The sequence below is a fragment of the Actinoplanes hulinensis genome (assembly GCF_019429605.1).
Classification (GTDB): domain Bacteria; phylum Actinomycetota; class Actinomycetes; order Mycobacteriales; family Micromonosporaceae; genus Actinoplanes; species Actinoplanes campanulatus.
Genome location: NZ_JAHXZI010000019.1, coordinates 113864 through 216294, shown reverse-complemented (window position 1 = coordinate 216294; position 102431 = coordinate 113864). Strand labels below are relative to the sequence as shown.

Below are 102431 nucleotides of genomic sequence, written 5' to 3'. Positions count from 1 at the left end.
GGCGCGGTGCCGGGCATCGGGACGGCGGCCGCGGCGACCCGGGCGGCTCCCGTGGCGGGCGGCGGCGGGACCGCGGCGCTCGCCCGGCCGGCGGGGGCGCTGCTGCGGGCGGGTGAGACCGGATGGACGATGCCGGGCACCGAGGCGCGGCCGTTGGTCGGTTGCGGCGCGAAGTCCGGCTGGTAGTCCTCGTACCCGGTCTGGTCGTAACCGGTCTGGTCGTAGCCGGCCTGGTCGTCATAACCGGGCTGGTCGTAACCGCCCTGGTCATAGCCGTCGTAGGCGCCGGGCGAGACCGGCTGCGGGACGAGATCCGCGTGCGCGAACTCCGGTTGGGGCTCGTAGCCGGGCTGGTGCACGAACTGCGGCCGGTGCCCGTAGTCGGGCTCCGGCGGCGCGGCGACCTGCGCCCGCCCTCCGGAATTGCGCATGGGCAGCGGCGGTCGCGGCTCGGCCGGCGCCGGAGCGGCCTGGGCGAACTCGGCGCGCAACTCCCGCCGCAGGGCCTCGACCTCCTGGGCGACCCGATCCTCGATGTCCATCCGGAGGAGCACCGGATCGCTGCGGACCAGCACCGACGCGCCGATCAGCACGACGCTGACCGCGATCAGCAGGATCGCGAACCGGACCGAGTTCGAGTTGCCGCCGATCAGCACGACGGCGGCCGCCATCGGGGCGAGGACGACCCCCGCCCAGACGAGGCCACGGAGCAGCCGTGCGCTGTGTCCTTGGGTCTCCCGTTCCGGCATGGCCGGAGATGTTACCGAGAGTGCGCCCGTGACAAAACCATCCGTCCCGGGACGGCATGAACCGGCCGTGGCCTCACCCTTCGGCGAGGCCACGGAACCGGTCGCCGGAATCAGCGGGTGCCGCGCCAGCCGCCGAGCGAGGCGAGGCCGACGATCCAGCCGATGAACAGGCCGTACTGGGCGCCCGAGCCGGCCGCGTTGAACGCGCCGAGCAGGGACGGGTTGCTGAGGAACAGGGTGGCCAGCAGGGCGGCGAATCCGCCCGCGAAGATGTACGCGGCCCAGCCGGCGAAGAACTGACTGATCGTGCCGCGCGCCCGGGCCAGCTGCGAACCGGGCAGCAGGTAGAGGAAGAGCGCGGTCAGCACGACCACCAGGATCGCCTTGAGGTCGCCGACGATCACGTCACGCAACGAGTCGTCGGTGTCGAAACTCCAGTGCGGCCAGGCCAGCAGCCGCAGCCACCAGCCGCCCGCGGTGTCGGGGGACGTGTTCTCCTGGGCCCAGTCCGCATACCACGGACTGCCGAAGACCAGGACGAGTATGAGTGCGGCAAGAGTGCCCGCACCGGGTGCGGTCTTGTACCGGTTACCGAGAGCCATGCCCCCGCGAATTCCCACGGGGGCATGATTTTCAAACGATGACGGTCACTGTTTGCTGAGGTAGTCGATGAACGCCGCCCGCAGCAGTGGCTCCTGCTCCCCGAGATCGCGGCCGTCGAACTCGCGCCACAGGGCGACCGCCTCGTCGACCGTGGGACCGATCGAGTTGGGCGCCCCGTCCAGCGAGGCGGCGTCGGCCGCGTCCGGCAGGTGCCGCAGCACCGCCCAGAAGAAGGCGATGTCGTGTTTCTCCCGCGCCCGTGCGAACGCCTGCACACGCAGGACCTCGGTGGGCAGGGCGTCCAGCTCCGCGAAGCTTTGCGAGGTCATGTCCGAAAGCATAGGTCAGCAGGTGGCACCCCACCGGCCGTCATCCCCAACGGTCACTGCGCGGCGCCGGGGTGGCCGGCGAGTTCCACGTCTCCGGCAGAGTGGGCGACCACGTGCCGTTGGACGCCGCGGCGTTCCACTCCTCGGTGGCCGCCGGCTGGTAGGCGGCGCCGTACGACTCGACGAACCGGGTCACGATCAGGCCCGCCGTGAAGACCGCCGCGGCGATCGCGAACAGGGCGATCTCGAGGTCGAGGCGGTCCGAGTACTCCAGGAAGAGGGTCAGGGCGGTCACCGCGAACAGGGTGCCGAAGATGCCGCCGCGACGGCCGTAGGCGCTGGTGCCGGCGAGCATGGCCAGGCCGAGCGCGATGCCGGTCCACTCGATGCCGGTCTCCGGCTCGATCGGGCGGTCCGCCTGGGCGGCGAACAGCACCCCGGCGCCGACCGCGAAGACCGACGAGACGACCAGCGCGAGTACGGCGGGGACGGCGGCGGCCGCACCACGGCGGCGGGCCGGGTCGCCGACCGGGCGCATCCGGCCGACGAAGCGGCGCACCGGACCGATCGCGCCGAGCGCCCCGCCCAGCACCGCGAGCAGCGCGAACCCGCCGAAGAACAGGAACGCCTTGCCGGTCGGGTCCCAGTCGCCCTGCACGACGACCGGGCCGGGCCGCATCTGGATGTAGACGATGACGCCGAGCCCGGCGGCCAGGGTGGCGGCCCAGCCGGGGACGTGCAGCACGACCACGAGAGCGGCGATCGCCAGGGCGCCGGCGGCCGCGATGATCAGTGCCGGGACGAGCGCCTTGACCACGCCCTGGTCGCCGTTCTCGGCGTACTGGAGGGCGGCGGCCAGGGCGATCGGCCCGAGGGCCAGGTTCGGCACGCCGGCCCGCAGGGTGAGCCCGGCGCCCAGCGTGAGCAGGCCGATCGCGGCGCCGGTGACCAGCAGCGCGTCGAGGGCCGGCCGCTGGAGGGCGGCCACGTCCTCCCGGCGCAGCAGGAAGCCGAGGACGCCCGCGGCGACCAGCAGCATGACCTCCCAGCCGAGGTGGATGCCGAGCCGGTCGCGGCCGTCGTCGGCCACGGCCGGGAGCGCGCCGGTGGTGGTCACCGGGCTCCGCAGGGACTGGTCCAGGGTGGTGCCGGCGGTGTCGTCGTACTGCACCCGGCGCCGGTAGGCGGCCGGGTCGCTCTCGGTCTTCTCGTCACCGGGCCGGCGGAAGGTGGTGTCGTCGTACGCCATGGTCCGCGCCTCCTTACGCCTCCACGAGCGGTTCGAGGCGCACGCTACTCCGGCTGTGTGCCGCCCGCCGCAAAGCATACGGAAACGAGATGGCCTCAGTTCAGAGGCCATCTTTCGTCGAAGATCATCAACGGCTGGTCAGCGGCGGTCGGCTTCGTCGTCCTCGCGGTCCGGGCGGTCCGGGACCCGGCAGGCGCGTTCCAGCCAGAGCGCCGCGGCGATCAGGGCGATCGCGGCGGCCAGGGTGGTGGCCGCGGTGGGCACGCTCGACCCGGCCTCGTCGGTCGGCTCCAGCAGCAGCCAGATCAGCAGGCCCGCGGTGAACCCGGCGGACAGGGCGCCGACCAGTGAGGACGCCTTGGCGAGAGCGGCATATCGCGCCACGGCCAGCGGCTGGACCGGCGGCGCGCCCGGCTTCCGCTGGATCCGGGCGCTGGTGTTCTGCGCGAGATAGGCCTCGGCGATGGCGAGCACCCCGAGCACGCCCGCGCCGGTCCACGGCAGCGGGGAGATGTAGTAGAAGAGGTCGTTCGTGGAGATCAGCAGCCAGCCCACCGCCGCGGCCGCCAGAGCGGCCACGATCAGCGCCGACGCTCTGGTCGGCCGGAGCGAGGGATCGGTCCGGCGCGAAGGGTCGTTGCCCGGGTTGACGCTCACTCCATCGACTCTAACGACAGTTCCGGACGGGCTGTGACACCGGCGAGGTCGGCCGCCACCTCGGGCGTGTCCAGCAGCGCGGCGACCGGGCCGTGCCCCGGCAGCTCGGCCTCCGGATCAACGGCGAGCCACGGCACCAGCACGAAGGCCCGCAGGTGGGCGCGCGGGTGCGGCAGCGTGAGGACGGGATCGTCGTCGACGACCGGGGTGCCGTCGTCACGCCGGACGGCGATGACGTCGACATCCAGCGTCCGTGGCCCGAACCGTCGCCCCGGGTCACGGACCCGGCCTTCGGCCGTCTCGCAAGCGTGTGCCCGGTCCAGCCAGTCGCGCGGGGTCGCGCCCGGATCCTTCACCAGGACGACGGCATTGAGGTACGGCGGCTGCGCGCTGTCTCCCCACGGAGGTGTCTGGTAGATCCCGGAGACCGCGGTGACGCTGTCGCCGAGCAGCGCCACGGCGGCCCGCAGGTGGGTGAGCCGGTCGCCCAGGTTCCCGCCGATGGACAGCACCGCACTCGTCACGGGCGGTCCCGGCGCAGGGTGACCGCCACGTCGGCGAACTCGTGCGGGATCGGCGCCTGCGGCTTGTGCACGGTCACCTCGGCGGACTCCACCCGAGGGTCGGCGAGGCACACGTCGAGGAGCCGGTCGGCGAGCCGCTCCAGCAGGTTGACCGGCTCGCCGGTGAGCACCCCGACCAGGGCGGTGGCCAGCTCGCCGTAGTGGACGGTGTCGGTCACGTCGTCACTGCGGGCGGCCGGGCCCAGGTCGATCTCCAGGGTCACGTCGACCACGAAGTCCTGCCCCTCGGCGCGCTCGAAGTCGTACACCCCGTGGTTGCCGCGGGCCCGCAGGCCGCTCAGCGTGATCCGGCCGGTCATCGGCCCTCCTTCACTTCGGCACGGATCGCCGGTGCGCCCGTCGCCTGCCAGACGGCGAGCGCGTCGGCCGTCGCGCGGACCTCATGGACCCGCACACCCCAGGCGCCGGCGGCGACCGCCAGCAGAGAGGTGGCGAGGGTGGCCGCCTCGCGGCCGTCCACCGGCCGCGGCGTGCCGTCCGGCCCGGCGAGCAGCCGGCCCAGGTAGGTCTTGCGGCTGGCCGCGAAGAGGACCGGGAAACCCAGTTCGATGAGTACGTCGAGGCGGGCGCTGAGCGCCCAGTTGTGCTCGGGCAGTTTCGCGAAGCCGAGACCCGGATCGAGGACGATCATGCCGGGGTCGACGCCGGCCGTGATCGCCGCGTCGGCGCGGGCCCGCAGCTCGTCCCGGACCTCGGTGACGACGTCCGTGTAGACGGCGAGCCTCTGCATCTCGCGGGAGTGACCGCGCCAGTGCATCAGGATCCACGGGCACCCTGCGGCCGCCGCGACCGACGCCATGGCGGGGTCGGCGAGGCCACCGGAGACGTCGTTGATCACGGTGGCGCCGGCCGCGAGCGCCGCCTCGGCGACCGCCGCGCGGGTGGTGTCGATGCTGACCGGTACGCCGTGGGCGAACAACGCCTCGATCACCGGAACCACTCGGGTGATCTCGGTGGCGGCGTCCACCCGCTCCGCGCCCGGCCGGGTGGACTCGCCGCCGACGTCGATGACGTGCGCGCCTTCGGAAAAAAGGGTGACGCCGTGTTGAACCGCGGCGTCGAGGTCGGTGTATCTCCCACCGTCAGAGAAAGAGTCCGGCGTGACGTTGAGGACACCCATCACGACCGGGTGATCCCGGCGAAGCAGTTCAGACCCCGTGAGCTGCGCGTCTGTCGGCGAAGTGGACACAGGTGAAGAGTACGGGGCAGTGGTCACTCGAACACGCGTACGATGGCACGTGGCGAGGATTCACGCACTCCTTCACCTTGGGTAACGAAACGGGCGCTTGTTGCTCGCATGTACGGGCCGTACTCTTCGGAACTGGGCATCATGAAGTGACCGAAGAGAGCAGAGACGAGCATGGCAGTGCCCGAACGGCTCACTCGACGCGGTGAGTCAGAGGTAGCACCATATGGGCGTTGCCGTACGGCTTCACAACTGCAGTGTGTCCGTACCCCCCACGGACACCGGGAGGTTTACCGATGATCGCCACCGAGATCGCCATCCTGGCCGCCGAGCCAGCCGGCAACATCAACACCGAAGGCATCGTCACCTTCTTCGCGAGCAACATCGCACCGATCCTGCTCGCGGTCCTCGGCGTGATCTTCATCGGCCGGGCCAGCAAGGGCGAGATCTCCAAAGTGCTCACCAGCTCGGCGATCGCGATCGTGGGCCTGGCGTTCATCGCCGGCGCAGCGACGCTGTTCTTCGTCGGCGAGTCGATCATCGACCTGATCTTCAACTGAGATGCGGCTCCGGACCGACGACGACATCTACCGGGCGCGCCTGGTCTATCTCGGCCCGCCCGGCTACACACTGCCCGTCCATCTGCCGTATGCGCAGTACGGGATGTTCGTCGTACTGGTACCGCTCTTCATGTTCCTGCACTACCTGATGACGCTCGAGGTCGACCCGTTCCCGGCCTGGGAGATCGCCCTCGCCATGGTCACCACGTCGTACGTGTTCCGGCACGTCGACCCGGACCGGCCGGCCCGTGCCGTCATCAAGACCGCGCTCACCGACTGGCGCCGCACCCGCGAGCCGGCCGTGGAACAGCGCGACCCCAGACTTGTCGCCACTCGCATCCGGGTTCGGGAGGAGTTGGTATGACCAGTTGCCGCTTCATCCACGCGCACGAGGTCCACGCATGACCGGAACGTATCCGCACGGGCATCCCCGGGCGGACGCCTCGTCCCCGGGCAGGCAGAGTAACGGTGTGCGTTCGGACAACTACTCCTTACCCGACCCGGTCGACGATGCCGACGAGTTCGTCGCCGCGCCCGGGCACGGTGGAGTGGGCGTCTTCCAGGCGCCGCAGCCCGTCCGGCCGCGAGGGTCCGGCGTGGACAGCACCCTGGACATCGACTCCCCCTTCCTCGACCTCTTCGGCGGCGCCCCGGGCCCCCGATCGGGTGAAGCTCACCCGATCTCGCTCCCGCCACCCCTCGCCGCACCGCCCGTCGCCCCACCGCCGCCGGTCGCCCAGGCCCCGGTCTCCCCGCCGCCGGTCGCCCTGCCGCCGGTCCCGCCGTCGCCGGTCTCGCCGTCGCCGGTCTCGCCGTCGCCGATGGAGACCTCGCGCGGGTGGAACGGGGCACCCTTCACCCGGGCGCCGGTCGGGCCCGAGCCGGACTTCTTCGAGGAGAACGGCAGGGCCCCGGCTCCCGAGGTGGACGACGACGGGTGGACCGACTTCGAGGACTGGCCGCCGCCCGCCGCGGTCGGACCCGCCGTCGCGCCGCCGGCCGACCCGGTTCCGGTGTGGCAGGCCCCGGTGCCGGCCGTGCCCGCTCCCATCTCCCCCGTGCCGCTGCCGGTGCCCGTACCGGAAAAGGCCCCGGCCCGCCGCGAGGAGAAGGCGCCCGCCGAGCGCAAGGAGCGCCGGGAGCCGAAGCCGGCGACCGTCCGGGCGCCGAAGTTCAAGTTCAACGACCGTGACCCGTCCGTCGAGCTGGCGATCAGCGAGATCGCCGGGCACCTGACGTTCACCCAGAGCACCGTCACCGCCTGGTACCAGCTGCCCGAGGTGCGCTGGGCGTTCCGGCCGGACGCCGAACGCGAGGCCCTGCTCAGCGCCATCTCCGAGCAGTACGCCGGGCTCGCCGGCTTCCGCCTGCACCTGCGCCGGACCACCCGGCCCTTCCCGGCCGACGAGTGGGCCCGCACCGTCGACTCGTTCACCACCAAGCCGCTCGCCGACGTGCACGGCGGCACCTCCTGGTCGGATCATCTGGTCGCGGCCCAGCGGCACCTGCTCTCGATCAACCACGCCGAGGGGCAGACATACCTCGGGGTGACGTTCGCGCGGCGGTCGCTCGGCGACACCTTCTCCGAACGGATCCTGCGCGTCTTCGGCCGCGGCACCTCCGACGGCGAGCGGCGCAAGCTGGGCCGCACCGTCGAGCAGTTCGACGAGGTGCTCAACGCGTTCGGCATGCGCGGGCGCCGGGTCACCCCGCAGGAGCTGGAGTGGCTGCTCTACCGATCGGTAGCGCTGTGCATGGCCCCGCCCGGGCTGCTCTCCCCGGTCACCAACGGCCACTGGGAGACCGGCGATCTGCTGGCGCTCACCGAACAGGTCGAGCGGTACCGGACTCCGTACGGGTCGACGGTCAAGCTGGTCAACCGGATGTCCGGCGAGGAACGGCACGTCGCCGTACTCTCCGTCGGCCGGATGGAGCCGCTGGAGATCCCGGAGAAGCACGAGCCGTGGATGCACTTCCACGAGCGGCTGCCCTGGCCCATGGAGATCTCCTCACGGATCGACATCCTCGGCTCCGGCAGCTCCTTCAAGAACCTCGAGCACCGGCTCCGGATGATCCGCTCGCAGCAGCTCGACTACGCCGAACACGGCATCGACGCCCCGCCCGAGCTGGAACGCCTCGCCAAGCGGGCACTCGTGATCGGCGACGAGATGACCACCGGCCTGCCGGTCGAGTCGGCCCGCGCCCACGGCTGGCACCGGATCGCGGTCGGCGGCGCCACCCGCGAGGAGTGCCTGGAACGCGCCCGGCGCCTGATCCAGCTCTACTCCCGGGAAATGCGGATCTCGCTCCAGCACCCGAAGAACCAGGACCAGCTGGCCCGCGAGTTCATCCCCGGCGAGCCGATCGCCAACACCGGGTACGTCCGCCGCATGCCGGTCAAGCTGCTCGCCGCGGCCCTCCCGCAGGCGGCGTCCACGGTCGGTGACCGGCGAGGCGACCTGATCGGGCGTACCGCGGGGACCTGCCGGCGGCCCGTCTTCCTCGACCTGCACTTCCCCATGGAGGTCCGGGAACGCTCCGGGCTCGGCGTCTTCGTGGCCGAACCCGGTGGCGGCAAGTCGACCCTGATGGGCGCGCTCGGCTACCTCAACGCGCGCCGTGGGGTGCAGGTCACCCTGCTCGACCCGTCCGGGCCGCTCGCGCGGTTGTGCCAGATGCCGGAGCTGCGGCCGTACAGCCGGGTGCTCAACCTGACCGGGTCGGAACAGGGGACGCTGGCGCCGTACTCGCTCATCCCGACCCCGGTGCGGTCCGAGTTCGCGACCGGGCCGGCCGGCGACCGGGAGTACGAGATCGCCGTCTCCAACGCCCGGGCCGAGCGGCGCATGCTCGTCCAGGACATCTGCTCGATGCTGGTGCCGCCACAGGTCGCCAAGGAGGCCTCCACCGCCACACTGCTGCGCCACGCGGTGCGGCAGGTGCCGGCCGAGGAGACCTCCACACTGGACGACGTCGTGCGTACCCTCCAGGGTCTCGACGACGACGAGGGCAAGGAACTCGCCAACCTGCTCCTCGACACCGCCGAGATGCCGCTCGCGCTGCTCTTCTTCGGGCACCCGCCACAGCACCTGCTCGGCGCCGACGCGGCACTCACCGTGATCACCATGGCCGGCCTGCGACTGCCCGACCTCAAGATCGAGCGGGAGTACTGGTCGGCGGAGGAGTCACTCGCCCTGCCGATGCTGCACACCGCACACCGGCTGGCCGTCCGCCGCTGCTACGGCGGCTCGATGTCCTCCCGCAAGATGGTCGGCCTGGACGAGGCCCACTTCATGGAAGGCTGGCGCTCCGGCCGGTCCTTCCTGGTCCGCCTCGCCCGCGACTCCCGGAAATGGAACCTGGCCGCCCTCGTGGCGTCCCAGAACCCGCGCGACATCCTCGGGCTCGACGTGCAGAACCTGGTCTCCACCGTCTTCGTCGGCCGGATCGCCGAAGACCAGGAGATCGCGTCCGAGGCGCTCCGGCTCCTGCGGGTGCCGGTCCACGACGGGTACGAGGCGACGCTCGCGTCCCTCTCCCAGGTCGACACGTCCTCCCAGCACCGACTCGGATTCCGTGAGTTCGTGATGCGGGACGTGGACGGGCGGGTCCAGAAAGTGCGCGTCGACGTCTCATACGTCGACGGGCTGCTCGAACACCTGGATACGACTCCGGGCGTGGCGCCGCCGACGGTTGTGCCGCTCCCGTCCGACCTGGAGGTTTGAGATGGTACGGCGGGGGTTGGCGTTCCTCACCACGTTGTTGGTCACGGTGGTGGCGTCGATCGCTTGGGCGGTCGCGGCGCCTACCAGCGCGGGTGCGGCACCACCGCCGACGAAGGTCCCGGGCGGCGCCTGCAGCGTCGAGGAGTGGCAGCAGAACATCCAAGGCTGTGTGAGCCGCCTGGCCGAGGTCAGTAGTGCCCGCGCTCAATGCCTCACCGCCCCGACGCCCAACACACCGGATTCCGGCTTGGCTGGATGGTTCGCGGAACGTCCCGCGTCCTCGGATGGGCTCGGCTACGACGGGCTCTACAGCAAGTACGGATACGCCGGGTACAACTACACAACCTATGACCTGGACAGCGGCTGCGCCTCGACGTTAGTCGACCCCGACTTCAAGGTCGAGACAACGATCGCCAACGGCGAATTCATGATCGCCACGGCCATCATCGGCGCCTCCAACGCGCTCAGGGAACGTGCCTGGGATCCGCAATCCCTCTGGGGCTGGGCCGATCCCCTGGTGGAACAGGCCACGCGAGCGGTCTACGAGAAGGTGTTCACCGTCTTCGGGGTGGTGACCCTCGCCGTGGTCGGTCTCTACCTGCTCTGGCGGTCGCGGCAGGCGGAGTTGGGCGCCGCGACCACGACCGCGGGCTGGGCCATCCTGATCATGGTGGTCGTCACGGCTATCGCGGCCTGGCCGGTCAGGTCTGCGACCATCGCGGACCAGAGTCTGATCACCAGCCTCAGCGTCGTCCACGACGCCGTGGGGCCTCGTGCCCACGAAGTCCCGCCTGAGCTGTGCGACGACCCCACTCCGGGGGCGTGCGAGGACGACCGGGCTCCGGCGGTCCGGGCGAGTGACACCGCCACGGAGACCATCCTCTACCGGAATTACCTGCGCGGACTTCTCGGCTCGGCCGACAGCGAAACCGCCAAGAAGTACGGACTCGCGCTCTACGACGCGAAGTCGATCTCGTGGCAGGAGGCGGAGAAGCTCCGCGAGAATCCCCAGACACGGGATGCCCTGATCAAGCAGAAGAACACGCAGTGGCAGAAGGTCGCCGAGCAGATCAAAGCGGAGGACCCGGAGGCCTATCAGTACCTCCAGGGCATCAACGGGATGGACCGGATCGGTGCCGGTTTCATCGCCGTTCTCGCCGCGGTCATGTTCGCCATGTTCGACCTGACCGCGTCTCTCCTGGTGCTCCTCGGCTTCCTCGTATTCCGATGGGCGGTCATCGCCGCGCCGATTCTGGGAACCATCGGTCTCCTGCAACCGGCGAGCGCCGGCATCCGCCGTCTCGGCAACGCCGTCGTGGCGGCTCTGTTCAATATCGCAATCTTTGGCACCGGCGCGGCCATCTATCTGTTCGCGGTCGATCTGATCATGAACACCGCAAGTCTTCCCGGCTGGCTCCAAGTCGTCCTGGTGTGGCTTTGCGGCGTCGTCGGCTGGCTGCTTCTCCGGCCGTACCGGCGAATCACTCAGCTCGGCGGGAAGGACGGCACGGCCGCCATCGCGTCCGCCGGTTCGTGGCATCGCCGGTTCTTCCGTGACATGCGGGAAGCGGCCAAGCTCGAAGTCGCCGAGGGTGGTGGCACCCGGGAGCCGACATTCGGCAAAGGCGGTGCTGCGGCCGAGCAACGGACCCTGCGCCCGGAGGCTCGACTCGAAGATCCGGCGCATTCATCGCGTAACGAGAGCACCGAGATCGTTCCCGCCGGCGCTCCGACCCGTCCGGACGGCAACGAGTCCGTTCGGGACGACGGCCCGACCGCGGTGCCCGCACCACAACCCCAGCCCACCCGGCCCCGGACCCGCGCCAACTCCGACTGGACCGAGCCGGACGTCACGGAACGGCCCACCTCTTACGCGATCTACCGGCCGGAGACAGGCTCGACCAGTCAGGAGCCGGCCAGCCCGCGGGTGCGTTCCGAGGCGAGGTAGCAGATGCCCCGGTTGATCGAGCGTGGCCTCAACGGGATCTTCAGATCCCGTTGGGGGGTCGGCATCGTCGTCGCCGCCATCATCCTGGCCGTCGTGGGCATCGGGCGGCTGTTCTCCGACGGGCAGGCCTCGCCTCCTCTCGGGAACAGCAGTCCTGCACCGGTGATCAGCGTGAATCCCTCGGACAACGACAGCGTCGTCTCCCCGGATCCGCCGCCGACTCCGAAGACCAGCCCTGGGCGGGCGCAGCCGGAGGCGGTCGCGTACGCATTCGCCTCGGCCTGGGTCAACCACTCGGACATCACCGCGAAGAAGTGGATGAGCCGCCTGCAACCGAACGCGACCAAGGCGCTCGCGGACAAGCTGCGCGGCGTCGACCCGACCAGCGTTCCGGCTGATCGGGTGATCGGGCGACCAACCCTGGTGGCGGTCAACGAGACCATGGTCAACGCGACCGTGACGATGGATTCCGGCAAGCTCGGTCTTCGGCTCGTGGCACCGGAGGGGTACTGGCTCGTCGACGGCATCGACTGGGAACCGGCGTGAGGTTCCGTCGCCCCCGGAAGGCAGTCCTCGTCGTCGCCCTGGTCGTCACGTTCGCGCTGCTGTGCTGTGGCGGCACCCTCACGGTCCTGCTGCTGAACGGACTCACCAACAACGACAACGACCGGTTCCTCAACGCGTCACTGGGCTGCGGGAAGGGCGGCGCGGTCGATCCGGATTCCAAGCTGCCGCGGATCCGGCCCTACGGCGCTGCCCAGATCCGCAACGCCGCCGTCATCATCAACGTCGGCGTCGACATGCAGCTGCCGCCCAGGGCCTGGGTGATCGCGGTGGCGACCGCCATGCAGGAGTCCCGGCTGACCAATCTCGGGAATCTCGGTTCCCGTAACGACCACGACTCTCTCGGCCTCTTCCAGCAGCGACCCAGCACCGGCTGGGGCACGCCGCAGCAGGTTCAGGACCCCGTCTACGCCAGCACGAAGTTTTACGAGAAGCTCAAGACGATCCAGGGCTGGGAGAACATGGCACTGACCGAGGCCGCGCAGGCGGTCCAGATCAGCGCCTACCCGGACGCCTACGCGAAGCATGAGCCACTGGCCACCCAGATCGTCAACATGCTGGCTGACGGGGCCGCCAACGCGGTGGGCAACCAGATCGCGCTGGAGTGCGCGGCAGCCGGGCAGATCGCGGCCTCCGGCTGGACCATTCCGCTCAAGGCGCCGGTCGGGTCCGCCTTCCGTAGCCCGGAGCGGCCCACCCATCAGGGTGTCGACCTGAGCGTGGAGAAATACAAGCCGATCCAGGCAGCGGCCAGCGGGGTGGTCTCGCTCGTCAAATGCGACGAGGACTTCAGAGGTCGCAAGACCTGCAATGTGGACGGCTATCCGGGTAAGGGCGGCTGCGGGTGGATGGTCGAGATCATCCATGCGGGCAACGTGATGACGCGTTACTGTCACATGGTGCAACGGCCGTTCGTACGGGAGAACCAGCAGGTCACGGCCGGTGAGGTGATCGGCCGGGTGGGCAGCAGTGGCAACTCGTCCGGGCCGCACCTGCACTTCGAGGTCCATCTGAACAATGACCGGTCCAGCGCCGGCGCGGTCGATCCGGTTCAGTTCATGCAGCAGCAGGGCGCAGCGTTGGGGAACCAGGGATGAGTGGCGGAACGATGCCGGACCCGTTCGGCGGGCACCGGGAAGGGGCACTGGAATCGCCTCGTCCGATCGTGCCGACTCCGGCCACCATGGCCGGTGAATTGCGGGGTCGGCGCGTGCTCGTCGGATTACCCGGACACGGCTGGCGGGGAGATCTGCGGGCCGATGAAAAGGTGATACAGGGCAGCCGAACCTATGTTCCGGTGATGCCGGAGGCCGAGTGGTACCGGGCCGAGGCGGAACAGACGGAAGTGTTCGCCGCATTGGTTCCGGTCGAACGGGTGTGGGTCGAGGAATTGGGATTCGCCGGCACCAGCATTCCCGGCGCCAAGGTGAATCAGCTGGTCTCACTCGATGAGCCGCCACGGCGCCCACCGGTGGCGGCTGTCGACGCGGATTCGCTTACCGGGCGCCGGGTCACGCAGGTACTGGAAAGTGGTGATGAACGCCGTGACCTGCGCGCCGTCACCGAGACACACGTGAGCGACGACGGCACGGTCGCCGTGCGTGTGGCTCAGGAACTCGACTGGTACAGGTGGGGCTGGAGCGGCAAGATACCCCGCACGCTAGAGGTGCCGGCGCATCTGGTCTGGGTCGAATAGGCTCACGCCTGCTTCGCCGCTCCGCAGACACGCCAGGAACCGCCTTGGTCCTGCAACTTGAATTCCCACTCCTCATTTCTGCTGCTGTTCATCTTGCCGTTGGCGGCGCTGGAAATCGTGAGCTGGGTACTAACGTCCTCCTGGCCTTGGCCGGCTGGCACCCGATAGAGAGCGCCCCAACTGACCGAGACCGTCACCTTGAATTCGGCCTCTCGCCTCAGGAACTCATCGCGGAGGCCCTTGATCGCTTGCAGATCCGGGGAGTCACAGGTGTAGAGCTGTGCCTGCTGGTCGTCTCTGTTCACGAGATAGGCGATCAGGAAGGCGTCGGCGACGATGTCCGGCTCGCTACGGTTGATCTCGGTGGCGTCGTTGTAGATGAGAAAGACGGCGCCTACTCCGCCCAGGCAGAGGAGGGCCATGATGCCGCCGCCCATGGCCAGCCACAAGCGGGCCCGGCGGCTCTGCAGGCGGGCACGGGGACGTTCCGGGGGCGTCACCGCGACGTCCCCCTCGTATCCGGCCCTACCGGCGCCAGGCTCACTGCGTTGCATACATACGACAGTAGTTCGTCCACTCTGGCCGACACCGTCACTCCCTGCTCGTCTCCCGGAATTCCGCGGCCGAACCCCAGAAGGCGTTGACCTCTTCGATCACGGGCCGGACCAGCGCGGCATCGTCGTCCGAGACGGGGCTGCCGTCGTCCCATCGCAGGGCTGATGGCAGGAAGAACACGTCTCCACCGATCCCTCGCTCCACGGCGAGGGTCATCACCCGGTCCGCGAGCTGGAACTGCACCGCGTCCCGGCCGTGACTGCGCAGGATGGCCCCCGAGTCGTGCTGGGCCTCCTGGTTCCGTAATTCCCGCACTGGCACCGACCGCTCCACATCTACGCCGGGTCTATGACGTCGATGCTGGTGACTTTCGGGTTGCTCTGCAAGGCGGGCAGCTCCCGGTTGAGCCAGACACTGTGCTCGCTGGGGTTGTGACTCCAGGCAGTCACCGCCCCGGACGCGTTCTCGGCGTACCGCTCGGAGAGCCGTCCCCAGATCTTGTCGGCGTGGTCCTTGGTGACCGGGGAGCCGGTCTCGTAGAGCTCTCGGCTGTCGAGGTCGGCGCCGCCGGGTGTCTTCTCCAGGGTGACCGAGGTGATGCCGTCGGTGTGGGCCTCGGCGTACGTCCGCATTCGCGTCCCGTCGGTGAGCGCCCCGGAGTAGAAGTTCGCGCCGTCGAGGGGGCTGCGTACGTCGGCTCGTTCGACCTCGCGCATGAGGCGGTGGAATTCGGAGTTCTGTCCGAAGTGCTTGGCGAGTTGGCCGGCGTGCTGGGCGGCGGCCTTGGTGCCGGCCGTGCGGAGGAGTTCGGCGGCCTGGGTGAACGAGTGGGCGATCTCGCCCTCTACCACCTGGAGCGCCTTGTGGACGAGCTGGCGGCAGGCGATCCGGCTGGCGGCGACGAAGAGCGGGATCTCGGCGAGGGTGGCGCCGGCCGAGACGGCGGCGGTGGCGATGGCCTGACCGACCTGGAAGGCGAGCAGGGTGAGCTGGGCCAGGTAGGCGGTCTTGAGGGCGACCGTGACACCGGACATGGCGATGAGGCCGGCGCCGATCAGTTCGACGGCGGTGGCCGAGTCGGCGAGGTGGCGGCCGGGGCCGTCGTCGCCGTTCCACCACTGTTCGAAGGCCTCGACGGTGGCGCCCTCGTTCTCCAGCCACACCCGGCGGGCGGCCGCGTCCGCGTCGGCGGCGTGCAGGCGCAGGCGGGTGCCGTGCTGGATCCAGGCCATGCCGTCGGCGTAGAGGCGGTCCTCGTCGGCTTCCGGCCAGCTGAGGCCGAGCCATTCGAGCGGCTCGGTGAGTTCCGGGGGCAGTTCGATGGTCATGATTCGGCCCTCAGCGCGGCCGCGGCTGAGGCGTCGGTGGCGGCGACGGCCCGGGCCTGTTCGGTGAGGGTGAGGGCGGCCTCGCCCATCTGCTGGACGTGGGAGCCGAGCGCCTGCAGGGCGTGCCCGAGGACGGCCTGGTAGGCGATGGCGAAGACGCCGCCGCTGTCGTCGCCGCCCCACGGGTTGCCGGGGCCGGCGACGGTGGTCTCGAGGACGGCGACATCGTCGGCCATCCGCTGCGCGATGCCGGCCAGGGCGCGGCCGGACGACGCCACCGCTTCCGGATCCAGCCGAATTCGTTCGCTCATGTCGCCGTCTCCGTTTCACTCCGGTGGCGGCACGGGAACCCGGGCCCGCTCATCGTCCGGCCGCCCGCCGGGAGAGGTCGTGCAGGGCCGTGGCGATCTCGGCGAAGCGGCGTTCGGCCGCGGTGTTGACGTCGGCGACGGCGTCCTCGTACGCCGTCCGGTGTTGCGTCTCCATGCCGGCCTGCGCCTCGGTGATCGCGTCGAACAGGGCGGTCCGCAGTTCGTCGACGGTGAGTTCGGTGACCTGCGGGTCGAGTACGACGTCCCACAGTCGCCCGTCGCCGTCGAGTTCGATGCGGACCAGGCCGTCGGCGCCGGTGCCGGCGGACGCGATGTAGTCGGCGGTGTCGCCGGATTCCACCGTGTGGGTGGATCGGGCGTGCTCACCGTGCCTCTGCGTGTGGTCCACCGCGGCCTCCCCTCGCTGCCGTCCCGCGTGGATCGTGTGGGTACGAGTACCGCTGTTGCACGCTTCGGGTTCAAGCCGACACGGACCGTTTCGATGGCGGTCCTGAATGGACTGGTCGCGACCGGTCCGGCACGAAAGTCGCACCGGGGACGCAACGCGGTGACCGGGCGGGTCTGGGATAGGTTTTATGGCGCGGACAGGAGGTGACGGCAGTGGCTGATTCGACTCTGCGGGTCCGGCAGGCCGCTGCTCTGCACCGGCAGGCTGTGGCGGCGGCGGACGCGGCCGCTGTCGCGTTGGAGGCGTACGCTCCGGCCGCCGCCGACCCGCGTGAGCAGCATCGTCTGGCCGACCGGCTCAGGGCGGCGGCGGCGCGGTTGGCGCCGGGCTGGCTGGGGTCGACGCTTGATGCGTTGTCGCCGGTCGCGCCGCTCGGTGGTGACGGGATACCGCAGTTCGTCCGGGTGGGGCTGGCGCAGCCGCTCGACGACGTGCGTTTTCCGGCCGTGGTTCCGCTGCTGGGCACCGGTCATCTGACGATCGACGCGACGGCCACCGATCCGCGGGTGTTCGGCCTGCTGCGGTCGCTGCTGTTGCGTCTGCTGGCGGCCGCCCCGCCGGGTTCGCTGCTGGTCCGCGCGGTGGACGGTGTCGGTGGCGGTGCGGTGTTCGCGCCGTTCGAGGAGCTGTCCGACGCGGGCCTGATGTCGCCGCCGGCGACCGATCGGCAGGGTCTGCGGGATGTGCTGTCCGAGGCGGAGAAGTGGCTGCGCCCGGCCCGGTCCGGCGGCCGGCGGGGGCGGCGGGATCGCAGTCTGCTCGTGGTGATCGCGAGTCTGCCGGAGCTGACCGAGGGCGAGGAGCTGCGGCGGATCGCGGCGCTGGCTCAGCAGGGCCCGGATTCCGGGCTGCATCTGATCGTGGCGGGCTGGCCGCCGCCTCCGCTGACCGCGGAGACGACCCAGGCGCCGCTGCCGCGGACGACGGCCATCTCGGTGCGCAACCCGTATGCGATCGTCGGCGACCCGCCGGGCGGGACGTTCGGGTCGGCGCCGGCGGCGACGTGGCTGAACGCGCCGGTGTTCCTGGACGAGGATCCGCCGCCGCGCCTGATCGACGCGGTCTGCCGGGAGCTGGCGGCCGATTCGGCGGAGGCGTCCCGGGTCGCCCTCTCCGACCTGCTGCCGGACGAGGAGTTGTGGTCGCAGGACGCGGCGGCCGGTGTGGAGACCGTGGTGGGCCATCACGGTGACGTGCCGCTGGTGCTGCGGTTCAACGACCTGACCCCGCACTGGATGCTGGGCGGCCGGTCCGGCGCCGGCAAGACCGCCTTTCTGATAAACGTCCTGTACGGGCTGGGCGCCCGCTACAGCCCGGACGAGCTGGCGCTGTACCTGCTGGACTTCAAGGAGGGCGTGTCGTTCGCCGAGTTCGTCCCGACCCAGCGGGACCGGACGTGGCTGCCGCACGCCCGCGCGGTCGGTGTCGAGTCGGACCGGGAGTACGGCCTGGCCGTTCTCCGTGAGCTGGACGCCGAGATGGGCCGCCGGTCGCTGGCCTACAAGCGGGCCGGGGTGTCGCGGTTCGCCGATCTGCGGGCGGTCGCCGCCGAGGAGGGCCGGGGTGGTCCGCTGCCCCGGGTCCTGTGTGTGATCGACGAGTTCCAGGTGCTGCTGGCCGGCAACGACCCGATGGCGGCCGAGGCGGTGGCGCTGCTGGAGTCGCTGGCCCGCAAGGGCCGGTCGTACGGGATCCATCTGGTCCTGGCGAGCCAGACGGTGCTCGGTGTCGAAGCGCTGTACGCGAAACGCGACTCGATCTTCGGCCAGTTCCCGGTGCGGATCGCGCTGCCGGGCGGCGGGGACGTGCTGGAGCCGACGAACGACGCGGCGGCCGGCCTGCCGATGGGCAGCGCGGTGGTGAACACGGCCGGTGGTCTGGGCGGGCCGCGGGGCGCCACGCGCGGGCACGAGCGGGTGGTCCGGTTCCCGGACCCGCACGCCGATCAGAGGCTGCTGAGCGATCTGCGGCACCGGTTGTGGGGTGCCCGCGACCAGGAGGCCCAGCCGCCGCGGGTGTTCGCGGGTTACGCGCGTCAGCATCTGGCCGACGATCCGACGTACCGGGCGGCGCTGGCGGGCCGGGTGGCGCGCCCGGCCGCGCTGGTCGGCCGGGTGATCGACGTTGCGCTGTCGTCGGCCGCGTTCCCGCTGGACTCGTCGCCGGGGCGGCATCTCGCGATCCTGGGCTCGCAGACGGCCGGGGCCGAGGTGCTGGACGCGGCGGCCCGGAGCCTGGCCGCCTGCCACCCGCCGCGGACCACCCGGTTCGTGATCGCCTCGATGGTGGCCGAGGGTGATGAGCTGGCCGCCGAGCTGGCCGCCGAGATCGGGCACCGGCAGGAGGTGACGGTGGTGGACGCCGCCGGGCTGGCCGCCGAGCTGGATCCGGAGCGGCCGGGCTACCGGGTGGTGTTCGGGCTGGATGCCGCGCCGCCGGGCAGCCTGACCGGCCTGCGGCGGCTGTTGCGGGAGGGCCCGAGCCGTGGCGTGCATCTGCTGTCCTGGTGGCGCGGGGTGCGCCGGTTCAATGAGGAGACCGGCGGCAGCATGGGCCGGGAGGATGTGGCCGGTCTGCTGTTCCTGAACGTCCCGCAGTCGGACGTGTCGCTGATGCTGGGCCGCCCGGTGGACTGGCAGCCGCGGGAGAATCGGGCGCTGCTGCACGACCGGCATGCCGATCGCACGGTGACCGTGGTCCCTTTCGTAGCGCCGGAGAGTGACGCGCCGTGACCGACCAGGCGGAACAGCACGGAGTGATCCCGGTGCAGGCGGGACCACCGGCGCCGGGGCCGTGGGCGGACTATCTGGAGGCGGCCCGGGAGCTGGACGCGCTGCGCCGGGCGGCCAGTTCGTCGGCGGGTGAGCATGCCGCGACGGTGGCGGCCGCACGGCAGGAGCTGACCTCGGTCCGGGCGCGGCTGGCGCCGCAACGGGCTCGCCTGGCGCGCGATTTCCGCGTACCGGAGAGGGATCTGACGCCGCAACCGGCTGAGCAGGCGGCGGCGCTGGACCGGGTGGCCGGTGGACCGCCCGCCGTGCTGACGGCGCTGCGGGAGGCGCGAGTCACCGCGGACGCCGCGGATCATGCCTTCATCGGGCCGGTTCCGGCCGGGCCGGCCCGGCCGTGGGCGCGCAACCTGCTGATCTACGGCCCGTTCGCGGCCGCTGTGCTGGTCGTGCAGGTGCTGCTGTTCCTGGTCGCCCCGCCGGGTTCGTCGTCGACCTACGCGCTGCTGTGCGGGCTGAGCATGCCGCTGCTGGCGTTCGGCATGGGGTGGGCGACGATCGGGTTCGTCTACGGCGGTGAGGGGGCGAAGGTGGATCGCACGCCGGTGGCCGGGCTCATCGCCTGTCTGACGCCGGTGCTGCTCACCTGTGCGGGCACCGGCCTGGAAGCGTTGTTCAATTAGGGCATGGCGAACGTCGAGGAAGTCAAGGTCAACGTGGCGGCCACGGTGGACGGCGCCCGGCAGGCGGTCGGCGGCATCCGGGCCGTGGCCGATCAGCTGGACGAGGCGCTGGCCCGGATGCGGTTGACCGCGGTCGGTTCGTTCCATCCGGCCGCCGCGGCCGCGATCGCGCATCTGGAGCAGGCCCGGACCCGGTTGGACGAGGCGGCTCAGCTCACGCATGCGGCGATCGACTCGGCCGATCAGTACCGCAACGTCATCTAGCGTTGATCAGGGCCATCGCCTCGGCCCGCACCTTGCCGTCGGTCTGGAAGCCGCCGCGCACGGCCGAGGTGACGGTCCGGGCGCCGGCCTTGCGGATGCCGCGCATCTCCATGCAGAGGTGCTCGCACTCCAGGACGACTATCGCGCCGCGGGCGCCGAGCTGCGTCATCAGCAGGTCGGCTATCTGCGACGTGAGGCGCTCCTGCACCTGTGGGCGGCGGGCGAACACCTCGACGAGGCGGGCCAGTTTCGACAGGCCGGTGATGCGCCCGTCGATGCCGGGGATGTAGCCGATGTGCGCTACGCCCTTGAACGGCAGCAGATGGTGCTCGCACATGCTCTGCAGCTCGATGTCGCGGACCAGGACGAGTTCCTCGTGGTCCGCCTCGAAGCTGGTGGTGAGCACGGTCGCCGGGTCGACCCGCAGCCCGGCGAACAGCTCCGCATAGGCCCGGGCGACCCGGGCCGGGGTGCGCTGGAGACCGTCACGGTCCGGGTCCTCACCGACGGCGATGAGGATCTCCCGGACCGCCTTCTCGATCCGCCCGAGGTCGACGGCCTGCTCCACCGGGGTACCGGTGAGCTTGCCGTCGACCAGGCGGGCGGCGAGATAGTCGAGTTCGTCTCGCGTGCTGATTAGTTGCTGCCTTCCGCACCGTTCGCGTTCGGGTTCTGGCCGACCGCGATCTGCCCGTCCGCCTCGGCCTGCGCCTTCAGCTTCTCCCGCTCGGCGGGGGTGAGCACCGGCGGCGCCTCGGAGGGCAGGCGCTTGCCGAAGCCGTTGAACGGCGACATCGGCGGGCGCTTCGCCACCCGGGCACAGATCCGGTTCATGTCCTCCTGAGTGATGGTCTCCTTCTCCATCAACTCAAGCACCATGCTGTCGAGCACGTCGCGGTATTCGACCAGGATCTCCCAGGCCTCGTCGTGGGCCAGCTCGATCAGGGCCCGGACCTCGCCGTCGATGTCGGCGGCGACCGCGTCCGAGTACGCCTTCTCGTGCCCCATGCTGCGGCCCATGAACGGCTCGTCGCCGGTGGTGCCGTACTTGACGGCGCCCAGCTTGGAGCTCATGCCGTACTGGGTGACCATGGCCTTGGCCAGGTTGGTGGCCTTCTCGATGTCGTTGCCGGCGCCGGTGGTGGGCTCGTGGAAGACGAGTTCCTCGGCGGCCCGGCCGCCCAGCGCGTACGCCAGGGTGTCGATCATCTCGGCACGGGTCTGCGTGTACTTGTCCTCGGTCGGCAGGACCAGCGTGTGACCCAGCGAGCGGCCACGCGGCAGGATCGTCACCTTGTGCACCGGGGCCGAGTGCGGCAGAGCGTAGGCAACCAGCGCGTGCCCGCCCTCGTGGTACGCGGTGATCTTCTTTTCCTTGTCGCTCATCGCCCGGGTGCGGCGCTCGGGGCCGGCGATGACCCGGTCGATCGCCTCTTCGAGGTAGTCGTTGCTGATCGCCCGCTTGTCGTGCCGGGCGGTCAGCAGCGCGGCCTCGTTGATCACGTTGGCCAGGTCGGCGCCGGAGAAGCCGGGCGTGCGGCGGGCCACCGAGTCGAGGTCGACGTCCGGCGTGAACGGCTTGCCCTTGGCGTGCACCCGCAGGATCGCCTTGCGACCCTCCATGTCCGGGTTGTCGACCGGGATCTGCCGGTCGAAACGGCCGGGACGCAGCAGGGCCGGGTCCAGGATGTCCGGGCGGTTGGTCGCGGCGATCAGGATGACGCCGCCCTTGGTGTCGAAGCCGTCCATCTCGACCAGCAGCTGGTTGAGGGTCTGCTCGCGCTCGTCGTGGCCACCGCCCATGCCGGCGCCACGGTGCCGGCCGACGGCGTCGATCTCGTCGACGAAGACGATCGCCGGAGCGTTCGACTTGGCCTGCTCGAAGAGGTCACGGACCCGGCTGGCGCCGACACCGACGAACATCTCCACGAAGTCCGAGCCGGAGATGGAGTAGAACGGCACTCCGGCCTCGCCCGCGACGGCCCGGGCCAGCAGCGTCTTACCCGTACCCGGGGAGCCGAACAGCAGCACACCCTTCGGGATCTTGGCGCCGAGGGCCTGGTACTTCGTCGGGTTCTGGAGGAAGTCCTTGATCTCCTGGAGCTCCTCGACCGCCTCGTCAGCACCGGCCACGTCGGCGAACGTGGTCTTCGGCGTGTCCTTGGTGATCATCTTCGCCTTGGACTTGCCGAAGTTGAGCACCCGCGAGCCGCCGCCCTGCATCTGCGACATGAAGAGCAGCAGCAGGACCACGAGGATCGCGATCGGCAGCAGGTTGATCAGAATGCTGAGGAGAATGTTGTCACCGGAGACCGTGGCGTTGACCGTGCCGGAGATCCGGTTCTGGTCCTTCGCCTGGTCGACCTGGTTCCAGATCTCGTCGGTGAGCTCGTACGGATACTGGGTCTCGATCTTGTCGGTCGACTTGTTGTTGAACGTCTCGGCCTTTTCGAGATCGATCTGGAGCGTCTGCTCCTTGTCCTTCTGGACGACCTTCTTGATCCCGGGCTGGTTGAGACGGTCGAGAGCGACCGAAGTGTCTACCCTCTGGTAGCTCGGACCACTGGTGAAGAAAGAGCTCAGCGCCACTACGCCGATGATCACCAGAATGATCCAGACCACCGGGCGGCGGAAGAAACGCGTACGTTCCATACTGTTGTCGGGCGCCAAGCGCCCGGACCCTCCTGATCGGCGTCCTGGTCACCTCAACGTCGCCGCGTGGTGGGCGGCCCCTCCGGCGCTTGTGACGACTACGCCATTGGTCACTCGACCGTACACCGTAGGTGCCGCCGACGAACCCGTGAGGCGGTAGCGCGAAGAACGGGTATCGGTGGGGAAGTCAGGGCGGTTCAGGTGCAAAACCGCCCATAACGACCAATACTGAGAACACGCTGAGAAAGCGGTTCAGCTACGGGCGTACACCTCGGGCTTCAAAACCCCGACGTACGGCAGCTCCCGGTAGCGCTCGGAGAAGTCCAGCCCATACCCCACGACGAACTCGCTGGGGATGTCGAAGCCCACATACCGCACCGGAACCTGCACCTTGACCGCGTCCGGCTTGCGGAACAGAGCCACCACCTCGACGCTGGCCGGCTGCCGCGACTCCAGGTACTTCATGAGCCAGGAGAGGGTCAGACCGGAGTCCACGATGTCCTCGACGACGAGCACGTGCCGGCCGGTGATGTCCCGGTCCAGGTCCTTGAGGATGCGCACCACGCCCGAGGAGGTGGTGCCCTGCCCGTACGACGAGACGGCCATGAACTCCATCTCGGTCGACGGACCGTGCTTCCCCAGCGCGCGGGCGAAATCGGCCATGAACATGACCGCACCCTTCAGCACACAGACCAGGAGGATGCCACCGTCGGCGTCGGTGTGGTCCACCGACACCTGCTTGGCAAGTTCGTCGATCTTCTCCCGGATCTGTTGCTCCGAGATGATCACGTGGTCGATGTCGGCGTCGTACCAAGAGCCATCAGCCATGGGCCTAGCCTGCCGTATGGAAGTTACCGTTCGGCCAACGGGGCCACTTTCCGAACGGGACGCCTCACTTGATATAGGACGGAACCACCCGTACGAGGTCGTCCATGTGGCGAGCCACACCTATCCCGGCGGGCAGATGCACCGCTCCCTGACCGTGCCAATCGGTCACCAGAGCGTCCATGGCGACCACGTGCCCGAACCCCAGCGCCGCACCCGGCGCCCCCAGCTCCCGCGCCCAGCGGTGCAGCACCCGCCCCCGGATCGCCGCTCTCTGACCGGTGAGCGCCCGCACCGACAGCCCTCTCGGCGACCGGGCCGACTCCAGGGCGAGACCGGCGAGCTCGTCCAGCGCCTCGTTGTCCGCCGCCACCAGGGACGCGGTTCGCGCGAGGTTGCCCAGCACGCCCGGGCCCAGCGCGTCGACCAGCACCGGCAGCACCGCGGACCGCACCCGGGACCGGGCGTACGCCGGGTCGGTGTTGTGCGGGTCCTCCCACGGGGCCAGACCCAGGGCGGCGCAGGCCTTGCGGGTGTCCGCCCGGGCCACGTCCAGCAGCGGGCGCCGGAAGATCCCGCGCCGGCCGGGCATCCCGGACAGCCCACGAGGGCCGGCCCCGCGGGCCAGCGCCAGCAGCACCGTCTCGGCCTGGTCGTCGCGGGTGTGACCGAGCAGCACGGCGGCCGCGCCCAGGTCGGCGGCGGCGGTGGTCAGCGCCTCGTACCGCGCGGTGCGGGCGGCCGCCTCCGGGCCGCCGGGCAGGCCGGCCACCGAGACCGTGGCGATCCGCACCGGGTCGAAGCCGGCGTCCCGCGCCCAGGCGGCCACCGACCGGGCCCGCCGGTCGGAGCCCTCCTGCAAGCCGTGATCGACCGTGACCAGGCCCACCCGACGGCCCACGAACTGGGCCGCCGACGCCAGCGCCAGCGAATCCGCCCCGCCCGAGCAGGCCACCAGGACCAGCGCGTCACCCGGCAGGTCGGCCAGCCCACGGCGCACGGCGGTGCGGACGGCCGCCACCGGCGGCGGGATCCGGGCCATGTCAGCCGTGCACCCGGGTGACCCAGGCGTCCGGGTCGCCCAGCTCCTCCAGGCGGGGCAGCGTGAGCGGGGACTCGAAGATCCGGTTGAAGCCGTCCATGCCGACCCGCTCGACGACACCGTGCACGAACTTGCGGCCCTCCGCGTACTGCCGCATCTTGACCTCGATGCCGAGGACCCGGCGCACCGCCTTCTCCAGCGGGTTGCCGCTCTCCCGGCGGCGGTTGAACTTCGCCCGGATCGACTCGACCGTCGGGATCACCTCGGGGCCGACGCCGTCCATGACGAACTCGGCGTGCCCCTCCAGCAGCGTCATCAGCGCGGTCAGCCGATCCAGCACGGCCCGCTGGGCGGGAGTCTGGACGACGTCCAGCATCGAGACCCGGCTCTCCTCGTCGCGCAGCGCCTCGGACAGGGTCGCCACGCCCCGGCGCAGCCGCTCCAGGATGTGCTCGCTGCCCTGCGACGCGTCGACGAACGCCTGCACCTCGCCGAGGAAGTAGCCGCGCATCCACGGCACCGCGGTGAACTGGGTGCGGTGGGTGACCTCGTGCAGGCAGACCCAGAGCCGGAAGTCCCGCGGGTCGGCGCCGATCTTGCGCTCCACCTCGACGATGTTCGGCGCGTTGAGCAGCAGCTGGCCGGGCTCGCCGGAGAACACCTCGTACTGCCCGAGGACGCGGCCGGAGAGATAGGCCAGCACCGTGCCGGCCTGCACGCCGGTCACCCGGGAACCGATCGCGTCGGCGAACGGGCTCGGCTCCCGGTCCCCGGACAACCGGCTGACCAGCGGGCCGATGACCTTCTGGAGACCGGTGATGTTCACCCGGGCCCAGTCCCGCCGGTCCACCACACGGACCGGCGGCACGTCGGTCTGCGCGATCAGACCGGTGTAGGCCGCCACGTGCACGGCCGCCTCGTCGGTCAGGGTCCGCAGCTCGGACACCACCTGGGTGGCCTCCTCGAAGGAGACCGCGGGGCCGGTCTTCGACAGCGCGCCCGCGGTCGCGGCGGCCAGATCCCAGTCAACGAACTGCGCCATGCAGCCCACCGTACCCGCGCGGCTCCACAGCGCACTCCGGTGAAACCCCGGATCAGCAGCCGCAGGCGACCAACCGGGCGGCGATGTCGTCCAGCGCGGCCCGGGCCGTGATCGCGTTCGCCCCGCCCTTCGCCATGATCGCGAAGACCAGCGGCCGCCGCTCCCGGGTGACCAGCACCCCGGCCAGGGTGTTCACCCCGCTCAGCGACCCGGTCTTGGCCCGGACGATGCCCTGCGCGGTCTCGTTGGCGCTCGGCGTGGCGAACCGCGTCTCCAGAGTGCCGGACCAGCCGGCCACCGGCAGACCGTTGAAGATGTTGCTGAGCGCCGGCTGATCCGTGCCGGCGGCCAGCGCCAGGGTCTTGACCAGCAGTTCCGGGGCGATGGTGTTGCGGTTGGACAGGCCGCTCGCGTCATTGAGGACGGCCAGTTCGGCGGGCAGGCCCAACTCCGTCAGCTGGTCCGTCATCGCGGTGGCCGCACCCTTGAAGCTCGGCTCCTCACCGGCCGCCAGCGCGACCTGCCGGCCCAGCGCCTCGGCCACCACGTTGTCGCTCTGCTGCAACATCCAGTCGACGATCTGCACCATCGGCGGCGACTCGACCCTACCCAGCTCGTCACCCGGGGCGATCGTCGCGGAGGCCGCCGCCGACGCCGACGGGTCGACGGCCGCCGTCTCCGGCGCCGTACCCTTCGACACCGCCGACGCGGGGACGCCGATCATCTTGGCGAACAGTTTGCCGGCCGCCAGCGCCGGATCCGAGTGCCGCGGATCCCCGCCGTACTCGTTGTGCACCGGCTCGATCCGCCCCGCGTTGACCATCAGCGGCTGGATCCGGGCGACCTGCCCGTCCGCGATGTCCCCGCTGCCCCAGCCGTTCGCCGTCTCCGGCCCGGTGAACAGGGAGGTGTCCACCGTCACCCGGGTCGGCTTCGTACCGCCGAGCGCCTTCTTCACTTGCGCCGCCAGATCGTCCAGGCGGGCCGCCCCCGGGAAGAGGTCCTTGTCGTCCTCCTCGACCGCCAGCGTCGGGTCACCGCCACCGATGATCACCACCTCGCCGGGCCGCTCCCCGGCCACCACGCGGGTCTCCAGCCGGTGCGCCGGCCCGCGCGCGGCCAGCACGGTCGCCGCGGTCAGCACCTTCGTCGTCGAGGCCGGGGTGGTCATCTTGTCGGCGTTCCGCTCGTACAGCACCGTCCCGCTCGCCGCGTCGACCACCTGGACGTGCACGGTGGAACCCAGCGCCGCCGCGTTGACCAGCGGATCCAGCGCCGCCTTGACGGCCGCCGGGTCCGGTGCGGCGCCGTCCGCCTCGGCGGCCAGCAACACCGGCGTCGGCGTCGGCTCCGGGGTGGGGGGCGCCGTCGTGGGCGCGGCGGTCGGTTCCCCGCCGAGCCATTCGTCGACCGGCCCGGGCCGCACCACGAGACCCACTGCCGCCGCCCCCGCCAACAGCGTCAAGATCACAAGAGCGGACACCATTTTTGTACGGGACTTCCGGGGAACCGCCTCGCCCGGAGCGACGCCGTCGCCGGTCCCGGCCGTAACGCCCGCGCCGGGCTGATGTGCGGCTTGCGCTCCACGCAGCGGGTTACCCACCGAGGCGGTGTTCAACGGCACGGAGGCGCGCCCGTAGCCGCCCGGATCTCCCGGGCCGCTCTCCCCGCCACCGCGTCCCGGCCCACCAAGACCCGGCCCACCAAGCCCCGGCCCATCGGCCCAGGATCCGCCGGCCGCGGGTCCACCGGCCCGGGGCGAGGTCACGCCGGGTGCGCCCGGCGCGGGTGCGAGTCCGCCGGCGGGCAACCCGAGGCTCGCGGTCCGGTCCGGATCCACGGAACGGCCCGAAACCGGGGCCCGGCTCACGATCTGCCCCAGGTTGGCGGTACGTCCCGGGTCGTTCTCCTGGCCCGGAGCGGCGGCGACACCGGAGCCGGGCGCCCTCCCTGGATCGGATGGCTTTGCCGGTTCGAACGCTCGCCCGAAATCAGCGGTCTTGTCCGGATCGAGTGCCCGCCCGAAGTCGGCGGCCTTCCCCGGGTCCGCGCCTTGCCCGTCGCTCGGCCGGCCGGGCACAGCGGCTTGACCGGCTCCGGACCAGCCCGGCACAGGGGTGTGACCGACCTCAGATCGACCCGGCACCGCGGCCGTCCCCTGCCCACTGTGCTGACGGGGATCGCCAGACTGACCCCGGCCGCCGACCTGACGCGGATCGCCAGGCAGACGGAGATCATCAGGCAGCCGGGGATCGCTGGGCTGACGGTGATCGGCGGGCTGACCCGGGTCACCGACCTGACGCGGATCGCCAGGCAGACGGAGATCGCCAGGCAGACGACGATCGGCGGGCTGACCCGAGGCACCGACCTGACGCGGATCGGCAGGCAGACCCGGAGCACCGACCTGACGCGGATCGGCAGGCAGACCCGGAGCACCGACCTGACGCGGATCGGCAGGCAGACCCGGAGCACCGACCTGACGCGGATCGGCAGGCTGGGCCGGAGCACCGACCTGAGCGGAGCCGGTGGAACGTCCATGAGTGCCGGGCTGCCCGCTCCCAGGACGGCCTGATCCGGCGACCTGACTCAGATCAGCAGGGCGCCTCGGCGCCCCGGACTGCCCGAGATCGGTCGGCCGGTTCGGAACGCCCCCGTGGTCCGGATTTGCGGTTTGCGCATCATCCGAAGCGCGGCCGGCCGGACCACCGTGCACGGGCGGCCCAGCCGCCCAGGCACCGCGCACGGCCGGCTCCCCGGGCTGACCCGGGCCCCCGCTCTGAGGAACCGCGGCACGGTCGGGTCGCTCCGGCGTCGAGCCGATCTGAGGGGTGGCGCCGGACTGAGGGATCGAGGCGACCTGAGGGGTCGAGCCGGACTGAGGCGTCGAGCCGGCCTGAGGGGTGGCGCCGTGTTCCGCCTCTGCCTGGGGCTGCGCCGCCGAACCCTGGCCCGGCCGATCCACGGCCTGGTCGGGGCGGTGGCCCGGCCAGTTCCCGGTCGGTCCCGGGCCGCTGGGCGGGTACTCGCCGGAAGGCGCCGTGGGAAGTCGCCCACCCGGCGCCGCGGCTTCATCACGGCCACCCGGCGCGGTCGGCCCGGATTCCGGTGCCGCGGAAGGCGCCTGCCCCGGCACGGCGGCCGGAGGAACGCTCGGATGACCGGGTTGCGCCCCGGTGAAGAAGTTCGGTGCCATCGATCCGGACGGCGCGGCCTCGGGCCTCGGAACACTTCCCGGCCCGGCCTGCCCCGTCTGTGCGGCCGAAGGCATCTGCACGGCACCTGCCGGCGCGGCCGAAGGCATCTGCGGGCCGACCGCCGGGCCCGAGGGCGACGCCTGTGCGGACCGGGCCGCCCCTGAGGACGGCGGCTGCGGCACGATTCCCGGCCCAGGCGCGGGCGACTCGGGTATTCGGCCGGACGCGGCCCCGGGAAGGAAGGCGGTGAGGTCGGCCATCGAGGCCGGTGGACCAGCAACCTCTCCGGCGCTGGATGCCCCCTGCGCCCCACCTCCCGAACCGGCCGTGGAGGCTGTGCCTGTCGCCGGCGCCTGTCCGGGCGCAAAATGCTGACCAGGCGCATGGGTCTGCCCAGATGTGGGCGCCGGCCCCGCCACAGGCGAGTGACCGGACGCGAGCGGCTGACCGGGCGCGGAAGACCGACCAGCCACAGACGGATGGCCAGGGGAGATCGGCTGTCCAGGCGCGGAAGACTGGTCAGGCGCGGACGGCTGACCAGGCGCGGAAGACTGGTCAGGCACGGACGGCTGACCAGGCGTGGACGGCTGACCAGGCGTGGACGGCTGACCAGGCGTGGAAGCGTGGCCGAACGTATGGGCCTGCGCGGACGTAGGCACCTGACCAGGCGTGGAGGGGTGACCCATGTCCGGAGCCCGGCCGGCGGTGGGTCCCTGTGGTGTGGCCGGCCGTCCGGCCGTACCAGATGGGTGTGGGTTTGCGGGTGACCGGCCGGAATCCTCGCCGGGCGCGGATGCCTTGGGAATCGATGCGCTCCCGGAGGTGGGTGCCGGTCCGGCGGGCGGAGGGTCGCCGGCCGGTGCTTGCGGAATGCTCGCCCGGCCGGGAGCCGGCGCAGACGGTGGGGAAACCCGGCCCGGAATCGGCACGGACGGCAGGGAAGCCTGACCCGGAGCCGGCACGGACGACGGGGAACCCGGGAGGGACGCGTTCTCCTGTTGCCAGGGGAACGGCACCCGGGCGCCCGGGTCCACGGGCGGGACGACGGCACGGCCGGCCGAGGGAGCCCCAGGAGCGGCTGAGGGATCGGTCACACCCGATTTATCCGGATATGCCGGAGATGCACCGGGCGGACCGGCGAATCCAATACCCTCTTCGGGGCCGGGCTGCGGATCTGACACGCCGCGGCCCTCCGGACCGTCATGTGAATCTTGCCTCGTCACACGCCCCTCCTCACCCGTGGCGTCAGACTTAGGGGAGACTAGCGACATCCGGCACACCGTCGCGCGCGGATCCTGCGGGCCCTGCATCCAACCCCCGCTTCCCTGCCCGGCGGCCCGGTCTATTCAAGCGGGCAAGCAAAAGGGGAGCGAATAATGGATTTCGACGTTCTGGTTGAGATCCCCAAGGGGCAGCGCAACAAGTACGAGGTGGACCACAAGACCGGACGTATCCGGTTGGACCGGACCCTCTTCACCGCGACACAGTATCCCGCGGACTACGGCTACATCGAGGGCACCCTCGGGCAGGACGGTGACCCGCTGGACGCGCTGGTGCTGATCCAGGAGCCGACCTTCCCCGGTTGCCTGGTCCGGGCACGCGCGATCGGCATGTACCGGATGACCGACGAGCACGGCCGCGACGACAAGGTGCTCTGCGTTCCCTACGAGGACCCGCGTCAGGAGCACCTGCGCGACATCCACCACCTGGGCGAGTTCGACCGGATGGAGATCCAGCACTTCTTCACGGTCTACAAGGACCTGGAGCCGGGCAAGTCGGTCGAGGGCGCGACCTGGACCGGCCGGATCGAGGCGGAGGCGGAGATCCGGGCCTCCTTCAAGCGCGCCGAGGCCGCCGAGGCCGCCGAGGGCGAAGGCGAGCACTGATCGATCGCTCCCGCGAGACCGCTGACCGACCGCACCTGTGGGGCCCGCCCCCAGGTGCGGTCGTGTTACGGGGTGTCCCAGCCGGCGGACCCGGGAGAGATAGCTCACACGGGCGTCAGGCCAGGCCGGACACCGCGCCGTAGAGACCGGTCACCGCGCAGGCCACCGGGATCACCGAGACCACCGTGAGGGCGTCCAGCCAGTCGGCGGCACGGCCCAGGTAGGGCGACGGCGGGCGGCTCGCGTACCGGGCTCCGGCCCCCACCGTGATCAGCGCGACCAGGACGGCTCCCGCGATCACCGCGGGCAGGGCGTCGCCGGCGCCGGTGAGCAGGTCGGCACCGAGTGCGGCGCCACCGGCGAGGCCGGCGACCAGCACCGGCACCCGGTGCCGCCAGGTGACGAAGAGGCGCGAACGCAGCAGCAGCGCGGCCGCGCTGACCGCGAGCAGGATGCGTGCGGAGAGGGTGCCAGCGGTGGCGAGCACGGCGTAGGCGCCGGCCGCCAGGACGGCATGGCCGAGGAGCATTCCGGCGAGCAGTTCATCGGTACGCTCGACCGCCGCGAACACGGCCGCCCGCTGCGGTCGCTGACGGACCGTGTCGGCACCGGGGCGGGACTGCCCGTCCGGGACCGCCGACTCGACGCCGGGCGGCAGGCTGACCGGCGGCAGCGGGGCCCTCCCGAACCGTACGGCGAGCAGCGGCAGCACCCCGATCCCGCAGACCAGCACCGAGATCAGCACCGCGGCTCCGCCGGCCGCGTCGGTGAACAGCCCGGTGGCGGCGGTGAGCGCGCCCAGCAGGCCGACCGTCACGCCGGCCGTGAAGAACCGTGCCCCGGCCGCCACACCGGCCCCGGCCAGCGCCGACACCAGCAGGATGGCGACCGATCCGGCGAGCAGTTCCGGTCCGCCCAGCCAGGGCAGCGGTGTGAACACGCCGCCACCGTCGCCGGAGGTGATCAGGATCGCGCCGCCGGCGAAGGCGTACGGCAGCGCGTACCCACCGAGGGCGACCCCGGCCCGGCCGTCGCCGTACGCCCGGGACGCGATGGTGCCGGTGAACGCCAGCAGCAGTGCCACGCCGAGCCCGGCGATCCCGGCGAGTTGCCCGTCCGGCCCACTGAGCAGCAGGGCGGGCAGGCCGAGCGCGAGCGGGACGGCGGCCGCCGCCAGGGTCGCTGTCCGGGTGGCGGCCGGCGTCCAGACACCGCCCCGGCGGCGGGCGCCCTCGGCGATGGCCTCGACGACGTCGTCGTACTCCAGCTCCGGCCACTCGTCCCCGGCCGGGACGAGATGCAGCACCTCGCCGTCGCGTACGCCCTGGGGGTGGAGGCCCTGAGCTGTGGCGAGCGCGACACCGTCGCCTCGCCGGAGCACCCACCCGCCATGCTTCTCGCCCTCGTCGGCGAGGCCCTCGCCGGCGTGCCGGAGCACCTCGGGCAGCAACTCGGCCAGCGGGACCTGCTCGGGGAGCGCCACGTCGACCCGACGGTGCGGTGCGCTGATCGTCACACGGGCAAGACCGACGCTCACCAGGAATTCCTTCCGTTCGTCCACAGCAACCGAGGTCGAGGCTGCGGGATCGACGGAACTTTACCTAGCATGGGCCGGTCGTGAAGTCCCGAGATGGCCGGGGCTGGTCACCGGTCGAGGGGGACGGTTGTGGGCACCGTGATGGTCAGGCGTGCGGCCCGCAGGCCGGCGCCGGAGATCCCGTCCGACCCGCTGAGCGTCGATCCGCCGCCGGAGATCCCGGAGCAGGTGGCGGCCCGCTGGCAGCAGTGGCTGATGGCGCTGCCGATGCTGGGCGGCACGCTGGCCATGGCGATGATGATGGGGCAGGGCCGCGGCGGGGCGTATTCGTATGTGATCGGCGGCCTCTTCGGCGTCTCCTCGCTGGCCATGCTGACCACCTCGTTCGGGGCCTCGGGCGCGCCGCGCAAGGCGGAGATGATGTCCGCCCGCCGGGAGTACCTTCGCCATCTCGCGGCGCTGCGCAAACGGGCGCGGGACACCGCCCAGCGGCAGCGGACCGGCCTGCTCTACCGCCATCCCGACCCGGAGCGGCTCTGGTCGACGGTGGGCAGCCACCGGTTGTGGGAGCGGCGCGGCGGGGATCCGGATTTCGGCGTGGTCCGCGTCGGTCTGGGCCCGCAGACGCTGGCCACCCCGCTGGTGCCGCCGGTCGCCCGGCCGCTGGACGAGCTGGAGCCGATGACCGCGGGCGCGCTGCGCCGGTTCCTGGACGCCTACTCGGTGGTGCCCGACCTGCCGGTGGCGATGTCGCTGCGCGGGTTCTCCCGGGTCTACATCCGCGGTGACGCGCCCGGGGCGGAGGGTCCCCGCGCCCTGGTCCGGGCGGTGCTGACCCAGCTCGCGGTGTTCCACGGGCCGGACGAGCTGGTGATCGCGGTCTGCGCCGGGCAGGAGGCGCGCGGCTGGTGGGAGTGGATCAAGTGGCTGCCGCACGCACAGCATCCGAGCCAGTTCGACGCGCTGGGCCCGGTCCGGCTGGTGGCCGGTGACGAGCCCCGGCTGGCCGAGCTGCTGGACGAGGTGATCGGTTCGCGGCCCCGGTTCCATCCCGGCGAGAGCGCCGGCAGCGTGCCGCACGTCCTGGTGGTGGTGGACGGCGCGGAGCCGGCGAACACGCGGCTCGACGACGCGCTGGACGGGCTGACCGTGATCGACCTGGACACCGCGCCGCCCCGGCTGCTGGACCGGTCGGCGCTGGTGCTGGAGGTCCGGTCGGACGGGATGCTCGGCACCTACACGATGGATCACGAGGGTGAGGTGGGCCGGGCGGACGGCCTGACCGTCGCGGAGGCCGAGGCGGTGGCCCGGCGGCTGGCGCCGCTGCGGCTCGCCACCGCCCCCGATCCGGGCGGCGCCCCGACCGCGTCAGCCGAGACCGGGCTGCCCGAGCTGCTCGGCATCGCCGACCCGGAGAACTACTCGGTGGCGCACGGGTGGCCGGCCCGCGCGCCGCGGGACCGGCTGCGGGTGCCGATCGGCGTGAGTGACGACGGGGTGCCGGTCGAGCTGGACATCAAGGAGTTCGCCCAGGACGGCATGGGCCCGCACGGCCTGCTCATCGGCGCCACCGGCTCGGGAAAGTCGGAGATCCTCAAGACGCTGGTGCTGGCACTCGCCGCGACCCATTCGTCCGAGGTGCTCAACTTCATCCTGATCGACTTCAAGGGTGGCGCGGCGTTCGCCTCGATGGACCGGCTGCCGCACACCGCCGCCCTGGTCACCAACCTGGAGCACGCGCTGCCCCTGGTGGACCGGATGGCCGACGCCCTGGAGGGCGAGATGGCCCGGCGGCAGGAGGTGCTGGCCAAGGCGGGCAACTACGCGGGGCTGTACGACTACGACCGCGCCCGGGCCGGTGGCGCCCCGCTGGCCCCGCTGCCGACCCTGTTCGTGATCGTCGACGAGTTCACCGAGATGCTGAAGGAGAAGCCCGATTTCATCGAGCTGTTCCTCCAGATCGGGCGGCTCGGCCGGTCGCTGGGAGTGCACCTGCTGCTGGCCAGTCAGCGGCTGGAGGACGGGCGGCTGCGCGGCTTGGACACGCACCTGTCGTACCGGATCGGCCTGCGGACCAACTCGGCGCTGGAGTCACGGGCGGTGCTCGGCGTGCCGGACGCGCACGAGCTGCCCCGCTCCCCCGGTTACGGCTACCTGAAGTTCGGCACCGAGCCGCTGATCCGGTTCAAGGGCGTCTACGTGGGCGGGGCGATCCGCCGGGCCGGCCGGGGGGTCGGCACGACCGATCACGCCGACCTGCGGGTGCTGCCGTGGACCACGCAGCACGTGGCGGTTCCGGCCACCGCGCCCAAGCCGAAGCCGGCCGCCGAGCCGGAGGGCCCGAAACTGGTCGATGTGGTCGTCGACCGGCTGGTCGGGCAGGGCCCGCCGGCGCACCAGGTGTGGCTGCCGCCGCTCGAGGTGTCCCAGGTGCTGGACGAACTGCTCGGCCCGGTCGGGGTGACCCCGGGGCGCGGGCTGGCCTTCACCAACCCGGCGCTGCACGGTCGCCTCCAGGTGCCGATCGCGGTCGTCGACAAGCCCCGCGAGCAGATGCGTGACGTGCTGTGGTTGCAGCTGGCCGGCGCGGCCGGGCACGTCGCGGTGGTCGGCGGCACGCAGAGCGGCAAGTCGACCGCGCTGCGGACCCTGATCTGCGGTCTGGCGCTGACCCACACGCCGGCCGAGGTGCAGGTGTACTGCCTGGACTTCGGCGGTGGCTCGCTCGGCACGCTGCGGGACCTGCCACATGTGGGCGGGGTGTTCGGGCGGCTGGACGCGGAGGGTGTCCGGCGTACGGTCGGCGAGATGGTGACCCTGCTGGCCCAGCGGGAGGCCCGGTTCGCCGAGCTCGGGGTGGACTCGATGGCGGCGTACCGGAGCCGGCGGGCGGGCGGTTCCGATCCGTTCGGCGACGTGTTCCTGGTGGTCGACGGCTGGGCCACCGTCCGCAAGGAGTTCGAGGAGCTGGAGCCGGTCCTGACCGACCTGGCCACCCGCGGCCTGTCGTACGGGATCCACCTGGTGGCGGCGGCCTCCCGGTGGATGGATTTCCGGCCGGCCGTCCGGGATCTCTTCGGCTCCCGGCTGGAGCTGCGGCTCGGCGACCCGTCCGACTCGATCATCAACCGGCGGGCCGCGCAGGCGGTGCCGGACCAGACGCCCGGCCGTGGCGTGATCGAGCACCCGACCGACCGCAACCGGGGCCTGCACCTGCTCACCGTGCGGCCCGAGGTGAGCACGATCGACGACACCGCCGGCCTGGTCAAGGCGGTGGCGGCGGCCTGGGAGGGGCCCCTCGCGCCGCGGGTGCGCCTGCTGCCGGCCTCGGTTCCGTACGGCGACCTGCCCGTCGACGGCGGCACCGGCCTGCGGCTGCCGATCGGTATCGCCGAGGCCGACCTGCGGCCCGTCGAGATCGACTTCGCGTCCGACCCGCACTTCCTGCTCTTCGGTGACGCGGAGGCCGGCAAGTCGTCGTTCCTGCGGGCGCTGGCCACCACGATCACCTCACGGTTCCGGCCGGAGGAGGCCCGGATCATCCTGGTCGACTACCGGCGCAGCCTGATGGACCTGCCCGAGTCGGAACACCGGATCGGGTACGGCATGCAGGCGCAACAGACCAGCGACCTGATCCTGTCCGCCGCCGGGTACATGCAACGCCGGCTGCCCGGCCCCGACGTGACCGCCCGCGAGCTGCGCGACCGGTCCTGGTGGACAGGTCCGGAGCTGTTCGTCCTGGTCGACGACTACGACCTGGTGGTAGCCGGGCCGACCAACCCGCTGCTGCCGCTGCTGGAGTACCTCCCCCAGGCCCGGGACATCGGCCTGCACCTGGTGCTGACCCGCCGGTCCGGTGGCGCGGGGCGGGCCCTCTTCGAGCCGGTGATCCAGCGCCTGCGCGAACTGTCCGCGCCGGGTCTCGTGATGTCCGGCGCGCCGGACGAGGGCGCGCTCATCGGCAACGTCCGGCCGGCGAACCTCCCACCTGGACGTGGTCGTTTGATCACACGGCGTGAGGGTACCCGCTTGATTCAGCTGGCTCACCGACCACCTTTTCGCGATTCCTAAAAATCGACAGACTCTCGGTGCGATTAGCCACGAAGGACCGCAGCGACACGCCGCCGCGGGGGAGTAATCTCCCTCCATCGACTGACCGTCCGACTGACCCGTCTCAGAATGGCGACGCCGACCCGTGAGCAGTGTGAGCATCGTGTCCCGGCCGGAGAGGCCGCGATGGGTGGCACCCGATGGCGGTGGCTGGTGCTGAGCCGACGGCTCAGCGCCTCGGCGCTGGCGGGCCTGATCGCCTTCGGCCCGGCACCCATCGTCGAGTCCACCGCCCCGATCCCCGTCGGCCACGGCGCCGGTGTCCTGGCCGAGCCCGTCGACACCGCCGGCGACACGGTGCGCGCCGACCAGTGGCAGTTGCAGGCGCTCAACCTGGCCGAGGCGTGGAACTACTCGGACGGCGCCGGCGTCACTGTCGCCGTGATCGACTCCGGGGTGGACGCCCACCACGCCGACCTGGAGGGCCAGGTGCTGCCCGGCCTCGACCTGGTCGACAAGAAGGGCGACGGCGAGAGCGACCCGGTCGGGCACGGCACATCGGTGTCCGCGCTGATCGCCGGCCGCTCCGACGATCCGCAGGGCGTCGTCGGCATCGCCCCGAAGTCCAAGATCCTCCCGGTCCGGGTGCTGGACGAGGAGAACCGCTACGACGACGCCCTGATCGTGGCGAAGGGTCTGCGGTGGGCGGTCGACCACGGCGCCAAGGTGGTCAACCTGTCCCTCGGCGGCAGCGGGTCCAGCTCCATCCTGTCGGCCGCGATCGACTACGCGTTCGCCAAGGACGTCGTGGTGATCGCCTGCACCGGCAACGCGACCGGCACCGCCACGGCCACCACACCGCGCTCCGGGGTGTGGTACCCGGCTCGCGAACCCGGCGTCATCGCCGTCGGTGGGCTGGACCGCGACGGCGAAGGCCTCTGGTCGGGTTCCATCACCGGCAAGGAGACCGTGGTGACCGCCCCGGCGAACGAACTCGTCGGCGCCCGGCCCGGCGGCTACTGGAAGGTCCAGGGCACCAGCTTCGCCGCCCCGATGGTGGCCGCCACCGCGGCGCTGATCCGCTCCCGCTGGCCGGACATGCCGGCCGGCGAAGTGGTCAACCGGATCATCAAGACCGCCCAGGACCGCGGCGACCCCGGCCGTGACCCGGAGTTCGGCTTCGGCCTCGTCGACCCGGTGGCCGCGCTCACCGCAGACGTTTCGCAGGTGCCCGGCAACCCGCTCGACACCACCCCACCGGCCGGTGTCGCCCGCTTCGGCAGCGCGCCGGTCTCCGGGCAGGCCCAGTCGGCCCCCGAGACCAGCACCCAGCCGAACTCCACCACCGCGTCCACGGTCCAGAACGCGGGCGGTTGGGCGGCCCCCGCCGGGCCTGCCCAGACCGGCGTCCCGGTGGCCCGCTGGGTCGCCATCCTGCTGTTCCTGCTCTCCGCGGTCGCGGCTGCGATAACGATCCGCCGCTTCGCCGCGACCACGAGCTGACCTCCGGCAACGAGGCCCATCACCCGCGCTCCGCCAGGCGTTCTCCGCGGCCTTTCAGAGGTACGCCTACTCGTTCCCCAGCCGGGCGGCCCGACCGGCCCGGCTCGACGACCACACACCACGTCGTTCGTGTGCACCGGCAGCCGCTGTAGCCCCGGTGGCGCCGCACGGTCGGTGCTTTGTGCGCGCTGGCAGCCGTGTGCGCGGCCGGACTCGCACTATGCGTTGCCGTGTGGGAACGGCCGCCCGCAGGTCGGGCGGGGGTCGCACAGTGAGCCGCCCATGTGCGTGGACGGGCGCTGTCGGGCCGGCGAGAGCACACAGACGGCCGTTCGTGTGCGTGGACGGGCGCTTTGCGGGTGAGAGCCCACGGGGTGGCGGTGAGTGGGCAGCTCAGCCCGGCGCGGGCGGCAAAGGCGTGAGTGGGCAGGTGGCCGCCGTGCGCCACGAGGCGGGGGTGTGTGTTTGAGGAGGCTCAGCCGTACAAGGGAAGGGGTTCAAGCGCACTCGCCGGTGCGGACGCCTCGGGTGCCCGCGCGACCGGCCTGGGCCACCGATGCGGCCTCGTCGGCCGTCAGGGCGAAGCCGACGTATTTGTCGTCGGCGGCGGCCGCGAAGATGACGCCGAGGACGTCGCCGTTCGGGTCGATCAGGGGGCCGCCCGAGTTGCCGCTGCGGACCAGGGACTTGATCGTGTAGATCTCGCGGGTCACGTCGCCGGACTCGTAGATGTCCGGGCCGGTGATGCGGCTGACGTCGCGGACCCGGGCGGACTGGGCGTTGTACGGGCCGTCCTGCGGGTAGCCGAGCACGATGGCGTTGGCGCCGCTCGACGCCTCCTTGGAGACGAACGGCATGACCGGCGCCTTGAGGCCGGGCACGTAGAGGACGGCCAGGTCACGCTTGGGGTCGTAGACGACGACCTTGCCCTCGATCTGGCGGCCGCCGCTCTCCACGACGACCTCGCGGGTGCCGGCGACCACGTGCGCGTTCGTCATGACGCGCTCCTTGGCGTAGACGAAGCCGGTGCCCTCGATGCGGCGGGAGCAACTCGGCGCCGAGCCGAGGATCTTGAGGACGGAGGCCTTGGACTCCTGCACCACCTTGGAGCCGGCGAGCGCCGGGTCGGGCGCCGGGACCTCGCGGGCCTGGGTCCGGGCGAAGCCGCCGAACACGTCCGGGAAGCCGTTGGTGTCGAGGGTGTCGCGCAGCCCGGAGGAGAGCGCCTGCACCTGCTCGGGCATCAGCTCGTTGATGCCGCCGAGGATGGCGCTGCCGCGCACCTCCCGGTTGATCGCCGGGAAGGGGGTGGACTGGAACGGCACGGCCACCAGCCAGGCGGCCAGCAGCACGGCGACGATCGAGACGAGCGCTCCGCCGGCGTCGTCGAGGTATTGCATGGGGCGGCTCTGGATGACCTGCCGCAGGTTGGTGCCGAGCCAGCCGGCCAGGGTCTGCCCGAGCACGGCCAGCACCAGGATCACGCCGAGGGCGACGACCAGGCGGACCGTCCCGTTCTCGAACTGGCGGGCGATCAGCGGCCCGAGCTGGAGACCGATCAGGACGCCGCTGAAGAAGCCGCCGAGCGACAGCGCACCGATGGTGAAGCCCTGGCGGTATCCGCTGATCGCGAACAGCACCATGAGCACGATCAGGATGACATCGACCACGGGCACTCACTCAGCGTAGAAGTCAGGGTCCATCTCACGGCACCACCTCGTCCGGCGCCCCGCCTCGGGCGGCCGGCACCGGCGCGCTGGCATCCGGTAGCTCGACGACCCGTCCCGGCTCCCACGGGACCGCCCAACCGGCCATCTCCAACATCGCCGCGATCACTCCCGCCGTGAAACCCCAGACGAGTAGCCCACGGATCTGGAAGGCAGGCCCGATCCAGCCACTCGGATGACGCACCCGGATACGGTTCGCGGGATCGGCGAGTTCACTGACCGGCAGTCGCGCGACATGCGCCACCTCGGCCGGCTGGAGCGGATGCACCGGATGCGGTTTGCGCCACCAGGCGAGCACCGGGGTGACGACGAAGCCGCTGACCGGGATCCACAGCTCGGGCAGCAGCGCCAGCACCTCGGCCGAGGTCGGGTCGAGGCCGACCTCCTCCTGGGCCTCGCGCAGCGCGGTGGCCGGGGCGTGGGCGTCCTCCGGGTCGGTGGCGCCGCCCGGGAAGGCGGGCTGCCCGGCGTGGTTGCGCATGGTCGCGGCCCGTTGCAGGACCAGCAGATCGGGGCGGCCGTCGTCGTCCTCGCCGATCAGGACCAGCACGGCGCTGGCGCGGCCGCCCTTCCCGACGGGGCGGCGCAGGGTGGTGAAGTCCTCCGTACGGCATTCGGCGACCCTGGTCAGCAGCGGGTCGAACCACCCGGGCAGTCCCTCCGGCCGGCCCAGCACCTCACCGCGGCTCATCGGGTCACCGTAACGCCGGTGTGTTTCCTCACCTGTTCGATCAACTGGTCGACGTCCATGGCGGCTCGGTGCACGTACATCCCCCCGTCGGCATCGATGAAGACGGTCGCGGGCAGTGTCGCCAACCCGAGTTCGTCCAGGAGCCGTTTCTCCCGGTCGTACAGGGTCGGGAAGTTGACACCGCGGGTGGTGGCGAAGTCGGCGGCGGCGGCCCGGTCGTCGCCGACGTCCACGCCGAGAACGGTGAAGCGGCCGTCGGCGCGGTCGGCGAGACCCTGGATGACCGGCAGTTCCTCACGGCACGGGCCGCACCACGACGCCCAGAGGTTGATCACCGCGGGTCCGCGCAGGTCACGCAGCTTCACTCCTTCGCCGCCGGTGAAGCACGGGAGCGATATGTCAGGAATTTCGGTAGATGCGACGCCGGGGCTTTCGAGAGGAGAGCAGGTCGCGAAAGGAGACGGTATGTCCGGCTCATCGGGTTCGGCGGCGGCGGTGCAGGCGGACAGCGCCAGGACGGCGACGATCAACGGGACGAGCCGCCTCACGGCTCCTCCGGAGCCAGGACCGCCGCGGCCGGGACCAGAGCGGGATCCACGCCGGCGGCCACCGCCAGCTCACGCGCCCGCGGGCCCTTCAGCAGCTTCGCCGCCGGAGCCGCCTCGGTCGGCCCGGTCCCGAAGGACGGGCACATCGCTTTCAGGGTGCAGGCCCCACAAGCCGGGGTACGCGAATGGCACACCCGCCGCCCATGGAAGATCACCCGGTGCGACAGCATCGTCCAGTCGCGCTTCTCGATCAGGTCGGCGACCAGGACCTCGATCTTCACCTCGTCCTGCTCGTCGACCCAGCCGAACCGGTTGGTCAGCCGCCGGAAGTGGGTGTCGACGGTGATGCCGGGGACGCCGAACGCGTTGCCCAGGATCACGTTGGCGGTCTTGCGGCCGATGCCGGGCAGCTTCACCAACTGGTCGAGCTTGCCGGGGATCTGCCCGTCATGGTGCTCCAGCAGCGCCTGGCCGAGCCGGATCAGCGAGTTGGTCTTGGCCCGGAAGAAGCCGGTGGGTCGCAGCAGCGCCTCCATCGCCTCCCGGTCGGCCGCCGCGTAGTCGGCGGCCGAGCGGTAGCGGCGGAACAGCTCCGGGGTGACCTGGTTGACCCGCACGTCGGTGGTCTGCGCAGACAGGATGGTCGCGACGGCCAGCTCGAGCGGGTTGGTGAAATCCAGCTCGCAGTGCGCGTCGGGATGGGTCTCGGCGAGCTCGCGTGCCATCTTCCGGGCCCGGCGCTTGCGGCCCAGCGGCGTCTCACCCGCGAAGCGCGAGAGCACGGCTGTCGCTGCGCGGGGTGGGGTCACCGGTAAAGAGTACGTCGGTCACGCCGGCGGCTTGATGCTCCCGTCCGCGGCGACGACGGCGGCGGTGTCGCCGAAGTCCGCCTCGGACAACCGGGCCACCATCTTGCGGCTGCGGTCGTCGCCCTTGTTGCGGGACGGCACACCGGCGTCGTTCAGATAGGTGGAGACGAACTTCCCGCCCACGTACTTCCCGTCCCGGGTGAGCGAGACGTGCAGGATGCCGGAGTACTTGAGGTCGCCGTCGCGGGACAGGGTGCGCCCGCCGCCGGCGAAGTTGCCCAGGCTGTAGGCGATGAGCTTGCCCTTGTAGAACTCCATGCCGCGCAACACGTGCGGCCCGTGCCCCACCACCAGGTCGGCCCCGGCGTCGATCACGGTGCGGCTGAACTTGACCGGGTTGCCCCGGTTCTCTCCGAAGTAGATCTCGTTGCCCGGCTTCACGTGCGCCTTGTCCGACCCCTCGGCGCCCATGTGCACCTGCACCACGACCAGGTCGGCCCGCTCGCGGGCCTCGGACACCACGGAGGCGGCGGCGTCCAGGTCGTTCACGTTGTTCGCCCCCGCGTACGGCGAGAAGCCCACCACCGCGACCCGGATCCCCTTGACCTTCACGACGGTGATCTGGTCCTCGGCCCCGGTGTGCTCGAGCCCGGCGCCCTCCAGTGCCTCCACGGTGTTGCGGTAACCCTGGGGGCCGTAGTCCTTGGAGTGGTTGTTGGCCGTGTTGAGCAGCTGGAACCCGGCCTCCTTCAGGTGCTCGGCGTAGGCCGGCGGAGACCGGAAGGCGAAGCAGTTGTCCCGCTTCGGGGTGCCGCACTTGGAGGTGCCGGTGTCGCCGGTGAGCGGCTGCTCCAGATTGCCCATGACGAGATCCGACTTGAGCGAGCCGGTGACGGCGTCGAAGAAGCCCTCGCCGTCGTTGGCGGGCAGCTTGTTCGGGGCGTCGCCCATGATGATGTCGCCGGTGGCGGACATCGTGATCGACTCGATCTCGGCCGATTCCTCGATCGGGGGCTTGGCCGAGGCGGATGTCGGCGCGGTCCAGACCGGGGAGTCACTTTCCTGGCTACAACCACTCAAAGCGCCACTTATCAGAACCACCGCCACAAGCAGGACGGAAAGCTTCTTACCGGAGGATGGGGGCTGCGAATTCATCGACGGGGACGATACCGTCGGCCGGCAAGCGGGATCGACCGACGAAAGGCCTGTCCTGATATGCCCGGACCGCTGAATTGTCATGAGCGGTCACGGCATTTCTGGTTACCGTCCAGTATCTGGATCAAGGGGTGGCCGCCCGTTTCCCGCCCGCATGCGCCTAGACTGATCGAGCGCAGACGTTGCGCGTTTTCGAAAGGTGCGGCGATGGATGAGGTACTGGCCCGGAGCGGAATCTTTCAGGGTGTAGACCCGGAAGCCGCCGAGGCGCTCGCCAAGGAGATGGACACGATCGAAGTCCGCAAGGGCGACGTGGTCTTCAACGAGGGCGAGGCCGGCGACAGTCTGTATATCGTTCTGTCCGGAAAGATCAAGCTCGGTCGCCGGGCCGCGGACGGACGGCAGAACCTCGTCTCCATCATGGGCCCGTCCGACATGCTCGGTGAGCTCTCGCTCTTCGACCCCGGCCCGCGTACCGCGACGGCGACCGCGGTGACCGACAGCCGCCTGGCGCGGCTGAAGAAGTCGTCGCTGCGCCCGTGGCTCAACAACCGGCCGGAGATCGCCGAGCAGCTGCTCCGCGTGCTGGCCCGTCGGCTGCGGCGCACCAACGACGCGCTCGCCGACCTGATCTTCACCGACGTGCCCGGCCGGGTCGCGAAGAACCTGCTCCAGATGGCCGGCCGCTTCGGCACCCGGGACGGCGGCGTCCTGCGGGTCACCCACGACCTCACCCAGGAGGAGCTGGCCCAGCTGGTCGGCGCCTCCCGCGAGACGGTCAACAAGGCGCTCGCCGACTTCGCCTCGCGTGCCTGGCTCCGGCTGGACGGCAAGTCCGTGATCATCCTGGACCCGGAGCGCCTGGCCCGCCGCGCTCGCGTCTGACGCCACCCGCTCATAAGGGGCTGTCCTGCCGGGCAGCCCCTTAGTCGTGCCTGCGTGTCGCATCCCTACGGCCACTCGTTACGGAGGTGGTCGAGAGGGCACCGGCGGGCACGGGGAAGGGCGCGGCTTTGAAGGCAGGCAGGGGCGTGGCGGTATGACCGTGCTCGGCACCACGCTGGACCCGCGTGATCCCGCCTACCTGCAGGGCCGCAGCACCACCCTGGAACTCCTCGCCGAGCTGGAGCAGGCGCTCGACGAGGCACGGGCCGGCGGCGGTGAGAAGAACGTGACCCGGCACCACGCGCGCGGAAAGCTGCTGCCCCGGGAACGCATCGAGATGCTGCTCGACCAGGACAGCCCGTTCCTCGAACTGTGCCCGGTCGCGGCCCGGGGCACGGAGTACCCGGTCGGCGGCAGCGTGGTCACCGGGATCGGCGTGATCGAGGGCGTCGAGTGCGCCGTGGTGGCGAACGATCCGACTGTGGCCGAGGGTGCGGTCAACCCGTACACCGCCGACAAGATCCGCCGGGCCACCACGATCGCCACGGCCAACCGCCTCCCGCTGATCAACCTGATCGAGTCGACCGGCGAGACCGGCACCACCGGCGGGCTCTTCCCCCCGGAACGGGTGCCGTCGATCTGCGTGGTCTTCGGCGCCACCACCGGGGACGCCGCCTACCTGCCGGCTCTCTCCGACTACACGATCACGGTCCGCGGGCCGGTCAGCGGCGGCGTCAACGGGCACTCCCCGGTGGCGCCGGCCGACCCCGCCGACCAGACCGCCGTCGACGAGCGGGACGGGCTGCGGCTGGCCCGGCAGTGCGTACGGCGGCTCAACTGGCGCAAGCAGGGGCCGGCTCCGCGTACCCACCACCCGGCCCCGCCCCGGCACGGTGACGAGGATCTGCTCACCCTGGCCGCCGTCGAGCCGGCCGCCTTCGAGCCGCGTGAGGTGTTCGCGCGGATCCTCGACGACAGCGACTTCGACGAGTTCAAACCCGGTCACGGCGCCGCCGTCGTGGCCGGGTGGGGTGAGCTGCACGGGTATCCGCTCGGGGTGCTCGCCGCCCCGAACCGGTCCTGCTCGGCCGCGGAGGCGCAGAAGGCGGTGCACTTCCTGCACCTGGCCAACGCCACGGCCACCCCGCTGCTGTTCCTGGGTCATCCGGGTACGGCCGACGGCGACCAGGAGAGCCGGCACGACGCCCCGATGGGGCACGCCATCGCCCGGTCCACAGTGCCGCACCTGGTACTCACCGTCGGCGGGATCGTCCCCGAGCGCACCGACGAACCCCGTTTCCGATTCAGCTGGCCCACGGCCGGCGCCACCGCCCCGGTCGACGACGGCGTCATCGATCCGCGCGACACCCGTACGGTCCTCGGGCTCTGCCTCTCCGTAGTGCACAGCGCGGCCGTCGTGGGCGCCGGTCACGTCGGCGTGTTCCGATCTTGAAAGGTGGACCAGTGATCCGACGACTTCTGGTGGCCGACCGCGGAGAGGTCGCCCGCCGGGTGTTCGCCACCTGCCGGCTGGTCGGCATCGAGACGGTCGCCGTCTACTCCGACGCGGACGCCGACGCGCCGCACGTGGCCGAGGCCGACTACGCGGTGCATCTGCCGGGCAGCACGCCGTCCGCCACCTATCTGGCGCCCGGGGCCCTGCTCGCGGCCGCCCAGCGGGCCGGGGCCAACGCCGTGCACCCGGGCATCGGGATCCTCGCCGAGGACCCGGAGTTCGCCCAGGCCGTGGTGGACGCCGGGATGATCTGGGTGGGGCCGCCACCGGCCACGCTCCGCACCCTGGCCGCCAAGATCGAGACGAAGAGCCTGGTCGCCGAGGCGCAGGTGCCGGTCCTGCCGACCTACACCGACCCGGAGACCGTGCCGGGTTTCCCGGTGCTGATCAAGCCGGCCACCGGTACCGGCGGTCACGGCATGCGGGTGGTCCGGGACGCCACCACGCTCGCCGAGGCGGTCGCCTCCACCCGGCGTGAGGTCGGCGGCGACGTGTTCTGCGAGCCGTACGTCAGCAACGCCCGGCACATCGAGGTCCCGATCCTGGCCGACGCCCAGGGCGCCGTGGTGCCGTTCGGTGAGCGCGAGTGCTCGGTGCAGCGCCGCTACCAGAAGATCGTGGAGGAGACCCCGTCCCCGGCCGTCGACGTGAGCCTGCGTGAGGACCTGTGCCGGGCCGCGATCGTCGCGGTCCGGGCGCTGGGTTACGTGGGCGCCGGCGCGGTCGAGTTCCTGCTCGACTCCGAAGGGGACTTCTGGTTCCTCGAACTGACCCCGACCCTCCAGGCCGACCACGCGGTCACCGAGTGCGTCTCCGGCTACGACCTGGTCCGTCTCCAACTGCTGGTGGCCGAGGGCGGCAACGTGCCGATGCCCGGTCCGCCGGCGATCCGCGGGCACGCCATCGAGGTGCGGATCTGCGCCGAGGACCCGGCGTACGCCTGGCTGCCAGCCTCCGGCACCCTGCACCGGTTCGCCGTCCCGGACGTGGCCGGCCAGTTCCGCCCCCTGCCGCAGCCCGGCCTGCGCCTGGACGCCGGCGTCACGGACGGCTCGGTGATCGGCATGCACCACGACCCGATGCTGGCCAAGCTGATCTCCTGGGCGCCGAGCCGCCAGGAGGCCGCCCGGATGCTCGCCTCCGCCCTGGCCCGCGCCCACCTGCACGGCGTCGTCTCCAACCGGGACCTGCTGGTCCGGGTGCTGCGGCACGACGCGTTCCGGGCCGGCGATGTGGACACCGGCTTCCTGGACCGGCACCCCGAGGTGTTCGCCCCGCTGCTCTCCTCGGTGGACGCGGTCCGTCTCTCCTGCCTGGCCGCCGCCCTGGCCGGCGCCGCCGCCCGGCGCGCCGGCGCACCGGTTCTCGGCTCCCTGCCGTCCGGCTGGCGCAACGTCCCGTCCGGCTCACAGACCGCGGTGTACGACGGCCCCACCGGCCCGGTCGAGGTCGGTTACCGGATGAACCGCAGGGGCGGCCTGGCCGGCTGGTGGGTCCGCGCGGTGGACCCGGAGGAACTGGACCTGGCCGGGCTGGGTCAGGCCCCGGTCGCCGACGAGCACCCGAACATCGTGGTGGTCCACGCCGACAGCGACCGGGTGATCCTCAACGTGCAGGGCATCCGGTTCGCGGTCCACGTGCACCGGGCCGGCGACATCTCCTATGTCGACAGCCCCGAGGGCTCGGTCGCCCTGCGCGAGATCTCCCGGTTCCCGCTGCCCACGCCGGAGGCCGCCGAGAGCTCCCTGATCGCCCCGCTGCCCGGCGCGGTGCGCCGGGTCCTGGTGGTGCCCGGCCAGCGGGTCCGCGCCGGTGAGCTGCTGCTCACCCTGGAGGCGATGAAGCTGGAGCATCCGGTGCACGCCCCCTCCGCCGGCGTCGTGGCCTCCCTGCCGGTTCAGCCCGGCGCCGAGGTCGACACCGGCGAGCTGCTGGCGGTCCTCGACCCGGAATAGCCTGTTACCCGGTCGTTACCAAAATCCACGAACCAACTGTCACATCGGCGCATCGCACTTCATGACAGGCGGCAGAGCATGTGAAGAAAGAAGCGATGACGATGCGGCGCACGATTCCTCTCCTGGGCGCGATCCTCGGCCTCACCTTCGCCGTCACCGGATGCGCGGCGAGCCCGGAGCAGGTCGGTGGCGTCGCGGCCCCGGTCGGCGCGGCGGTGCCCACCACGGCCGCCGACACCTCGGCGTCGGAGCCGAACGCCGCGTCGCTGGTCCTCGGGCCGGACGGGCTGGGCACTCTCGAGCTGGGGATGACCCGCACCGAGGCCCTCGCGACGGGGAAGATCGTCAAGCAGTCCGCCGCCGTGCTCGCGGAGTGGCAGGAGGTGAACGAAGGCTGCGTTCCCGAGTTCCGCCTGAAGGGCTCCCAGTCGGAGAGTGGCTGGGTCTGGTACCAGGCGAGCGATGGCCTCGCCGTCATCCCCGCCCCGAACGGCGTCGCCACGCCGGAGGGCATCAAGGTCGGCAGCACGCTCGACGACGTCCGCCGCGCCTATCCGAAAGCCGTCGACGACAGTCTTCTGGAGGACACCGGCCGGGTGATGGTCAAGGCGCCCGGAAACCGCCAGGTCGCCTACCGGATTCAGATGGACGACAACAGCCGGAAGGTCGCCTCGCTGACGCTCCAGCTGACCTTCCAGGAGTGCTACGAGTAGGTCTCGTGGCAGCTCAGCCCGGCGGGCGCGGCAAAGGCCCGACCCGGCAGAGGCTCGCGGGGAACTCCGAGAGCCTTTCCCGACCCGTACGGGAAATGGGTCTTCAGTTGCCGAGGAACCACTTGCTGAAGAAACCCTTGCGAGCCGGATTGTTATGGACCGTGGGGGTTTCGTCCAGAGTGGGGGTGCTCGGCGGGACCGGGCGCGGACGCGGCGGCGGCACGTTGTTGACCGCGGCCGGGCGGTAGACGGCCGGCGGCGGCTGCGGAACGCTCGGGTCCAGGTGCAGGTTGCTGAGCAGGTCGCGCAACTGCTCCGCGGTGGGCCGGGCGGACGGGTCGTTGTCCATGCCGAAGCGGAGCACGTTGACGAGCGCCCGCGGCACCCCGGGCAGATCGGGGATGGGCTGGTGGAACAGGTCCATCAGGGTGAGGATGCTGGGGCTGCGGTTGGACTCCCAGCGCGGTGGCCGGCCGCTCATCACCGCGTAGAGGCTGGCGCAGAGCGCGTAGACGTCGGCGGCGCCGGACGGATTGTCGTGGCGGAACATCTCCGGCGGGGCGTAGGCCGGGGTGAGCACCTCGAGGGTGACCGCTGAATCGCGCATCTCGCCGAGCACGGCCAGGCCGAAGTCGGCGAGGACGGCCGCGTTGAACTCCGAGTAGAGGATGTTGGCCGGTTTCACGTCGCGGTGCAGGACGCCGTTGGCGTGCGAGTGCACCAGCGCATCGGCGATCTTGATGCCGACGTCGCGGGCCTCGGTGGCGTCGAGCGGGGAGACGCGCATCCGGTCGAGGTACGACCCGTCGCAGAGCTCCATGATCAGGTACGGGTGCTGGTCGACCGTGACCCCGACGTCGAAGAGGTCGACCACGTGCGGGTGCGACGACATGCGGCCGGCCGCACGCGCCTCACGTAGGAAGCGGGCCTGGTCACGGGCACTGTCGAGGGTCCGGTTCTCCACCTTGATGGCGACGTCGCGGCCGACGGAGTCCTGGGTGGCCCGGTACACAGTGGCATAACCGCCACGGGCCATGACCGACAAGCCGGACATGCCGGGCACGTATGGCACCGGCAGGGCACCGGGCGGGGTCTCCGTCACGGAATAGAAAATACGCCAGCCGCCACGGAGATCATCCGGGCACGTCAGACGCGTAGGCGACAGTTTCCTCGACGATGGTCGAAGAGAGCGTTTCGCGTAGTTCTTCAGCGGCCGCGCGCTCGCTCGCCTGCTCGGTCGAGTATGCCAATCGGACCGCCTCCCCGGCCGCCGCCCGCGCCTCCTCGCACCGGCCCGCGGCGGCCAGCACCCGGGCCCGGACCATCGAGGCGATGACGCCGCTGCGGACGTCCTCGGCGGGCGCCGCGGCGGCCCGCTCGATCCAGGTCAGCGCGGTGTCCACCCGGCCGTCGGCGAGCAGGGCGGAGGCGTACGACGCGAGCGCGTGCCGCCGGGAGAACAGCAGCGACGGCGCCGACGTGTCACTGGCGATCGGCGCCAGCAGCCCGATCGCGGTCGCCGCGTCCCCGGCCCGGTTCCGCGCCTCGGCCAACAGCACCCGCGGCCCGACCTGCGCCGGGGCGAGCGGGTTGTGCGGCTCGACGGCGACCATCACCCGGCGCGCGTCGGCCTCGGCGGTCTCCAGGTCGCCACGTTGCAGGGCGACGAACCCGCGCAGTGTCCCGGCCATGCCGAGCAGCAGCGGGTGCCCGGTCCTGTCGGCGTAGCCCAGAGCGTCGGTGAGCAGGTCGTTGGCGTGCTCCGGCTCGTTCAGCCCGCGGGCGACGGCGCCGCGGACCACGAGCGCCAGGCCGCAGCCCCAGTCGTCGGAGACCTCGAGGAACTCCCGGTACGCCCGCCGCGCCTGCCCGTCGGCCGCACCGAGATCGCCGAGTTCGGCGGCCGCGTACGCCTCGACCACGCGCAGCGTGCCGACCGCCCAGCCCTCACCGACCCGGCCGCCGAACGGCAGGAACAGCCGGGCCAGCCGCCGCGCCTCCTGCAACCGGCCGGCCAGCAGCCGGGCGAACGCCGTGGTGCCGCGCAGCCAGGCCCGCCCGACCGGGTCGCCGAGCTCGGCGAAGAGCCGCGCGGCCCGGCCCAGCACCGCGTCGGTGCCGGCGAAGTCGCCCCGGGTGGTGGTCACCCAGGCCAGGCTCTGCAACGCCCAGGCCTGCCCGTGCCGGTCCCCGGCCGCGAGCGTCACCTGGTACGCCGCCGCGAACCGGCTGCTCGCCTGGCTGAGCCGGCCGTTCAGGAAGTCCGCCATGCCGAGCCGGCGCATCGCGTTGGCCCGCTCCGGCAGCAGCTGCGCCTCGGTGGCCACGTCGAGCGCCTCCTGCCAGGCGGCGACGGCCCGGGCGGTGTCACCGAGGGCCTCGTACGCCCGGCCGACCACGATCATCGCCTCGGCCCGCCAGACCGGCTCCCCGGCGGCGCTCACCGCGATCTTCTCGCCCTGGGCGAGCGCCTCCTCGGCCCGGTTCAGCCGCAGCAGCGCACGGGCCTGCACCAGCTGGTCGGGCAGCGGCAGGTCACCCTTGGCCAGGGCGGCGGCGCGTTCGCCGTACTCCAGGGCGGCGGCCGGCTCGATGTCGGCCAGCGCGCGCCGGGCCATCCGGCCGAGCGCCTCGACGCCCAGCGGGGCCACCTCCCGGGCGGCCGCGTCGGGGCGCAGCCGGACCGCGTCGGCCAGTTCGACGGCGTGCTCGGCGTGGGTGGCGATGAACGCGTCGCGCTCGCCGTCGGACAGGTTGAGCCGGACCGCGCCGTCGTGGCCGGGCCGGTGCACACTCTCCGGCGCCGCCCACGTCGCCAGGTACGCGTGCCGCTCGGCCAGGTCGCCCTTGCCGATTCCCGCGTACGCCGCCTCGCGCATGAGCGGGGTGGTGAACTGGTAGCCACCCCGCGACCGGTGCAGCATGCGGCGTTGCAGCAGCTCGTCGACGGCCCGCTCCAGCTCGACGCCGTCGGTGGCCGCACGCCGGTCCTGGAGCGCCTCCAGGACCCCGCTCGGCACGGTGGTCCCGGCGACCGAGGCGTCGCGCAGCACCGACCGGGGCTCGACGGCGAGGGCGTCGATGCGGGCGGCCAGGACGGCGGCCAGGTCCCGGGAGAGCAGCCGGCTGCCGAGCGAGCCGGCGGCCAGCTCCCACCGGCCGGCCGCGTTGGCGCCGATCGCCGGGGTGAGCGCGCCCCGCTCCATCAGCAGGGTGACCATCTCGGCCAGGTAGAACGGATTGCCCTGGGCGGTGGCGAGCAACCGGTCGCTGTCCGCCGGGGAGAGCTTGCCACCGCCCAGATAGGACGTGAGCAGCCGGGACGCGTCGGCGCCGCGCAGTGGGGGCAGGGCGTGCACCTCGGCGTCGGCGAGCCGGGTCATGGCGCCCGCGGCACGGACCAGCTCGGGCCGGCCGAGCAGCAACGCCACCACCGGGCCGTCCAGCCGGTTGAGGGTGAGGCCGATCGCGTCGAGCGTGGTGGCGGTGGCGTCGTGCAGGTCGTCGACGATCACCACCAGCGGCTCCTCGGCGGCGAGCGCGTTGAGCAGGCCGCTGACCGCCACCGAGATCGCCTCGGCGTCGATCCCCCGGGCGGCCGGGCGGTCGGCGGGGGCGGTCGGGCCGACCGGACGGTCCGGCGCCTCGCCGTAACCCAGCAGCACCAGCAGCCGGTCGATGTCGAGCGTCACGCCGAGCCGGCCGGCGAGCTTGCGGAGGCGTTCCTCCACGACCGTACGGGCGACCGTGGTGGCCGCGTCCTTGGGCAGGCCGGCCGTCTTGCGCACCAGGTCGGCCAGCGGCGCGTAGCGGCGGCGCTCACCGTACGCCCGGCAGCGGACCCGCAGCACCCGGGCGCCGTGCCCGGGGTATCCGGAGGCCAGGCGCTTGACCTCCCCGGCGAACCGGGACTTGCCGATGCCCGCCTCGGCGGTCATCACCAGGATCCGCGGGGTTCCGGTGTCGATCGCCTCGGACAGCCGGCCGGAGACCCGGCCCAGCTCGGCCTCGCGGCCCACGAACGGCGCCTCGTCGCCCAGCCCGGAACGGGTGCCCGGGGCGTCGTGCAGGCCGAGCAGCTCGTACGTCGGGACCGGCTCCCGCTTGCCCTTGAGCCGCAGCGGCCGCAACTGCCGCCAGGAGGCGACGTGCCGGGTGCCGCCGCTGGTCCGCTCACCGGCGTAGACCCCGCCGATGGTGGCGGCGTCGGCGAGCCGGGCCGCGGTGTTCACCGTGTCGCCGATCACCGTGTATTCGATGCCGGCCTGCATGCCGGCGACCACCTCGCCGGTGTTCAGCCCGATCCGCAGGCCGAGCGGGGCGCCGCCGCCGCGCTCGTCGTCGAGCACCCGGCGGACCGCGCGCTGCATGCTGAGCGCGGCCCGGACGGCCCGCTCGGCGTCGTCCTCATGGGCCACCGGGGCGCCGAAGACCGCCATGATCCCGTCGCCGGTGAGCTTGTCGACGTGGCCGCCGAACGTCTTCACGGCGCCGGCCAGGGCGGCCAGCACCCGGTCGGTGACCGCGCCGACGCGTTCCGGATCGAGGTCCTCGGAGAACGAGGTGAAGTCGGAGAGGTCACCGAAGAGCACGGTGACGATGCGCCGCTCGGCCGCCGGCAGCTGCGCGGCCACCGGGAGCGCGGCGCCGCAGTGATGACAGAAACGGGCGCCGGGGACGGGAACGGTCCCGCACACCGGGCAGGTCACGGCGTCATCCGTTTCCGGCGCAGATGGTCGAGCTGCGCGGCGGCCGACCACTCGGCCGCGAAGCGCACGCCCGGGTCGATGTCCGGATAGACCAGGTCGACCACGGCCGCGGGCGTCTCCGCCCCCGCCGCCATCGCGGCCGCCACCTGCGCCAGGCGCTCCCGGCGGTGGTCCAGATAGAAACGGGCACGCTCGGCGGTGTCGGCGCGGGCCGGGCCGTGGCCGGGCAGCATCAGGACCTCGGGGTACGCGCTGAGCAGTTCCAGACTGTCCAGGTACGCCCCGAGGTCACCGTCGGGCTGGGCCACCACCGTGGTGCCACGCCCGAGGATGGTGTCGCCGGTGAACATCGCGCGGTCGTCCCCACACTCGACGAGAAAGGACACCGAATCACTCGTGTGCCCTGGAGTGTCGACGACGCGTATTTCGAGACCGTTCCCGCCGAGGGACTCGAAGGGGTCCAACGGCTCCGCGTTACGGCAGTGCGCCGGGTCGGCGGCCAGCACCGCGGTGCCGCCGAGCAGTTCGGACAACCGGTCCGCGCCCTCGACGTGATCGTGATGACCGTGTGTGATCAGAATGAACTGGAACGGCCCGAACTCGGCGATCCGCCGCAGGTGCCCCTCGTCGAGCGGGCCGGGGTCGACCACGGCCGCGACATCGGCGCCGGGCGCCCGCAGAATCCACGTGTTGGTGCCGTCCAGCGTCATCGGCCCCGGGTTGGGCGCCCGCAGCAACGTCACCCAACCCGGTAGCCGGTCGACCTCGGCCGACTCGGGCGCAGCACCCCGCATGACCCGAATCGTACGTCGGCCCGGCGACGATGACCGAGACACGATGTCCGATCCGGTCACCTTCGGTGAGCAAATACGGCCGAATCACCGCAAGATCAGGCCACTTCGGCGATGACCTCGACCTCGACAGGAGCGCCGAGCGGCAGTTCGGCCACGCCGACGGCGGCGCGGGCGTGCCGGCCCTGCTCACCCAGAACCGCGGCGAACAGGTCGGAGGCGCCGTTGATCACGGCCGGCTGGGCGGTGAAGCCGGGCGCCGACGCGACGAACCCGCCCACCTTGACGATCTTGACGACCCGCTCCAGGCCGACCAGCGCGTCGATGGCGGCGAGCGCGTTGAGGGCGCAGAGCCGGGCCAGTGCGGCCGCCTCCTCGACGGTGACCTCGGCGCCGACCTTGCCGACCTGGGGCAGCTTGCCGTCCACGAACGGCAGTTGCCCGGAGACGTAGACGTGGTTGCCGGACTGCACGGCGGGCACGTACGACGCCACCGGCGCGGCCACCGACGGCAGCGTCAGGCCGAGTTCGGCGAGGCGGGCGTGCGCCGGCGTGGTCACGACTGCGCCTTCCTGGTCATGCCCTCCCGGCCCTCGCCTGCGGCGCGGCGGGCGGGCGCGGCGAGGTGCCGCTCGGTGCAGTCGGTCATGACTTCGGCCGCTTCAGATAGGCGACCAGTTGCTCGGGGTTCGGCCCCGGAACGACCTGGACGAGCTCCCAGCCGTCCTCGCCCCAGTTGTCGAGGATCTGCTTGGTCGCGTGGACCAGCAGGGGCACGGTCACGTACTCCCACTTCTGCATGGCTTGCGCTCTCCCTTACGTCGGATACGCGCACAGCTTAGGGCGCGGACGACCAGCGGGTTGGCTAGGCTGAGCGGGACTGTGTCACGGATTGAACACATGCCATCACGAAGAGCGATGAGCGGAGGATGACATGACGCAGGACCCCTGGGACGGGCCGGGCGGGCACCCGGAGCCACCACCCACCCCCGAGCCGGAACCGCCGATGCCGATCCCGCCGGAGGAGCCGATCCCGGTGCCGGAGCCGCCGCACACGGCCGACCACGACACCGCCGAGCATCCGGCGGTGCCGGGGTGGCAGCAGCCGCCCCCGGCGGGCCCGTGGCACGCCCGGCACGAGAAGCCTGGTGAGTGGCAGCACCAGCCGCCGCCCTATCTGGCGTACGAGCACTCGCCCCCCGCCGAGATCCAGCCCCCGCCCGAGCCGATCTGGCTGGACCCGCCGACCGCCCATCTGCCCCCGGTGACCGACCGGCGGCGCCCCACGGTGTTCCTCTCGATCGCCTTCGTGGCCACCCTGGCGCTCTGCGGCGGCGGCGCGGTCTCCGCGTACTACCTGCTCCGGGACGCCGGCAACCCGGGCGCGCCGGATCCCGCCACCGCGGTCGACCAGTTCCTCACCGCGGTCTTCACCCAGCAGGACGCGAACGCCGCGGAGGACCTGGTCTGCCGCAAGTCACAGGACGAGGCGAAACTCGCCACCCGGATCAAGCAGATCAGCTCGTACGCGGCCGCCTACCCGGGCCCGGCGTTCCGCTGGAACGAGCCGGACGTCGCGGACCGGGACGACAAACGGGCGCTGGTGGACGTACAGGTCGTGATGTCGACCGAGGATGAGCGGTCCGCCGCTCAGGACCTCCGGTTCACTGTGATCCGCAAGGCCGGCTGGCTGGTGTGCGAGGTGTCCGGCTGACAGGTGGCCGTACCGTTGGGTGCATGGGTGAACACCGCAACTGGCCGGAGCGGCTGCACGTGGTGACCGGCAAGGGCGGCACCGGCAAGAGCACGGTGGCCGCCGCGCTGGCGCTGGGTCTGGCCGCCGGCGGCCGCCGCACCCTGCTCGTCGAGGTGGAGGGCAGGCAGGGCATCGCCCAGCTGTTCGGGCTGGACCCGCTGCCGTACTCGGAACGCCGGGTCGCGACCACCTCCGGCGGCGGCGAGGTGCGGGCGCTGGCGGTGGACGCCGAGGAGGCCCTCCTCGAGTACCTGGACATGTTCTACAAGCTCGGCGCGGCCGGGCGGGCCCTGCGCAAGGTCGGCGCCATCGACTTCGCCACCACCATCGCCCCCGGGCTGCGGGACGTGCTGCTCACCGGGAAGGTGAAGGAGGCCACCACCCGGTCGCAGGACGGCCGCCGGTTCTACGACGCGGTGGTCCTGGACGCCCCGCCCACCGGACGGGTGGGCCGGTTCCTCAACGTCACCGAGGAGACCGCCCGGCTGGTCAAGGTCGGTCCGATCAAGACCCAGAGCGAGAGCGTGGCGTCGCTGCTGCGCTCGCCGATGACCGCCGTGCACGTGGTCACGCTGCTCGAGGAGATGCCGGTCCAGGAGACGCTGGACGCGATCACCGAACTGTCCGCCCTGCACATCCCGGTCGGCCGGGTGGTGGTGAACGGGGCGAGGCAGGCGCTGCTGGCCGAGGGGAAGGTCACCAAGGCCGAGATCAAGCGGGGGCTGAGCGCGGCCGGGCTGCCCGCGCCGCCGGCGATGGTGAGTCAGCTCACCGCCGAGGCACAGGCCCACCTGACCCGGCGGGAGCTGGAGGAGTCTCTGCGGATGGAGTTGACCGAGCTGAACCGGCCGATGGTCGAACTGCCGCTGCTGCCGGACGGGGTCGACCGCCCGGCTCTCGACGAGCTGGCCGCACTCCTCATGCGAGCTTGATCGAGGAGAACGTCCGATCAAGACGCACTACCCTGAAATGGTGGCTGATTTGAGCGCTCCACGGCTCGACATCGACGGTCTCCTGGCCGATCCGGCCATCCGCATCGTGGTCTGCTGCGGGGCCGGCGGTGTGGGGAAGACCACGACGGCCGCCGCGCTCGGATTGCGCGCGGCGGAGATGCACGGGCGCCGCACGGTGGTGCTCACCATCGACCCGGCCCGCCGGCTCGCCCAGTCGATGGGCCTGACCGAGCTGGACAACACACCCCGCCAGGTCAAGGGCATCGACGTGGAGCGCAGCGGCGGTGAGCTGCACGCCATGATGCTGGACATGAAGCGCACCTTCGACGAGGTGGTCGAGCAGCACACCTCGCCGAAACGCGCCGCCGAGATCTTCGCGAACCCGTTCTACCAGGCCATGAGCTCGACCTTCGCCGGCACGCAGGAGTACATGGCGATGGAGAAGCTGGGCCAGCTGCGGGCCGGTGAGGAGTGGGACCTGATCGTGGTTGACACGCCGCCGTCCCGGTCCGCCCTGGACTTCCTGGACGCGCCGGCCCGGCTGTCCCGCTTCCTCGACGGCCGGATGCTGCGGCTGCTGCTGGCCCCGGCGCGATCCGGCGGCCGGAGCATGTTCAGCCTGGTCACCGCCTCGTTCGGGCTGTTCTCCCGGGCCGTGCAGAAGATCCTCGGCGCCCAGCTGCTCACCGACCTGTCCGGTTTCGTGGCGGCCCTGGACTCGATGTTCGGCGGGTTCCGGCAGCGGGCCGACCAGACGTACCAGATCCTCCAGGACCCGCAGACCGCGTTCCTGCTGGTCGCGGCTCCGGAGCGGGACGCGATCCGGGAGGCCGCCTACTTCGCCGAGCGGCTGGTCGCCGAGCGGATGCCGCTCGGCGGCCTGGTGCTCAACCGGATGCACACCACCGAGCCGGGCGGGCTGACCGCCGAGGCGAGCGAGGCCGCGGCCGAGCGGCTGGAGGAGACCGGCGACAACGCGGTCACCGCGGACGTGCTGCGGATCCACGCCGCGCTGCTGCGGCAGGCGGAGCGGGAGGCCGCGGTGGCGGCCGGGTTCACCGAGTCCTTCCCGTCGGTGCCGGCGGCCTCGGTCGCGGCGCAACCCGCCGACGTCCACGACGTCGACGGGCTGCGAACGATCGGAGCTCTACTCGCACTCTCCTGATCAGCGGGTGGAGACGAGCACCTTGTCGGCGCCCTTCTCCCGCAGTGCGGCCTCGAACATCTTCCGCCAGCTCGCCACATGCGGGTGCCGGCGGAGCAGAGCCCGCCGCTCCCGTTCCGTCATGCCTCCCCAGACGCCGAACTCGATGCGGTTGTCCAGGGCGTCGGCGAGGCACTCGTAGCGGACCGGGCAGCTGCGGCAAATCCTTTTCGCCACGTTCTGCTCGGCGCCCTGCACGAACAACGCGTCAGGGTCGCCACTCTGACACGCCGCCATGCTGGGCCAGTCGCTGATCATCCCCACGGTAAACGTCCCCCCTTGCTGTCACCCCCTGACGCCGGCGGCTCCCTGTTCCCCCATGCCGGTCCGGCGTCCGTGTCTCGCCGCACCATCATGCTCTGTAGTTGGGTGATTACGCAACGTTGTCCCTCAAATACGTATAGGCCGGTAGTTCCGGGCATCTCGGCTGAGTTACCCGAGCCGAACGGGGGTATCTTTGGTGCAGATGTGGAAAATCGCTCCGCCGACAGGGGTGACGGACCACACTCGTATCGGGCGAGGGTGGCTCTCTCGGGGGGCACGCGCGTGCGTTGTTCGCGTACCCTGCTCGCGTGTCCTCCTGGTTTCGCAGACGCGATCACAACATCTTCACGAACGCGACCTCGCTGCTGATATGCGGCCTGTTGGCCGGCGTGGTCGTGGCGGCGGCGGCGTTCCCGGCCGCCGCGATGACCGGCCTCGCGGCCAAGGCGGGCGGTCAGACGTTCGCGAACCTGCCGAGTGAACTCAAAGAGTTCAGCTCACCGCAGATCACTCGGGTGTACGCGTCCGACGGCAAGACCCAGATCGCCGTGTTCTACGACGAGTTCCGCAGCGACGTGCCGCTGAAGGACATCTCGAAGCACATGCAGGCCGCGATCCTGGCCGCCGAGGACCGCAAGTTCTACGAGCACAACGGCGTCGACCTCAAGGGCATCGCCCGCGCGTTCGTGAGCAACAACCAGGGCGGCTCGCAGCAGGGCGCCTCCACGCTCACCATGCAGTACGTGCGGATGTCGCTGGCCTACTCGGCCACCAAGCCGCAGGAGGTGATCGACGCGACGGAGGACAGCCCGAAGCGCAAGGTCACCGAGATGAAGTACGCGCTGCAGATCGAGAAGCAGCTCACCAAGGACCAGATCCTGGAGCGCTACCTCAACATCGCGCCCTTCGGCAACCAGGCGTACGGGGTCTACGCCGCCAGCCAGGTCTACTTCAACAAGAAGCCCAAGGACCTGACCGTCGCCGAATCCGGCATGCTCGCCGGCATGGTGAAGGCGCCGAGCGCGTTCAACCCGACCACGCCGAGCGGCAACGAGCAGATCACCGCGCGCCGCGACAACTACATCGTCCCGGCCATGGTCGAGATGGGCGCCATCACCCAGGCCCAGGCCGACGAGTCGAAGAAGGCCAAGGTCCCCACCAAGGTCCGCCAGGTGGGCAGCGGCTGCGTCTCGGTGGCGAAGAACCACTGGGGCTTCTTCTGCGACTACTTCCACCGCTGGTGGCTGAGCCAGGAGGCGTTCGGCGCCACCACGTACGACCGGGACCGTCGCCTCAAGAGCGGTGGCTACCGGGTCGTCACCACGATGGACCTCAAGGGTGAGGCCGGCGCCCGCCGGGAGATCTCCGAGCGGCAGTCCGACAAGAGCCAGAACGCCCTGCTGCTGGCCGGCATCGAGCCCGGCACCGGCAAGGTGCGCCTGCTCGCGACCAACCGCAAGTACAAGCTCGACGACCCGGACAACCCGCAGAACGAGAAGTCCTCGGACCCGAAGAAGCGCACCAAGGGCATCCGCGGCACCCACCCGTACACGACGAACCCGCTGCTCAGCGGTGGTGGCGACATCACCGGCTACCAGGCCGGCTCGGTGTTCAAGATCTTCCCGATCATCGCGGCGCTGGAGTCGGGCTACCCGCTCGGCTACACGATCAAGGCGGAGAAGGTCTACAAGTCCGGGTATCCCGTCGGCCCCGGCCCGGCCTCGTGCGGTGGCTACTACTGCCCGAAGAACGCGGGCGGCGGCGGTGAGGGCGTCTACACCATGTGGTCCGCCTTCGCGAAGTCGATCAACACGTACTTCATCCCGCTCCAGGAGCGGGTCGGCGCCGACAAGGTGGTCGCGGTCGCCAAGCGCTTCGGCGTCCAGTTCCGCGTGCCGGACCCGGACGCCAAGTACGCCAACGACCCCGAGTCGGCCCGCAACTGGGGCGCGTTCTCCCTCGGCGTCTCCGCCTCGACCCCGCTCGACATGGCGAACGCGTACGCGACCCTCGCCGGTGACGGCAAGTACTGCCAGCCGACCCCGGTCGAGCAGATCACCACGCAGGACGGCGAGAAGATCGACGTCGGCAAGCCGCACTGCATCCAGGCCACCCCGAAGGACGTGGCCCGGGCCGCCCTGGACGCGGCACGCTGCCCGGTCGGCGACTCGGCCCAGCTCGGCTCCTGCGGCGGGGCGACCGCCGGCCCCACCCGCGGCATCGTGGGGCACCCGGTCTTCGGCAAGTCCGGCACCACCGACGCGTCCAAGACCGCCTCGCTGATCGTGGGCACCACGAAGATCGTCGTCGCGGGTTACATGGCCAACCCGGACTACCCGGACCACCGGGACCAGATGGACCACGACATCATCAACCCGGCCGTCCAGTACACCGTCAAGGAGTACATGGAGGGCAAGGAGAAGGTGCAGTTCAAGAAGCCGGGCAGCACCAAGATCGCGTACGGCGAGCAGCGCTCGATCCCGGACGTGAAGTGTGACTCGGTCTCCTCGGCGCGCAACCGCCTGGAGGACGCCGGCTTCCACGTCTCGGTGGGCTCCGAGGTCGACTCGGAGTGCCCGAAGGGCACCGTGGCGGGCACCAACCCGTCCGGCCGCACGATCAAGAACGGCGCGGTGGTCCTCGAGATCAGCAACGGGAAGAAGGAAGAGGAGCCGCCGGTTCCCGGCCAGAACCCCAGCACACCGCCGAGACGTAACTAGCGCGGACAGCGAACGGGCGGGAGAGTCACTCTCCCGCCCGTTCTCTTTGCCTCTCAGACGAGCTGGCGCCGCACCTCGGCCGCCACCCGGCCGCCCTCCGCGCGCCCCGCCACGGCCGCCTGAGCCGCCTTCATGGCCTGGCCCAGCTGGGCCTTGCCGGTGAAGCCGCCCTCGGCCAGCACCCGGGTCACCAGGTCGGCGATCTCCGCGTCGGTGAGCTGCTTCGGCAGGTAGCGGTCGAGCACCTCGCCCTCGGCCGTCTCCTTGGCCGCCTGGTCGGTCCGGCCCGCGTCGGCGAAGGCGGTGGCCGCCTCCCGGCGCTTCTTCGCCTCCTTGGTCAGCACCGCCAGCACCTCGGCGTCGGTGAGCTCGCGGGCCTCCTTCCCGGCGACCTCGGCGGTCCGGACCGCGGCCAGGGCCATCCGCAGCGTCGACGTGATCAGGTCGTCCCGGGACTTCATGGCGGCGTGCAGGTCATCGTTCAGGCGGTCTTTCAACGTTCCCATGGACGGAGAAACTACCCTTGCGGGCATGCGTAAGCGCTCCCTTATTTCGGCCGCCGCCACTCTCACCGCACTGGGCGGCGCGACGCTCGCCTATGCCGCACTCGTCGAGCGGAACATGTTCACGCTCCGGCGCTTCGACGTACCGGTGCTGGAGCCCGACGCCGAGCCGCTGCGCATCCTGCACCTGAGCGACCTGCACATGATGCCCGGCCAGCGGCGCAAGCAGGAGTGGGTGGCCGCGCTGGCCGGCGCCGACCCGGACCTGGTGGTGGTCACCGGCGACAACATGGCCGACCCGGGCGCGATCCCCGGCGTGCTGCGCGCCCTCGACCCGCTGCTCGGCCTGCCCGGCGCGTTCGTATTCGGCTCCAACGACTACCGCGGCCCGGTCTGGAAGAACCCGCTCCAGTACCTGATGCCCGACCGGGAGTACGTGCAGGGCGTCGACCTGCCGGCCGAGGACCTGCGCGCCTGCTTCGTGGACGCCGGCTGGGCCGACCTCAACAACGCCCGAACCGTCGTGAAGGCCGGTGGCCGCTCGATCGAGATGGCCGGCGTCGACGATCCGCACATCGAACGCGACGACTACCCCTCGGTTGCCGGCCCGATCAGCAACGGCGCCGACCTGCACCTCGGCGTCACCCACACCCCGGCCAAGCGGGTGCTGGACGGGATGGCCGCCGACGGGTTCGCCCTCCTGCTCGCCGGTCACACGCACGGCGGCCAGGTCTGCGTGCCGGGCTACGGAGCGCTCACCACCAACTGCGACCTGCCCACCTCGATGGCCAAGGGCCTGCACCGCTGGCCGGGGTCGGACGCCTTCCTGCACGTCTCGGCCGGACTGGGCACCCACCCCACCGCACCGATCCGCTTCGCCTGCCGTCCGGAGGCCTCGCTGCTCACCCTGATCCCGCGCTGACCTGCGGTTTTCCGTTTTAGGGATACCGGTTGAAGAACCCCCCGAAGCCTCCGCTAGTATTTATCTCGCAGCGACGGGGTGTGGCGCAGCTTGGTAGCGCGCTTCGTTCGGGACGAAGAGGCCGTGGGTTCAAATCCCGCCACCCCGACCATGGTTGCAGCAGGTGAGGGCCGGTCTCCGGAAACGGGGAACCGGCCCTGATCCGTTTCCGGGGGCTGTTCATTGACGCCGGGCCCTCGACGAAGAGCCCGGCCGGTGGTTCTCAGAGGGCCAGCTGCGGTCCGACCGTGCGCAGGGCCATCTGCTGGGGGACGGCGTAGGGCCCGATCATCGACTCCACCACCGGGGCGATCGACGGGCGATCGGAGAGCTGCATGAGCCGCGTGGCGCGGGCGAGCGAGCCGGTCTCGCCGTCACGGAAGCCCTCCCGGTAACCACGCTCGTAGCGCTCACCCCGGCCCAGCGCGCGGCCGAGGGCGAAACACGAGGATCCGGCGAGGGCGAGCAGGAAGAGCATCGCGAAGGGTGTCACAGAACTATCCTTCCGGGCGCGAGCCAGTAATCAGGCGAAAGCTACACTAAACAGACATACGTTGCGCCGGATCGGTGATCGAGTACGCCAACGGGTGACCGCGAGGGGCGACGTCCACCCGCCATCAGCGGCCTGACAAGCTGGGACCTTGTGACAGACTCCATCGACCTCGCCCGCCAGGTTCGCACCGTGAGCCGCCTCACCGGCGAGTTCACCCTCCGCTCCGGCCGAACCGCCACCGAATACTTCGACAAGTACCAGTTCGAGGCCGACCCGGTCCTGCTCGACCGGCTCGCCGAGCGCCTCGCCGTACTGATCCCCGAGGGCACCGAGGTGCTCGCCGGCCTGGAGATGGGCGGCATCGCGGTGGTCACCGCCCTGGCCCGGCACGCGAAGCTGCCCACCGCCTTCGTCCGCAAGCAGGCCAAGCAGTACGGCACCGCCCGCCTCGCCGAGGGCGCCGAGGTGGCCGGCCGCCGCGTCCTGATCGTCGAGGACGTGGTCACCTCCGGCGGCCAGGTCGTCCTCTCCACCAACGACCTGCGCAAGCTGGGCGCCCACGTCGACCACGCGCTCTGCGTGATCGACCGTCAGGAGGGCGGCACCCAGGCCCTGGCCGCCGAGGGCATCACCCTCCGCGCCCTCCTCACCCGAGCCGACCTGGACGCCGCTGCCTGATCATCGCCGCTGTCGCGGGCTCGTCAGGGCCCGCGACAAGGCAAGCAAGGCGCGCGGCTTCCGCTTCAAACCCTTTCCTTGTACGAGTTCTGCAAAGTCCCCGAAGCACCCCGCGAGCCTCTGCCGGGTCAAGCCTGTGCCGCGCCCGCCGGGCTCAGATCGGTGCTCCCGCAGGCCCGGCCAGGGCGCTGAGGGCTGTCTCAACGGTGCCGAAACAGCGCTGACGACCAGCTGGACAAGATCAACCGCTACCCGGACAGTCCCAATCTTGAAGCTTGATGGACGTCCCGGCGTCAGCGAAAGCCCAACATCGACAAACAGGCTTTGATCATGAGCGCTGATGGGTGCTCCGGGGACAACCAGGACTCAAGATCGCGCTGTTGGGGGTGGCGGGAACAGTGTGTGAGGTGGATCGGGGTGGCGGGAACGACGCGAGAGGCGGATCGAGGTAGCGGGGACGACGCGGGTCCTCCGCACGCGTCGGCGGGGGTGGGCGGGAGAGGGACCACCGATCTACGCCCGGCGGGGGCGGCACAGGCTTGACCCGCCAGGGGGTCGCGGCTTTGTGCGTACAGGGAAAAGGTTCAAGGGGTTCGGGTTTCGGTCTGGACCCAGGCGATGTAGGCCGGATTGGCCGCGATGACCGGGACCGCCAGGACGCACGGGACGTCGTAGGGGTGCTCGGCGTCGGCTCGTTCGATGATCAGGGGAACCAGGTCGAGGCGGGTGTGCAGGGCCACCCGGGCCTCGGGATCGTCCTGGATGGCGCCGTCCCAGCGGTACAGCGAGCGGATCGCGGTGATCTGCTGACCGCAGGCGGCCAGGCGGTCCTCGATCAGGCGGCGGGTGAAGGCGGCGAGCCACTCCGGATCGGACGCCGTGATGATCACCTCGCAGATGCCGGTCATGCGGGGGCGCCCTTGGCCAGCTCGGCGGCGATCAGTTCGGCGATCTGAACGGTGTTGAGGGCGGCGCCCTTGCGCATGTTGTCGCCGGTGATGAAGAACGACAGGGCGCGGGGATCGTCCATCGCCCGGCGGATGCGGCCCACCCAGGACGGGTCGGTGCCGACCGCGTCGATCGGCATCGGGAACTCGCCGGCCTCCGGATCGTCGACCAGGATGACGCCGGGGGCGTTGCGCAGGACCTGGCGGGCGCCGTCCGCGGTCACCTCGGCGGCGAAGACGGCGTGCACGGCGATCGAGTGGCCGGTGACGACCGGGACCCGGACGCACGTGGCGGAGACCTTGAGCGCCGGCAGGCTGAGGATCTTGCGGGACTCGTTTCGGAGTTTCAGCTCCTCGGAGGACCAGCCGAGATCGGCCAGCTCCCCGGACCAGGGCACCACGTTGAGCGCCAGCGGGGCCGGGAACGGGCCCAGGTCGTCGCCGACGGCCTGCCGGACGTTGCCGGGGCGGCCGCCGAGGAGCCGGTCGCCGGCCACCTTGGTGAGCTGGTCGTGGAGGGTGTCCACGCCGGCCTGGCCGGCCCCGGAGGCCGCCTGGTAGGACGCCAGGACGAGTTCGCGGAGCCCGTACTCGTCGTGCAGCGGCGACACCGCGATGATCATCGCGGCCACCGTGCAGTTGGCGCTGGACACGATGCCGACCGGGCGGTCGTGGACCGCCTCGCGGTTGACCTCGGGCACCACGAGCGGCACGTCCGGCCGCATCCGGAAGGCGGACGAATTGTCCACCACGGTCGCGCCCCGGGAGACCGCGATCGGCGCCCAGTGCTCGGACACCGCGTCGGGGACGTCGAACATCGCCACGTCGACGCCGTCGAACGCCTCGGCGGTCAGCTCGACAACGTCGAGCCGCTCGCCACGGCAGGTCAGCGTCTTGCCGGCGGACCGCGCCGACGCGATGAGCCGGATCTCGCCCCAGACGTTGCGCCGGGACGAGAGCAGCTCGAGCATGACGGACCCGACGGAGCCGGTGGCTCCGACGACGGCGAGCGTGGGCTGCGCCATCGACCGGGTTACCGGCCGGTACCGCCGTAGACGACGGCTTCCTCGTTACTGCCGAGCTCGAACGCGGCGTGCACGGCACGCACCGCGGTGTCGAGATCGGTGTCCCGGCAGACGACCGAGACCCGGATCTCCGAGGTGGAGATCATCTCGATGTTGACGCCGGCCGCGCCGATGGTGGCGAAGAACTCGGCGGCGACACCCGGGTGCGAGCGCATGCCGGCGCCGACCAGAGAGACCTTGCCGATGTGGTCGTCGAAGAGCAGGCCCTTGAACTTGACCTGGTCCTTGATCTTGTCGAGCGCGTTCATCGCGGTCTGGCCGTCGGCCTTCGGCAGGGTGAACGAGATGTCGGTGCGGCCGGTGCCCTCGGTCGACACGTTCTGCACGATCATGTCGATGTTGATCTCAGCCTTGGCGACCGTCTCGAAGATGCGGCCGGCGGCGCCGGGCTCGTCGGGCACGCCGACAATCGTGATCTTCGCGTCGCTGCGCTCGTGCGCGACCCCGGTGATCAGTGCGTTCTCCACGTCAGGGTCCTCCATCGAGCCGGTGACGAGCGTGCCTTCTTTGTTCGAGTACGAAGAGCGTACGTGGATCGGCACGCTGAACCGGCGCGCGTACTCCACGCATCGCAACATCAGCACCTTCGCGCCGCCCGCCGCGAGGTCGAGCATCTCCTCGTACGTGATCTTCTTGATGTGCTTGGCGTCCGGCACGATCCGCGGGTCCGCGGTGAAGACGCCGTCCACGTCGGTGTAGATCTCGCAGACATCGGCGTGCAGCGCCGCGGCCAGCGCGACGGCGGTGGTGTCCGAGCCGCCGCGGCCGAGGGTGGTGATGTCCTTGGTGTCCTGCGAGACGCCCTGGAAGCCGGCGACGATGGCGATGGCGCCCTCGTCCAGCGCGGTCCGCAGGCGGCCCGGGGTGACGTCGATGATCCGCGCCTTGCCGTGCACCGAGGTGGTCAGCACGCCGGCTTGGGAGCCGGTGTAGGACCGGGCCTCGTAGCCCAGGTTGTGGATCGCCATGGCGAGCAGCGCCATCGAGATCCGCTCGCCCGAGGTGAGCAGCATGTCGAGTTCACGGCCGGGTGGCAGCGGGCTGACCTGGTTGGCCAGGTCCATCAGCTCATCGGTGGTGTCGCCCATGGCGGAGACCACGACGACCACGTCGTCGCCGGCTTTCCGGGCGGCCACGATGCGCTCGGCCACCCGCTTGATGCGCTCGGCGTTCGCTACCGACGAACCACCGTACTTCTGCACCACTAGAGCCACGGCGAAACCATTCCTTCGGCTAAACGGATCGCCACCACCCTAGCCGCGCGACTCGTTCGCCTCGACATGCGATCCCAGAATCCGGCCGGGATGGCGCGACACGCCGGGGGCGGTGGGCCGCCGTACCGGGGGCATCGCACGGTATGGGGCGAGAATGTCGCGATGCGCCTTCCCTCCGCGTTCACCGTCGCCGTGCTGGCGTTCGGCCTGACCGGCTGCGGCAGTGAGAGTGCCCCCGAAGCGGTTCCCGAGACCGCCGTGTCGGTCGCCGACCCGGAACCCGAGGCCCGGGATCAGCTGGCCGGCCTGGCCGCGCTGGCCCTGGACCGCCGGTACGCCGCGCTCTACACGTTCGACGTCGGCGACGGCAGCCCGCGGGACGTGGTCGCCTCGGTCGCCGACGACGGCACCTGGCGGGTGGACATCCCGCTCGGCGCGCTCGGCGGCACGGCCGGCGTCACGATCATCAAGGTGGCGGCCGGCGTCTACCAGTGCGGTCTGACCACGTCGACCCAGCCGGTGAGCCCCACCTGCATCCGGGTGGCCGAGCGCGGTGACAAGGTGCCACGCCGGTACGACCCGAAGGTGCAGCGCCTGTTCCGGCAGTGGCTGACCGTCTTCACCGACCGGAAGGCGCCGCTGGCGGTCTCCGCGGTGCGACCGCTGACCGGCGCGCAGGGCACCTGCTACGCCGTCGACTCGGTGAGCGCCGCCCTGGACCCGCCGGTGGACGTCGGCATCTACTGCTACTCGGCGGACGGGCTGCTGACCGCGGCCCGGGTCGAGTACGGCGTGCTCAAGCTGGTCCGTCAGGTCGCCGGGCCGCCCACCCTCCAACTGCCCGGCCCGGAGGTGGCCGGTGAGCCGATGGGCATGAGCAGCCCACCGCCGGTCGTCCAGCCGAGTGGATCGGCCCCGTCCTGACCGTCGCCCTTCCCACGATCCGGGCGTTCGGATAGCCGTTCGGAAACGCTTGACGTAACGTGGCTGGCGACATGTGGCAGGTGAACCTTCTCCTTCGCTGCCGCGACGAGGCCCCATTCCAGGTCGGCACCTCGTCGCGGAGGTGACGCACGCCGCCTGCTCGTCTTCTTCCTGACTGGAGCAGTCCCACATGTCCGTCTACGGCCCTCAGCAGCCCAGCCCGATGCCGTTCCAGCGCTACGAGGCTTATCAGAAACAGTTCTCCATCACCCTGCCCGACCGGCAGTGGCCGGGCCGTGTCACCGAGAAGGCGCCGCGCTGGTGTGCGGTCGACCTGCGGGACGGCAACCAGGCCCTGATCGACCCGATGTCGCCCGAGCGCAAGCGGCGGATGTTCATGCTGCTGGTGAAGATGGGCTACAAGGAGATCGAGGTCGGCTTCCCGGCGGCCAGCCAGACCGACTTCGACTTCGTCCGTCAGCTGATCGAGCAGGACCTGATCCCGGACGACGTCACCATCCAGGTGCTGGTGCAGTGCCGGGAGCACCTGATCGACCGCACCTTCGAGTCGATCCGCGGCGCCAAGCGCGCCATCGTGCACTTCTACAACTCGACCTCGGTGCTGCAGCGCCGGGTGGTCTTCGGCCTGGACCGGGACGGGATCACCGACATCGCGACGCAGGGCGCGCGGCTCTGCCAGAAGTACGCGGAGATCCACACCCCGGACACCGAGATCTTCTACGAGTACTCGCCCGAGTCGTACACCGGCACCGAGCTGGAGTACGCGCTGGAGATCTGCTCGGCCGTGATCGACGTGATCGACCCGACCCCGGCCCGGCCGCTGATCATCAACCTGCCGGCCACTGTCGAGATGGCCACGCCGAACGTGTACGCCGACTCGATCGAGTGGATGCACCGCAACCTGCCCCGGCGCGACAGCGTCATCCTGAGCCTGCACCCGCACAACGACCGGGGCACCGCGGTCGCGGCCGCCGAGATGGGCCTGCTGGCCGGCGCCGACCGGATCGAGGGCTGCCTGTTCGGCAACGGCGAGCGCACCGGCAACGTCGACCTGGTCACCCTGGGGCTGAACCTGTTCTCGCAGGGCATCGACCCGCAGATCGACTTCTCGAACGTCGACGAGATCAAGCGCACCGTGGAGTACTGCAACCAGCTGCCGGTGCACGAGCGTCACCCGTACGCGGGGGATCTGGTCTACACCGCCTTCTCCGGCTCGCACCAGGACGCGATCAAGAAGGGCTTCTCCGCGCTGGAGGCCGACGCCACCGACGCCGGCACCCCGATCGACGACTTCACGTGGGGCGTTCCGTACCTGCCGATCGACCCGAAGGACGTGGGCCGCACCTACGAGGCGGTCATCCGGGTCAACTCGCAGTCCGGCAAGGGTGGCGTGGCGTACATCATGAAGGAGGAGCACAAGCTGGATCTGCCGCGGCGGCTGCAGATCGAGTTCTCCGGCGTGGTGCAGCAGCACACCGATAACGACGGCGGCGAGGTCTCCCCGCAGCAGATGTGGGACTACTTCGCCAAGGAGTACCTGGTCGACCACCAGACCGACCCGACGATCCGGGTGGCCGGCTACAGCACCGCGACGGTGGACGGCAAGGTCGAGATCGACGCCCAGGTGGCGCTGGGCCCCGAGCGCCGGTCGCTGACCGGTGTCGGCAACGGCCCGATCGACGCGTTCGTGCAGGCCATCGCCCCGCTGGGGATCAAGGCCCGGGTGCTGGACTACAACGAGCACGCGCTGACCTCGGGCGGCGACGCGCAGGCCGCGGCGTACGTCGAGTGCGAGGTGGGTGACGTGGCCGTCTGGGGTGTCGGCATCGACGCCAACATCGTGAGCGCGTCCATCAAAGCGGTGACCAGCGCGGTCAACCGCGCGAGCTGACATTCACTCCCCCGCGTGCGGCGATCTGCGGCACGCGGGGGTCACCCTTACCCTGGGGTACGTGCCCCCGAGTAACGCCTTTCGATGGTTTCCCCTCGCCCTGACCGCCGCCCTGCTGACCGGCTGCACGGTGGTCGAGTCCTCCCCCGGCAGCACCGCGCCCGCCCCCGAATCCGGTGAGGTGGGGCAGGCCGCTGATCTGCTGTCCGACCTGACCGTCGCCGCGCCCCGGTCGATGAAGGGCTACAGCCGGGACAGGTTCCCGCACTGGCGCAGCGCCGGCAAGAACTGCGACGTCCGGGACACCGTGCTGGAACGTGACGGCGACAAGGTCAAGCTCTCCGGCTGCAATGTCGTCGCCGGCACCTGGACCAGCGTGTACGACGGCGACGTGCTGACCTCGCCCACCAAGGTGGACATCGATCACATGGTCCCGCTCGCCAACGCCTGGCGCTCCGGCGCCGACAGGTGGACCGACGACGAACGCGGCGACTTCGCCAACGATCTGGACCGCCCGCAGCTCCTCGCGGTGTCCGCCTCGTCCAACCGGTCGAAGGGCGACCAGGACCCGTCGACCTGGAAGCCGGCCGAGAAGGGCAGCTGGTGCACGTACGCTCAGGACTGGATTGAAGTGAAGTCCTTCTGGAAACTCAGCGTCACGGAGAAGGAGAAGGACTCTCTCGACGAGATGCTGAGGACCTGCTGACATGGCCGACGAGCAGAGCCGAACCACCGACATCGTGCCCGGCCCGGGCGGGGTGATGACCGACGAGGTCGGGGTGGTGACCGGTGACCTGACCCTGCGCACCGAGCTCGCCGACGGTCAGGTCACCGTGCGCGTGCAGTACAGGGACGCCGACGAGTGGTACACGGTCACCGGCGGCCGCGGCCCGCTCGCCGATCCGGCGGATCTGGACACCGTGCACGCGATAGTCACCGGCCTGCTGCATCGACCCGAAGGCTGACGCGATCTGTTGCCGGGCCCACTTATGATGCGGCGCATCAACGTCCACGGGGGCACGAAAGGCATCGGCATGCGCAAGCTTCGCATCGGCATGGCTCTACTCACCACTATCGGCGTCGGCGTGCTCGCCGCCCCGGGGGCCGCCCAGGCCGCCTCGGTCGGCGTCGCGTCGACGATCGGCACCACCGTTGAATACAAGGCGGCGTCCGGCAAGGCCAACCGGGTGGTCATCACCACGACCGACCGGGCCGTCGTCATCGACGACAAGTACCCGATCAAGGCCGGCAAGGGCTGCAAGCCGGTCAAGGGCGACAAGACCAAGGTCACCTGCGCCCCCGACGTGGTGGCGGTGGAGCGGGTCCGGGTCTTCACGTACGACAAGGCCGACCGGATCACCAACCGCAGCGTGCTGCGCCTGGTCGCCTGGGCCGGCTCCGGCACCGACACCGTCTACGGCGGCGCCTTCGGCGACTACCTGTACGGCCAGTCCGGCAAGGACGTGCTCGTCGGCGGCGGCGGCAACGACCGGATCTCCGGCGGCACCGCGGACGACAAGCTCTACGGCGGCGTCGGCAACGACTTCGTCAGCGGCGACACCGGTCACGACTACGTCAGCGGCGGCGCCGGCAACGACCACCTGATCGGGTTCAACGGCAAGGACCAGATGTACGGCGGGCTCGGCGACGATCTCCTCGACATGCACAACACCGTCATCCGTGGCGACAAGGACAAGGTCTACGGCGGTTCCGGCCGGGACACCGTCAGCTACCAGACCTACCGCGGCATGGTCGTGATCTCCCTCGACAATCAGCACTCGAGCGGCGGACTGAACGGGTGGGAGCAGGACCTCGTGGCCACCGACGTCGAGGTCCTCCACGGCGGCGAGGGCGACGACCGGCTCTACGGCCGCGAAGGGAACGAGACGCTGGTGGGCTGGGGTGGCAACGACCAGCTCGCCGGTGGCGCCGGCGAGGACGTGCTGCTGGGCGGCCCGGGTGCGGACCGGCTCTACGGCAACCCCGGCGACGACCGCCTGGACGGCGCCGACGGCACCGGCAGCGCCAACACCGAGGCCGACCTGCTCAACGGCGGCATGGACGGCACCCCGGCCGGGGACCTGTGCATCGCGTACACCAATGACGTGAAGCAGTACTGCGAGCGCTGATCAGAGCGACTGCGGGCGGGCGGGTGGGTCTCACCCGCCCGCCCGGTCCTATCTCGACACGGGTTGGTCATCCTTTCGTGCCACGTTGAGCACCTACGGTCCGCGCCGGGTGCGGGGCGAGGTGGGCTTCCATCGCTTAACGCGGATCTAACAGATCCTGCGTCATCGATGAAGTTCTCGGTACGGGGGAGAAAACATGTCTCGACTCACCTGGGCGGTCAGAGCCGGCGTGGCGCTGCTGGGCACCACCGCCACGATCGCGATGGGCGCCGGCCCGGCCCAGGCCGCTTCGACCGGCGTGGCCTCGGTGTCCGGCGTCAAACTCGTCTTCCAGGCCGGTAGTGGCCTGGCCAACCAGGTGCTGGTGACCGAGTCCGGTGGCACGGTGACCATCGACGACAAGTACCGGATCAAGGCGGGCAAGGGCTGCAAGGCGGTCGCCGGCGACCGGACCAAGGTGACCTGCACCGGCGCCAAGTACGCGAGCATCCGCCTGGGCAGCAGGAACGACATCCTGGTGAACCGGACCGGCCTGATCGTGTACGCGTTCGGCTCCACCGGCAACGACCACCTCTCCGGCGGCTCCGACAAGGACTACCTGCACGGCGGCTCGGGCAACGACACGATCGCCGGCGCGGGCGGCAACGACTGGCTGTACGGCGAGAGCGGCAACGACAACCTCTACGGCGGCGCCGGCGCCGACCGGCTGGACGACGGCAGCGGCAACGACCGGTCCAACGGCGGCGCCGGCAACGACTCCCTGGTGGAGAGCGCCGGCAAGGACAAGCTCTACGGCTCGACCGGCGACGACCACCTGTCCGCGAGCGGCCGCACCGAGGCCGACTACCTCAGCGGCGGCGCGGGCACCGACGTGGTCGACTACTTCGACGCGAAGAAGCCGGTCACCGCGGACGCCGACGGGGTCAAGGGCGACGACGGCGTCAAGGGCGGCAAGGACACCATCGCCACCGACGTCGAGAACCTCTCCGGCGGCTCCGGCAACGACACCCTCATCGGCACCGCCGGCGTGAACGTCCTGCACGGTGGCGGCGGCAACGACCGGCTCTACGGGCAGGGCGGCGACGACTCGCTTCACGGCGACACCGGGCACGACCTGCTGAACGGCGGCGCCGGCAACGACAGCCTCACCGGCGACGGATCGGTGCACCACGACACCGAGAAGCTCTACGGCGACGTGCTGGTCGGCGGACCCGGCGTGGACCTGGCCAACTACCGCGGCTACTGGGAGCCGATCACCGTCGACCTGGACGGCCAGTCCCGCGACGACGGTGTGAAGGGCGAGCACGACTCGGTCGGCGCCGACGTCGAGAACCTGACCGGCGGCTATGGCTCGGACACCTTGATCGGCAACGCCGCGAACAACGTCATCATCGGCGGCGACGACAGTGCCGACAAGATCCAGGGCGGCGCGGGCGACGACCGGCTCATCGCCGGCAGCGAGCCGGGCACCACGGCCGACGGCGGCCGGGACGCCCTCGACGGTGGCACGCACGTCTCCGGTGACGCGTGCAGCTACAACGCGGACGAGGACACCGCGATCAACTGCGAGAGCTGAAACCTGGATCACGGGAGGAAGCACCATGGGACGTAGGGCACTGCCGTTACGCGCCGGCGTCATCCTGTTCACCACCGCGGTCGGGGCCGGCCTGGCCGCCGCGCCGGCGCAGGCCGCCGCGACCGGCGTGGTGAGCCTGCCGGCCGGCACCTACGAGGTCAGGTACACCGCCGCCGGGAAGGCCACCAACAAGGTGGTGGTCACCCGCTCCGGCCGGACGGTCACCATCGACGACCGGGTCCGGCTCAAGGCCGGCCAGGGCTGCAAGGCGGTCAAGGGCGACGCGACCCGGGTCCGCTGTACGTTCAGCGGCTCGAGCGACTACTGGACCCTTCTGGTCAACCTGGGCGACCGGTCCGACTCCCTGGTCAACAAGACCGGCCTGCGGATGCGTGCCTACGGCGGCACCGGCAACGACAGCTTGCAGGGCGGGACGCTCACCGACGAGCTGTTCGGCGGCACCGGCAACGACAAGATCTGGGGCAACGGCGGCCGCGACCACATCGAGGGGAACAGCGGCGCCGACCGGCTCTCCGGCGGCACCGGCCACGACGGGATCAGCGGCGGCACCGGCAACGACACCCTCTGGGGTGGCTCCGGCAACGACGGCCTCACCGGCGGTTCCGGTACGGACGCCCTCTACGGCGGCTCCCATGACGACGACCTCGACGGCGGCACCGGCGCCGACCTGCTGCGCGGCGACTCGGGAACCGATTACGCGAACTACTGGAATCGCCGGGAGGCCATCGTCGCGGACCTGGACGGTGCCCGCGGCGACGACGGCGTCAAGGGCGAGCGGGACACGATCGCCGGAGACGTGGAGGGTCTCGTCGGTGGCGTCGGCAACGACGTCCTGACCGGCAACGGCGGGCACAACACCATCAACGGCGGCTCCGGCGCGGACCGGATCACCGGTGGTGGCGGCGACGACCGGCTCGGCGGTGGCGGCGGTCGGGACGTGATCGACGCCGGCTCCGGCAACGACTACGTGAAGCCGGACTTCGCCGAGACCGAGAGCGGCGACGACGGCCCGTACGTCATCGACCCGATCGCCGCCGACGTGGTGCGCGGCGGCAGCGGTGCCGACACCGTCGACTACTCGGACCGTCAGCGCAACCCGGTGACCGTCGACCTCGACGGCGCGCCCGGCGACGACGGCCGGTCCGGTGAGGGTGACACGGTCGGCGCCGACGTCGAGAACCTGCTCGGCACGATCTACGGCGACCGGCTGACCGGCAACGCGTCGGCGAACGATCTCCGCGGCGGCGGGGGCAGCGACGTTCTGCTCGGGCTGGACGGCGCGGACCGGCTCTGGGGCGAGGCCGGCGACGACGACCTGAGCGGCGAGGACCCCTCCGGCGTCCAGGCCGCCGACCAGCTCGACGGCGGCGCGCAGTACTCCGCCGGCGACCTGTGCCGCGCTTTCCCGACCGACGTGCTGTCGGGCTGCGAGCGCTGAGACGGGGCTGGTGATCGATGGGTACGGTCGGGCGGGTGCGTCTCACCCGCCTGGCCGTCGCCCTCGTGACGGCTCTTCCCCTGATCACCGCCACCGCCTCGGCGAGCCGGCCGCCGGAACGCCCGGCGATCGCCCTGACCGACGTGCTTCCCGCGGTCGCCGAGGCGAGCCCGGCCCCCGGCGACGGCTTTCGGCTCACCTCCGGCACCGTGATCACCGCCTCCGGTGCCGCGGTGCCGGTGGCCGGGCAGCTCGCGGAGGCTCTCCGGCCGGGCACCGGCTTCCCGCTGCCGGTGGTGGCGGACGGCCGGGCGCGGGCGATCGCCCTGGTGCTGGAACCGGGCCATCCGGACGAGGGTTACCGCCTCGACATCGGTCCGGCCGGCGTCGCATTGCGGGCGACCGGGCCGGCGGGGCTGTTCGCCGGGGTGCAGACCCTGCGCCAGCTGCTGCCGCCGGAGATCGAGTCGACGTCACCGCAGCGGCGCCGCTGGGCCCTTCCGGGCGGCACGATCGTGGACCGGCCGAGGTACGCCTACCGCGGCGCCATGCTCGACCTGGCCCGCCACTTCCACGAGCCGGCCGAGATCCGCCGCTACATCGACCAGCTCAGCCGCTTCAAGATCAATCATCTGCACCTGCACCTCAGCGACGACCAGGGCTGGCGCATCCGGATCGACAGCTGGCCGAGGCTCACCGAGGTGGGCGGGGCACCCGGAACCGGCGTGGGTGGCGACGGCGGCGGTTTCCTCACCAAGGACGACTACCGGGAGCTGGTCCGGTACGCCGCCGACCGGTTCATCACGATCGTCCCCGAGATCGACATGCCGGGCCACGTGAACGCCGCACAGGTCGCCTACCCCGAGCTCACCTGTGACGGGGTGGCGCCGCGCCCGCGGACCGACATGCGGGTCGGGTACAGCTCCCTCTGCGTCTCCGCCGACGTCACCTACCGGTTCGCCGAGGACGTCATCCGTGAACTGGCCGAGATGACGCCCGGGCCGTACCTGCACATCGGTGGTGACGAGGCGATGTCCACGCCGCACGGCAGCTACCTGACCTTCCAGAAGCGGGTGCTGCCGCTGGTCCGGAAGTACGGGAAGATCCCGTACGGCTGGCACGAGATCGCCCAGTCCCCGTCCGCGGCCGACGCGGTGATCCAGTTCTGGGGCCGGGAACGGACCAGCCCCTCGGTGGCGACCGCGGTGGCGGCCGGCGCCCGGGTCGTCCTCTCCCCGGCGAACCGCTCGTATCTCGACATGAAGTACGACATGCTCACGCCGGGCGGGCTGGCATGGGCCGGGTACATCGAGGTCCGGACCGCGTACGACTGGGATCCGGCCCGCCTGCTGTCCGACGTACCGGAAAGTGCGATTCTCGGGGTCGAGGCCCCGCTCTGGTCGGAGACCCTCCGGGATTCGGCCGACATCGATTTCCTGGCCTTCCCGCGCCTCGTGGCGATCGCCGAACTGGGCTGGTCACCGCGCGCGGCGCACGACTGGTCATCCTTTCGTGCCAGGTTGGGCGCCTACGGTCCGCGCTGGATCCGGGACGGGGTGGGATTTCACCGCTCACCGCAGATCAACTGGTCCTGAGCAATTCGCACGGGGGAAGGATATGCACATGTCTCGTCGCACCTGGCTGACCAGAGCCGGAGTGGCGCTGCTCAGCACCACCGCCGCGGCCGGGGCGTTCGCCGGCCCGGCACAGGCGGCCTCCACCGGCCTGGCCTACATCGGCTTCGACTCCAGCGGGCCCAAGGTGATCTTCACCGCCGGCTCCGGTAGGACCAACACGGTCGTGGTCAGCGGCAACAGCAGCGTGATCACCATCGACGACCGGGTGACCGTGAAGGCCGGCAAGGGCTGCGCCGCGGTCAAGGGCGACAAGACCAGGGTCCGTTGCACCGACCCGAAGCCGATCGCCAAGGTCCGGGTCGGGCTCGGCTCCGGCAACGACAGCGTCGTCAACAAGTCCAGCCTGCGGTTGCACGCGTGGGGCGGCAGCGGCAACGACCGGCTGACCGGCGGCGCGCGGGAGGACGAGTTCCACGGCAACACCGGCGCGGACCGGATCTACGGCCTCGGCGGCGACGACCGGCTGAGTGGCGACGACGGCAACGACGTGATCTACGGCGGTGCCGGGAACGACGGCATCGCGGGTGGCAAGGGCAACGATCGCGAGTACGGCGGCGCCGGCAACGACGGCCATGGCCAGGGCTCCGACACCAAGTCGGCCGACGCGGACCTGGTCGACGGCGGCACCGGTGTCGACCAGGTCTCCTACTTCCACCGCCGGAAGGCGGTCACCGCCGACTCGGACAGCGGCAAGCGCGACGACGGCCGCAAGGGCGAGGGCGACACCCTCCTCGGGATCGAGGACTTCTCCGGCGGGTGGGGCGACGACCGGCTGACCGGCGGCAACGGCCCCAACTTCCTGCAGGGCCAGAACGGCAACGACATCCTGGTCGGCGGGGGCGGCGACGACTGGTTCCGCGACACCTACGGCGGCAACGACAAGCTCTACGGCGGCGCCGGGGACGACCTTTTCGACACCGGCGCGGGCACCGACCTCATGCTGGGCGGCGCCGGCTCGGACACGGTGAACTACACCTACCACTCCGGACCGGTCACCGTCGACCTCGACGGCGTCGCCGACGACGGCAGGGCGGGCGAACGCGACACCGTCGGCGCGGACGTGGAGCACATCGTCGGCTCCGCCCACAACGACGTGCTCACCGGCAACGGCGGCGGCAACCGGATCGACGGTCTCGCGGGTGACGACACCATCCGCGGCGCCGGCGGCGACGACGCCCTGGTCGGCGGCGCCGGCCTCGACAGGGTCTACGGCGAGACGGGCGACGACGCGCTGTCCGGTGGGGATGTCGCGGACGGCAGCGCCGATCTCCTCGACGGAGGCGACAACGCCACCGCGACCGGTGACAACTGCGTCGCCGGCACCACGCCCGCCGACACCGTGCTGAACTGCGAATACTCCAAGCCGTTCAGCCTCCCGGTGCTCAAGGAGTACGGCCTGATCGAATAGCCCGGAACACGAAAGAGGCCGCTCCCGGCTCGGGAGCGGCCTTCTTCGTACCTGTCAGGCTTTGCCGACCGCCGGTCGGCGGCCCGCCACCACCTCGTCGTCGGTCACCGGGAAGTGACAGGCGGTCTGGTGGCCGGACGGGTCGTCGAGCCGCTCGATCAGCGGCGGCTCCTCGGTCGCGCAGATGTCCTGCGCCTTCCAGCAGCGGGTGCGGAACCGGCAGCCGGACGGCGGGTTGATCGGGCTCGGCACGTCGCCGGTGAGCAGCACGCGCTCGCGCTGCGCGCGATCACGGCGGACCGGGTCCGGCACCGGGACCGCGGACATCAGGGCCACGGTGTACGGGTGACGCGCCCGGCTGTACAGCTCGTCCCGGTCGGCGATCTCGACGATCTTGCCGAGGTACATGACGGCGACCCGGTCGGAGATGTGCTTGACCACCGACAGGTCGTGCGCGATGAAGACGTACGTCAGGTCGAACTCGCTCTGGAGGTCCTCGAGCAGGTTCACGACCTGGGCCTGGATCGACACGTCGAGGGCCGAGACCGGCTCGTCGGCGACGATCATCTTCGGGCGCAGGGCGAGCGTACGGGCGATGCCGATGCGCTGCCGCTGGCCGCCGGAGAACTCGTGCGGGTACCGGTTGTAGTGCTCCGGGTTCAGGCCGACCAGCTTGAGCAGGTCCTGCACGGCCCGCTTGATGCCGTGCTCGGTCTTGACGTTCTGGATCCGGAACGGCGCCCCGACGATCGCGCCCACGGTGTGCCGCGGGTTCAGCGACGAGAACGGGTCCTGGAAGATCATCTGCATGTCGCGCCGGAACGGGCGCAGCTTGCCCTGACCGAGGTGGGTGATGTCCTTGCCCTCGAAGGTGACCGACCCGCCGGTCGGCTCGAGGAGCCGGGTGAGCAGCCGGCCGGTGGTCGACTTGCCACAACCGGACTCGCCGACCAGACCCAGCGTCTCGCCCTTGAAGACCTCGAAGTCGATGCCGTCGACCGCGCGAACCGCACCGACCTGACGGCGCATCAGGCCCTTCATGATCGGGAAGTGCTTCTCCAGCCCTTTGACCGCCAGCAGTGGTTCCTGGGTCATGACTAGGCCTCCAGCTTCGGTTTCACTTCTTCCACCCAGAGTCGCTGCCGCTCCTCGGTGGGGAGGTGGCAACGGACCAGGTGGTTGGTGCCGCCGGCCCGGGTGAGCTCCGGCGGCACGGTGGTGCCCAGGCCGCCGGTCCGCTCCTCGTACACGCAGCGCGGGCTGAAGGCACAGCCCTTCGGCAGGTTGATCAGCGAGGGCGGGGAGCCGGCGATCGGCACCAGCCGCTCCTGGACCGGACGGTCCATGCGCGGCATCGAGCCGAGAAGACCCCAGGTGTACGGGTGCTCCGGCTGCTCGAAGATGGTGGCGGCGGAGGCGTACTCGATGCAGCGGCCGCCGTACATGACCAGCACCTCGTCGGCGAGCTCGGCCACCACACCGAGATCGTGGGTGATCACGATGAGGGCCGAGTTGAACTCCGCCTGGAGGTCGTGCATCAGGTCCATGATCTGCGCCTGGACGGTCACGTCCAGGGCGGTCGTGGGCTCGTCGGCGATCAGCAGCTGCGGGTCGTTGACCAGCGCCATCGCGATCATGGCGCGCTGCCTCATACCACCGGAGAACTGGTGCGGGTAGTCGTCCACCCGGCGGTCCGGCTGCGGGATGCCGACCCGGCCCAGCATGTCGACCGCGTGCTTGCGGGCCACCTTCTTGGAGACGTTGTGGTGGACCCGGTACGCCTCCACGATCTGGTGACCGACCGTGTAGTACGGGTGCATCGCGGACAGCGGATCCTGGAAGATCATCGCCATCTGGTTGCCGCGGAGCTTGCGCACGTCGTCCTGGGAGGCGGAGACGATCTCCTTGCCGTCCAGCCAGATCTCACCGGAGATCTTCGAGTTCCGGTGGTTGTAGATCCCCAGGATGCCCAGGCTGGTCACCGACTTGCCGGAGCCCGACTCGCCCACGATGCCGAGGGTCTTGCCGCGCTCCAGCTTGAAGGTCAGCCCGTCGACGCTGCGCACCACGCCGTCGTCGGTGGGGAAGTGAATCTTGAGGTCCTTGACCTCGAGGAAAGCCTGCCCGTCCGGCATCAGCCCAGCCTCACTCTCGGGTCGACGACCGCATAGAGCAGGTCCACGATCAGGTTCGCGACGACCACGAAGAACGCGGCCATCAGGGTCACGCCGAGCACCTTCGGCAGGTCGTTGTTGGTGATCGCGTCGACCGCGTACTTGCCCAGGCCGGGCAGCGAGAACACCTGCTCGGTGAGCACGGCGCCGCCCAGGAGCAGACCGAAGTCGAGACCGAAAATGGTCAGGATCGGGGTGAGCGCGGCGCGCAGGCCGTGCTTGACGTTGACGTCCCGCTCCCGCAGGCCCTTGGCCCGCGCGGTACGGATGTAGTCCTCACCCATCGTCTCCAGCATCCCGGCCCGGGTGAGACGGGCGTACTGGGCGGAGAACTGCAAGGCGAGCACCAGCCACGGCAACAGCAGGGCGTACGCCCATTCGCTGGGGCTCTCGGTGAACGGCGTGTAGCTACCACCAGGTGCCGTCCAGTCCAGCGTGTAGCTGAAGACCAGCAGCGACACCATGCCGGTGAAGAAGATCGGCATCGAGACGCCGGCCAGCGAGAAGGTCATCGCGGCCCGGTCCAGGAAGGAGCCCCGGCGCAGCGCCGACAGCGTGCCGATGGAGAGGCCGAGGACCAGCCAGAGGATCGCGGCACCGATGGCCAGCGACAGGGTCACCGGGAGGCGGTCGATCAACTCGGGCCAGACCGGCTGCTTCGTGATGAACGAGTAGCCGAAACACGGGGCCGGGCAGTGCTCGACCGTCGCGCCCAGGTTGTAGTCGGCGCCGGTGAAGATGGCCTTCACCCAGCGTCCGTACTGCAGCCAGAGCGGGTCGTAGAAGCCCAGCTTCTCGGCGATCAGGTGAACCGTCTCCGGTGTCGCGGCGCGGCCCACGTAACGGGTCGCGAGCGTTTCCGGAGTCGCCCCGACGAGGCGCGGGATCAGGTAGAAGATCCCGAAAGTGGCGGCGCTGATGATGAAGAGCAGCACGACTGCCGCGAAGAGACGCCTGATGATGTATGTGATCACAGAGTCCGGCTGAGGACGGCCGGCCCGGGGTCTCCGGGCCGGCCGCCTGCTGCCTTCACCTACCTATCGAGGTGTAGTGCGAGTCGGGAACGGGTTACGCGACACCCAGCGACAGGTAGTCGTACATGTTGTACGCGTCGCTGACGAAGACGTTGGAGAGCGTCTTCGGGCGGATGAGCAGGCTCTTCGCGGTGACGCCGGGAAGAATGACAGCCTCTTCCATGACGCGCTTGTCGATCTGGGCCCAGTAGGCGTCACGCTTCGCGGCGTCGGTCTCCGAGGAGGCCTTGTCGAGGAGACCGTCGACCTCGGGGATCCGGACGCTGGTGTTGGACGAGCCACCGGTCTCCCGGATGACCCGGCTGTCCACGATCTGCGACAGGAAGCCGAAGCCGTCGTTCCAGTCCGCGCCCCAGCCGTTCAGGTTCAGGCCGAGCTTGTTGTTCTTCACGTACGGCGGGTTGCCGGCGTACTGGGAGAAGTAGTCACCCTGCGGGAACGGCTTCAGCGTGAGCTTGATGCCGACCCGGGCGAGCGACTGCTGCAGCGCCTCGGCGGTCGCCTTCTCCTTCGGGCGCTCGGCCCGGTACGCGATGTTGGTCTCGAAGCCGTTCTCCTGGCCACAAGCCTTCAGGTGCTCCTTGGCCTTGGCCACGTCACCGGTGCCGTCAGCCGAGGGGTACAGGTCGAACTTCTCGTAACCCGGGATCATCGGGGGCAGGATCGTCCCGGTGATGTCGCCGCCGGCGAGCGGGCCGCCGTACGCGGTCTGGTAGCCGACCTTGTCCGCGGCGTACTCGATGGCCTTACGGCAGTCGATGTTGTCCAGCGGGGCCACCGTCGGGTTGATCGAGGTGTACCAGAGCCGGGCCAGCGTCGGGTTGTCGGTGCTCGCCTTCAGGGTCGGGTCGCCGACCACGCGGCCGAGGGTCGCCGGCTGCACGCCGGTGCCCACCACGTCGACGTCCAGGTCGCCGGAGAGCAGCCGGTTGTCGATGTCGTCCGCGTTGACGTTCAGCTGAACCTCGTACGCGTCCGGGAGCGCCTTGCGGTTCGGGTCGGTCGCCGCGTCCCACTTGTCGTTACGGACCAGCTTGAAGCTCTTGCCGAGCTCGTTGGTCTCGAACTTGTACGGGCCCGTGGAGACCACGTGCTCCTTGTACTTGGCGCCGGTGTCCTTGGCCTCCGGAACCGGAACCGTCTGCGGCAGCGCGGCGAAGTAGTCGAAACCACCGAACGCCTGCTTCAGGTGGAAGACGATCGTCTGGTCGTCCGGCGTGGTGATCGCCGAGTCGGTGTTGACGCCCTTGGACTTGTACGGGCCCTTGTAGCCCTCCGGCAGGTTGAGGAAGCCCTCGAAGTACGCCGGACCGTTCGGGAACGTCTCCTTGTCGATGGAGCGCAGCACCGCGTACTTCACGTCCTTCGACGTGACCTCGGTGCCGTCCTCGAACTTGACGCCCTTACGGATCTTGTACGTCCAGGTCTTGCCGCCGTCACTCGGCGTGCCCAGGCCCTCGGCCAGGTCGGGGGTGACCGTGTTGCCCTCGGCGCCCGGAACCGGCTTGAACATGAGCAGGCCACGGCCGTACAGGCGGAGGAAGTTCCACGAGTAGCCGTAGTAGGTCTCACCCGGGTCGAGGGTGTCCCAGTCGCCGGAGTTCGCCAGGCGGATGGTGCCGCCCTTCTTGTCCGACGGGTTGAAGACCTGGGTCAGGGCCGCGTTGAACTCCGGCTTGGCGCCCCCGGAGTTGTCCGATCCCTTGTCATCGCTCCCACCGCACGCGGCGGCGGAGAGGGTAAGCGCAAGCGCGGCCGCACCGGCCACCAGCGCTCTGGATTTCCGCATCACTTGTTGCAACCTCCCTGGTGGAACGGTTCGGGTCCGAACCGCACGGCTGGTGGGAATGCGATCGGCGCCATGTCAGCGCCGCCCCTTGGGATCGAGCGCGTCACGCAGGCCGTCGCCGAAGAGGTTGAAGGCGAGCACGGTGATGAAGATCGCCATACCCGGGAAGAACATGAAGTGCCAGACCGTGTAGAACCGGGCGGCCTCGGAGAGCATGCCGCCCCAGCTTGCCGTGGGCGGGCGGATACCGACACCGAGGAACGAGAGCGCGGCCTCGAACAGGATGTTCGTCGGGATCAGCAGCGTCGCGTAGACCAGGATGGGCGCCACCAGGTTCGGCAGCATCTCCTTGAAGATCACGTACGGGCCGCGGGCGCCGAGGCTCCGGGCCGCGTCGATGAACTCCCGCTCCCTCAGCGACAGCGTCTGACCGCGGACGATCCGGCCGATGTACGGCCAGCTGAAGAACCCGATGATGAAGATCAGCAGGGAGATGCGCAGCGCGTCGCCGGAGAGCCCGAACGCCTCGTCCGGGATGACACCGGCCAGCGCGATCGAGAACACCAGCAGCGGGAACGCCAGGAACACGTCCATCGCGCGGCTGATCAGCGAGTCCACCCAGCCACCGAAGTAGCCGGCCACCACACCCAGGGTGGCGCCGATGGCCACCGACAGCAGCGTCGCCAGGAAGGCGATCAGCAGCGAGATCCGTGCGCCGTAGACGACCCGGCTGAAGATGTCCCGGCCGTTCTGCGGCTCCACGCCGAAGAGGTGCTCGCCGCTGATGCCGGTGCCACCCTTCGGGACGAGGGTGCTGGTGTCGATCAGGTTCTGGTGGAATTGGTTCGGCGGGTGGCCGAAGGCGTCCACGATCCACGGCGCAAGGATGGCCACCAGGATCAGGAAGATGACAACCGATCCGCCGGCCATCGCGACGCGGTCCCGCTTGAGGCGGGTCCACGCGATGCGCCCGAGAGAGCGGCCTTCGATGGCCTTACCGGGAACGGCCCCCTCTGCGGGGTCCGGAACCACCGGAAGCTGGTCCGAGACCGTGCCGGGTCCAACGACCATGTGAAGTGTCCGGTCCTCTCCCGGCCGACCGAACGGCAGGAGTCCACGGTCACCGGACACGGGCACACGGGGCCTGGCCGATGACGATGGCCCACGCAGCGAACGGCAACCGATCGGTTAACGCATGCCTCGAGTGCCGACCCCCGTCGCGACGGCCCAGATCAGACCGACACCACGAAGGCACTCGACGGCGGGTGTGGCCGCCATCGAGAGGAACATTCACTAGTGCGGTGCCCCGGGTCAAGTTCACGGACCGCACACGGACGGTTCCGTGTCTCCTCCGTGATATTGCTGTGACCTAGATTCCGAACAAAGGGAAAGTGTCCGCGTAAGACCCCAATCCGGGCGATACTCGGACAGGGCGTTACGGCACCATTACAAGAGGTTAATTCAGACCGCGCGTCGCCCTTCGAATGCACGACCGAGAGTGATCTCATCGGCGTACTCCAGATCCCCGCCGACCGGCAGGCCGCTCGCCAATCGGGTCACGGCGATCCCCATCGGCTTCACCAACAGCGCGAGATAGGTCGCTGTCGCTTCACCCTCCGTGTTCGGATCGGTGGCCAGAATCAGCTCCTTGACCTCACCCGTCCCGAGGCGGAACAACAACTCCCGGATCTTCAAGTTGTCCGGCCCGATGCCCTCGAGCGGATTGATCGCCCCACCGAGCACGTGATAGCGGCCCCGGAACTCACCGGTCCGCTCGATCGCCACGATGTCCTTGGGCTCCTCCACCACACAAAGGACCTCATTGGTACGGCGGGTGTCCCGGCAGACCCGGCACTGCTCCGACTCGGCCACGTTGAAGCAGGTGGTGCAGAAGCGGACCAGCTCCTTCACCTTGCGCAGCGCGGTGGCCAGCCGGTTCACATCGGCCGGATCCGCGGAGAGGACGTAGAACGCGATACGCTGCGCCGACTTCGGGCCCACGCCCGGCAGCCGGCCCAGCTCATCGATCAGGTCCTGGATGGCGCCTTCGTACACGGATCAGAACCCCGGCAGGGAGAAGCCGCCGGTGGCCGGGCCCATCTTCGACTCGGCCAGCTCGCGCTGCGCCTCAGCCGCGTTGTGGATCGCCGCGAGCACCAGGTCCTCCAGAGTCTCCACGTCCTCCGGGTCCACGGCCTTCGCATCGATCTTCACCGACTTGAACTCACCGAGACCGGTGACCACCACGGTGACCAGACCGCCGCCCGCGGTGCCGGTCAGCTCCGCCGCCGCCAGCTCGGACTGTGCCTGCGCGACCTGCTGCTGCATCTTCTGCGCCTGCTTCATGATCTGCTGCATGTTCGGCTGTGCACCGGGGCGCATGGCACCGCTCCTCAACTAGTGATTCCGTAGTCAACCGTCAATACCGCACGGCGGTCGACGTTACCGCCGTCAGCGTAACCGCCACCCTCTTCATGCCCGGGACGATGCCGCCGGACACCCCGGACCACCAACACGCCAGACCCGGGACGACGCCGGTGGACACCGCAGGCCACCGGCGACTCAGAGCTCGCCGATCTTCTCCGCGCCGAAGGCCGCGCGGAGCAGCTGCATCGCCTGCTCCTCGCCGCTCTGCCGGGCCGTCTTCTCGTCGATCACATCGTCGAGCGGCTCATCGCCGGGATCGAACCCGTCGAAGCCCGCGCCCGACGGTGGCGGGCCGTCGAACTCCGGGTCGTAGGGCGCCTCCTCCGTCGGCGACCCGTCGGACCAGGACGATCCACCGGCCGCGGGCCGCGCCGGGCTCGCGCCGCGCGCGCCGGCCAGAACCGCACGCGCGGCCGCGGCGCCACCACCAGAGGCATCTTTCCCGGTACGCGCGGCCGCGCGCGCCGCCTCCATGGCAGCCGACCGTGCGGGCGCCCCAGGAGCCGCCGAACGTTCGGGCACCGCGGGGGTCGCCGAACGCGCAGGCACCGCAGGGGCCGCCGAGCCCGCAGGGGCCGCCGAGACCGCCGCTCCGCCGAACGCCGAGCCGCCCCCGACCGCACCCCCCGCCTGTCGCGCCGCTGTCCCCGTCCCGGAGCGCCCGGCATTTGCCGCAGAGTGCCCAGCGGAGGTCCCATGGCCCCCCGCAGACGCCGGGGAACTAGCCGATGAGGTGGAAGGGCCTGCCGATCCCACGGAAGGCCCCGTCGCGGCAGCAGCGCCCGCCGGAGCCCCGGACCCGGATCCACTTGCCGCCGGATTCCCCGGCCGGGCGGGTTCCGGCCAGTCGGATGTCGCGCTCGCAGGGGCCGGCGAGCCGGATCGGGCAGCACCCGGCCTGACCGGCTCAGGCCAGGAATCATCGCCCGCCGCAGATTCGGCGCGCGCCGAATCACCCGGCCGCGATTCCCCGGAGCGGTCCACCGCGGCGGGCGGACGCGCGGGCTCCGGCCAACCACCATCGTCAGGCCCCGAGGCGACCGGAGCCGGAGCGGGCGGGCGGGCCGGCTCCGGCCAGTCGTCGCCGCTCGCTGCCGGGGGCTCGTGAGCTGACGGCGCGGGACGGGCCGTCCCAGGTGGCTGGGCGGCCTCGGGCCAGCCCGAGTCCGGAGACTGGGCTCGCCGGGCGTCACCGGTGCCCTGCGGAGGACGGGCCGCCGGTCGATCGTCGCCGGTGCCCTGCGGAGGGCGAGCCGCCGGTCGGTCGTCGTCGGCGTCGGCGGACGGGCCGCGCTGCGCGGGCCGGGACGGCCGGGGCTCGGACCGGCCGGTGTTGCGTTCCGGGCCCGCGTTGCGGTCCGGAGCCGCCGTGTAGGCGCGGTTGGCGCCGCCGGACCGGTTGTTACCGGCCGTGCCGCGCGCCGGACCGGACCCGGGCGGGTCGCCGACCTCGCAGCGGACCTGCCAGCGACCGCCGAGAGCCTTGGCGAACTCGTCGGCCAGCAGATCGTTCAGGTTCCGCATCCGGGCGACCAGGCCCGCGGTCGGCGCCGTGATGACCACCTCGTGGTCGTCGACGCGGCTGAGTGCCACGCCGTGCGACTGTGCGGTGCTGACACGCTGGTTGTTCTGCCCGAGCTGGTCCCAGACGGCCCGCACGCGCTCGAAGCCGGAGACCTCGGGCGCGGACGGCTCGTCGTCCCACGGGGGCTCTTCGTCGTATTCGTTCTCCACCGGACCGGCGGCCCCGCGCCCGTTTGCGACACCGTTCCAGTCCGGCTCCGAGCCGTCCGCCGCCGAAGCGGGCACATCGGCCTGCTCGGCAACGGGCGACGCCGATGACGAGGCGTCGTGAGGAGCCGCCGCCCCGGGCGCGCCTTGAGCAGGGTCCGCGTGAGGAGCGGCCACTGCCCCTTGAGTGGAGTCCACGTGACCGCCGGCCGCCTGCCCGGGAACCGCCGGACTGGTGACGGGCTGAGCGGGAACGGCTTGCGCAGCGGGGGCGGCCGGGGAGACCGGGCGGACGACAGCCGGGCCCGGCCGGGACGAGGCGGCCCTGGCAGCGGCCATCGCGGCCGCCTTCGCGCCGCCACCGGCCGCGGCACCCCGGGACGCGTCGTCGGCGGGCGGGTGCCCACCGCGTACCTCATCGGAAGCGGACGGCCCGGCGGCACCGACCGGAGCGGAAGCCGGGCCCGAGGCGGCGATGGGGGCGGACGGCGCGAGAGTGACGCCCCGCTCGAGCCGCTCCAGGCGCTGCAGCAGGGCTGACGACGACGCCTCCGCCCCCGGCAGCAGCATGCGCGCGGTGAGCAGCTCCAGCAGGAGCCGGGGCGCGGTCGTGCCGCGCATGTCGACCAGGCCGTTGTGCAGGATGTCGGCGCAGCGGGAGAGGGTGGCCGCACCCAGCCGGTCGGCCTGCCCGGCCATCGCCTCGAGCTGGTCGGCCGGGCCGTCGATCAGGCCCTTGGCGACCGCGTCCGGAACCTGCTGGAGGATGATCAGGTCACGGAGGCGTTCGAGCAGGTCGGAGGCGAACCGCCGTGGCTCGTGTCCGGCCTCGGCGACCCGGTCGATGGTGGCGTAGGCGGCGGCGCCGTCACCGGTGGCCAGCGCGTCGCACATCTCGTCGATCAGGGTGACGTCGGTGACGCCGAGGAGGGCGACGGCCCGGTGATAGGTGACGCCCTCCGGGCCGGAGCCGGCGATCAACTGGTCGAGGATCGACAGGCTGTCCCGGGCGCTGCCGCCGCCGGCCCGCACGACCAGCGGGAACACCGACGGCTCGACCGTGACGCCCTCGGCGTCGGTGAGCTGTTGAAGGTACGGCCGGAGCACCGCGGGCGGGATGAGCCGGAACGGGTAGTGGTGGGTCCGCGAGCGGATGGTGCCGAGGACCTTGTCCGGCTCGGTGGTGGCGAAGATGAACTTCACATAGTCCGGGGGTTCCTCGACGAGCTTGAGCAGCGCGTTGAACCCGGCCGACGAAACCATGTGCGCCTCGTCGATCACGTAGATCTTGTAGCGGCTGTTGGCGGGCGCGAAGAACGCCTTCTCCCGGAGCTCGCGGGCGTCGTCGACACCACCGTGGCTCGCCGCGTCGATCTCGATGACGTCGATCGAGCCGGTGCCGTCGTTGGCCAGCGACCGGCAGGAGATGCAGACTCCGCACGGCTCGGGGGTGGGACCCTGCTCACAGTTGAGCGAGCGGGCCAGGATGCGGGCGCTGGAGGTCTTCCCGCAACCCCGTGGGCCGGAGAAGAGATAGGCGTGGTTGAGCCGCCCGCTGCGCAACGCCTGCGACAGCGGCTCCGTGACGTGCTCCTGGCCGATGATCTCGGCGAAGGTGCGCGGACGGTACTTGCGATAGAGGGCGAGAGCCACTCCTGCCACCTCCTGAAGACCGCGTCATTCTCCGTCGAGGGTCTGACAAGAACAAACGGCGCGCCCCGGAAGAGGACCGGAAACGAAAGGACCCCCCGTGCACCCGTCAGAGCCCGCTTATCCTTGCTGCCTTCCGGCCCTGGGGAGGTTCACGAGATACACGCCGCACGAGGGGCTGATCGCAAGCCTACCCGGTGCGCCGCGCGCCACCCAGACCCCCTCCCCGCGCGTGCCGGACCGGAGGGCGTCTGTATTCTGGCGCACGGAGGATTCGCCTAGAGGCCTAGGGCGCACGCTTGGAAAGCGTGTTGGGTTAACACCCTCACGAGTTCGAATCTCGTATCCTCCGCCAAGCCCTACCAGGGCAGACGTTGAAAGCCGAGCCGGCTGGCTCGGCTTTCGTCGTTTCGGGCCCGGCGTCGGCCGGCCAGTGGCGCGGGTCTATTGTCGGGGACGAAAACAGTGCGGGCGAGGGCCGGCTCCCGATCGGAGCCGGCCCTCGCCTCTTTCACTTCTTGATCTTGTAGGTGGCGGAGACGGCGCGACCGTCGTAGTGACCGGTCCGCTTGGCGATCACGGTCAGGGTCAGCCTCTTGCCCGCCCACGTCTTCTTGATCTTCAAGGACGACGTCACCGCGACCAGCTTGCCGTTCACGCGCCACTCGTACCGGAACGAGGTCGGCCGGGGTGACCAGGCACCCACCGTGGCCTTGACCGTCCGGCCCGCCTTCACCGTGCCGTTGATCTTCGGCTTGGCCGACGCCTTGGGCGCCGTGCCGTAACCCACCACCACCGTGCCCGAGGACGCCGGGGTGGAGAGCCGGTCGGCACGCTTCGCGGTCACGGTCACCCCGAGACGTTTCCCGCGCAGAGAGGCCGGGATCTGGTACGACGAAGCGGTCGCCCCCTTGATCGCCACACCGTTGGCCGTCCACTGGTACGAGTACGACGCCGGCGCCGGATCCCAGGAACCCACCGCGGCCCGCACCGTCACGCCGACCCGCACCGACCCGGTGATCCCCGGTGCCCGCAGGACCCGCAGCGGCCCGATCGTGACGGGCACGCAGGGCTCGCCGTCGCAGGTCGTCTCGGCCCGGAACGGCAGGTTCGCGTTCTCGGTTCCGGGCGCCAGCACGAACAGCGCCATCCCGGACGGCTGCTGGTACGGCAGGCTCACCTGGCAGCCGCGGCCGCCCTCGGCGTACGAGCAGCCGGTGATCCCGTCGTCGGCCAGGGTGGTGAAGTAGTACGGCTCGGGCGTCTCGGTTCCACCGCCGGTGTTGCTCAGCGCCACCGTGAAGGAGCTCCGGCTCTTCACCGGCACCGATACGCAGACCGCGGTCCGCTGGTCGGAGAGGGTTCCGGCGAGCGGGCCGATGCCGGTCGCCGGGCACTGGGCGACCGGCTGTCCGGCGCTGGTCAGCCGCCAGGTGTCCAGCCGGTACGCCACCTGCTGCCCGTCCACCGCCGGCCAGACGAAGATCTGGTAGGCGGTCGAGCCGCTGACCCGGCACGGCACCACGTACCCCGGGCAGCGGTCGGCGCCGGACGCGTCGGTGATCCAGTAACGGGCGGCGTATCCGGTGCTGCGCACGCCGAGCCAGTGGCTGTCGGCCGCCGACGCGGTGACCCGGTAGCAGCGCACCTCGTCGTCGGTCCGCAGGGTGCCGGCCAGCGCCGGCCCGCCGAGCACCGAGTTCGGCGGGGTCTCGCACCGCGCTCCGGCCGGGCTGTAGTCCTCCCGGTGGATCCGGTACTGGAAGTCGGCGGCCGCGGCGGTCAGCACCACGGTGTACGCCTCACCCGTCTCGAATTTGCAGCGCAGGAGCTGGGCGGAGGCGTACCGGGCGCTGCCGCAGACCTGCTTACCGGTGTCGTCCCGGACCGAGATGGCGGCCCAGCCGTCGTGGCCGGTGACCGGGGCGTACCCGATGATCTCGGCGGTCGAGTGCCGGTCCGCCGGGATGGTCCAGCAGGTGGCGAACCGGCCCGCCGAGAAGGTGGTGTTCACGCCGACGGTGGCGCCGATCGCGCCCTGCGGCAGGACGGTGCACCCGCTCACCCGGTCCATCCGCTGCACGACCACCGCATAGTCGCCGGAGGCCGCGCCGTCGGGAGCGTTCAGCAGGATCCGGTACGGGGCCCGGCCGGTCAGCACGCAACCGTTGGTGGCGCACAGGTCGGCGCCGTCGGCGTTGACCAGCGTCCAGTCCGGACGGGCGGCGCCGGTCACCTTCGGCGGGTACAGCAGCCCGATCGAGGCGCCGGCCGAACCGGTCAGTTCCAGGCAGTCGGTCTCGCCCGCGACGGTGAACGAGCCCCGTATCGCGCCGCCGGAGATGCCCTGGTCGGAGACCTGGACACAGCCCGTGGCGGTGGGTCGGGCGAACACCGTGGCGTACGGGGTCTCGGTCACGCCGGAACCGGCGATCAGCGTGTAGCGGCCGCCGGCCGGGAAGTCGCAGAGGCCCCCGGCGGTGCACACATCCCTGCCCTGAGCGTCGTACACCCGCGCCGACGGCTCGTAGCCACGGGCGTCGACGACCCGCACCAGGTGGCGGCCGGCGGCCGGGACGTCCAGCAGGCGGCAGCGGTTGCCGGTCGGCGCACCGGCCGGGCCGGTACCGAACGTGCCGGGCGTGACCACCACGCACCCGGCGGGCGCGGACAGCCGCCGGACCTGGTAGCTCATTTCACGGTCGGCGTCGCTGAACGCCACCAGACGGTACGGGCCCGAGCCGGGCAGCGCGCAGCCGTCCACCTCGTCGTACTGCTGGTCGGCGCAGATCGGCGCGCCGGTCCGGTCGGAGATCCACGACAGGTCGGCCCCGGAGACGTACGAGAGGATCCGCTCGCCGGGATCCGCGGTGAACGGCAGGCAGAACGCCTGCAACGGTGACGTCGGGGTGATCCGCCCGGTGAGCTGGTCCCAGCCGGTGCCGGTCGCGGCGGCACAGCCCTCGTCGGTGTTCAGGTTGAGGAACACCGCCTGGTACGGGTAGGTGTCCCACTCGTCGTTGCGCAGCCACAGCGTGTACGTCCCGGCCTCAGCCAGGTCGCAGGCGCCGCCCCACTCCGAGCAGACCACCCCGCCGGCGTCGCTGAGCTCCCAGTCGAGCTGGCCGCCGTCGGTGGTCCGGACCCGCTTCGGGCCGGCCGAAGCCTGCACCGACCAGCAGTCGAAGCCGTCCGGCTCGACCTCGCCGGCCGCTACCTGGTCTTCGGCGAGATCGCCGAAGCCGGCTTCACGCAGGGTGCCGCAGCCGACCGGAGTGGCCGTCCGCACCATCGAGCCGGATCCGGGCGCGAGCGTGGGTGTGGGCTCTGACGGGGCGGGAGAGACCGATGGCGCGGGGGTGGCCGCGTGGGAGGCCCCCGGCAGTCCGGTCGCGATCAACAAGCCGCCCAGTAGAGCGGCGCTCCAACGCCTCACGGGCGCTGCCTCATACACATTTCCGGATCTTGGCAGTCGCCCGCATTGACCGGCGCCTAGCTCCCATCATTCGGGAAGAGCCAGGTCGGTCGTGGCGACGAAACCGTCCCGGCCTAGATCTGAGCGGCCGCTATCGCGTCGTCGACTTCCGGAAAGATCGCGAAATATCGGCTGAGACCGACCGTCTCCATGAGCTGTGCGAGGAACGGGTTGGCGCCGGCGAAGCTCAGCCACCCGCCCCGCGCGGAGATCACCTGTTTACTCGTGATGAACGCGCTCAGCCCCACCGAGTCGCAGAACTTCAGCCCGGTCAGGTCGACCACGATCCGCGGCACCGGGCGCTCCAGCAGGCCGGAAAGCGCCGCGGACAGCTGACCGGCGGTGTCGGCGTCCAGCTCGCCGCGCAGGTGCAGCACGGCGACGTCGGAGCGATGATCGGTAACTGTGGCGTGCATGATGATCGGCTTCCTACCCGTGTGATGGGAATTTCAGGCTAGATCCAGAACTTCGCCACACACCGGACAGAGCGTGCGTCAGAACAGACACGAACGGGCCGGACCCCATGTGGGATCCGGCCCGTTTCGAGGCTGGCCGGTTCAAAGTCAAGCATTTGCGGCGCAGCCTTGGGGGGCTCCTGGCACGGCTCCTAGAGCTCGCGCCACCGCCAGCGTGGACCACGCCACGCGTCGGCCAGGATCATCGCTGACGCCTTGCCTGGACACTGCTGCACCTTCGACTTGCCCTCGGGGCCGCCCATCTGGGCCTCGACCTCCCATTGCGCGCCGTCGGTGCGGACGTAGACGTCCCGGCGCGCGAGCCGGACGTCGCCATTCCACCAGTGATGCTCAACTCTCACGTGTCAAATCTAGGACAGACATCGACGAACCTGGGTCGAGTGATTCTGTGAATTCTTCTCGCCGCCAGGTCGGAACCGCATTGTCTGATCCGGTATATTTTGCCAGCGTGACTTGCGCGACACCCCATGTATTAGGGCCGCGCATGTTCGGCTACAGAACGTGATCCCATGCCCTGAACTGCGAAGAAACATGGCTGTTACAACATGCGGGCTGATCATGGAGAACAACCGAACGGATGAGCCGCCACTCCCGCGCTCGGCCGACCCCGGAACCGGCGACGGAGCGTAACAGGAACACGGTCCAAAAGACAGAGAGCCCGGTCCGATGGACCGGGCTCTCTCGTGGCGGTGGCGGCGGGATTTGAACCCGCGGAGGGCGTAAACCCTCACACGCTTTCGAGGCGTGCTCCTTAGGCCACTCGGACACACCACCGGGAAGTACGTTACCCGACGCCGGAAGGCGCTTGCCGCCGGGTCACCCATAACCCGCCGTGACCCGGCTGACCTGGCAAGATCGTCGCTATCGACACGGAAAACGGAGAAATCGCATGAGCGTGCACATCGGTGGCAAGCCCGGAGACATCGCCGAACGGGTGCTGCTGCCCGGCGACCCGATGCGGGCCAAGTGGATCGCCGAGACCTTCCTGGAGGACCCGGTCTGCTACACCCAGGTCCGGGGGATGCTCGGCTTCACCGGCACCTGGCAGGGTGTCCGGGTCTCGGTGCAGGGTTCCGGCATGGGCATGCCGTCGGCCTCCATCTACACCCACGAGCTGATCAACGAGTACGGCGTGAAGTCGGTCATCCGGATCGGCTCCTGCGGCGCCCTCGCCATGGACCTCAACCTGGGTGACGTGGTCGCGGCGATCGGCTCGGCCACCGACTCCAACATGAACCGGGCCCGGTTCGACGGTCTCATCGACTACGCGCCGGTCGCCGACTTCGGTCTGCTGCGCACCGCGGTCGACGTGGCCGAGGCGCAGGGCGTGCCGATCCGGGTGGGCCCGATCCTCGCCGCCGACGCCTTCTACACCGACCGCCCCGACCTGTACGACGCCCTCGCCGACTACGGCGTGCTCGCGGTCGAGATGGAGTCGGCCGCGATCTACACGATCGCCGCCCGCTACGGCGCCAAGGCGCTGACGATCCTCACCGTCAGCGACCACATCAAGCGCGGCGAGGCGATGGACTCCGCCCAGCGCGAGCAGGGCTTCAGCAACATGGTCAAAATCGGCCTCGCGACAGCTGTTGCTTGATTTGCTCCGCTTCGCTCCGCGGCAAAACGCCTGGTAACCGGTGTCGAGGCAGGTGATCTCCCGCCGCCAGCAAACCCCGCTGGCGTCGGCAAATCACTTGCCTCGACACCGGCGGCGTTTTGCGGGGGACGTCGAGTGCACCGCCGTAGGGGGTGGGTGGGTGTTCCGTCAGCGGAAGAAGTCGCGCATCAGCGTGGCGCACTCGGTTTCCAGGACGCCGCCGTAGACCTCCGGACGGTGGTTGAGGCGGCGGTCCCGGACCACGTCCCAGAGCGAGCCGACCGCGCCGGTCTTGGGCTCCCAGGCGCCGAAGACCAGCGTGGAGATCCGGGCCAGGACCAGCGCGCCGGCGCACATGGTGCACGGCTCCAGGGTGACCACCAGGGTGCAGCCCTCGAGCCGCCACTCGCCCAGCCCGGCGGCGGCCCGGCGGATGGCGAGGATCTCGGCGTGCCCGGTGGGATCACCGGTGAGCTCCCGCTCGTTGCCGGCGGACGCCAGCTCGGCGCCGTCCGGGCCGAGGACGACCGCCCCGACCGGTACGTCGTCGGGCGAGGTGGACGCGACGGCGAGCGCACGCCGCATCCACTCCTCGTGCTGCCTACGGCGTATCACGCCTCGCGCAGCTCCTCCATCTCGTCCCCACAACCGATCCGCTGGCAGATCTCGGCGGTGACGTCGGAGGGCAGCATCCCCTCCATCCCGCACAGGGCGAGCAGGCGCTGCGCACCCACTCCGAGATCGCCGAGCAGGTCGGCGTCACCGACCGGGTCGGCGTCCGGCTCGGCCGGCTTGTCGTCCTCGTCACCCGAACCCAGGTCGTCCAGCCCGAGGGCCGGCGTCTCCACCTCACCGAGCAGCACCGATCCGATCCGCGACTCCTCGGTGAAGGCCGAATCGGACCCGAAGACCCGCAGGTCCTCGCCCTCGTCCAGGCGCAGGATGGCGAGGTACTCGTCGTCGCTCTCGACGAACAACACCGCGAGGTCGGCGTCCGGCTCGGTATCCCGGAGCGCGTCCACCACCTCGTCGATGTCGGCCAGGCCTGAAAGGTCCAGCTCCGACGCCGTCCATCCGCTCTTGGAACGGGCGACAGCGGCAGCGAAAATCGACACGATTCCCCCAACGCGACTCTAAACTCTCAGCGCCTGACGGTAGCGGGTAGGACGGCGGGCGCATCGCGCCACGCCTTGACGGGCTCGAAGTCAGTTCACCAGGCGACGTCGCGTGGCGATCAACTCGCGGAGCCGCATGCCACGGAGACGTTGCGAAGGCATCGACTCACGGGACGACTTCGCCTGGGCGAGAGCCGCCAGTAGTTCGAGACGTCTACGGCAGCGATCGGGGTCGAGCCGTTCTGGCGAGGGGGCCATGAAGCCGAGAGTGCCGAGCCGTACGACGTTCGTCAAGGGTCGATGGCCACATCGGCAGAACCACTGCTCAGGGCTACCGAGAGGGCACGTGTGGTGGTCGTCTCACCACAGCGGCCAGTCGTAGGTGGCCACCCATCGGAGCGTGACGAAGAGCAGCGCGATCGACAGCGCCAGACCACTCGCGACGGCCACGCCGACGGCCACGCCACGGTCGCCGAGCACGGCCAGCAACAGGGCCACCGCCCAGGCGGCGAGCGCCGCGCCGATGGTCCACCACGCATACGACGTCAGACTGCTCCCGAGACTGCCGAACAGCACGAACCAGGCCGTGGTGGCGGCCAGCCCGGTGAGGACCGGGGCCGCGGTGACCGGATGGGGCTCCCGGTAGGTGGGCCGCGGCGGCATCGCGGCGAACTGCGGGGACGGTTGTGGAGCGCTCCGCGGCGGGAGGTAGCCCGGTGGTGGCGGCAGGGCCGCGGGCCAGGAACCTCGCCGGTCCGCCATCTGTCGCCCGCCTCCTCCCGATCAAGCCACGCTCCCGATGAAGCCTAGCCAACCCATCCACCGGTACGCGGTCTGCACGATTTCCACTCATCTGCCAGGATGTCGCGGTGCGTTTACTCCGTACCCTCTCTGGTTTGACGATCGCGGCGGTCTGCCTGGCCGGCTGCGGGTCCACCAATGGGTCGGCCACGCCGGCCTCGACCCCGCAGTTCGTCGACCCGGCCGCACAGGCGTCCTCGGCCGATCCGGCGGCGGCCCCCTCGGCCCCGGCCGGCGCCGCTCCCGGCCCCAGCACCGCGCCCAGCGCGCCGCCGTCGGTGAAGCCGTCGGCGAGCGCGACGGCCCCGGTCGACGTGAAGTACGTCTTCCCCGTCGACGCGTCGAACGTCGACTGGCACGACACCCACTCGAAGTACCCGGCGACCGACATCTTCGTGAACTGCGGTTTGCCATTCGTCGCCACCACGAGCGGACGGGTGCTGGAGGTGAGCCTCACCGACACCTACGTCAAGGGGAAGCCGGACGGCCCGGCCAACGGCGGGCTGTCGGTGTCGATCCTGGGCGACGACGGGGTGCGCTACTACGGCTCCCACCTCAGCAAGGTGCAGTCCGGCATCCGGGCCGGCGTGCGGGTGAAGGCGGGACAGCGGCTCGGCCTGACCGGCAAGACCGGCAACGCCAACGACGTCTGCCACCTGCACTACGGCATCTCGCCGCCGTGCGCGAAGACCGGCGACTGGGAGGTGCGGCGCGGCGTCGTCTGGCCCTACACCTACCTGGCGTCGTGGCGTAGGGACGGCCAGAAGAGCCCGGTCGCGTCGGTCGCCACCTGGAAGCGCAAGAACAACTGCCAGGCCTAGGCTCTGCGTCGTGAGCACAGCGGTGATCGGACTCGGGCTGATCGGTGGCTCCCTGCTGCGGGCGCTGGCCGCGGCCGGGCACGACGTGGTGGGCTACGACGCCGACCCGGCTACCCGGGAGGCGGCTCGCGCGGCCGGGTTCCGGGTCGCCGGCACGGTGCCCGAGGCGATCCGGGGCACGGAACTGACCGCTCTGGCCGTACCCCTGACGGTGTTGCCCGAAGTGATCGCCGAGATGGCCGGTCACGACGGCCTGGTGACCGACGTGACCTCGGTGAAGGGTCCCGTCAGGGACCTGATGACGGGTTTCCGGTTCGTCGGCGGGCATCCGATGGCCGGCAAGGAGACCTCGGGGTTCGCGGCGTCGGAGGCGGGCCTGTTCGCGGGATGCGCGTGGGTGCTCTGCCTGGAGCCGCACGGCACCGATCTGGCCGACTGGCTGTCGCTGGCCGGGCTGTTCACCTCGATGGGCGCGCGGGTGGTGCCGGTGACCGCGACCGAGCACGACACCGCGGTGGCCCAGATCAGTCACGTGCCGCACCTGTTCGCCGCCGCACTGGCCACCCAGCTGGAGGCGAATCCGCTGGCCGGAACGCTGGCGGCCGGATCGTTCCGGGACGGCACCCGGGTGGCCGCGACCCGGCCCGAACTCACCGCGGCGATGTGCGGGGGCAACGGGAGTGCCGTGCGGCGGGAGCTGCACCGGCTGATCGGTGATCTCCAGCGGCTGGAGGAGCGGCTCTCGGCCGGCGACCCGACCTCGGCGCTGGTGCCCTACCTGTCGCTCGCGTCCCGGGTGCGGGGCGCGTGGCCGCCGGCGCCGGGCACTCCGGAGAAGGTGCCCGCCGACGTCGAGGCGCTTCTGGAGCTGGGCCGGGCGGGCGGATGGGTGACGTCGGTGAACGACACCGAGCTTGCCGGAATGCGGCCGGAAACTGACCTCTTTCTCTCCTAACGTGATGGGTGACGCCAGAAAGCCACCGCTTAGGAGTTCCGATGCCCGGTCAGGTCCGCCCCGTCACCGATGAGCAGGACGGTCTGCTCGCCTACCTCGCCCAGATGCGTTACGTGATCAGGCTGACCGCCTACGGGCTCACCCCGGAGCAGCTGCGGGCCGTGCCGAGCGCCAGCGAGCTCAGCGTCGGCGGGCTGATCCGGCACTGCGCCGCCACCGAGGAGGGCTGGATGTCCACCGTGCGCGGCGAGCACGGCCCGGTGGACTACGAGGCCTACGAGCGCAACTTCAGGCTGGCCGACGGGGAGAGCGTCGAGGAGCTGTTCGCGTACTACAACCGGGTGGCCGAGGCGACCGAGAAGACGGTCCGGGACATCGCCGACCTCGACCACCCGGTGCCGATCGACCACTCGGTGCCGTGGAATCCCAAGGAGTACGACGCCTGGTCGCTGCGCTGGGTGCTGCTGCACCTCATCCAGGAGACCGCACGGCACACCGGGCACGCCGACGTGATCCGGCAGACCGTCGACGGCGCCACCGCGTACCCGCTGATGGCGGCCGCCGAGGGCTGGCCGGAGTCGCCGTGGATGAAGCCCTGGAAGCCCCAGGGTTAAGGCTTCTCGCCCCGGTCGACGCGGATCACGCGGCGGTCCGTGACGATCGCCGTGACCAGGTCGTACGGGGTGATGTCGAAGGCCGGGTTCACCGCCTCGCTCCAGGCGGTGACCTCGGCCGAACCCCGGTCCTCGATCTCCACCTGCGCACCGGAGGGCGTGCCCACGTCGACCGTGGACTCCGGTGCCACCACCAGGAACGGGATCCCGGCCCGCCGCGCGCCGAGCGCGTGCGCGTACGTCCCGATCTTGTTGATCACGTCGCCGTTGGCGCAGATCCGGTCCGCGCCGAGGATCACCGCGTCCACCTCGCCGCGGGCCATCAGGAACGGCCCGGCCGAGTCGACCGCCACCCGGTGCTCGATGCCCCACCGGGTCAGCTCCCAGGAGGTGAGCCGGGCGCCCTGCAACAGTGGCCGCGTCTCGCTGGCGATCACACCGGCGAGCCGGCCACGCCGGTGCAGCTCACCGACCACGCCGAGGGCGGTGCCGGTGGTCACCGCGCACAGCCCGCCGGTGTTGCAGTGGGTGAGCAGCCGGGGCCGGGGCCCGCACAGCTCGGCGACCAGGTCGGCGCCGAGCCGCGCCATGGCCGCCGACGCCTCGATCTCCTCGTCACGGACCCGGCAGGCCTCGGCCAGCACGGCCTCCGGCCCGTGCGGGATCAGCGCGGCGGCACGACGGGCTCCGCGGGCCAGGTTCACCGCCGTCGGGCGCGCGCTCTCCATCTTCTGTACGGCCACCGACAGCGCCGCCGGGTCGTCCTCATGAACGCGGGCCGCCAGTGCCACCCCGAAGGCCCCGGCCACCCCGAGCGCCGGAGCGCCCCGGACCGCCAGCGACTGGATCGCCGCGATCAGCTCGCCCACGGTGTGCAGCCGCAGCACCCGCTCCTCGTTCGGCAGCGCGGTCTGGTCGATGATCTCGACGGCCCCGTTGACCCAGTCGATCGTCCGCATCAGCGCTCGGCCCGCTCGTCGAGCCGGTTCAGGATCTTCTCCAGGGTGTCCTGGCTCTTGCCCAGCTCCTCGCCGGTCCACCGGGCCTTGATCCGGACCGTGGAGCCGTCGTGCAGGTCCACCTCGGCGCTGATCGGCACCGGCTTGAGGACCCGGGCGCCGGTGATCTCCTCGTACGGCAGGTAGCGGTAGATCTGGGCCAGCGTCGCCGGGTCGTTGTTGGACAGCATCTCCTTGAGCCGCTTCTCACCGTCGTCGGTGCCCTTGGGCGCGGGCACGAGGACGAAACCACGGTCCAGCATGATCAGGTCGGTCTCCTGGTCGTTCACGCGGACGTTGGCCATCGCCCCGATCACGTCCGAGCCGCCGGCCGTGGCGCGGGACTCGACGACCCGGACCGCCTCGATCTGGATGCCGAGCGCGCCGAGCCGGGCGCGGGCCTCCGCCACGCTCTCCGGCACGACCGCCAGCTTGGCGATCTCGGTGAAGTCGGCCGGCTGCCCGGCCCGGCCCACGAGCTGTGCCGGGCCGGACCAGGAGTGCTGATAGCCGACCACTCCGGAGCGTACCGCGGCGAGCGTGATCAGGTCGTCCATCGGGTCGGCGAAGGCGAGGGCGGCCTCCTTGCGGGTGGCGTCCGGGAAGAACTCGGCGGCCAGTTTGCCCAGCTTGCCCTTGGCGGCCAGGTCGAGGATCTCGGCCAGGCCGGCCTCCTGGACGCCGAGCAGCCGGGCGGTGGACCGGAAGATCCGGTCGGCGCCGCGCTGCCGGGCCGCGGTGATCGAGGCGGAGGTGAACTCGGCCCAGGGCAGCACGGGCCGGTCGCCGAAGTCGAAGGACTCGGCCTGGAGGGCCCGGCCGACCTCGTCGACGTTCGGCAGCAGGACCGTGGCCGGGCGCTGGTCGGCGGCGTGTTGGACCGGGGGCAGGGCCCGGATCGCGGTGATCCGCTCGCCGAGGGCCGGGTGGGTGTCCCACACCGAGGTCTCGTCGTCCGGCTCGATGTCGCGCAACCCGGCCAGGGCGTCGGTGCGGGCCGCGTGCATCCGCCCGAAGCCGCCGAAGATGTCGTCCGGCGCGTAGCCCAGCTCCACACCCTGGGCGACGTACTGTCCGAAGTAGAAGTTCCACGCGAAGGTGGCCACCGGCAGCTCGCGCATCACGCCGACGGCGGCGTCGGCGCCGGCCACCCGGACCGCCACCTCGTCGGCCTCGAACTCCTGCCGGCGGCCGACCGCGTTGCTGACCAGGCGGTAGAGCATGCCGTAGCCCTTGAAGACCCAGCCGAACACGTTGTACCGGCCGACCCGGCTGAGCGTCTCGTACATGGCGAGCCGGCCCCGGTACGCGATGGCGCCGAGCCGGGTGTGCGAGCCGGAGTAGTGGCCGAGCTCGTGCCCGAGGACCGCGCGCAGCTGGTCGACGGTGAAGGTCTGCAGCAGCGGCATGCCCAGGTAGAGACGGCGGGTGCCGCCGAGCAGACCGAGCAGCCTGGCGTCCTCGCTGACCGCCGCGTTGACCATCGGCTCGAGGCGGATCTCGTCGGGTGCCCGGGTGCCGGCCGCGGTGGCCAGCTCGCGGACCGTCGCCCACAGCTCGGGCGCCTGCTCCGGGGTGATCAGCATGCCGGTCGGCTCGTCCGGCTTGGCCCGGATCGCCCGCCACAGACCGGCGGCCACCGCGCCGACCGCCGCGAGCAGGAGCCAGCTGAGCTTGGCCGCTCCGGCGCCGTGCATGTGCGTCCAGATCTCGTAGAGCAGCCAGCCGACCAGGGCCAGCTGGAGCAGGCCCAGCACGTAGAAGCCGACGAGCATCGCGACCGAGACGGCGGCGCGCAGCGTAGTGGACATGGCGGTGGTTCCCTCCCCGTGGTGCGCCCGTCCGGGCGGCCGTCGGAAGATACCGACCTCGATATGCACCGGGCAAGATCCATAAAAGGACCTAGGCTGCGGTCATGGCTTCTCGTGATCCGGTCGCCGATCTGCGGCGCATCGCGTTCCTGCTGGAGCGGGCGAACGAGGCGACGTACCGGGTGCGCGCCTTCCGGTCGGCGGCCGCGACCGTGTCCAAGACCCCGCCGGACGATCTGGCCGCCCGGGTCGAGGCGGGCACCCTGGCGAAGCTGCCCGGCATCGGCGACGTGACCGCGCGCTGCGTGGCCGAGTCCCTGGCCGGGGAGGAGCCGGTCTACCTGCGCCGGCTGACCGCCACCGAGGGCACCGAGACACCGGCCGCGGCCGCCGCGCTGCGGGCCGCGCTGCGCGGTGACTGTCACGTGCACTCGGACTGGTCGGACGGCGGCTCACCGATCGAGGAGATGGCGCTGGCCGCCGCCGACCTGGGCCACGAGTACTTCGTGCTGACCGACCACTCGCCACGGCTCACCGTGGCCCGGGGGCTGACCGCCGACCGGTTGCGGCAACAGCTCGACCACGTGGCGATGCTGAACGAGGCGCTGCCCGACGGGTTCCGCATCCTCACCGGCATCGAGGTGGACATCCTCGATGACGGGAGCCTGGACCAGGAGGAGGAGCTGCTGGCCCGGCTCGACGTGGTGGTCGGCTCGGTGCACAGCAAGCTGCGCGACGACGCGTCCCGGATGACGCGGCGGATGGTGACCGCGATCGGCAACCCGCATCTCGACGTCCTCGGGCACATGACCGGGCGCAAGGTGCCGGCCGCCGGTGAGGGCGACGCCGCGCACCGCCGGGCCCGGACCCGGCCACCCAGCGACTTCGACCTGGAGAAGGTGCTGGCCGCCTGCCTCGACCACGGCAAGGCCATCGAGATCAACTCCCGGCCGGACCGGCTCGACCCGCCGAAGCGGATGCTCACCGTCGCGGTGGAGGCGGGCTGCGTGTTCAGCATCGACACCGACGCGCACGCCCCCGGCCAGCTGGACTGGCTGGACTTCGGCTGTGGGCGGGCCGCGCTGTGCGGGGTGCCGGCCGACCGGGTGGTGAACACCTGGACGGCCGAACGCCTGCTGGAGTGGACCGGATCACACGGTTGAGATCCCGTAGGGTCTCGGCGTGGGACGAATTGACGAACTCGCGAACCGATACGTCGACGAATGGGCCGCGCTCAACCCGACCGGCGCCACCGCCACCGGCATAACCGGTTACGAGGACAAGACCGACGACCTCTCCCCGGAGGGCTTCGAGGCACAGGCCGAGCTGCTCCGCCGGACCATCAACGATCTCGACGTGACCGAGCCGGAGCACGAATCCGAGCAGGTCGCCAAGGACGCCATGCTGGAGCGGCTGGGCCTGCAACTGGCGCAGTACGACGCGGGCTATGTGAGCACCGACATCAGCGTCATCACCAGCTCGCTGCACGAGCTGCGGATGGTCCTCGACGTGATGCCCACCGAGGGCGAGCAGGCGGTCGCCGACATCACGGCCCGGCTCAACGCCTTCCCGTACGCCCTGGAGCAGTACCGGCGGACCCTGCTCGAGGGCGCCGGCGACGGCCGGGTCAGTGCCCGGGCGCAGCTGCTGGCGGTGGCCGAGCAGTGCGAGGCGTGGACCGATCCGGCCCGTGACGACTTCTTCCACGGGCTGGCCCGGCG

At 70.9% G+C, this 102431-nt stretch carries 90 protein-coding genes, 3 tRNA genes, 1 other RNA gene and 2 pseudogenes (1 of these 96 cut by a window edge); 42 read left to right on the top strand and 54 right to left on the bottom strand.

From position 1 onward, the window contains the following. The 8 genes and pseudogenes from KZ829_RS32295 to folP form a co-directional block, all read right to left on the bottom strand. Nucleotides 1–749, bottom strand: a pseudogene (locus tag KZ829_RS32295) (hypothetical protein); the annotation flags it as partial. A 110-nt stretch (nucleotides 750–859) separates the two neighbouring features. Next, nucleotides 860–1351 (bottom strand): hypothetical protein, encoded by a 492-nt coding sequence (locus KZ829_RS32290; RefSeq protein ID WP_220147631.1) that lies wholly within the window; start codon nucleotides 1349–1351, stop codon nucleotides 860–862. 45 nt (nucleotides 1352–1396) lie between these two features. Continuing rightward, complete coding sequence (locus tag KZ829_RS32285; RefSeq protein ID WP_229795114.1) at nucleotides 1397–1681, bottom strand: hypothetical protein; 285 nt, start codon at nucleotides 1679–1681, stop codon at nucleotides 1397–1399. A 40-nt stretch (nucleotides 1682–1721) separates the two neighbouring features. Next, entirely contained in the window at nucleotides 1722–2930 is a 1209-nt protein-coding gene (locus tag KZ829_RS32280; protein ID WP_246636601.1) for an ABC transporter permease, read from the bottom strand. Nucleotides 2931–3068: 138 nt separating this feature from the next. Then, the gene (locus tag KZ829_RS32275; RefSeq protein ID WP_220147616.1) at nucleotides 3069–3587 is read right to left on the bottom strand and encodes a DUF3180 domain-containing protein; all 519 of its coding nucleotides are present in this window, start codon (nucleotides 3585–3587) and stop codon (nucleotides 3069–3071) included. Continuing rightward, nucleotides 3584–4111 (bottom strand): 2-amino-4-hydroxy-6-hydroxymethyldihydropteridine diphosphokinase, encoded by a 528-nt coding sequence (gene folK, locus KZ829_RS32270; RefSeq protein WP_220147615.1) that lies wholly within the window; start codon nucleotides 4109–4111, stop codon nucleotides 3584–3586. The genes KZ829_RS32275 and folK overlap by 4 nt, the downstream gene beginning before the upstream one ends. Beyond that, on the bottom strand, nucleotides 4108–4470 hold the full coding sequence (gene folB / locus KZ829_RS32265; RefSeq protein WP_220147614.1) for a dihydroneopterin aldolase: 363 nt from the start codon (nucleotides 4468–4470) through the stop codon (nucleotides 4108–4110). Before folB ends, folK begins: the two co-directional genes overlap by 4 nt. Beyond that, on the bottom strand, nucleotides 4467–5291 hold the full coding sequence (gene folP, locus KZ829_RS32260; protein ID WP_220147630.1) for a dihydropteroate synthase: 825 nt from the start codon (nucleotides 5289–5291) through the stop codon (nucleotides 4467–4469). Before folP ends, folB begins: the two co-directional genes overlap by 4 nt. A gap of 362 nt (nucleotides 5292–5653) precedes the next feature. On the opposite strand from folP, the gene KZ829_RS32255 reads away from it, so the two are divergent. Genes KZ829_RS32255 through KZ829_RS32225 form a run of 7 tightly spaced genes read left to right on the top strand, consistent with a single transcriptional unit; the run spans nucleotide 5654 to nucleotide 13850 of the window. After that, on the top strand, nucleotides 5654–5917 hold the full coding sequence (locus KZ829_RS32255) for a hypothetical protein (RefSeq protein ID WP_183224381.1): 264 nt from the start codon (nucleotides 5654–5656) through the stop codon (nucleotides 5915–5917). A gap of 1 nt (nucleotide 5918) precedes the next feature. Continuing rightward, entirely contained in the window at nucleotides 5919–6281 is a 363-nt protein-coding gene (locus KZ829_RS32250) for a hypothetical protein (RefSeq protein WP_183224379.1), read from the top strand. Between the two features lie 37 nt (nucleotides 6282–6318). Further along, on the top strand, nucleotides 6319–9642 hold the full coding sequence (locus KZ829_RS32245) for an ATP-binding protein (RefSeq protein WP_220147613.1): 3324 nt from the start codon (nucleotides 6319–6321) through the stop codon (nucleotides 9640–9642). A 1-nt stretch (nucleotide 9643) separates the two neighbouring features. Continuing rightward, nucleotides 9644–11590 carry a DMT family transporter gene (locus tag KZ829_RS32240; protein ID WP_220147629.1) on the top strand — a complete coding sequence of 649 codons (1947 nt, stop codon included), beginning with the start codon at nucleotides 9644–9646 and terminating at the stop codon, nucleotides 11588–11590. Nucleotides 11591–11593: 3 nt separating this feature from the next. Next, complete coding sequence (locus tag KZ829_RS32235) at nucleotides 11594–12136, top strand: hypothetical protein (protein WP_220147612.1); 543 nt, start codon at nucleotides 11594–11596, stop codon at nucleotides 12134–12136. Continuing rightward, nucleotides 12133–13251, top strand: a complete 1119-nt coding sequence (locus KZ829_RS32230; protein WP_220147611.1) for a M23 family metallopeptidase — start codon at nucleotides 12133–12135, stop codon at nucleotides 13249–13251. The genes KZ829_RS32235 and KZ829_RS32230 overlap by 4 nt, the downstream gene beginning before the upstream one ends. Before the next feature lie 11 nt (nucleotides 13252–13262). Continuing rightward, nucleotides 13263–13850 (top strand): hypothetical protein, encoded by a 588-nt coding sequence (locus KZ829_RS32225; RefSeq protein WP_246636600.1) that lies wholly within the window; start codon nucleotides 13263–13265, stop codon nucleotides 13848–13850. Nucleotides 13851–13852: 2 nt separating this feature from the next. Here the strand turns inward: KZ829_RS32225 and KZ829_RS32220 are convergent, their stop codons facing one another. From KZ829_RS32220 to KZ829_RS32200, 5 genes are read right to left on the bottom strand one after another with little or no spacing between them, the layout of a single operon-like run. Beyond that, nucleotides 13853–14404 (bottom strand): hypothetical protein, encoded by a 552-nt coding sequence (locus tag KZ829_RS32220; RefSeq protein ID WP_220147609.1) that lies wholly within the window; start codon nucleotides 14402–14404, stop codon nucleotides 13853–13855. 37 nt (nucleotides 14405–14441) lie between these two features. Next, complete coding sequence (locus KZ829_RS32215) at nucleotides 14442–14726, bottom strand: hypothetical protein (protein WP_220147608.1); 285 nt, start codon at nucleotides 14724–14726, stop codon at nucleotides 14442–14444. Between the two features lie 14 nt (nucleotides 14727–14740). Further along, a complete protein-coding gene (locus KZ829_RS32210) occupies nucleotides 14741–15733 on the bottom strand; it encodes a WXG100-like domain-containing protein (RefSeq protein ID WP_220147607.1) in 993 nt (330 codons plus the stop codon). Then, on the bottom strand, nucleotides 15730–16044 hold the full coding sequence (locus KZ829_RS32205) for a hypothetical protein (protein WP_220147606.1): 315 nt from the start codon (nucleotides 16042–16044) through the stop codon (nucleotides 15730–15732). The genes KZ829_RS32210 and KZ829_RS32205 overlap by 4 nt, the downstream gene beginning before the upstream one ends. A gap of 49 nt (nucleotides 16045–16093) precedes the next feature. Then, nucleotides 16094–16453: a YbaB/EbfC family nucleoid-associated protein gene (locus KZ829_RS32200; RefSeq protein WP_220147605.1), complete on the bottom strand. Its 360-nt coding sequence runs from the start codon at nucleotides 16451–16453 to the stop codon at nucleotides 16094–16096. 203 nt (nucleotides 16454–16656) lie between these two features. Between KZ829_RS32200 and KZ829_RS32195 the strand changes: the two genes are divergently transcribed. From KZ829_RS32195 to KZ829_RS32185, 3 genes are read left to right on the top strand one after another with little or no spacing between them, the layout of a single operon-like run. Then, complete coding sequence (locus tag KZ829_RS32195) at nucleotides 16657–19245, top strand: FtsK/SpoIIIE domain-containing protein (RefSeq protein WP_220147604.1); 2589 nt, start codon at nucleotides 16657–16659, stop codon at nucleotides 19243–19245. Continuing rightward, nucleotides 19242–19925, top strand: coding sequence for a hypothetical protein (locus KZ829_RS32190; protein ID WP_220147603.1), 684 nt, complete (start codon nucleotides 19242–19244; stop codon nucleotides 19923–19925). Before KZ829_RS32195 ends, KZ829_RS32190 begins: the two co-directional genes overlap by 4 nt. 3 nt (nucleotides 19926–19928) lie before the next feature. Further along, a complete protein-coding gene (locus tag KZ829_RS32185; protein ID WP_220147602.1) occupies nucleotides 19929–20189 on the top strand; it encodes a hypothetical protein in 261 nt (86 codons plus the stop codon). On the opposite strand, the gene folE is transcribed toward KZ829_RS32185, so the two are convergent. The 6 genes from folE to dacB form a co-directional block, all read right to left on the bottom strand. Beyond that, nucleotides 20182–20826: a GTP cyclohydrolase I FolE gene (gene folE, locus KZ829_RS32180; RefSeq protein ID WP_220147628.1), complete on the bottom strand. Its 645-nt coding sequence runs from the start codon at nucleotides 20824–20826 to the stop codon at nucleotides 20182–20184. The genes KZ829_RS32185 and folE overlap by 8 nt on opposite strands. Continuing rightward, a complete protein-coding gene (gene ftsH, locus KZ829_RS32175; protein WP_220147601.1) occupies nucleotides 20826–22841 on the bottom strand; it encodes an ATP-dependent zinc metalloprotease FtsH in 2016 nt (671 codons plus the stop codon). Before ftsH ends, folE begins: the two co-directional genes overlap by 1 nt. 252 nt (nucleotides 22842–23093) lie before the next feature. Beyond that, a complete protein-coding gene (gene hpt, locus KZ829_RS32170) occupies nucleotides 23094–23669 on the bottom strand; it encodes a hypoxanthine phosphoribosyltransferase (protein WP_220147600.1) in 576 nt (191 codons plus the stop codon). Between the two features lie 64 nt (nucleotides 23670–23733). Next, nucleotides 23734–24708: a tRNA lysidine(34) synthetase TilS gene (tilS, locus tag KZ829_RS32165; protein WP_220147599.1), complete on the bottom strand. Its 975-nt coding sequence runs from the start codon at nucleotides 24706–24708 to the stop codon at nucleotides 23734–23736. 1 nt (nucleotide 24709) lies between these two features. Continuing rightward, nucleotides 24710–25750 (bottom strand): Rv3626c family coenzyme F420 biosynthesis-associated protein, encoded by a 1041-nt coding sequence (locus tag KZ829_RS32160; protein ID WP_183224346.1) that lies wholly within the window; start codon nucleotides 25748–25750, stop codon nucleotides 24710–24712. Nucleotides 25751–25802: 52 nt separating this feature from the next. Continuing rightward, entirely contained in the window at nucleotides 25803–27236 is a 1434-nt protein-coding gene (gene dacB / locus KZ829_RS43460; RefSeq protein ID WP_246636599.1) for a D-alanyl-D-alanine carboxypeptidase/D-alanyl-D-alanine endopeptidase, read from the bottom strand. A 681-nt stretch (nucleotides 27237–27917) separates the two neighbouring features. Here dacB and KZ829_RS43455 point away from each other — a divergent pair. Further along, nucleotides 27918–28322 carry a hypothetical protein gene (locus KZ829_RS43455; protein WP_246636598.1) on the top strand — a complete coding sequence of 135 codons (405 nt, stop codon included), beginning with the start codon at nucleotides 27918–27920 and terminating at the stop codon, nucleotides 28320–28322. A gap of 1998 nt (nucleotides 28323–30320) precedes the next feature. Next, complete coding sequence (locus KZ829_RS32150) at nucleotides 30321–30830, top strand: inorganic diphosphatase (protein ID WP_183224342.1); 510 nt, start codon at nucleotides 30321–30323, stop codon at nucleotides 30828–30830. Between the two features lie 115 nt (nucleotides 30831–30945). On the opposite strand, the gene eccD is transcribed toward KZ829_RS32150, so the two are convergent. Continuing rightward, nucleotides 30946–32367 carry a type VII secretion integral membrane protein EccD gene (eccD, locus tag KZ829_RS32145; protein ID WP_220147597.1) on the bottom strand — a complete coding sequence of 474 codons (1422 nt, stop codon included), beginning with the start codon at nucleotides 32365–32367 and terminating at the stop codon, nucleotides 30946–30948. Between the two features lie 129 nt (nucleotides 32368–32496). Between eccD and eccCa the strand changes: the two genes are divergently transcribed. Then, nucleotides 32497–36438, top strand: coding sequence for a type VII secretion protein EccCa (gene eccCa / locus KZ829_RS32140; RefSeq protein ID WP_220147596.1), 3942 nt, complete (start codon nucleotides 32497–32499; stop codon nucleotides 36436–36438). A gap of 165 nt (nucleotides 36439–36603) precedes the next feature. Next, complete coding sequence (gene mycP / locus KZ829_RS32135) at nucleotides 36604–37920, top strand: type VII secretion-associated serine protease mycosin (RefSeq protein WP_246636596.1); 1317 nt, start codon at nucleotides 36604–36606, stop codon at nucleotides 37918–37920. A 497-nt stretch (nucleotides 37921–38417) separates the two neighbouring features. On the opposite strand, the gene KZ829_RS32130 is transcribed toward mycP, so the two are convergent. The 5 genes from KZ829_RS32130 to KZ829_RS32110 are packed head-to-tail and all read right to left on the bottom strand — an operon-like array spanning nucleotide 38418 to nucleotide 42775. After that, complete coding sequence (locus KZ829_RS32130) at nucleotides 38418–39596, bottom strand: MarP family serine protease (RefSeq protein WP_220147594.1); 1179 nt, start codon at nucleotides 39594–39596, stop codon at nucleotides 38418–38420. 28 nt (nucleotides 39597–39624) lie between these two features. After that, nucleotides 39625–40338, bottom strand: coding sequence for an NUDIX hydrolase (locus KZ829_RS32125; RefSeq protein WP_220147593.1), 714 nt, complete (start codon nucleotides 40336–40338; stop codon nucleotides 39625–39627). Next, nucleotides 40335–40886 (bottom strand): TlpA family protein disulfide reductase, encoded by a 552-nt coding sequence (locus tag KZ829_RS32120; protein ID WP_220147592.1) that lies wholly within the window; start codon nucleotides 40884–40886, stop codon nucleotides 40335–40337. Before KZ829_RS32120 ends, KZ829_RS32125 begins: the two co-directional genes overlap by 4 nt. Continuing rightward, a complete protein-coding gene (nth, locus tag KZ829_RS32115) occupies nucleotides 40883–41695 on the bottom strand; it encodes an endonuclease III (protein ID WP_308285746.1) in 813 nt (270 codons plus the stop codon). The genes KZ829_RS32120 and nth overlap by 4 nt, the downstream gene beginning before the upstream one ends. 18 nt (nucleotides 41696–41713) lie before the next feature. Continuing rightward, nucleotides 41714–42775 carry a CapA family protein gene (locus KZ829_RS32110; RefSeq protein ID WP_308285745.1) on the bottom strand — a complete coding sequence of 354 codons (1062 nt, stop codon included), beginning with the start codon at nucleotides 42773–42775 and terminating at the stop codon, nucleotides 41714–41716. Here KZ829_RS32110 and KZ829_RS44680 point away from each other — a divergent pair. The 5 genes from KZ829_RS44680 to KZ829_RS32090 all read left to right on the top strand — a co-directional run bounded on the left by KZ829_RS44680 (nucleotide 42660) and on the right by KZ829_RS32090 (nucleotide 47919). Then, on the top strand, nucleotides 42660–42926 hold the full coding sequence (locus tag KZ829_RS44680; protein ID WP_308285749.1) for a hypothetical protein: 267 nt from the start codon (nucleotides 42660–42662) through the stop codon (nucleotides 42924–42926). The genes KZ829_RS32110 and KZ829_RS44680 overlap by 116 nt on opposite strands. Before the next feature lie 131 nt (nucleotides 42927–43057). Next, complete coding sequence (locus tag KZ829_RS32105; RefSeq protein ID WP_014447921.1) at nucleotides 43058–43735, top strand: Crp/Fnr family transcriptional regulator; 678 nt, start codon at nucleotides 43058–43060, stop codon at nucleotides 43733–43735. Nucleotides 43736–43889: 154 nt separating this feature from the next. Further along, entirely contained in the window at nucleotides 43890–45188 is a 1299-nt protein-coding gene (locus KZ829_RS32100) for a carboxyl transferase domain-containing protein (RefSeq protein ID WP_220147590.1), read from the top strand. 11 nt (nucleotides 45189–45199) lie between these two features. Beyond that, complete coding sequence (locus tag KZ829_RS32095) at nucleotides 45200–47206, top strand: ATP-binding protein (protein WP_220147589.1); 2007 nt, start codon at nucleotides 45200–45202, stop codon at nucleotides 47204–47206. A 95-nt stretch (nucleotides 47207–47301) separates the two neighbouring features. Further along, nucleotides 47302–47919: a hypothetical protein gene (locus KZ829_RS32090; RefSeq protein ID WP_220147588.1), complete on the top strand. Its 618-nt coding sequence runs from the start codon at nucleotides 47302–47304 to the stop codon at nucleotides 47917–47919. Between the two features lie 103 nt (nucleotides 47920–48022). Here the strand turns inward: KZ829_RS32090 and KZ829_RS32085 are convergent, their stop codons facing one another. The 5 genes from KZ829_RS32085 to sp36 all read right to left on the bottom strand — a co-directional run bounded on the left by KZ829_RS32085 (nucleotide 48023) and on the right by sp36 (nucleotide 54220). Continuing rightward, the gene (locus tag KZ829_RS32085) at nucleotides 48023–49021 is read right to left on the bottom strand and encodes a serine/threonine-protein kinase (RefSeq protein WP_220147587.1); all 999 of its coding nucleotides are present in this window, start codon (nucleotides 49019–49021) and stop codon (nucleotides 48023–48025) included. Between the two features lie 31 nt (nucleotides 49022–49052). Beyond that, nucleotides 49053–52628, bottom strand: a complete 3576-nt coding sequence (locus KZ829_RS32080) for an AAA family ATPase (RefSeq protein ID WP_220147586.1) — start codon at nucleotides 52626–52628, stop codon at nucleotides 49053–49055. Continuing rightward, a complete protein-coding gene (locus KZ829_RS32075) occupies nucleotides 52625–53422 on the bottom strand; it encodes an MBL fold metallo-hydrolase (protein ID WP_220147585.1) in 798 nt (265 codons plus the stop codon). Before KZ829_RS32075 ends, KZ829_RS32080 begins: the two co-directional genes overlap by 4 nt. A 95-nt stretch (nucleotides 53423–53517) precedes the next feature. Next, entirely contained in the window at nucleotides 53518–53979 is a 462-nt protein-coding gene (locus tag KZ829_RS32070; protein ID WP_204297811.1) for a RidA family protein, read from the bottom strand. 85 nt (nucleotides 53980–54064) lie between these two features. Continuing rightward, nucleotides 54065–54220, bottom strand: a complete 156-nt coding sequence (gene sp36, locus KZ829_RS32065) for a Sp36 family protein (protein ID WP_093619400.1) — start codon at nucleotides 54218–54220, stop codon at nucleotides 54065–54067. A gap of 133 nt (nucleotides 54221–54353) precedes the next feature. Between sp36 and KZ829_RS32060 the strand changes: the two genes are divergently transcribed. From KZ829_RS32060 to bagB, 3 genes are read left to right on the top strand one after another with little or no spacing between them, the layout of a single operon-like run. After that, complete coding sequence (locus KZ829_RS32060; protein WP_220147584.1) at nucleotides 54354–55133, top strand: Rv0361 family membrane protein; 780 nt, start codon at nucleotides 54354–54356, stop codon at nucleotides 55131–55133. Between the two features lie 23 nt (nucleotides 55134–55156). Then, nucleotides 55157–56107, top strand: a complete 951-nt coding sequence (gene bagA, locus KZ829_RS32055) for an ATPase BagA (protein ID WP_220147583.1) — start codon at nucleotides 55157–55159, stop codon at nucleotides 56105–56107. A gap of 37 nt (nucleotides 56108–56144) precedes the next feature. Next, a complete protein-coding gene (bagB, locus tag KZ829_RS32050) occupies nucleotides 56145–57293 on the top strand; it encodes an ArsA family ATPase (RefSeq protein ID WP_220147582.1) in 1149 nt (382 codons plus the stop codon). Here the strand turns inward: bagB and KZ829_RS32045 are convergent, their stop codons facing one another. Beyond that, nucleotides 57294–57596: a WhiB family transcriptional regulator gene (locus KZ829_RS32045; protein WP_041832981.1), complete on the bottom strand. Its 303-nt coding sequence runs from the start codon at nucleotides 57594–57596 to the stop codon at nucleotides 57294–57296. Nucleotides 57597–57904: 308 nt separating this feature from the next. On the opposite strand from KZ829_RS32045, the gene KZ829_RS32040 reads away from it, so the two are divergent. After that, a complete protein-coding gene (locus tag KZ829_RS32040) occupies nucleotides 57905–60316 on the top strand; it encodes a transglycosylase domain-containing protein (protein ID WP_220147581.1) in 2412 nt (803 codons plus the stop codon). Between the two features lie 53 nt (nucleotides 60317–60369). On the opposite strand, the gene KZ829_RS32035 is transcribed toward KZ829_RS32040, so the two are convergent. Beyond that, nucleotides 60370–60822 carry a GatB/YqeY domain-containing protein gene (locus KZ829_RS32035; protein ID WP_220147580.1) on the bottom strand — a complete coding sequence of 151 codons (453 nt, stop codon included), beginning with the start codon at nucleotides 60820–60822 and terminating at the stop codon, nucleotides 60370–60372. Nucleotides 60823–60847: 25 nt separating this feature from the next. Here KZ829_RS32035 and KZ829_RS32030 point away from each other — a divergent pair, with 25 nt between their 5' ends. Both KZ829_RS32030 and KZ829_RS32025 read left to right on the top strand, forming a co-directional pair. Further along, on the top strand, nucleotides 60848–61741 hold the full coding sequence (locus KZ829_RS32030; protein WP_220147579.1) for a metallophosphoesterase: 894 nt from the start codon (nucleotides 60848–60850) through the stop codon (nucleotides 61739–61741). 74 nt (nucleotides 61742–61815) lie between these two features. Further along, a tRNA-Pro gene (locus tag KZ829_RS32025) sits at nucleotides 61816–61892 on the top strand. Between the two features lie 111 nt (nucleotides 61893–62003). Here KZ829_RS32025 and KZ829_RS32020 read toward each other — a convergent pair. After that, complete coding sequence (locus KZ829_RS32020) at nucleotides 62004–62273, bottom strand: hypothetical protein (protein ID WP_183224301.1); 270 nt, start codon at nucleotides 62271–62273, stop codon at nucleotides 62004–62006. Nucleotides 62274–62423: 150 nt separating this feature from the next. Between KZ829_RS32020 and pyrE the strand changes: the two genes are divergently transcribed. Next, nucleotides 62424–62951 carry an orotate phosphoribosyltransferase gene (gene pyrE / locus KZ829_RS32015; RefSeq protein ID WP_220147578.1) on the top strand — a complete coding sequence of 176 codons (528 nt, stop codon included), beginning with the start codon at nucleotides 62424–62426 and terminating at the stop codon, nucleotides 62949–62951. Nucleotides 62952–63535: 584 nt separating this feature from the next. Here pyrE and cutA read toward each other — a convergent pair. From cutA to KZ829_RS32000, 3 genes are read right to left on the bottom strand one after another with little or no spacing between them, the layout of a single operon-like run. After that, on the bottom strand, nucleotides 63536–63859 hold the full coding sequence (cutA, locus tag KZ829_RS32010; RefSeq protein WP_220147577.1) for a divalent-cation tolerance protein CutA: 324 nt from the start codon (nucleotides 63857–63859) through the stop codon (nucleotides 63536–63538). Continuing rightward, nucleotides 63856–64923, bottom strand: a complete 1068-nt coding sequence (locus KZ829_RS32005) for an aspartate-semialdehyde dehydrogenase (RefSeq protein WP_220147576.1) — start codon at nucleotides 64921–64923, stop codon at nucleotides 63856–63858. The genes cutA and KZ829_RS32005 overlap by 4 nt, the downstream gene beginning before the upstream one ends. A gap of 8 nt (nucleotides 64924–64931) precedes the next feature. Next, nucleotides 64932–66197 carry an aspartate kinase gene (locus KZ829_RS32000; protein ID WP_220147575.1) on the bottom strand — a complete coding sequence of 422 codons (1266 nt, stop codon included), beginning with the start codon at nucleotides 66195–66197 and terminating at the stop codon, nucleotides 64932–64934. Between the two features lie 162 nt (nucleotides 66198–66359). Between KZ829_RS32000 and KZ829_RS31995 the strand changes: the two genes are divergently transcribed. The 9 genes and pseudogenes from KZ829_RS31995 (at nucleotide 66360) to KZ829_RS44190 (ending at nucleotide 77242) form a co-directional block, all read left to right on the top strand. After that, nucleotides 66360–67121 carry a hypothetical protein gene (locus tag KZ829_RS31995; protein WP_220147574.1) on the top strand — a complete coding sequence of 254 codons (762 nt, stop codon included), beginning with the start codon at nucleotides 66360–66362 and terminating at the stop codon, nucleotides 67119–67121. A gap of 190 nt (nucleotides 67122–67311) precedes the next feature. Then, on the top strand, nucleotides 67312–69033 hold the full coding sequence (leuA, locus tag KZ829_RS31990; protein ID WP_220147573.1) for a 2-isopropylmalate synthase: 1722 nt from the start codon (nucleotides 67312–67314) through the stop codon (nucleotides 69031–69033). A 61-nt stretch (nucleotides 69034–69094) separates the two neighbouring features. Further along, entirely contained in the window at nucleotides 69095–69739 is a 645-nt protein-coding gene (locus KZ829_RS31985; protein ID WP_220147572.1) for an HNH endonuclease family protein, read from the top strand. Nucleotides 69740–69755: 16 nt separating this feature from the next. After that, a pseudogene (locus KZ829_RS31980) lies at nucleotides 69756–69998 on the top strand (hypothetical protein); the annotation flags it as partial. 69 nt (nucleotides 69999–70067) lie between these two features. Beyond that, entirely contained in the window at nucleotides 70068–71162 is a 1095-nt protein-coding gene (locus KZ829_RS31975) for a calcium-binding protein (RefSeq protein ID WP_220147570.1), read from the top strand. 196 nt (nucleotides 71163–71358) lie between these two features. Continuing rightward, nucleotides 71359–72738, top strand: coding sequence for a calcium-binding protein (locus KZ829_RS31970; RefSeq protein ID WP_220147569.1), 1380 nt, complete (start codon nucleotides 71359–71361; stop codon nucleotides 72736–72738). 25 nt (nucleotides 72739–72763) lie between these two features. Further along, nucleotides 72764–74197, top strand: a complete 1434-nt coding sequence (locus tag KZ829_RS31965) for a calcium-binding protein (RefSeq protein ID WP_220147568.1) — start codon at nucleotides 72764–72766, stop codon at nucleotides 74195–74197. Between the two features lie 35 nt (nucleotides 74198–74232). Continuing rightward, complete coding sequence (locus KZ829_RS31960; protein WP_308285744.1) at nucleotides 74233–75792, top strand: beta-N-acetylhexosaminidase; 1560 nt, start codon at nucleotides 74233–74235, stop codon at nucleotides 75790–75792. A gap of 28 nt (nucleotides 75793–75820) precedes the next feature. Beyond that, nucleotides 75821–77242: a calcium-binding protein gene (locus tag KZ829_RS44190; protein WP_281428284.1), complete on the top strand. Its 1422-nt coding sequence runs from the start codon at nucleotides 75821–75823 to the stop codon at nucleotides 77240–77242. A 54-nt stretch (nucleotides 77243–77296) separates the two neighbouring features. Here the strand turns inward: KZ829_RS44190 and KZ829_RS31950 are convergent, their stop codons facing one another. The 9 genes from KZ829_RS31950 to ffs all read right to left on the bottom strand — a co-directional run bounded on the left by KZ829_RS31950 (nucleotide 77297) and on the right by ffs (nucleotide 88230). Continuing rightward, on the bottom strand, nucleotides 77297–78337 hold the full coding sequence (locus KZ829_RS31950; protein WP_220147565.1) for an ABC transporter ATP-binding protein: 1041 nt from the start codon (nucleotides 78335–78337) through the stop codon (nucleotides 77297–77299). Between the two features lie 2 nt (nucleotides 78338–78339). Next, nucleotides 78340–79377: an ABC transporter ATP-binding protein gene (locus KZ829_RS31945; RefSeq protein ID WP_220147564.1), complete on the bottom strand. Its 1038-nt coding sequence runs from the start codon at nucleotides 79375–79377 to the stop codon at nucleotides 78340–78342. After that, nucleotides 79377–80390, bottom strand: coding sequence for an ABC transporter permease (locus KZ829_RS31940; protein WP_220147563.1), 1014 nt, complete (start codon nucleotides 80388–80390; stop codon nucleotides 79377–79379). Before KZ829_RS31940 ends, KZ829_RS31945 begins: the two co-directional genes overlap by 1 nt. Nucleotides 80391–80484: 94 nt before the next feature. Then, nucleotides 80485–82239 (bottom strand): ABC transporter substrate-binding protein, encoded by a 1755-nt coding sequence (locus KZ829_RS31935; protein ID WP_220147562.1) that lies wholly within the window; start codon nucleotides 82237–82239, stop codon nucleotides 80485–80487. A 75-nt stretch (nucleotides 82240–82314) separates the two neighbouring features. Then, nucleotides 82315–83310 carry an ABC transporter permease gene (locus KZ829_RS31930; RefSeq protein ID WP_204297788.1) on the bottom strand — a complete coding sequence of 332 codons (996 nt, stop codon included), beginning with the start codon at nucleotides 83308–83310 and terminating at the stop codon, nucleotides 82315–82317. A 390-nt stretch (nucleotides 83311–83700) separates the two neighbouring features. Further along, on the bottom strand, nucleotides 83701–84294 hold the full coding sequence (gene recR / locus KZ829_RS31925) for a recombination mediator RecR (RefSeq protein ID WP_220147561.1): 594 nt from the start codon (nucleotides 84292–84294) through the stop codon (nucleotides 83701–83703). Nucleotides 84295–84297: 3 nt separating this feature from the next. After that, a complete protein-coding gene (locus tag KZ829_RS31920) occupies nucleotides 84298–84597 on the bottom strand; it encodes a YbaB/EbfC family nucleoid-associated protein (protein WP_220147626.1) in 300 nt (99 codons plus the stop codon). Between the two features lie 204 nt (nucleotides 84598–84801). Then, nucleotides 84802–88050, bottom strand: a complete 3249-nt coding sequence (locus tag KZ829_RS31915) for a DNA polymerase III subunit gamma and tau (RefSeq protein WP_220147560.1) — start codon at nucleotides 88048–88050, stop codon at nucleotides 84802–84804. 83 nt (nucleotides 88051–88133) lie between these two features. Then, an RNA gene (gene ffs, locus KZ829_RS31910) (signal recognition particle sRNA small type) lies at nucleotides 88134–88230 on the bottom strand. A gap of 84 nt (nucleotides 88231–88314) precedes the next feature. On the opposite strand from ffs, the gene KZ829_RS31905 reads away from it, so the two are divergent. Continuing rightward, nucleotides 88315–88402, top strand: a tRNA-Ser gene (locus tag KZ829_RS31905). Between the two features lie 156 nt (nucleotides 88403–88558). On the opposite strand, the gene KZ829_RS31900 is transcribed toward KZ829_RS31905, so the two are convergent. From KZ829_RS31900 to KZ829_RS31885, 4 genes are all read right to left on the bottom strand, one after another. Beyond that, nucleotides 88559–91339 (bottom strand): hypothetical protein, encoded by a 2781-nt coding sequence (locus tag KZ829_RS31900; protein WP_220147559.1) that lies wholly within the window; start codon nucleotides 91337–91339, stop codon nucleotides 88559–88561. A gap of 257 nt (nucleotides 91340–91596) precedes the next feature. Continuing rightward, nucleotides 91597–91938 (bottom strand): STAS domain-containing protein, encoded by a 342-nt coding sequence (locus KZ829_RS31895; protein WP_220147558.1) that lies wholly within the window; start codon nucleotides 91936–91938, stop codon nucleotides 91597–91599. A gap of 191 nt (nucleotides 91939–92129) precedes the next feature. Further along, complete coding sequence (locus tag KZ829_RS31890; RefSeq protein WP_092551478.1) at nucleotides 92130–92339, bottom strand: hypothetical protein; 210 nt, start codon at nucleotides 92337–92339, stop codon at nucleotides 92130–92132. A 343-nt stretch (nucleotides 92340–92682) separates the two neighbouring features. Next, nucleotides 92683–92772 (bottom strand) — tRNA-Ser (locus tag KZ829_RS31885). Between the two features lie 115 nt (nucleotides 92773–92887). Here KZ829_RS31885 and deoD point away from each other — a divergent pair. Continuing rightward, the gene (gene deoD, locus KZ829_RS31880) at nucleotides 92888–93595 is read left to right on the top strand and encodes a purine-nucleoside phosphorylase (protein WP_220147557.1); all 708 of its coding nucleotides are present in this window, start codon (nucleotides 92888–92890) and stop codon (nucleotides 93593–93595) included. A gap of 168 nt (nucleotides 93596–93763) precedes the next feature. Here deoD and KZ829_RS31875 read toward each other — a convergent pair whose 3' ends face one another. From KZ829_RS31875 to KZ829_RS31865, 3 genes are all read right to left on the bottom strand, one after another. Further along, nucleotides 93764–94210 carry a nucleoside deaminase gene (locus tag KZ829_RS31875; protein ID WP_220147556.1) on the bottom strand — a complete coding sequence of 149 codons (447 nt, stop codon included), beginning with the start codon at nucleotides 94208–94210 and terminating at the stop codon, nucleotides 93764–93766. Next, entirely contained in the window at nucleotides 94207–94710 is a 504-nt protein-coding gene (locus tag KZ829_RS31870; protein WP_220147555.1) for a tRNA adenosine deaminase-associated protein, read from the bottom strand. The genes KZ829_RS31875 and KZ829_RS31870 overlap by 4 nt, the downstream gene beginning before the upstream one ends. Nucleotides 94711–95070: 360 nt before the next feature. Further along, nucleotides 95071–95373 (bottom strand): hypothetical protein, encoded by a 303-nt coding sequence (locus KZ829_RS31865; RefSeq protein ID WP_372453932.1) that lies wholly within the window; start codon nucleotides 95371–95373, stop codon nucleotides 95071–95073. A gap of 188 nt (nucleotides 95374–95561) precedes the next feature. On the opposite strand from KZ829_RS31865, the gene KZ829_RS31860 reads away from it, so the two are divergent. Genes KZ829_RS31860 through KZ829_RS31850 form a run of 3 tightly spaced genes read left to right on the top strand, consistent with a single transcriptional unit; the run spans nucleotide 95562 to nucleotide 97901 of the window. Next, nucleotides 95562–96332, top strand: a complete 771-nt coding sequence (locus KZ829_RS31860; RefSeq protein ID WP_443611890.1) for a M23 family metallopeptidase — start codon at nucleotides 95562–95564, stop codon at nucleotides 96330–96332. Between the two features lie 10 nt (nucleotides 96333–96342). Then, nucleotides 96343–97287 carry a prephenate dehydrogenase gene (locus KZ829_RS31855; RefSeq protein ID WP_220147552.1) on the top strand — a complete coding sequence of 315 codons (945 nt, stop codon included), beginning with the start codon at nucleotides 96343–96345 and terminating at the stop codon, nucleotides 97285–97287. Nucleotides 97288–97328: 41 nt separating this feature from the next. Continuing rightward, entirely contained in the window at nucleotides 97329–97901 is a 573-nt protein-coding gene (locus KZ829_RS31850) for a DinB family protein (protein WP_220147551.1), read from the top strand. On the opposite strand, the gene mtnA is transcribed toward KZ829_RS31850, so the two are convergent. Then, a complete protein-coding gene (gene mtnA, locus KZ829_RS31845) occupies nucleotides 97898–98860 on the bottom strand; it encodes an S-methyl-5-thioribose-1-phosphate isomerase (protein ID WP_220147550.1) in 963 nt (320 codons plus the stop codon). The genes KZ829_RS31850 and mtnA overlap by 4 nt on opposite strands. Next, entirely contained in the window at nucleotides 98860–100710 is a 1851-nt protein-coding gene (locus KZ829_RS31840; RefSeq protein ID WP_220147549.1) for a M48 family metallopeptidase, read from the bottom strand. The genes mtnA and KZ829_RS31840 overlap by 1 nt, the downstream gene beginning before the upstream one ends. Nucleotides 100711–100814: 104 nt before the next feature. On the opposite strand from KZ829_RS31840, the gene KZ829_RS31835 reads away from it, so the two are divergent. Both KZ829_RS31835 and KZ829_RS31830 read left to right on the top strand, forming a co-directional pair. Then, a complete protein-coding gene (locus tag KZ829_RS31835) occupies nucleotides 100815–101873 on the top strand; it encodes a PHP domain-containing protein (protein ID WP_220147548.1) in 1059 nt (352 codons plus the stop codon). Nucleotides 101874–101892: 19 nt separating this feature from the next. Then, nucleotides 101893–102431: the beginning of a DUF885 domain-containing protein gene (locus tag KZ829_RS31830; RefSeq protein ID WP_220147547.1), read on the top strand. Its footprint extends 1132 nt past the window's final position; the window shows 539 of its 1671 coding nt (coding positions 1–539); it begins with the start codon at nucleotides 101893–101895; the stop codon falls past the right edge of the window.

Excerpts from the sequence above, each read along its gene's own strand:
- KZ829_RS32290 (WP_220147631.1), bottom strand. The coding sequence starts at position 1,351 with ATGGCTCTCGGTAACCGGTACAAGACCGCACCCGGTGCGGGCACTCTT.
- KZ829_RS32285 (WP_229795114.1), bottom strand. The coding sequence starts at position 1,681 with ATGACCTCGCAAAGCTTCGCGGAGCTGGACGCCCTGCCCACCGAGGTC.
- KZ829_RS32280 (WP_246636601.1), bottom strand. The coding sequence starts at position 2,930 with ATGGCGTACGACGACACCACCTTCCGCCGGCCCGGTGACGAGAAGACC.
- folB (WP_220147614.1), bottom strand. The coding sequence starts at position 4,470 with ATGACCGGCCGGATCACGCTGAGCGGCCTGCGGGCCCGCGGCAACCAC.
- folP (WP_220147630.1), bottom strand. The coding sequence starts at position 5,291 with ATGGGTGTCCTCAACGTCACGCCGGACTCTTTCTCTGACGGTGGGAGA.
- KZ829_RS32255 (WP_183224381.1), top strand. The coding sequence starts at position 5,654 with ATGATCGCCACCGAGATCGCCATCCTGGCCGCCGAGCCAGCCGGCAAC.
- KZ829_RS32250 (WP_183224379.1), top strand. The coding sequence starts at position 5,919 with ATGCGGCTCCGGACCGACGACGACATCTACCGGGCGCGCCTGGTCTAT.
- KZ829_RS32245 (WP_220147613.1), top strand. The coding sequence starts at position 6,319 with ATGACCGGAACGTATCCGCACGGGCATCCCCGGGCGGACGCCTCGTCC.
- KZ829_RS32240 (WP_220147629.1), top strand. The coding sequence starts at position 9,644 with ATGGTACGGCGGGGGTTGGCGTTCCTCACCACGTTGTTGGTCACGGTG.
- KZ829_RS32235 (WP_220147612.1), top strand. The coding sequence starts at position 11,594 with ATGCCCCGGTTGATCGAGCGTGGCCTCAACGGGATCTTCAGATCCCGT.
- KZ829_RS32225 (WP_246636600.1), top strand. The coding sequence starts at position 13,263 with ATGCCGGACCCGTTCGGCGGGCACCGGGAAGGGGCACTGGAATCGCCT.
- KZ829_RS32220 (WP_220147609.1), bottom strand. The coding sequence starts at position 14,404 with ATGCAACGCAGTGAGCCTGGCGCCGGTAGGGCCGGATACGAGGGGGAC.
- KZ829_RS32210 (WP_220147607.1), bottom strand. The coding sequence starts at position 15,733 with ATGACCATCGAACTGCCCCCGGAACTCACCGAGCCGCTCGAATGGCTC.
- KZ829_RS32205 (WP_220147606.1), bottom strand. The coding sequence starts at position 16,044 with ATGAGCGAACGAATTCGGCTGGATCCGGAAGCGGTGGCGTCGTCCGGC.
- KZ829_RS32185 (WP_220147602.1), top strand. The coding sequence starts at position 19,929 with ATGGCGAACGTCGAGGAAGTCAAGGTCAACGTGGCGGCCACGGTGGAC.
- ftsH (WP_220147601.1), bottom strand. The coding sequence starts at position 22,841 with ATGGAACGTACGCGTTTCTTCCGCCGCCCGGTGGTCTGGATCATTCTG.
- hpt (WP_220147600.1), bottom strand. The coding sequence starts at position 23,669 with ATGGCTGATGGCTCTTGGTACGACGCCGACATCGACCACGTGATCATC.
- tilS (WP_220147599.1), bottom strand. The coding sequence starts at position 24,708 with ATGGCCCGGATCCCGCCGCCGGTGGCGGCCGTCCGCACCGCCGTGCGC.
- KZ829_RS32160 (WP_183224346.1), bottom strand. The coding sequence starts at position 25,750 with ATGGCGCAGTTCGTTGACTGGGATCTGGCCGCCGCGACCGCGGGCGCG.
- dacB (WP_246636599.1), bottom strand. The coding sequence starts at position 27,236 with ATGGTGTCCGCTCTTGTGATCTTGACGCTGTTGGCGGGGGCGGCGGCA.
- KZ829_RS32150 (WP_183224342.1), top strand. The coding sequence starts at position 30,321 with ATGGATTTCGACGTTCTGGTTGAGATCCCCAAGGGGCAGCGCAACAAG.
- mycP (WP_246636596.1), top strand. The coding sequence starts at position 36,604 with ATGGGTGGCACCCGATGGCGGTGGCTGGTGCTGAGCCGACGGCTCAGC.
- KZ829_RS32125 (WP_220147593.1), bottom strand. The coding sequence starts at position 40,338 with ATGAGCCGCGGTGAGGTGCTGGGCCGGCCGGAGGGACTGCCCGGGTGG.
- KZ829_RS32105 (WP_014447921.1), top strand. The coding sequence starts at position 43,058 with ATGGATGAGGTACTGGCCCGGAGCGGAATCTTTCAGGGTGTAGACCCG.
- KZ829_RS32100 (WP_220147590.1), top strand. The coding sequence starts at position 43,890 with ATGACCGTGCTCGGCACCACGCTGGACCCGCGTGATCCCGCCTACCTG.
- KZ829_RS32090 (WP_220147588.1), top strand. The coding sequence starts at position 47,302 with ATGACGATGCGGCGCACGATTCCTCTCCTGGGCGCGATCCTCGGCCTC.
- KZ829_RS32075 (WP_220147585.1), bottom strand. The coding sequence starts at position 53,422 with ATGCGGGGTGCTGCGCCCGAGTCGGCCGAGGTCGACCGGCTACCGGGT.
- sp36 (WP_093619400.1), bottom strand. The coding sequence starts at position 54,220 with ATGCAGAAGTGGGAGTACGTGACCGTGCCCCTGCTGGTCCACGCGACC.
- KZ829_RS32060 (WP_220147584.1), top strand. The coding sequence starts at position 54,354 with ATGACGCAGGACCCCTGGGACGGGCCGGGCGGGCACCCGGAGCCACCA.
- bagA (WP_220147583.1), top strand. The coding sequence starts at position 55,157 with ATGGGTGAACACCGCAACTGGCCGGAGCGGCTGCACGTGGTGACCGGC.
- bagB (WP_220147582.1), top strand. The coding sequence starts at position 56,145 with ATGGTGGCTGATTTGAGCGCTCCACGGCTCGACATCGACGGTCTCCTG.
- KZ829_RS32035 (WP_220147580.1), bottom strand. The coding sequence starts at position 60,822 with ATGGGAACGTTGAAAGACCGCCTGAACGATGACCTGCACGCCGCCATG.
- KZ829_RS32030 (WP_220147579.1), top strand. The coding sequence starts at position 60,848 with ATGCGTAAGCGCTCCCTTATTTCGGCCGCCGCCACTCTCACCGCACTG.
- cutA (WP_220147577.1), bottom strand. The coding sequence starts at position 63,859 with ATGACCGGCATCTGCGAGGTGATCATCACGGCGTCCGATCCGGAGTGG.
- KZ829_RS32005 (WP_220147576.1), bottom strand. The coding sequence starts at position 64,923 with ATGGCGCAGCCCACGCTCGCCGTCGTCGGAGCCACCGGCTCCGTCGGG.
- KZ829_RS31995 (WP_220147574.1), top strand. The coding sequence starts at position 66,360 with ATGCGCCTTCCCTCCGCGTTCACCGTCGCCGTGCTGGCGTTCGGCCTG.
- leuA (WP_220147573.1), top strand. The coding sequence starts at position 67,312 with ATGTCCGTCTACGGCCCTCAGCAGCCCAGCCCGATGCCGTTCCAGCGC.
- KZ829_RS31975 (WP_220147570.1), top strand. The coding sequence starts at position 70,068 with ATGCGCAAGCTTCGCATCGGCATGGCTCTACTCACCACTATCGGCGTC.
- KZ829_RS31970 (WP_220147569.1), top strand. The coding sequence starts at position 71,359 with ATGTCTCGACTCACCTGGGCGGTCAGAGCCGGCGTGGCGCTGCTGGGC.
- KZ829_RS31965 (WP_220147568.1), top strand. The coding sequence starts at position 72,764 with ATGGGACGTAGGGCACTGCCGTTACGCGCCGGCGTCATCCTGTTCACC.
- KZ829_RS44190 (WP_281428284.1), top strand. The coding sequence starts at position 75,821 with ATGTCTCGTCGCACCTGGCTGACCAGAGCCGGAGTGGCGCTGCTCAGC.
- KZ829_RS31950 (WP_220147565.1), bottom strand. The coding sequence starts at position 78,337 with ATGACCCAGGAACCACTGCTGGCGGTCAAAGGGCTGGAGAAGCACTTC.
- KZ829_RS31945 (WP_220147564.1), bottom strand. The coding sequence starts at position 79,377 with ATGCCGGACGGGCAGGCTTTCCTCGAGGTCAAGGACCTCAAGATTCAC.
- KZ829_RS31935 (WP_220147562.1), bottom strand. The coding sequence starts at position 82,239 with ATGCGGAAATCCAGAGCGCTGGTGGCCGGTGCGGCCGCGCTTGCGCTT.
- KZ829_RS31930 (WP_204297788.1), bottom strand. The coding sequence starts at position 83,310 with ATGGTCGTTGGACCCGGCACGGTCTCGGACCAGCTTCCGGTGGTTCCG.
- KZ829_RS31920 (WP_220147626.1), bottom strand. The coding sequence starts at position 84,597 with ATGCAGCAGATCATGAAGCAGGCGCAGAAGATGCAGCAGCAGGTCGCG.
- KZ829_RS31900 (WP_220147559.1), bottom strand. The coding sequence starts at position 91,339 with ATGGTGCGGACGGCCACTCCGGTCGGCTGCGGCACCCTGCGTGAAGCC.
- KZ829_RS31895 (WP_220147558.1), bottom strand. The coding sequence starts at position 91,938 with ATGCACGCCACAGTTACCGATCATCGCTCCGACGTCGCCGTGCTGCAC.
- deoD (WP_220147557.1), top strand. The coding sequence starts at position 92,888 with ATGAGCGTGCACATCGGTGGCAAGCCCGGAGACATCGCCGAACGGGTG.
- KZ829_RS31865 (WP_372453932.1), bottom strand. The coding sequence starts at position 95,373 with ATGCCGCCGCGGCCCACCTACCGGGAGCCCCATCCGGTCACCGCGGCC.
- KZ829_RS31850 (WP_220147551.1), top strand. The coding sequence starts at position 97,329 with ATGCCCGGTCAGGTCCGCCCCGTCACCGATGAGCAGGACGGTCTGCTC.
- mtnA (WP_220147550.1), bottom strand. The coding sequence starts at position 98,860 with ATGCGGACGATCGACTGGGTCAACGGGGCCGTCGAGATCATCGACCAG.
- KZ829_RS31840 (WP_220147549.1), bottom strand. The coding sequence starts at position 100,710 with ATGTCCACTACGCTGCGCGCCGCCGTCTCGGTCGCGATGCTCGTCGGC.
- KZ829_RS31835 (WP_220147548.1), top strand. The coding sequence starts at position 100,815 with ATGGCTTCTCGTGATCCGGTCGCCGATCTGCGGCGCATCGCGTTCCTG.